Source organism: Dactylosporangium sp. NPDC048998 (genome assembly GCF_043197855.1).
Lineage (GTDB): Bacteria > Actinomycetota > Actinomycetes > Mycobacteriales > Micromonosporaceae > Dactylosporangium.
The window spans coordinates 54,985-163,985 of the sequence record NZ_JBICTV010000013.1; the positions used below are offsets into that span (position 1 = coordinate 54,985).

The 109,001-nt window shown below is 73.9% G+C and carries 115 protein-coding genes and 1 pseudogene (2 of these 116 only partly in view); 55 read left to right on the forward strand and 61 right to left on the reverse strand.

What is annotated here, in order from left to right:
• Nucleotides 1-377 carry the 5' portion of a CGNR zinc finger domain-containing protein gene (locus ACGFI8_RS27150; RefSeq protein ID WP_392809078.1) on the reverse strand. It extends 169 nt beyond the left edge of the window, so 377 of the gene's 546 nt are visible here — the first part of the coding sequence; the start codon lies at nucleotides 375-377; its stop codon lies off the left edge, out of view.
• Between the two features lie 38 nt (nucleotides 378-415).
• Here ACGFI8_RS27150 and ACGFI8_RS27155 point away from each other — a divergent pair, with 38 nt between their 5' ends.
• The 4 genes from ACGFI8_RS27155 to ACGFI8_RS27170 all read left to right on the forward strand — a co-directional run bounded on the left by ACGFI8_RS27155 (nucleotide 416) and on the right by ACGFI8_RS27170 (nucleotide 4,477).
• The gene (locus ACGFI8_RS27155; protein ID WP_392809080.1) at nucleotides 416-1,402 is read left to right on the forward strand and encodes a DMT family transporter; all 987 of its coding nucleotides are present in this window, start codon (nucleotides 416-418) and stop codon (nucleotides 1,400-1,402) included.
• Nucleotides 1,403-1,728: 326 nt separating this feature from the next.
• Entirely contained in the window at nucleotides 1,729-3,291 is a 1,563-nt protein-coding gene (locus tag ACGFI8_RS27160) for an alpha-L-arabinofuranosidase B (RefSeq protein ID WP_392809082.1), read from the forward strand.
• Between the two features lie 71 nt (nucleotides 3,292-3,362).
• A complete protein-coding gene (locus ACGFI8_RS27165) occupies nucleotides 3,363-3,488 on the forward strand; it encodes a hypothetical protein (protein ID WP_392809084.1) in 126 nt (41 codons plus the stop codon).
• 314 nt (nucleotides 3,489-3,802) lie between these two features.
• Nucleotides 3,803-4,477: an alpha/beta fold hydrolase gene (locus ACGFI8_RS27170; protein ID WP_392809086.1), complete on the forward strand. Its 675-nt coding sequence runs from the start codon at nucleotides 3,803-3,805 to the stop codon at nucleotides 4,475-4,477.
• Between the two features lie 24 nt (nucleotides 4,478-4,501).
• On the opposite strand, the gene ACGFI8_RS27175 is transcribed toward ACGFI8_RS27170, so the two are convergent.
• The 4 genes from ACGFI8_RS27175 to ACGFI8_RS27190 form a co-directional block, all read right to left on the reverse strand.
• Nucleotides 4,502-4,720: a hypothetical protein gene (locus ACGFI8_RS27175; protein ID WP_392809087.1), complete on the reverse strand. Its 219-nt coding sequence runs from the start codon at nucleotides 4,718-4,720 to the stop codon at nucleotides 4,502-4,504.
• A 17-nt stretch (nucleotides 4,721-4,737) separates the two neighbouring features.
• On the reverse strand, nucleotides 4,738-6,021 hold the full coding sequence (locus ACGFI8_RS27180) for an Nramp family divalent metal transporter (RefSeq protein ID WP_392809088.1): 1,284 nt from the start codon (nucleotides 6,019-6,021) through the stop codon (nucleotides 4,738-4,740).
• A gap of 71 nt (nucleotides 6,022-6,092) precedes the next feature.
• Nucleotides 6,093-7,769 (reverse strand): alpha-keto acid decarboxylase family protein, encoded by a 1,677-nt coding sequence (locus ACGFI8_RS27185; RefSeq protein WP_392809090.1) that lies wholly within the window; start codon nucleotides 7,767-7,769, stop codon nucleotides 6,093-6,095.
• A gap of 93 nt (nucleotides 7,770-7,862) precedes the next feature.
• On the reverse strand, nucleotides 7,863-8,384 hold the full coding sequence (locus ACGFI8_RS27190) for a hypothetical protein (RefSeq protein ID WP_392809092.1): 522 nt from the start codon (nucleotides 8,382-8,384) through the stop codon (nucleotides 7,863-7,865).
• 77 nt (nucleotides 8,385-8,461) lie between these two features.
• Between ACGFI8_RS27190 and ACGFI8_RS27195 the strand changes: the two genes are divergently transcribed.
• Together ACGFI8_RS27195 and ACGFI8_RS27200 are read left to right on the forward strand one after the other, a co-directional pair.
• The gene (locus tag ACGFI8_RS27195) at nucleotides 8,462-9,436 is read left to right on the forward strand and encodes an NAD(P)H-dependent flavin oxidoreductase (RefSeq protein ID WP_392809094.1); all 975 of its coding nucleotides are present in this window, start codon (nucleotides 8,462-8,464) and stop codon (nucleotides 9,434-9,436) included.
• A gap of 25 nt (nucleotides 9,437-9,461) precedes the next feature.
• Entirely contained in the window at nucleotides 9,462-9,785 is a 324-nt protein-coding gene (locus ACGFI8_RS27200; RefSeq protein ID WP_392809096.1) for a hypothetical protein, read from the forward strand.
• Nucleotides 9,786-9,798: 13 nt separating this feature from the next.
• On the opposite strand, the gene ACGFI8_RS27205 is transcribed toward ACGFI8_RS27200, so the two are convergent.
• Entirely contained in the window at nucleotides 9,799-10,179 is a 381-nt protein-coding gene (locus ACGFI8_RS27205) for a DUF5997 family protein (protein WP_392809097.1), read from the reverse strand.
• Nucleotides 10,180-10,228: 49 nt separating this feature from the next.
• Here ACGFI8_RS27205 and ACGFI8_RS27210 point away from each other — a divergent pair, with 49 nt between their 5' ends.
• A complete protein-coding gene (locus ACGFI8_RS27210) occupies nucleotides 10,229-10,888 on the forward strand; it encodes a LysR substrate-binding domain-containing protein (protein ID WP_392809098.1) in 660 nt (219 codons plus the stop codon).
• Between the two features lie 118 nt (nucleotides 10,889-11,006).
• The gene (locus ACGFI8_RS27215; protein WP_392809099.1) at nucleotides 11,007-12,422 is read left to right on the forward strand and encodes a histidine kinase; all 1,416 of its coding nucleotides are present in this window, start codon (nucleotides 11,007-11,009) and stop codon (nucleotides 12,420-12,422) included.
• A gap of 80 nt (nucleotides 12,423-12,502) precedes the next feature.
• Here the strand turns inward: ACGFI8_RS27215 and ACGFI8_RS27220 are convergent, their stop codons facing one another.
• Entirely contained in the window at nucleotides 12,503-12,988 is a 486-nt protein-coding gene (locus tag ACGFI8_RS27220; protein WP_392809101.1) for a GNAT family N-acetyltransferase, read from the reverse strand.
• 31 nt (nucleotides 12,989-13,019) lie between these two features.
• Nucleotides 13,020-13,367, reverse strand: a complete 348-nt coding sequence (locus tag ACGFI8_RS27225; RefSeq protein ID WP_392809102.1) for a TraR/DksA family transcriptional regulator — start codon at nucleotides 13,365-13,367, stop codon at nucleotides 13,020-13,022.
• 70 nt (nucleotides 13,368-13,437) lie between these two features.
• Between ACGFI8_RS27225 and ACGFI8_RS27230 the strand changes: the two genes are divergently transcribed.
• Complete coding sequence (locus ACGFI8_RS27230; RefSeq protein ID WP_392809105.1) at nucleotides 13,438-13,953, forward strand: hypothetical protein; 516 nt, start codon at nucleotides 13,438-13,440, stop codon at nucleotides 13,951-13,953.
• A gap of 91 nt (nucleotides 13,954-14,044) precedes the next feature.
• The gene (locus tag ACGFI8_RS27235) at nucleotides 14,045-15,673 is read left to right on the forward strand and encodes a GDSL-type esterase/lipase family protein (RefSeq protein WP_392809107.1); all 1,629 of its coding nucleotides are present in this window, start codon (nucleotides 14,045-14,047) and stop codon (nucleotides 15,671-15,673) included.
• A gap of 81 nt (nucleotides 15,674-15,754) precedes the next feature.
• On the opposite strand, the gene ACGFI8_RS27240 is transcribed toward ACGFI8_RS27235, so the two are convergent.
• Nucleotides 15,755-16,033 (reverse strand): hypothetical protein, encoded by a 279-nt coding sequence (locus tag ACGFI8_RS27240; RefSeq protein WP_392809108.1) that lies wholly within the window; start codon nucleotides 16,031-16,033, stop codon nucleotides 15,755-15,757.
• 84 nt (nucleotides 16,034-16,117) lie between these two features.
• On the opposite strand from ACGFI8_RS27240, the gene ACGFI8_RS27245 reads away from it, so the two are divergent.
• Entirely contained in the window at nucleotides 16,118-16,741 is a 624-nt protein-coding gene (locus ACGFI8_RS27245) for a TetR/AcrR family transcriptional regulator (protein ID WP_392809110.1), read from the forward strand.
• An 87-nt stretch (nucleotides 16,742-16,828) separates the two neighbouring features.
• On the opposite strand, the gene ACGFI8_RS27250 is transcribed toward ACGFI8_RS27245, so the two are convergent.
• From ACGFI8_RS27250 to ACGFI8_RS27280, 7 genes are all read right to left on the reverse strand, one after another.
• Nucleotides 16,829-17,260 carry a TIGR03668 family PPOX class F420-dependent oxidoreductase gene (locus tag ACGFI8_RS27250; RefSeq protein ID WP_392809112.1) on the reverse strand — a complete coding sequence of 144 codons (432 nt, stop codon included), beginning with the start codon at nucleotides 17,258-17,260 and terminating at the stop codon, nucleotides 16,829-16,831.
• Nucleotides 17,261-17,288: 28 nt separating this feature from the next.
• Nucleotides 17,289-18,119: an LLM class F420-dependent oxidoreductase gene (locus ACGFI8_RS27255; RefSeq protein ID WP_392809113.1), complete on the reverse strand. Its 831-nt coding sequence runs from the start codon at nucleotides 18,117-18,119 to the stop codon at nucleotides 17,289-17,291.
• Between the two features lie 79 nt (nucleotides 18,120-18,198).
• Nucleotides 18,199-18,954 carry an FAD:protein FMN transferase gene (locus tag ACGFI8_RS27260; RefSeq protein ID WP_392809345.1) on the reverse strand — a complete coding sequence of 252 codons (756 nt, stop codon included), beginning with the start codon at nucleotides 18,952-18,954 and terminating at the stop codon, nucleotides 18,199-18,201.
• A 46-nt stretch (nucleotides 18,955-19,000) separates the two neighbouring features.
• Nucleotides 19,001-19,570, reverse strand: coding sequence for a hypothetical protein (locus ACGFI8_RS27265; protein WP_392809115.1), 570 nt, complete (start codon nucleotides 19,568-19,570; stop codon nucleotides 19,001-19,003).
• Nucleotides 19,571-19,600: 30 nt separating this feature from the next.
• Nucleotides 19,601-20,980, reverse strand: coding sequence for a ferric reductase-like transmembrane domain-containing protein (locus ACGFI8_RS27270; RefSeq protein ID WP_392809117.1), 1,380 nt, complete (start codon nucleotides 20,978-20,980; stop codon nucleotides 19,601-19,603).
• Between the two features lie 74 nt (nucleotides 20,981-21,054).
• Nucleotides 21,055-22,359, reverse strand: coding sequence for an ATP-binding protein (locus ACGFI8_RS27275; protein ID WP_392809118.1), 1,305 nt, complete (start codon nucleotides 22,357-22,359; stop codon nucleotides 21,055-21,057).
• A complete protein-coding gene (locus ACGFI8_RS27280) occupies nucleotides 22,356-23,048 on the reverse strand; it encodes a response regulator transcription factor (RefSeq protein ID WP_392809120.1) in 693 nt (230 codons plus the stop codon). The genes ACGFI8_RS27275 and ACGFI8_RS27280 overlap by 4 nt, the downstream gene beginning before the upstream one ends.
• 85 nt (nucleotides 23,049-23,133) lie before the next feature.
• Here ACGFI8_RS27280 and ACGFI8_RS27285 point away from each other — a divergent pair, with 85 nt between their 5' ends.
• On the forward strand, nucleotides 23,134-23,622 hold the full coding sequence (locus tag ACGFI8_RS27285; protein ID WP_392809122.1) for a hypothetical protein: 489 nt from the start codon (nucleotides 23,134-23,136) through the stop codon (nucleotides 23,620-23,622).
• Nucleotides 23,623-23,639: 17 nt separating this feature from the next.
• Here ACGFI8_RS27285 and ACGFI8_RS27290 read toward each other — a convergent pair whose 3' ends face one another.
• The 4 genes from ACGFI8_RS27290 to ACGFI8_RS27305 form a co-directional block, all read right to left on the reverse strand.
• Nucleotides 23,640-25,016, reverse strand: a complete 1,377-nt coding sequence (locus ACGFI8_RS27290; protein ID WP_392809123.1) for a condensation domain-containing protein — start codon at nucleotides 25,014-25,016, stop codon at nucleotides 23,640-23,642.
• A gap of 181 nt (nucleotides 25,017-25,197) precedes the next feature.
• A complete protein-coding gene (locus ACGFI8_RS27295) occupies nucleotides 25,198-28,902 on the reverse strand; it encodes an FHA domain-containing protein (protein WP_392809125.1) in 3,705 nt (1,234 codons plus the stop codon).
• A 49-nt stretch (nucleotides 28,903-28,951) separates the two neighbouring features.
• Complete coding sequence (locus tag ACGFI8_RS27300; RefSeq protein WP_392809126.1) at nucleotides 28,952-29,413, reverse strand: HPP family protein; 462 nt, start codon at nucleotides 29,411-29,413, stop codon at nucleotides 28,952-28,954.
• An 84-nt stretch (nucleotides 29,414-29,497) separates the two neighbouring features.
• Nucleotides 29,498-30,325 carry an alpha/beta fold hydrolase gene (locus ACGFI8_RS27305; protein WP_392809127.1) on the reverse strand — a complete coding sequence of 276 codons (828 nt, stop codon included), beginning with the start codon at nucleotides 30,323-30,325 and terminating at the stop codon, nucleotides 29,498-29,500.
• 102 nt (nucleotides 30,326-30,427) lie between these two features.
• Here ACGFI8_RS27305 and ACGFI8_RS27310 point away from each other — a divergent pair, with 102 nt between their 5' ends.
• Both ACGFI8_RS27310 and ACGFI8_RS27315 read left to right on the forward strand, forming a co-directional pair.
• The gene (locus ACGFI8_RS27310) at nucleotides 30,428-31,645 is read left to right on the forward strand and encodes a sensor histidine kinase (RefSeq protein ID WP_392809128.1); all 1,218 of its coding nucleotides are present in this window, start codon (nucleotides 30,428-30,430) and stop codon (nucleotides 31,643-31,645) included.
• A 53-nt stretch (nucleotides 31,646-31,698) separates the two neighbouring features.
• The gene (locus ACGFI8_RS27315; RefSeq protein WP_392809347.1) at nucleotides 31,699-32,313 is read left to right on the forward strand and encodes a response regulator; all 615 of its coding nucleotides are present in this window, start codon (nucleotides 31,699-31,701) and stop codon (nucleotides 32,311-32,313) included.
• A 78-nt stretch (nucleotides 32,314-32,391) separates the two neighbouring features.
• Here ACGFI8_RS27315 and ACGFI8_RS27320 read toward each other — a convergent pair whose 3' ends face one another.
• Together ACGFI8_RS27320 and ACGFI8_RS27325 are read right to left on the reverse strand one after the other, a co-directional pair.
• The gene (locus tag ACGFI8_RS27320; RefSeq protein WP_392809130.1) at nucleotides 32,392-34,968 is read right to left on the reverse strand and encodes an ABC transporter permease; all 2,577 of its coding nucleotides are present in this window, start codon (nucleotides 34,966-34,968) and stop codon (nucleotides 32,392-32,394) included.
• Nucleotides 34,969-34,971: 3 nt separating this feature from the next.
• Entirely contained in the window at nucleotides 34,972-35,733 is a 762-nt protein-coding gene (locus ACGFI8_RS27325; protein ID WP_392809132.1) for an ABC transporter ATP-binding protein, read from the reverse strand.
• Between the two features lie 189 nt (nucleotides 35,734-35,922).
• On the opposite strand from ACGFI8_RS27325, the gene ACGFI8_RS27330 reads away from it, so the two are divergent.
• Nucleotides 35,923-36,738, forward strand: coding sequence for an MBL fold metallo-hydrolase (locus tag ACGFI8_RS27330; protein WP_392809134.1), 816 nt, complete (start codon nucleotides 35,923-35,925; stop codon nucleotides 36,736-36,738).
• Here ACGFI8_RS27330 and ACGFI8_RS27335 read toward each other — a convergent pair.
• On the reverse strand, nucleotides 36,728-37,858 hold the full coding sequence (locus ACGFI8_RS27335) for a SigB/SigF/SigG family RNA polymerase sigma factor (RefSeq protein ID WP_392809135.1): 1,131 nt from the start codon (nucleotides 37,856-37,858) through the stop codon (nucleotides 36,728-36,730). The two genes, ACGFI8_RS27330 and ACGFI8_RS27335, sit on opposite strands and share 11 nt — an antisense overlap.
• Before the next feature lie 186 nt (nucleotides 37,859-38,044).
• On the opposite strand from ACGFI8_RS27335, the gene ACGFI8_RS27340 reads away from it, so the two are divergent.
• Nucleotides 38,045-38,521, forward strand: coding sequence for a hemerythrin domain-containing protein (locus ACGFI8_RS27340; RefSeq protein WP_392809136.1), 477 nt, complete (start codon nucleotides 38,045-38,047; stop codon nucleotides 38,519-38,521).
• 19 nt (nucleotides 38,522-38,540) lie between these two features.
• Here ACGFI8_RS27340 and ACGFI8_RS27345 read toward each other — a convergent pair whose 3' ends face one another.
• The gene (locus tag ACGFI8_RS27345) at nucleotides 38,541-38,963 is read right to left on the reverse strand and encodes a cytochrome c oxidase subunit 4 (RefSeq protein WP_392809139.1); all 423 of its coding nucleotides are present in this window, start codon (nucleotides 38,961-38,963) and stop codon (nucleotides 38,541-38,543) included.
• Nucleotides 38,953-40,611, reverse strand: a complete 1,659-nt coding sequence (gene ctaD / locus ACGFI8_RS27350) for a cytochrome c oxidase subunit I (protein ID WP_392809142.1) — start codon at nucleotides 40,609-40,611, stop codon at nucleotides 38,953-38,955. The genes ACGFI8_RS27345 and ctaD overlap by 11 nt, the downstream gene beginning before the upstream one ends.
• A gap of 276 nt (nucleotides 40,612-40,887) precedes the next feature.
• On the opposite strand from ctaD, the gene ACGFI8_RS27355 reads away from it, so the two are divergent.
• Entirely contained in the window at nucleotides 40,888-42,201 is a 1,314-nt protein-coding gene (locus ACGFI8_RS27355) for a cytochrome P450 (RefSeq protein ID WP_392809143.1), read from the forward strand.
• 173 nt (nucleotides 42,202-42,374) lie between these two features.
• Nucleotides 42,375-43,085, forward strand: a complete 711-nt coding sequence (locus ACGFI8_RS27360; protein WP_392809145.1) for a hypothetical protein — start codon at nucleotides 42,375-42,377, stop codon at nucleotides 43,083-43,085.
• 40 nt (nucleotides 43,086-43,125) lie between these two features.
• Here ACGFI8_RS27360 and ACGFI8_RS27365 read toward each other — a convergent pair whose 3' ends face one another.
• Complete coding sequence (locus ACGFI8_RS27365) at nucleotides 43,126-44,265, reverse strand: site-2 protease family protein (protein ID WP_392809147.1); 1,140 nt, start codon at nucleotides 44,263-44,265, stop codon at nucleotides 43,126-43,128.
• Nucleotides 44,266-44,514: 249 nt separating this feature from the next.
• On the opposite strand from ACGFI8_RS27365, the gene ACGFI8_RS27370 reads away from it, so the two are divergent.
• The gene (locus ACGFI8_RS27370; RefSeq protein ID WP_392809149.1) at nucleotides 44,515-45,273 is read left to right on the forward strand and encodes a DUF4118 domain-containing protein; all 759 of its coding nucleotides are present in this window, start codon (nucleotides 44,515-44,517) and stop codon (nucleotides 45,271-45,273) included.
• A 45-nt stretch (nucleotides 45,274-45,318) separates the two neighbouring features.
• Entirely contained in the window at nucleotides 45,319-46,188 is an 870-nt protein-coding gene (locus ACGFI8_RS27375; RefSeq protein WP_392809150.1) for a DUF72 domain-containing protein, read from the forward strand.
• 42 nt (nucleotides 46,189-46,230) lie between these two features.
• Here ACGFI8_RS27375 and ACGFI8_RS27380 read toward each other — a convergent pair whose 3' ends face one another.
• Nucleotides 46,231-47,589 carry a hypothetical protein gene (locus ACGFI8_RS27380; protein WP_392809152.1) on the reverse strand — a complete coding sequence of 453 codons (1,359 nt, stop codon included), beginning with the start codon at nucleotides 47,587-47,589 and terminating at the stop codon, nucleotides 46,231-46,233.
• Nucleotides 47,590-47,789: 200 nt separating this feature from the next.
• Between ACGFI8_RS27380 and ACGFI8_RS27385 the strand changes: the two genes are divergently transcribed.
• From ACGFI8_RS27385 to ACGFI8_RS27410, 6 genes are all read left to right on the forward strand, one after another.
• Nucleotides 47,790-48,548 carry a hypothetical protein gene (locus ACGFI8_RS27385; RefSeq protein ID WP_392809153.1) on the forward strand — a complete coding sequence of 253 codons (759 nt, stop codon included), beginning with the start codon at nucleotides 47,790-47,792 and terminating at the stop codon, nucleotides 48,546-48,548.
• 54 nt (nucleotides 48,549-48,602) lie between these two features.
• Nucleotides 48,603-49,226, forward strand: a complete 624-nt coding sequence (locus ACGFI8_RS27390) for a class I SAM-dependent methyltransferase (RefSeq protein WP_392809155.1) — start codon at nucleotides 48,603-48,605, stop codon at nucleotides 49,224-49,226.
• Between the two features lie 100 nt (nucleotides 49,227-49,326).
• Complete coding sequence (locus ACGFI8_RS27395) at nucleotides 49,327-50,004, forward strand: dienelactone hydrolase family protein (protein ID WP_392809156.1); 678 nt, start codon at nucleotides 49,327-49,329, stop codon at nucleotides 50,002-50,004.
• A complete protein-coding gene (locus ACGFI8_RS27400; protein ID WP_392809158.1) occupies nucleotides 50,001-50,666 on the forward strand; it encodes a phosphoribosyltransferase in 666 nt (221 codons plus the stop codon). Before ACGFI8_RS27395 ends, ACGFI8_RS27400 begins: the two co-directional genes overlap by 4 nt.
• A 124-nt stretch (nucleotides 50,667-50,790) precedes the next feature.
• On the forward strand, nucleotides 50,791-51,234 hold the full coding sequence (locus tag ACGFI8_RS27405; RefSeq protein WP_392809159.1) for an SHOCT domain-containing protein: 444 nt from the start codon (nucleotides 50,791-50,793) through the stop codon (nucleotides 51,232-51,234).
• Between the two features lie 47 nt (nucleotides 51,235-51,281).
• Nucleotides 51,282-51,509: a hypothetical protein gene (locus ACGFI8_RS27410; protein ID WP_392809160.1), complete on the forward strand. Its 228-nt coding sequence runs from the start codon at nucleotides 51,282-51,284 to the stop codon at nucleotides 51,507-51,509.
• Nucleotides 51,510-51,647: 138 nt separating this feature from the next.
• Here ACGFI8_RS27410 and ACGFI8_RS27415 read toward each other — a convergent pair whose 3' ends face one another.
• The 3 genes from ACGFI8_RS27415 to ACGFI8_RS27425 are packed head-to-tail and all read right to left on the reverse strand — an operon-like array spanning nucleotide 51,648 to nucleotide 55,227.
• Entirely contained in the window at nucleotides 51,648-52,514 is an 867-nt protein-coding gene (locus tag ACGFI8_RS27415) for an oxidoreductase (protein ID WP_392809162.1), read from the reverse strand.
• Nucleotides 52,515-52,564: 50 nt separating this feature from the next.
• Nucleotides 52,565-53,668: a hypothetical protein gene (locus ACGFI8_RS27420; protein WP_392809163.1), complete on the reverse strand. Its 1,104-nt coding sequence runs from the start codon at nucleotides 53,666-53,668 to the stop codon at nucleotides 52,565-52,567.
• 59 nt (nucleotides 53,669-53,727) lie between these two features.
• Nucleotides 53,728-55,227, reverse strand: a complete 1,500-nt coding sequence (locus ACGFI8_RS27425) for an alpha-N-arabinofuranosidase (RefSeq protein ID WP_392809165.1) — start codon at nucleotides 55,225-55,227, stop codon at nucleotides 53,728-53,730.
• Nucleotides 55,228-55,338: 111 nt separating this feature from the next.
• Here ACGFI8_RS27425 and ACGFI8_RS27430 point away from each other — a divergent pair, with 111 nt between their 5' ends.
• From ACGFI8_RS27430 to ACGFI8_RS27445, 4 genes are all read left to right on the forward strand, one after another.
• Nucleotides 55,339-56,574 (forward strand): serine hydrolase domain-containing protein, encoded by a 1,236-nt coding sequence (locus ACGFI8_RS27430; protein ID WP_392809166.1) that lies wholly within the window; start codon nucleotides 55,339-55,341, stop codon nucleotides 56,572-56,574.
• A gap of 84 nt (nucleotides 56,575-56,658) precedes the next feature.
• Entirely contained in the window at nucleotides 56,659-57,021 is a 363-nt protein-coding gene (locus ACGFI8_RS27435) for a PadR family transcriptional regulator (RefSeq protein ID WP_392809167.1), read from the forward strand.
• Nucleotides 57,018-57,971, forward strand: coding sequence for a permease prefix domain 1-containing protein (locus tag ACGFI8_RS27440; RefSeq protein WP_392809168.1), 954 nt, complete (start codon nucleotides 57,018-57,020; stop codon nucleotides 57,969-57,971). Before ACGFI8_RS27435 ends, ACGFI8_RS27440 begins: the two co-directional genes overlap by 4 nt.
• Nucleotides 57,972-57,988: 17 nt before the next feature.
• Nucleotides 57,989-58,960: an NAD(P)-dependent alcohol dehydrogenase gene (locus tag ACGFI8_RS27445; RefSeq protein ID WP_392809170.1), complete on the forward strand. Its 972-nt coding sequence runs from the start codon at nucleotides 57,989-57,991 to the stop codon at nucleotides 58,958-58,960.
• Nucleotides 58,961-58,977: 17 nt separating this feature from the next.
• Here the strand turns inward: ACGFI8_RS27445 and ACGFI8_RS27450 are convergent, their stop codons facing one another.
• On the reverse strand, nucleotides 58,978-59,619 hold the full coding sequence (locus tag ACGFI8_RS27450; RefSeq protein WP_392809171.1) for a peptidoglycan recognition family protein: 642 nt from the start codon (nucleotides 59,617-59,619) through the stop codon (nucleotides 58,978-58,980).
• Between the two features lie 297 nt (nucleotides 59,620-59,916).
• Here ACGFI8_RS27450 and ACGFI8_RS27455 point away from each other — a divergent pair, with 297 nt between their 5' ends.
• The gene (locus ACGFI8_RS27455) at nucleotides 59,917-60,645 is read left to right on the forward strand and encodes a lysozyme (RefSeq protein WP_392809173.1); all 729 of its coding nucleotides are present in this window, start codon (nucleotides 59,917-59,919) and stop codon (nucleotides 60,643-60,645) included.
• 79 nt (nucleotides 60,646-60,724) lie between these two features.
• On the opposite strand, the gene ACGFI8_RS27460 is transcribed toward ACGFI8_RS27455, so the two are convergent.
• The 11 genes and pseudogenes from ACGFI8_RS27460 to ACGFI8_RS27510 all read right to left on the reverse strand — a co-directional run bounded on the left by ACGFI8_RS27460 (nucleotide 60,725) and on the right by ACGFI8_RS27510 (nucleotide 67,690).
• Nucleotides 60,725-61,084 carry a gas vesicle protein K gene (locus ACGFI8_RS27460; RefSeq protein ID WP_392809175.1) on the reverse strand — a complete coding sequence of 120 codons (360 nt, stop codon included), beginning with the start codon at nucleotides 61,082-61,084 and terminating at the stop codon, nucleotides 60,725-60,727.
• Nucleotides 61,081-61,296 carry a gas vesicle protein gene (locus tag ACGFI8_RS27465; protein ID WP_392809176.1) on the reverse strand — a complete coding sequence of 72 codons (216 nt, stop codon included), beginning with the start codon at nucleotides 61,294-61,296 and terminating at the stop codon, nucleotides 61,081-61,083. The genes ACGFI8_RS27460 and ACGFI8_RS27465 overlap by 4 nt, the downstream gene beginning before the upstream one ends.
• Entirely contained in the window at nucleotides 61,293-62,105 is an 813-nt protein-coding gene (locus ACGFI8_RS27470) for a GvpL/GvpF family gas vesicle protein (protein WP_392809177.1), read from the reverse strand. The genes ACGFI8_RS27465 and ACGFI8_RS27470 overlap by 4 nt, the downstream gene beginning before the upstream one ends.
• Nucleotides 62,106-62,331: 226 nt before the next feature.
• Nucleotides 62,332-62,448, reverse strand: a pseudogene (gene gvpJ / locus ACGFI8_RS27475) (gas vesicle protein GvpJ); the annotation flags it as partial.
• Between the two features lie 88 nt (nucleotides 62,449-62,536).
• Entirely contained in the window at nucleotides 62,537-62,944 is a 408-nt protein-coding gene (gene gvpO, locus ACGFI8_RS27480; RefSeq protein WP_392809178.1) for a gas vesicle protein GvpO, read from the reverse strand.
• Between the two features lie 11 nt (nucleotides 62,945-62,955).
• The gene (locus ACGFI8_RS27485) at nucleotides 62,956-63,219 is read right to left on the reverse strand and encodes a gas vesicle protein GvpG (RefSeq protein WP_392809179.1); all 264 of its coding nucleotides are present in this window, start codon (nucleotides 63,217-63,219) and stop codon (nucleotides 62,956-62,958) included.
• A gap of 2 nt (nucleotides 63,220-63,221) precedes the next feature.
• Entirely contained in the window at nucleotides 63,222-64,016 is a 795-nt protein-coding gene (locus ACGFI8_RS27490; RefSeq protein WP_392809181.1) for a GvpL/GvpF family gas vesicle protein, read from the reverse strand.
• 1 nt (nucleotide 64,017) lies between these two features.
• Nucleotides 64,018-64,425, reverse strand: coding sequence for a gas vesicle protein GvpJ (gene gvpJ, locus ACGFI8_RS27495; protein ID WP_392809183.1), 408 nt, complete (start codon nucleotides 64,423-64,425; stop codon nucleotides 64,018-64,020).
• A 17-nt stretch (nucleotides 64,426-64,442) separates the two neighbouring features.
• Nucleotides 64,443-65,474, reverse strand: coding sequence for an SRPBCC family protein (locus tag ACGFI8_RS27500; protein ID WP_392809185.1), 1,032 nt, complete (start codon nucleotides 65,472-65,474; stop codon nucleotides 64,443-64,445).
• Nucleotides 65,475-65,480: 6 nt separating this feature from the next.
• Nucleotides 65,481-66,092, reverse strand: a complete 612-nt coding sequence (locus ACGFI8_RS27505; protein WP_392809186.1) for a hypothetical protein — start codon at nucleotides 66,090-66,092, stop codon at nucleotides 65,481-65,483.
• A 374-nt stretch (nucleotides 66,093-66,466) separates the two neighbouring features.
• Nucleotides 66,467-67,690 carry a hypothetical protein gene (locus ACGFI8_RS27510; RefSeq protein WP_392809187.1) on the reverse strand — a complete coding sequence of 408 codons (1,224 nt, stop codon included), beginning with the start codon at nucleotides 67,688-67,690 and terminating at the stop codon, nucleotides 66,467-66,469.
• A gap of 247 nt (nucleotides 67,691-67,937) precedes the next feature.
• Between ACGFI8_RS27510 and ACGFI8_RS27515 the strand changes: the two genes are divergently transcribed.
• The 3 genes from ACGFI8_RS27515 to ACGFI8_RS27525 all read left to right on the forward strand — a co-directional run bounded on the left by ACGFI8_RS27515 (nucleotide 67,938) and on the right by ACGFI8_RS27525 (nucleotide 70,286).
• Nucleotides 67,938-69,362 (forward strand): protein kinase, encoded by a 1,425-nt coding sequence (locus tag ACGFI8_RS27515; RefSeq protein WP_392809189.1) that lies wholly within the window; start codon nucleotides 67,938-67,940, stop codon nucleotides 69,360-69,362.
• 80 nt (nucleotides 69,363-69,442) lie between these two features.
• Nucleotides 69,443-69,640 carry a hypothetical protein gene (locus ACGFI8_RS27520; RefSeq protein ID WP_392809190.1) on the forward strand — a complete coding sequence of 66 codons (198 nt, stop codon included), beginning with the start codon at nucleotides 69,443-69,445 and terminating at the stop codon, nucleotides 69,638-69,640.
• Between the two features lie 145 nt (nucleotides 69,641-69,785).
• Nucleotides 69,786-70,286 carry a MarR family winged helix-turn-helix transcriptional regulator gene (locus ACGFI8_RS27525; protein ID WP_392809192.1) on the forward strand — a complete coding sequence of 167 codons (501 nt, stop codon included), beginning with the start codon at nucleotides 69,786-69,788 and terminating at the stop codon, nucleotides 70,284-70,286.
• Here ACGFI8_RS27525 and ACGFI8_RS27530 read toward each other — a convergent pair.
• Both ACGFI8_RS27530 and ACGFI8_RS27535 read right to left on the reverse strand, forming a co-directional pair.
• Nucleotides 70,273-70,893 carry an STAS domain-containing protein gene (locus ACGFI8_RS27530; protein ID WP_392809194.1) on the reverse strand — a complete coding sequence of 207 codons (621 nt, stop codon included), beginning with the start codon at nucleotides 70,891-70,893 and terminating at the stop codon, nucleotides 70,273-70,275. The genes ACGFI8_RS27525 and ACGFI8_RS27530 overlap by 14 nt on opposite strands.
• A 9-nt stretch (nucleotides 70,894-70,902) precedes the next feature.
• Entirely contained in the window at nucleotides 70,903-71,115 is a 213-nt protein-coding gene (locus ACGFI8_RS27535; protein ID WP_392809195.1) for a hypothetical protein, read from the reverse strand.
• 333 nt (nucleotides 71,116-71,448) lie between these two features.
• On the opposite strand from ACGFI8_RS27535, the gene ACGFI8_RS27540 reads away from it, so the two are divergent.
• Nucleotides 71,449-72,186: a hypothetical protein gene (locus ACGFI8_RS27540; protein WP_392809197.1), complete on the forward strand. Its 738-nt coding sequence runs from the start codon at nucleotides 71,449-71,451 to the stop codon at nucleotides 72,184-72,186.
• A gap of 9 nt (nucleotides 72,187-72,195) precedes the next feature.
• Here ACGFI8_RS27540 and ACGFI8_RS27545 read toward each other — a convergent pair whose 3' ends face one another.
• Nucleotides 72,196-72,468 carry a MerR family DNA-binding protein gene (locus ACGFI8_RS27545; RefSeq protein ID WP_392809199.1) on the reverse strand — a complete coding sequence of 91 codons (273 nt, stop codon included), beginning with the start codon at nucleotides 72,466-72,468 and terminating at the stop codon, nucleotides 72,196-72,198.
• Nucleotides 72,469-72,499: 31 nt separating this feature from the next.
• Here ACGFI8_RS27545 and ACGFI8_RS27550 point away from each other — a divergent pair, with 31 nt between their 5' ends.
• Entirely contained in the window at nucleotides 72,500-72,964 is a 465-nt protein-coding gene (locus ACGFI8_RS27550) for an SDR family NAD(P)-dependent oxidoreductase (protein ID WP_392809201.1), read from the forward strand.
• Nucleotides 72,965-73,137: 173 nt separating this feature from the next.
• A complete protein-coding gene (locus tag ACGFI8_RS27555; protein ID WP_392809203.1) occupies nucleotides 73,138-76,068 on the forward strand; it encodes a glycosyl hydrolase in 2,931 nt (976 codons plus the stop codon).
• 64 nt (nucleotides 76,069-76,132) lie between these two features.
• Here ACGFI8_RS27555 and ACGFI8_RS27560 read toward each other — a convergent pair whose 3' ends face one another.
• The 3 genes from ACGFI8_RS27560 to ACGFI8_RS27570 all read right to left on the reverse strand — a co-directional run bounded on the left by ACGFI8_RS27560 (nucleotide 76,133) and on the right by ACGFI8_RS27570 (nucleotide 77,654).
• Complete coding sequence (locus tag ACGFI8_RS27560) at nucleotides 76,133-76,459, reverse strand: hypothetical protein (protein WP_392809205.1); 327 nt, start codon at nucleotides 76,457-76,459, stop codon at nucleotides 76,133-76,135.
• Nucleotides 76,460-76,686: 227 nt separating this feature from the next.
• Nucleotides 76,687-77,019, reverse strand: a complete 333-nt coding sequence (locus tag ACGFI8_RS27565; protein WP_392809207.1) for a hypothetical protein — start codon at nucleotides 77,017-77,019, stop codon at nucleotides 76,687-76,689.
• Between the two features lie 65 nt (nucleotides 77,020-77,084).
• On the reverse strand, nucleotides 77,085-77,654 hold the full coding sequence (locus ACGFI8_RS27570; protein WP_392809209.1) for a hypothetical protein: 570 nt from the start codon (nucleotides 77,652-77,654) through the stop codon (nucleotides 77,085-77,087).
• Between the two features lie 244 nt (nucleotides 77,655-77,898).
• Here ACGFI8_RS27570 and sigJ point away from each other — a divergent pair, with 244 nt between their 5' ends.
• The 3 genes from sigJ (at nucleotide 77,899) to ACGFI8_RS27585 (ending at nucleotide 81,336) form a co-directional block, all read left to right on the forward strand.
• Nucleotides 77,899-78,795 (forward strand): RNA polymerase sigma factor SigJ, encoded by an 897-nt coding sequence (sigJ, locus tag ACGFI8_RS27575; RefSeq protein ID WP_392809210.1) that lies wholly within the window; start codon nucleotides 77,899-77,901, stop codon nucleotides 78,793-78,795.
• A gap of 100 nt (nucleotides 78,796-78,895) precedes the next feature.
• Nucleotides 78,896-80,329 (forward strand): GH1 family beta-glucosidase, encoded by a 1,434-nt coding sequence (locus ACGFI8_RS27580; protein ID WP_392809211.1) that lies wholly within the window; start codon nucleotides 78,896-78,898, stop codon nucleotides 80,327-80,329.
• A gap of 140 nt (nucleotides 80,330-80,469) precedes the next feature.
• Nucleotides 80,470-81,336: an ion transporter gene (locus tag ACGFI8_RS27585; RefSeq protein WP_392809212.1), complete on the forward strand. Its 867-nt coding sequence runs from the start codon at nucleotides 80,470-80,472 to the stop codon at nucleotides 81,334-81,336.
• Nucleotides 81,337-81,347: 11 nt separating this feature from the next.
• Here the strand turns inward: ACGFI8_RS27585 and ACGFI8_RS27590 are convergent, their stop codons facing one another.
• From ACGFI8_RS27590 to ACGFI8_RS27605, 4 genes are all read right to left on the reverse strand, one after another.
• Entirely contained in the window at nucleotides 81,348-82,397 is a 1,050-nt protein-coding gene (locus tag ACGFI8_RS27590; protein WP_392809214.1) for a hypothetical protein, read from the reverse strand.
• Nucleotides 82,398-82,535: 138 nt separating this feature from the next.
• Complete coding sequence (locus tag ACGFI8_RS27595; protein WP_392809216.1) at nucleotides 82,536-82,673, reverse strand: hypothetical protein; 138 nt, start codon at nucleotides 82,671-82,673, stop codon at nucleotides 82,536-82,538.
• Between the two features lie 172 nt (nucleotides 82,674-82,845).
• Nucleotides 82,846-83,082, reverse strand: a complete 237-nt coding sequence (locus tag ACGFI8_RS27600; protein ID WP_392809218.1) for a hypothetical protein — start codon at nucleotides 83,080-83,082, stop codon at nucleotides 82,846-82,848.
• 30 nt (nucleotides 83,083-83,112) lie between these two features.
• The gene (locus ACGFI8_RS27605; protein ID WP_392809220.1) at nucleotides 83,113-84,552 is read right to left on the reverse strand and encodes a GAF domain-containing protein; all 1,440 of its coding nucleotides are present in this window, start codon (nucleotides 84,550-84,552) and stop codon (nucleotides 83,113-83,115) included.
• A 454-nt stretch (nucleotides 84,553-85,006) separates the two neighbouring features.
• On the opposite strand from ACGFI8_RS27605, the gene ACGFI8_RS27610 reads away from it, so the two are divergent.
• Nucleotides 85,007-87,322 carry a LuxR C-terminal-related transcriptional regulator gene (locus ACGFI8_RS27610; RefSeq protein WP_392809222.1) on the forward strand — a complete coding sequence of 772 codons (2,316 nt, stop codon included), beginning with the start codon at nucleotides 85,007-85,009 and terminating at the stop codon, nucleotides 87,320-87,322.
• A gap of 19 nt (nucleotides 87,323-87,341) precedes the next feature.
• Here ACGFI8_RS27610 and ACGFI8_RS27615 read toward each other — a convergent pair whose 3' ends face one another.
• Complete coding sequence (locus tag ACGFI8_RS27615; protein ID WP_392809224.1) at nucleotides 87,342-88,070, reverse strand: VIT family protein; 729 nt, start codon at nucleotides 88,068-88,070, stop codon at nucleotides 87,342-87,344.
• A gap of 36 nt (nucleotides 88,071-88,106) precedes the next feature.
• Nucleotides 88,107-88,631 carry a DUF2231 domain-containing protein gene (locus ACGFI8_RS27620; RefSeq protein ID WP_392809225.1) on the reverse strand — a complete coding sequence of 175 codons (525 nt, stop codon included), beginning with the start codon at nucleotides 88,629-88,631 and terminating at the stop codon, nucleotides 88,107-88,109.
• Between the two features lie 133 nt (nucleotides 88,632-88,764).
• On the opposite strand from ACGFI8_RS27620, the gene ACGFI8_RS27625 reads away from it, so the two are divergent.
• The 6 genes from ACGFI8_RS27625 (at nucleotide 88,765) to ACGFI8_RS27650 (ending at nucleotide 95,066) form a co-directional block, all read left to right on the forward strand.
• Nucleotides 88,765-90,117 (forward strand): ferric reductase-like transmembrane domain-containing protein, encoded by a 1,353-nt coding sequence (locus ACGFI8_RS27625; protein ID WP_392809227.1) that lies wholly within the window; start codon nucleotides 88,765-88,767, stop codon nucleotides 90,115-90,117.
• Nucleotides 90,111-90,602 (forward strand): FMN-binding protein, encoded by a 492-nt coding sequence (locus ACGFI8_RS27630; protein ID WP_392809229.1) that lies wholly within the window; start codon nucleotides 90,111-90,113, stop codon nucleotides 90,600-90,602. The genes ACGFI8_RS27625 and ACGFI8_RS27630 overlap by 7 nt, the downstream gene beginning before the upstream one ends.
• A 14-nt stretch (nucleotides 90,603-90,616) precedes the next feature.
• Nucleotides 90,617-91,291: a response regulator transcription factor gene (locus tag ACGFI8_RS27635; protein WP_392809231.1), complete on the forward strand. Its 675-nt coding sequence runs from the start codon at nucleotides 90,617-90,619 to the stop codon at nucleotides 91,289-91,291.
• An 11-nt stretch (nucleotides 91,292-91,302) separates the two neighbouring features.
• Nucleotides 91,303-92,526 carry a sensor histidine kinase gene (locus ACGFI8_RS27640; RefSeq protein ID WP_392809233.1) on the forward strand — a complete coding sequence of 408 codons (1,224 nt, stop codon included), beginning with the start codon at nucleotides 91,303-91,305 and terminating at the stop codon, nucleotides 92,524-92,526.
• A 142-nt stretch (nucleotides 92,527-92,668) separates the two neighbouring features.
• Nucleotides 92,669-94,030, forward strand: coding sequence for a GAF domain-containing protein (locus ACGFI8_RS27645; protein ID WP_392809234.1), 1,362 nt, complete (start codon nucleotides 92,669-92,671; stop codon nucleotides 94,028-94,030).
• Nucleotides 94,031-94,202: 172 nt separating this feature from the next.
• Nucleotides 94,203-95,066, forward strand: a complete 864-nt coding sequence (locus ACGFI8_RS27650; protein ID WP_392809236.1) for a universal stress protein — start codon at nucleotides 94,203-94,205, stop codon at nucleotides 95,064-95,066.
• A gap of 18 nt (nucleotides 95,067-95,084) precedes the next feature.
• Here the strand turns inward: ACGFI8_RS27650 and ACGFI8_RS27655 are convergent, their stop codons facing one another.
• The 3 genes from ACGFI8_RS27655 to ACGFI8_RS27665 form a co-directional block, all read right to left on the reverse strand.
• Nucleotides 95,085-95,615 carry a hydrogenase maturation protease gene (locus ACGFI8_RS27655; RefSeq protein WP_392809238.1) on the reverse strand — a complete coding sequence of 177 codons (531 nt, stop codon included), beginning with the start codon at nucleotides 95,613-95,615 and terminating at the stop codon, nucleotides 95,085-95,087.
• Nucleotides 95,616-95,623: 8 nt separating this feature from the next.
• Nucleotides 95,624-96,088, reverse strand: a complete 465-nt coding sequence (locus ACGFI8_RS27660; protein ID WP_392809240.1) for a cyclic nucleotide-binding domain-containing protein — start codon at nucleotides 96,086-96,088, stop codon at nucleotides 95,624-95,626.
• A gap of 218 nt (nucleotides 96,089-96,306) precedes the next feature.
• The gene (locus tag ACGFI8_RS27665; RefSeq protein WP_392809242.1) at nucleotides 96,307-96,567 is read right to left on the reverse strand and encodes a HypC/HybG/HupF family hydrogenase formation chaperone; all 261 of its coding nucleotides are present in this window, start codon (nucleotides 96,565-96,567) and stop codon (nucleotides 96,307-96,309) included.
• Nucleotides 96,568-96,837: 270 nt separating this feature from the next.
• Between ACGFI8_RS27665 and ACGFI8_RS27670 the strand changes: the two genes are divergently transcribed.
• The 6 genes from ACGFI8_RS27670 (at nucleotide 96,838) to ACGFI8_RS27695 (ending at nucleotide 104,811) form a co-directional block, all read left to right on the forward strand.
• Nucleotides 96,838-99,498, forward strand: a complete 2,661-nt coding sequence (locus tag ACGFI8_RS27670; protein WP_392809244.1) for a GNAT family N-acetyltransferase — start codon at nucleotides 96,838-96,840, stop codon at nucleotides 99,496-99,498.
• 68 nt (nucleotides 99,499-99,566) lie between these two features.
• A complete protein-coding gene (locus tag ACGFI8_RS27675; protein WP_392809245.1) occupies nucleotides 99,567-102,197 on the forward strand; it encodes a cation-translocating P-type ATPase in 2,631 nt (876 codons plus the stop codon).
• 1 nt (nucleotide 102,198) lies between these two features.
• Complete coding sequence (locus tag ACGFI8_RS27680; RefSeq protein ID WP_392809247.1) at nucleotides 102,199-102,612, forward strand: Hsp20/alpha crystallin family protein; 414 nt, start codon at nucleotides 102,199-102,201, stop codon at nucleotides 102,610-102,612.
• A 208-nt stretch (nucleotides 102,613-102,820) separates the two neighbouring features.
• Nucleotides 102,821-103,891 carry an Acg family FMN-binding oxidoreductase gene (locus ACGFI8_RS27685; protein ID WP_392809249.1) on the forward strand — a complete coding sequence of 357 codons (1,071 nt, stop codon included), beginning with the start codon at nucleotides 102,821-102,823 and terminating at the stop codon, nucleotides 103,889-103,891.
• A 37-nt stretch (nucleotides 103,892-103,928) separates the two neighbouring features.
• A complete protein-coding gene (locus ACGFI8_RS27690) occupies nucleotides 103,929-104,114 on the forward strand; it encodes a hypothetical protein (protein WP_392809251.1) in 186 nt (61 codons plus the stop codon).
• 52 nt (nucleotides 104,115-104,166) lie between these two features.
• Complete coding sequence (locus ACGFI8_RS27695; RefSeq protein ID WP_392809253.1) at nucleotides 104,167-104,811, forward strand: CBS domain-containing protein; 645 nt, start codon at nucleotides 104,167-104,169, stop codon at nucleotides 104,809-104,811.
• 48 nt (nucleotides 104,812-104,859) lie between these two features.
• Here the strand turns inward: ACGFI8_RS27695 and ACGFI8_RS27700 are convergent, their stop codons facing one another.
• On the reverse strand, nucleotides 104,860-105,753 hold the full coding sequence (locus ACGFI8_RS27700; protein ID WP_392809254.1) for a universal stress protein: 894 nt from the start codon (nucleotides 105,751-105,753) through the stop codon (nucleotides 104,860-104,862).
• Between the two features lie 29 nt (nucleotides 105,754-105,782).
• The gene (locus ACGFI8_RS27705) at nucleotides 105,783-106,469 is read right to left on the reverse strand and encodes a CBS domain-containing protein (RefSeq protein WP_392809256.1); all 687 of its coding nucleotides are present in this window, start codon (nucleotides 106,467-106,469) and stop codon (nucleotides 105,783-105,785) included.
• Nucleotides 106,470-106,656: 187 nt separating this feature from the next.
• Here ACGFI8_RS27705 and ACGFI8_RS27710 point away from each other — a divergent pair, with 187 nt between their 5' ends.
• Nucleotides 106,657-106,869, forward strand: coding sequence for a three-helix bundle dimerization domain-containing protein (locus tag ACGFI8_RS27710; RefSeq protein WP_392809258.1), 213 nt, complete (start codon nucleotides 106,657-106,659; stop codon nucleotides 106,867-106,869).
• 61 nt (nucleotides 106,870-106,930) lie between these two features.
• Here the strand turns inward: ACGFI8_RS27710 and ACGFI8_RS27715 are convergent, their stop codons facing one another.
• Complete coding sequence (locus ACGFI8_RS27715) at nucleotides 106,931-107,632, reverse strand: hypothetical protein (protein WP_392809259.1); 702 nt, start codon at nucleotides 107,630-107,632, stop codon at nucleotides 106,931-106,933.
• 149 nt (nucleotides 107,633-107,781) lie between these two features.
• Nucleotides 107,782-107,949: a hypothetical protein gene (locus tag ACGFI8_RS27720; RefSeq protein ID WP_392809260.1), complete on the reverse strand. Its 168-nt coding sequence runs from the start codon at nucleotides 107,947-107,949 to the stop codon at nucleotides 107,782-107,784.
• Between the two features lie 225 nt (nucleotides 107,950-108,174).
• Between ACGFI8_RS27720 and ACGFI8_RS27725 the strand changes: the two genes are divergently transcribed.
• Nucleotides 108,175-109,001, forward strand: partial view of a universal stress protein gene (locus ACGFI8_RS27725; protein ID WP_392809261.1) — the 5' portion only. It continues 52 nt past the right edge of the window; 827 of the gene's 879 nt are visible here — the first part of the coding sequence; it begins with the start codon at nucleotides 108,175-108,177; the stop codon falls past the right edge of the window.

Below are 109,001 nucleotides of genomic sequence, written 5' to 3' on the forward strand. Positions count from 1 at the left end.
ATCACGTCCAGCATCGCCATCGCGAACTCGACCTGCATGCGCACGTGGAGGTCGGCGTCCGGCGGGGTCGCGTGCATGTGGTAGTCCCAGCCGTCGTGCTTGACGAGCTGCGGCAGCGCGTCGGCCTCGCGCAGCATCGCGTTGACGAGCTCGGCCGCCTCGTCCTCCCCCGCCCCCCACAGGCGGCGCAGCCGCGGGCGGAGCGCGCGCACGGCCTGCAGCTCGGCCGCGTCGTGGCTGCGCCGGCCGGTCCAGTTCCACGGGGCCAGGAACGCGTCCAGGGCCGCGACGTCGGGCAGCAGCTCCTCGCTGGTGCCGGTGTTCACGGTGGCGGCCGCGGCGACGAGCGCCAGCTCGGTGTCATGAGCAAAAAGCATCTTGACTCCTTATTCCGATCCGCACTACCGTTCGCGTCATGAGCGTAACGCGTTTTGCCGATGACCGACGCTCGCGGGGTGCCCTCGGGCTCGGGCTGGCGCTGCTGTCGGCGGCGGCGTTCGGCACCGCGGGTCCGTTCGCCGGGTCCCTGATGGCGACCGGGTGGACGCCGGGGGCCGTGGTTACGGTCCGCATCGGCATCGCGGCGCTGGTGCTCACCGTTCCGGCCCTGATCGCGCTCCGCAAGCACCACGGGCCGCCGCGGCGCGCGCTGCCGCAGGTGCTCGCCTTCGGGCTGGTCGCGATCGCGGGCGGCCAGCTCACGTTCTTCAACGCCGTCCGGCGGCTGGACGTCGGGGTGGCGCTGCTGCTGGAGTACGGCGGAATCCTCCTCGTCGTCGCGTGGCTGTGGCTGCGCCACGGACAGCGGCCACGACGGCTGACCGTCGCCGGCGGCATCGCCGCCCTGGCCGGCCTGGTCCTGGTCCTCGACCCCGGCGGCGGCCTCGACCCGGTCGGCGTGCTCTGGGCGCTGCTCGCCGGCGTCTCCCTCGCCGTCTACTTCACGATGGCCTCGCGCGGCGAGGGCGCGCTGCCACCGCTGGCCCTGGCGTGGGCCGGCATGGTGGTCGGGGCGCTGGCGCTGGCCGCCTTCGCCGCGGCCGGGCTACTGCCGTTCCACACCGGCACGGCCGCGGTGACGCTGCTGGACCGGCGGGTGAGCTGGGTCGTGCCTATCGTCGGGCTGGCGCTGGTCGCCGCCGCCCTCGCATACGCCGCGGGGATCGTCGCGTCCCGGCTGCTGGGCGCCCGGGTCGCCTCGTTCGCCGGCCTCACCGAGGTGCTCTTCGCCGTGCTGTTCGCGTGGGTGCTGCTCGGGCAGGCGCCGGGCGCGTGGCAGCTCGCGGGCGGGCTGGTCGTGCTGGCCGGCATCGCGCTGGTGCGCGCCGACGAGCGGACCCCGGCGCCCCGGGAGCGCGACGAACGACCAGCCGCCGCCGAGCTGATCGGCCCCGCCGCGTAAGAGCGACCGCCAACTGGCTGGTAGCGCGCGGCGGCCGGGGCGTGCGGGGCGTTCCGTGATGTGAGCGCCAACAGGCAAGAAATCGACCGTTGCGAGTCCGCAGTGGTTGCGCTATGTTAGCGCTCACATCCGCGGGACTCCGCCACAGGTCCCGCCCGGCGCGTCGGCAGGCCTCGATGGAAGGAGGCGCGCAGGGCCGCCACCCGGCCGCCGCATCGATAGATCATCTTCGCTGTCAGACGCGCCGGTGAGCCATGCCCGGCGACGGTCCGCCAGCCACACCCCGCATCGCAACGAGACTCCCATCGCAACGGAAGGGGTCAACCATGGCACTTCGGCTGCCATACCGAAGCCTGCGCACAACCGTCCTCGCGGTCGCCGCCGTGGGCGCGCTCGTCACGGGCGTCCTCGTGGGCGCCGGTACCTCGCAGGCGGCGACGTCACAGGCCTGTGACATCTACGCCGCGGGCGGCACCCCCTGCGTGGCCGCGCACAGCACCACCCGGGCGCTGTACGGCACCTACAACGGCGCTCTCTACCAGGTCCGCCGCGCCTCGGACAACACCACCCGCGACATCGGCCTGCTCAGCGCCGGCGGCTACGCCAACGCCGCCACCCAGGACTCGTTCTGCGCCGGCACCAGCTGCGTCATCACCATCATCTACGACCAGTCCGGCCGCGGTAACCACCTCACCCAGGCGCCCCCGGGCGGGTTCTCCGGACCGGCCTCGGGCGGGTACGACAACCTCGCCGACGCCACCCTGGCGCCGATCACCATCGCCGGCCACAAGGCGTACGGCGTCTTCGTCGCCCCCGGCACCGGCTACCGCAACAACAACACGAACGGCGTCGCCACCGGCGACCAGCCCGAAGGCATGTACGCCATCTTCGACGGCACCCACTACAACGGCGGCTGCTGCTTCGACTACGGCAACGCCGAACGCAACAGCCGCGACAACGGCAACGGCACCATGGAGGCCATCTACTTCGGCAACATCAAGGTCTGGGGCTACGGCACCGGCAACGGCCCCTGGATCATGGCCGACCTGGAGAACGGCCTCTTCTCCGGCGTCAACGCCGGCTACAACGCGGGCGACCCGACCATCAACTACCGGTTCACGACCGCCATCGTCAAGGGCGAACCGAACCACTGGTCCATCCGCGGCGGCAACTCCCAGTCCGGCAGCCTCTCCACCTTCTACAACGGCGCCCGGCCGAACGTGTCCGGCTACAACCCGATGAAGAAGGAGGGCGCGATCATCCTGGGCATCGGCGGCGACAACAGCAACAGCTCCGCCGGCACCTTCTACGAGGGCGTCATGACCTCCGGCTACCCCACCGACGCCACCGAGAACTCGGTGCAGGCCAACATCGTCGCCGCGGGCTACGCCCCGCCGACGTCGACCGGCGGCGGTACCCTCACTCCCGGCACGGCGATCTCGCTGCGCGCGACGACAGCGTGCTGCACCACGCGGTACATCACCCACTCGGGCAGCACCGTGGCCACGACGGTCATCACGTCGTCCAGCTCGTCCACCGACAAGGCCAACGCGTCCTGGATCGTGCGGGCCGGCCTGGCCAACAGCTCCTGCGTGTCGTTCGAGTCGAGGAACACCGCGGGCAGCTACCTGCGGCACCAGAACTTCCAGCTGTACCTGCACGCCAACGACAACAGCTCGCTGTTCGCCTCGGACGCGACGTTCTGCCCGCAGGCCGGCCAGAACGGCCAGGGCAACTCGTTCGCCTCGTCGAACTACCCGAGCCGCTACATCCGCCACTACAACAACAACGTGTACATCGCCAGCAACGGCGGCTCAAACACCTTCGACGCCACCGCCCTGTGGGCCGACGACGTGAGCTGGGTGGTCACCGGCGCCTGGACGCCGTAACGGTCCGGTCGCAGCGACGACAGCCGCTCCGCAACCCCGCGGGGCGGCTGTCCTGGCACTACGGTTGGCTCGTGCCCCGAACTGCGGATCCCGATGTGTGCCCACGCTGGCGGCTGACGACCGGACGGCTGCTGGGTGACCGGGCGATCGGCACCTGGGCCGCCGCGCGGGACGGCGCGGCCCTTGTGCTGCAGTAGTTCCCGTCGGCGGCCGTTCCCGACTGGCGCTACCCGCTGCGCGTCGCGGCGGCGCTGCGGGCCCAGGGCTGGCCGACCCCCGAGCCGGCCGAGGAGCCGTTCGCCGGGCCCGACGGCGCGTGGGTGCCGCGGCACCCCGGCCCGCCGCCGGACCTCGACTGACAGATCGCCCACCTGCGCAAGCACTCCGCCCTCCTGGCGGCTCAGGTGCCGACGCTCTCCATGTGACGCAGACCGGCCACCACCCCGAGGCGACGGCGACCGATTTCCCGGCCCGTCAGAGCGCGCCGCGCGGCCGTCGTTACGCTGGCGTCATGACGACGTTCGTGCTGATTCCCGGGGCCGGGGGTGCCGGCTGGTACTGGCATCGGGTGGTGCCCGAGCTCCGCCGGCGTGGCCACGACGTGATCGCCGTCGAGCTGCCGGCCGGTGACGACGGCGCGGGCCTGGCGGAGTACACGGAGGCCGTGGTCGAGGCGGCCGGCCGGCCGAGCGGCGAGCTGGTGGTGGTGGGCCAGTCGATGGGCGGTCTGACCGCGCCGCTGGTCTGCGACCGGCTGCCGGTCGCGCGCCTGGTCCTCGTCAACGCGATGATCCCGGTCCCGGGCGAGACCGGCGGCGCGTGGTGGACCAACACCGGCCAGGAGCAGGCCCGCCGCGAGAACGACCGCAGCGAGGGGCGCGATCCGGACGCGGGGTTCGATCCGCTGGTGTACTTCTTCCACGACGTCCCCGCGGACGTCACCGCCGAGGCGACGGCGGCCCAGCCGGCGCAGTCGGGCACGCCGTTCGAGCAGCCGTGGCCGCTCGAACGCTGGCCCGACGTGCCGACCACGGTGCTCAGCGGCCGCGACGACCGCCTGTTCCCGCTGGATTTCCAGATCCGCACGGCCCGCGCACGCCTCGGCATCACGCCCGAGACGCTGCCCGGCGGGCACCTGGTGGCGCTGAGCCGCCCCGCGGAGCTCGTCGCCGCCCTGGACCGGTGACCACCCGGGTCGCCCTCCCGATCGTCATGTCGGATCCTTCCTGGTCACATCGGACGGCGGCGCGAGGCCCGCCAGCGCGCGCAGCAGCGGTACGCCACCGAGGAGGGCGACCGCGACCGGGATCGCGACGGTGACCAACGCCAACGCCAGCACCATCGCCGGCGGGGCGCCCAGCGCGAGGGCGAGCAGGCAGGAGCCGGCGAACGCCAGCAGCCTGATCCGGACCCGCGTGACGGACGGCACGGCCACTCCTCGCTCGTTCACAGCAGCAGCAGGACGGGCAGCGACAGGCCGACCGCGGCCACGACGAGCCCGGCGCCGGCCGCGACGCGCGTGGTGGCCGCGGCGTTGACCAGGCCGCCCATCACCGAGCGGTCCCGGCAGAAGTGCACGAGCAGGAACAGCGCCACCGGTACGCCGAGCGAGATCACGACCTGGCTCACCACGAGCAGCCCGGTCAGCGGCGCCCCGGCCAGCAGCGCCACGAGCGCCGGCACCATGGTGACCAGCCGGCGCACCCGGCTCGGGATCTGCCAGCCCAGGAATCCCTGCATCACGAAGTCGCCGGCGAGCGTGCCGATCCCGGACGACGACACGCCCGAGGCGAGCAGCGCGACCGCGAACGCCAGCGCGGCGGCCCCGCCGGCCCGGCCGGCGATCTGCGCGTGCGCGTCGATGATGTCGCCGGTCCACGCGCCGGCGGTGAGCGCGCCGAGGCCGGCGCCGAGCGCGATCATCGCCACGTTGACGACGGCCGCGCCACCCAGGGCGATGCCGCAGTCCAGCCGCAGCGCGCGGCGGACCAGGCTCGGCGAGCGGTCGCCGGAACCCGCCGCGGCGCCGGGATCGGGCCGCCGCGCGAGCGCGGAGTGCAGGTAGATGGCGTGCGGCATGACGGTCGCGCCGACGATGCCCATCGCCAGCAGCGCGCTGCGGACGCCGTCGAGGCGCGGGACCAGGCCACCGGCGAGGCCGGCCGCGGACTGGTGCCCGACCGCGACGACGTCGTAGAGCACGCCCGCGCCGACGAGCAGCAGCGCCGCGGCGGTCAGCAGTTCGAAGCGCCGGCGCCCGCGGCGGCGCAGCTCCAGCAGGACCATCGACACCGCGGCGGTCACGAGCGCCGCCGGCGCGACCGGCATCCCGAACAGCAGGCGCAGGCCGATCGCGGCGCCCACGAACTCGGCCAGGTCGGTTGCCAGGACGACCAGTTCGGCCTGCGCCCACAGCAGCAGGCTCGCCCACCTGGGCAGGCGCTCCCGGCACAGCTCCGGCAGGCTGCGCCCGGTCGCCACGCCGAGCTTCGCGGACTGGAACTGCACCAGCAGCGCCACCAGACTCGCCGCGACGACCACCCACACCAGCAGATATCCGCTCGTGGCTCCGGCGGTCAGATTGGTGGCGACGTTTCCCGGATCGATGTAGGCGATGGCGGCGACGGCGGCCGGTCCGAGCATCGGCGTGAGCCGCGCCGCCCTGCGTGACGGCGCCGGATCATCGGCGGAAGCGCCCCTCTCGGCCGTGACCCGGTTCGTGGACGTCATAGACACAACGGTGGGCCGCCGCGCCGCGGCCTGCCTCACCTGCGAGCGGGAACCCGCAAGCGGGAATCGGCCTACGCGGCCGCGTGATGGTAGTCGGTGGCGGCGAACGCCTGGCCGATCCGGACGGCGGACTCGGGCGCGTCCAGCGCTTCCATGAACGCCTCGACGAAGATGGGCCGGTCGCGGGTGCGGCCGGCCATGCCGAGCGCGGTGGCGAGCTCCTCCTCTGTACGCACCTGGAAGGTGACGGCCCGCTCGTGCGGGTCGAAGGCCTCGACCAGCCGGCCGTACCGCCACGGGGCGATGCTGTTGTAGGGGGCGTCCGCGCCGAGGATGCAGCGCTCCACTGTGTACCCACCGTTGTTGATCAATACGATGACGGGGTTGAGCCCGAGGCGCAGCACCGTGGCGAGCTCCTGCGCGGTGAGCTGGAACGAGCCGTCGCCGATCAGCAGGACGTGCCGCCGGTCGGGCGCGGCGAGCATCGTGCCCAGCAGGCTCGGCAGGGTGTAGCCGATCGATCCCCACAGCGGCTGGCCCACGAACGTGCAGTCCCGCGGCAGCGGCTGTTCGGCGCTGCCGAAGTACGACGTCCCCTGCTCGGCGATCACGACGTCGCCGGGCTCGAAGAAGGCCGCGAGCTGACGCCAGAAGCGTTCCTGGACGAGCCGTTGCGACGGGACCGGCTCGATGACGGCCTCCCGCCGGCGCTCGGACAGCGGCGCGATATCGGCCGCCTTGCGGTACTGCGGCCGCGCCAGGGCCTGCAGCGCGTCCTTCATGGCGACGTGGCCGTGCCGCATCCCGCCGACCGCGGCCGCCGCCGGGTGCAGCTCGATGACCCGGGACTGGTCGATGTGCTGCGTGAACCCGCCGGTGACGGCGTCGCTGAACTCGGTGCCCACCGCGATCAGGCAGCCCGCGCGCTCGACGGTCCGCTGGACGTACGGGTCGCTGAGCTCCCCCGCGTAGCCGCCCACGAACTGCTCGTGGGTCTCGGGAAAGACGCCCTTGGCGCTGCTCAGGCAGGCCACCGGGCAGCCCAGCGCCTCGGCGAGCCCGATCACCTGGGGCGCGAGCCGGTACCGGTCCACCTCGTGCCCGACCAGCACGGCCACGGAGTTGGTGCCCTGCAACAGGTCGCCGGCCTGGCGCGCGAACGTCGCCAGCTTGCCGGGGTCGCTGGACGGCTCGGGCAGCATCAGCGGCCCGGACGGCGCCGCGATCCGCTGGCCGGCGACGTCGGAGGGCAGCATGATGTACACGGGACGCTTGAACAGCCAGCACAGGCGCAGCACGCGGTCGATCTCCATGGCCGCGTTGTCGCGGTCGAGCTGGGCCTGCGCCACGGTGTACTCGCGGGCGCATTTCGCGGCGTGCGTGAAGTCGCCGTCGCCGGTGGTGTGGTGCACGGTCCGTTTCGCCTGCATCACGAACGTCGCCGGCGTGCCGACGATCGACACGAGCGGCACCGACTCGGCGAACGCGCCGCCCACGCCGGTGAGGGCGCTCAGCTCCCCCACGCTGAACGTGGTGACCAGCGCGGCGATGCCGTTCAGCCGCCCGTAGCCGTCGGCGGCGTACGCCGCGTTGAGCTCGTTGCAGTTGCCGACCCACTCGATGCCGTCGGTCCGCTCGAGCTGTTCCAGAAATTCCAGCTGGTAGTCGCCCGGCACGCCGAAGACGTGGCGGACCCCGATTTCCCGCAGGCGCTGCAGGAGATAGTCACCGACGGTGCTCTGCGTCATCGCGGTGTCCCTTCGTCAGATCGGCACCCGTCATCCGGGCACCGTGAACACGACCCGGCGGCTTTACCCGCCGGCGGCAGGTTGACACGGCCCTCACGGGCTCGTGGCGGTCAGTTCCTTGGGTGGGTCGGCGTCCAGCAGCGTGAGCAGGCGCGCGAGCAGGGCGTCGAGCTCCTCGCCGACCTCGGCGATGCGGGCGTCGCCGTAGCTGGCGAACAGCAGGCTCGGCTGGTCGACGGCCAGTCTGGTGCCGCCGCCGGGGTCGGTGTAGAGCAGCGTCCGCAGCGGGGCGTGCAGCATGACCGACGGGTCGTAGCGGTACATCCGCTCGGCGATGGTGTGATTGCCCATGAGGTACTGCATCGCGCTCCACGACCGCACCGAGCCGGCCATCATGGCGGTGACGTCCATGGTGGAGTACCGCATGAACCCGTGCGGCGCGTTGCGCCCGGCCAGCTCCAGCGTCTCCGCCCACGAGTCCGACCGGCGAAACGCGGCGAGGTCGGCCTCCGGGACGAGTGCCTCGTAGTGCTCCCGCGCCCGGTCGTAGGTGTGCGGAAGCGCCACGACGAGCCGCCGGTCGGGGTGGTCGATGACGGTGTTGAGTCTGGTCACGTGGCGCTGTTCTGCCCGCTGCCGACCCGATCTAACGGCGACGGGCCGGCCGGCGAGCCGGGGGCGATGATGGCGGCATGGCATTTTCGACGGGGTTCACGCGGCGGTTCGGGGTGCGGCATCCGATCGCGTCCGCGCCGATGGGCGGGTCGGCCGGTGGGGCGCTCGTGGCGGCGGTTTCCCGCGGTGGTGGGTTCGGACTGCTGGGGGCCGGGAACGGGGATCCGGCCTGGCTCGCCCGTGAGGTGCCGATCGCGGCCGAGGGCGCCGCGGGGCCGTGGGGGGTCGGGCTGCTGACGTGGGCGATCGACGCGGGCGCGGTCGAGCGCGTGCTGGAGTGCGGCCCCGCGGCGGTGATGCTGTCGTTCGGTGACCCGGGGCCATACGCGCGGCGCATCCGGGACTCGGGCGCGGCGCTCATCGTGCAGGTTACCGATCTGGACGAGGCCCGGCGGGCGGTGGACGCCGGCGCCGACGTCATCGTGGCGCAGGGGACCGAGAGCGGCGGGCACGGGGCCCGGCGCGGGCGGTCCACGCTGCCGTTCGTACCGCTCGTGGCGGACCTCGCCGGGCCGGTGCCGGTGCTCGCGGCCGGCGGGATCGCCGACGGGCGGGGGCTGGCCGCGGTCCTGGCGCTGGGGGCCGCCGGGGCGCTCATCGGCACCCGCTTCCAGGCCACCGCCGAGTCCCTGGTCGACCCGGCGATCGCCGCGGCCATCGTGGCCGGCCGCGGGCAGGACACCGAGCGCAACCGCGTGCTCGACATCGCCCGCGGCTCCCGGTGGCCGGCCGAGTACACCGCCCGCACGCTCGGCCATCCGTTCCTCGACGAGTGGCGGGGGCGGGAGGCGGAGCTGGCCGCCGACGCCGAGGCCGGGCGGGCGTACCGCGACGGCGTGGCGAGCGGCGAACTGCCCCCGGTGCCGATCTGGGCCGGCGAGGGCGTCGATCTCATCAACGACCTGCCGTCCGCGGCCGACGTGGTCGGCACCCTCGTCGCGCAGGCGGAGGCGGCCGTCGCGGAGGCGTTCGGGCCCGAGCTGAGCGGCTGACCGCGGCCGCATACCATCAACCCTGATGGCCCCTCGTACCGTGCAGACCGCGCTCGGCGTCACGATCGCGCTCGTCGGCAACGCCCTCGCCGACCTCGCCACGTTCGTCGCCGGGCGCTCGGCGGGCGGATTCCAGGGCTGCAACGCGGTCCTGGGCGCCGGCGACCGGTTCGGGCTGTTCACCACCCTCGTCGTGACGTACGTCATCGCCCAGGTGGTGCTCGGCGGGGCCGCGGCCGGGCTGTCCGCCCTCGCGAAGCCCGGCGAGGCCTACTGGCAGGGCCTCGGCGGGGGCTGGGCCGTGCTCGCGCTGCTGTCCGTCCTGTCGGTGCTCTACCCGGGCTGCTGAGCCCGCCCGATCGCTACCCGGCCTGCTCGCGGCGATCCTGGAGGCGGCGCTGCTCCCGGCGTACCTCCGCGAAGGACTCCCGCTCGCGCACGAGCCACTCCGGAGGGTCGGCGGCCAGGGCGGCGATCTGCGCGGTGGTAAGCGCCCAGGTTATGCCGCCGCGGGCCAGGCCACTGTTGGACACCCGCAGCCGCGCGGCGACCACGCTGCGCGGGTGCGGCCCGTCGCGGCGCAGGTCGACGAGCCACTGCGGCGGGTTGCGCCGCAGCTCGTCGAACTCGTCGCGGGACACCTGGCCCTCCTGGAACTCCCGCGGGGTGGCCGGCAGATACACGTCCAGCTTCTGCGCGGCTGTCGCGGGCTTCATCAGCTGGGGCTGCTTCGACTTGCTCACCCGGTCAGGGTAGCGGCAGGGCTGCCGGTAGGCTGGCGAGGGAGGTGCCGTGCCCAGCAATGAGGATTCCCGCCCGGTGGCGTTCCGGCTGGCGGTCGTTCCCGGCGTCGTCATCGACCGGTGGGCCCGCACCTGGGCCGAGCGCCTGCCACACACCGCCCTGCGGCTCGTGCCCGCTGAGGCCGCGGAGGCGACCGGGCTCATGCCGGAGCGGGCGGACGCCGCCCTCGTCCGGCTGCCGGTGGACCGCGACGCGCTGCACGCCATCCCGCTGTACACCGAGACGACGGTCGTGGTCGTCCCCCGCGACCACGTGCTCAACGCGGCCGACGAGCTGACCCTGGCCGAGCTGGCCGAGTTCGGCGACCCGCTGCTGCGCCCCCTCGACGACGTGCTGCCCTGGGCCGAGGAGCCGGCCACGACGGTCGAACGGCCCGAGACGACGGCCGCCGCGGTCGAGTGGGCGGCGGCCGGCGTGGGCCTGCTCGTGGTCCCGCAGTCGCTCGCGCGGCTGTACCACCGGCGCGACCTCAAGTACCGCACCGTCACCGACGCGCCGGCCTCGAGCGTCGCCCTCGCGTGGCCGCGCGACGGGCACACCGACCTCGTCGAGGAGATGATCGGCATCGTCCGGGGCCGCACCGCGAACAGCACCCGCGGCCGCGCCGAGCAGTCCCGTCCCCCGGCGCCACGCCGCCGCGGCCGTTAGCGGCTGGCTAGCGGCTGGCTAGCGGCTGGCAAGGCCAGGTCACCCTCGGGTGGTGTGGGAGCCCGCCAGCCGGGCGACAAGCATGGAGGCTCAGGGGCGGCGGAAGGGGTGTCGGCGAATGGCTTTCCGCCGGCTTCCGGACATCGGCGACGTGGACGTAGTCTCCTACGACCCGGCGTCGGCCGGCGTGGGCGTGGTGATGGGGCTGCTCGTGGCGGCGCTCGTCGCCCTCGGCGTCGCCGGCTACCTGCTCCGCGTCGTCGTCCAGCCGATTCGCCGGACCGCGATGATCGCCGAGCAGCTGGCCTGCGGCAAGCTCGACCCGCGGCTGATGGCGACCGGGCTCGGCGAGATCAGCCGGCTCGGGCAGTCGCTCAACGTCCTCGGCGCGTCGCTCGGGCGCTGCGTCGGCGGGCTGGCGCAGCTCGTCGCGGCGCAGACGGCCCTGCGGCGGGTGGCCGTGCTCGTCGCGCGCGGGGTGCTGCCCCACGACGTGTTCCACACCGTCACCGCGGAGCTCGGCCGCCTGATCGGGGCCGACGGGGCCAACATCGTGCGGTACGAGCCCGACGGTTCCGGCACCATCGTCGCGCGGTGGGGCTGGCCGGGGCGGCTGCTGCCCGTCGGCACGCGCATCTCGCTGCAGGGCGCGAGCGTGTCGGAGCTCGTGCGGCGCACCGGCCGGGCCGCGCGAATGGACAGCTACCAGGACCGGTCCGGGCCCCTCGCGACGTTCCTGTACGAGCGCGGCATCCGCTCGGCCGTCGGGGCGCCGATCTACGTCGAGGGCCGGCTCTGGGGCGTCGTCACCGCGTCCATGGTCCGCGACGAGAGCCTGCCGCGGGACGCGGAGGCGCGGCTGGCCGACTACACCGACCTCGTCGCGACCGCCATCGCCAACGCGCAGGCCCGTACGGAGCTGGTCGCGTCGCGCGCCCGCGTGGTGCTCGCCACCGACCAGGTCCGCCGGCGCATCGAGCGAGATCTGCACGACGGCGTCCAGCAGCGGCTGCTGTCGGTCGGGCTGGAGCTGCGCGCCGCGCAGGACAGCGTGCCGGAGACGATGGGCGGCCTGCGGGAGCGGCTCGACTCGGTCGCCGACGGGCTCCACGGGGGGATCGACGACCTCCGCGAGATCTGCCGGGGCATCCACCCGACGATCCTCACCGACCGGGGGCTCGCAGCGGCGGTCAAGGCGCTGGCCCGGCGCTCCGGGGTCGCCGTGGACGTGGACGTACACCTGGACCGACGCCTGCCCGAGTCCGTCGAGGCGGCGGCGTACCGCGTGGTGGCGGAGACGCTCGCCAACGCGTCGAAGCACGCACGGGCGACGCTGGTGCGGGTGTCGGTCGGCGTGCGCGAGGCGCGCCTGCACCTGTCGCTGCGCGACGACGGCGTGGGCGGCGCCGACCCGGCCCGCGGCTCGGGGCTCATCGGCATCGGCGACCGGGTCGAGGCGCTGGGCGGTTCGATGACGCTCACCAGCCCGCCCGGTGCCGGCACGGCGCTCGACGTAGAACTCCCGATCGAATAGGTCGCGACGCCCCCGGGCCGCCGGGCGGGGCGGGTCAGCCGGGCAGGACCCGGGTCTCCCCCGGTGGAAGCGCCGGGCCGCTACCGGCCCGCGTCCAGGTTCAGTTTGAAGCCGACGTGGGTGGCGGCGAAGCCGAGCCGTTCGTAGAAGCGGTGCGCGTCGGGACGCGCCACGTCGGAGGTGAGCTGCACCAGCCGGCAGCCACGCCGCCGCGCCTCGTCGATCGCCCAGCGCATCAGCATCGCGCCGACCCCGCCGCCCCGCTCGTCCCGCGCCGCCCGCACCGCCTCGATCTGTCCCCTGGCGGCGCCGCGCCGGGCCAGCCCGGGCAGCACGGTCAGCTGCAGGGTGCCCACGACGCGCCCGGCCCGCTCGGCGACCACCAGCACCTGGTTCGGGTCCGCGTCGAGTGCGGCGAACGCGGCCCGATAGGGCGCCAGGTCATCCGGCGACTCACGACCCGCGCCGAGCGGGTCGTCGGCCAGCAGCGCGACGATGGCCGGCACGTCCGCGCCGGCCGCCCTTCGGATTCGCAGCTCCGCCACCCCGTGCCCTCCCGTCCCCATGCCGCGCACCATGCGATGCCCGGTCACCCGGTCAGGCGCAGGTTACACAGGTGCGGGCGGAGGGCCGGGCGGCGAGCCGCTCGGCGGGGATCGGCCGGCCGCAGCGCTCGCAGACGCCGTAGCTGCCGGCCTCGAGCCGGGCCAGCGCGTCGTCGAGGTCGGCGGCGCGCCGCCGGGCCGCGTCCAGTACGGCGGTGAGCTGGGCCCGCTCGTACGCGATGGTGCTGCCCTCGGGGTCGTGCTCGTCGTCGGCGTTGGACTCCCGGGATGCCTCGAAGACGCCGCGCAGGTCCTCCTCCAGCGCCCGCACCTCGTCGCCGGCCCGCTCCCGCAGCCGCCGCAGCTCCGCCCGCGCCGGGGCGACGTCACCGCCCGCCACGCCCCCAACGATACGGCGACCCCACTCGCCCGATCCTGCCGCACTTCCCGCGTGCGGTACGAATGGGCGCATGAATCTCGCCGATATCGAGCGTGAGATGGCGCGCCTGGACGCCGTCTACCGGCCCGTGGCCACCGCGCCCGTCGACCTCGCCGATCCCGCCGCGCTGCGGGACCTCGGCGCCTCGATCCGGGCGGAGCTGGCGGCGCTCGGCGTCGGCGGGCGGTCCGAGGCGGTGCTCCGCGCCGTCGTCGAAGCCTACGCCGCCGGGGACGGGACGGTCCGGACCGCGATCCGGGGGCTGTTCGAGCGGTACCCCTCGTTCCGGTGGGCGGCGCACCTGCCCCCGGACTGGGACACGGCCGCGGAGTTCCGGACCCGCCTCATCCTGCTGTGCGCCCACGACCAGGCCCCGGACACCCGCGACGAGATCCTGGCCCTGCAGGACCTGTGCGACCGTGCCCGCCGGGCCGGGATCGACGTCGACCCCGTCCTGGACGAGGTGACCGCGATGGCGAGCGACACCGACCGGTACGGCATGGGCTCGATGCGCGCGATTCTCCTCACCTACGCCCGAACTGATTGATGCGCGGCGATGGGTCGCCGGGTTATGGTTCGGGGACCACGATTGCGGCGAATCGTGCTTCCTGCCCGTACCGTCCCGAGGAAACGGAGCCATGAGCACACGGAAGCTCGCCTCCGCCGCGATCGCCGCGGCGCTGGCCATCGTCGCCGCCGGCATCTGGCGGCCCGCGTTCGGTGACGCCGTGAAGGCGTCCGGCAACCCGACGTCCGCCGCCGCGCCGGCCTGGACCGGCACCTGGGCCGCGGCCCCCCAGTCCAGCGGCACGACCTTCAACCAGCAGACGATCCGCCAGATCGTGCACACCAGCATCGGCGGCACCGCCGCGCGGATCCGGCTGTCCAACGCGTTCGGCAGCCAGCCGGTCACGATCGCCGACGTACACCTGGCCCGGCGCACGTCCGGTGCGTCGATCGACCCGGCGTCGGACCGGGCGGTCACCTTCGGTGGCGCCCCGCAGACCACCATCCCGGTCGGCGGCAGCGTCACCAGCGACCAGGTCGCGTTCGCCGTCGACGCCCTCGCCGACGTCGCGGTCAGCTTCTACCTGCCGTCGGCCACCGGCAACGCCACCGTCCACGACTTCGGCGACCAGACCAACTACGTCACCGCCGGCGACGTCGCCGGCAGCGCCACGCTGAGCGGCGCGCAGACCCGGAGCAACTACTTCTTCCTGACCAACCTCGACGTGCAGAACGCCGCCGCCGAGGGGGCCGTCGTCGCGCTGGGCGCCTCCATCACCGACGGCGTCGGGTCCGGCGCGAACGCCAACCGGCGCTGGCCCGACGACCTCGCCGTCCGGCTCGGCCGGGCGGGCCGCACCATCGGCGTGCTCAACCAGGGCATCAGCGGCAACCGCCTGCTCGCCGACGGTGCCGGCCAGAGCGCCGCGAACCGCTTCGACCGCGACGTGCTCTCCCAGCCCAACGTCAAGTGGGTCGTGTTCTCCGACGACCCGATCAACGATCTCGGCAACAGCGGCGGCTCGGTGACCGGCGACCAGCTCGTCACCGCCGCGAAGCAGCTCATCGCCCGCGCGCACCAGGCCGGGGTCAAGTTCCTGTGCTCCACGCTGACCCCGTTCCAGGGCGCCGGGTACTGGACCCAGGCCGGCGAGAACGGCCGCCAGGCGTACAACGCGTTCGTCCGGGGCGCCGGCAGCGGCTGCGACGGCGTCGTCGACCAGGACACCGCGACCCACGACCCGGCCCGCCCGACGTGGTTCCGGTCCGACCTGGAGACCGGGGACCATCTCCACCCCAACGAGGCGGGCCTGCAGGCCATCGCCGACGCGGTCGGCCTGAGTCTGTTCGGTACCGCGACACCCCCGCCGGCCACCGTGGTCAGCTTCCGCGCCCACGCCAACGGCAAGCTCGTCACCGCCGAGAACGCCGGCAACGACCCGCTCATCGCCAACCGCACCGCGGTCGGGCCGTGGGAGCAGTTCGACCGCATCGACCTCGGCAACGGCCGGATCGCGCTGCGCGCCCACGCCAACGGCAAGCTCGTCACCGCCGAGAACGCCGGTGCGGCACCGCTCGTCGCCAACCGCACCGACGTCGGCGCGTGGGAGACGTTCGACCTCATCCGCAACCCCGACGGCAGCGTGTCCCTGCGCGCGACCGTCAACGGCAGGTACGTGTGCGCCGACAACGCCGGGGCGGCGCCGCTGATCGCCAACCGGACCGCGATCGGCGCCTGGGAGTCGTTCGACCTGCTGTAGCCGCGCCGCGTTGCCTCGTTCGCGCCGGCCGGGGCCCCGGCCGGCGCGAACGGTACCGCCGCCCGCGACGGTCGCCGCCGGCTACTCCGGCAGCGCCGCGTCCGAGGTCGCGGCGTGGCGCGGGATGAACAGGGCGAGCAGGGCCGCGGCCACCGCGGCGCCCGCGCAGATGGCGAACAGCGTCCGGTAGCCGGCCAGGGACGGCAGCGCGTGGCCGGCCAGGCTGATGGTCTGGGCGGCCAGGATCGCGCCGCCGATGGCGCTGGCCAGCGAGCTGCCGACGCTGCGGAAGAGGGCGTTGAGGCCGTTGGCCGCGGCCAGCTCCGAGCGCGGGGCGGCGTGGATGATGAGGCCCGGCATGGCGGCGTACGCGATGCCGGTGTCGGCAGGTGGCCGAGGGGTGAGTTGAGACCGCCTTCACAGCGGCGAGGCACCCTACGATCGGTGACGAGGGTGACGAGGGAAGGGAGCGGGCAGATCGAGAGCCTCAGGGAGCGCAAGCGCGAGCGGAACCGCTCCGCCACCGTCGAGGCGGCGTGGCGGCTGTTCATCGAGCGCGGCTACGACCACGTCACGGTCCAGGACATCTGCGCGGCGGCGGACATCGCGCCGCGCACGTTCCACCGGTACTTCGCCGCCAAGGAGGACGTCGTCGCCGAGCCGGTCCGCCGGATGACCAGCATCGGCCACGAGCACATCGCCGCCGCGCCGCCGGGCACCCCCGCCGCCGACGTGGTGCGGCAGGCGATGCTGGCCGTGGGCCGGTTCGTGGTCGAGCACCGCGAGCTGCTCACCGGCCTGCGCACGGTGGCGCTGCAGTCCAGCCACCTGCGCTCGTCCTACCCGGGCGTGCGCCCCGACCAGGAGGCGGCGTTCGTCGCCCAGCTGGCGGCGCGCGACGGGGCGGACGGCGCGGACGGCGCGGACTGGCGGCTCCGGCTGCTCGTCGGCTGCGCGATCGCGGGCTTCCGGGTCTGGTACGAGGACTATTTCCGCGGCGCCCCGGCGGACCCGCTGGCCCATCTGGACGAGATCCTGCGGGCCGCGTGTCCGCCTGCGGCGGGCTGATCAGCGGGCGAAGACCTCAGTGCGGGATCAGGCCGCCGTGGAACGACACCGTGCCGGCCAGCGGCGCGCCGCTGCGGGCGAACTCGGTCATGCCCGAACCCTTTCACAGCCGGCGCCGCCGGCGGACCACCCCGACCAGCGGGTGACGTCGATGCCGATCAGGCTCCCCTTCAGCTCGTACCGCGGGTAGCGGGCCCGCAGCAGCCCGAGCGCCCGGCGCCCCTCGGACCCGGCCGGGTCGACCTCGCGGGCGGTGCCCTCCGCGCGCACCCACCACAGCGCGGCCCAGTCGTCCTCGTAGTGGTCGACGAGCACCGCCGCGTGCGGGTTGGCGGCCAGGTTCGCCAGGCGGCGCAGGGCGGTGTGCCGCTTCGGCTTGGCGTCCACGCCGTGGTAGATCGTGTCCCCGTCGACGGCGAACACGATCGGCACGACGTGCGGGCGGCCGTCGGGCGAGGCCGTGGCCAAGCGCGCCACCGGGGCCTCGGCGAACCGGCGCCGCGCCTCGGCCTCGATCACGCGCCCTCCTCGCTTCGCTTCGGACCGGTCACGCGCCCTCGCCGGCGAAGTCGGTGATCGCCCGCTCCCACTCGTCCAGGGCCCGCTCGACCGACGAGCGCGGCCCGGAGGGCAGCCAGTGGCTCGCGCGCTGCACCCCGGCGTCGTGCAGGCGCTGCAGTACCGCCGGATCCGCCGGTGCGGAGAGCACCTGCACGTCGATCGGCCGCTCCGCGCGGGCGCGCAGCTGCTCGATGCGCGGGAAGATGGCCTCGTCGTAGTTGGGGAACCAGGCGTCGCCGAAGGCCAGCACGCGGTCGAGCACCCCCGGGCCGACGCCGCCGACCAGGATCGGCGGGTGCGGGCGCTGGGCCGGCTTGGGGTAGGACCAGATTCGGTCGAACGAGACGTACTTGCCGTGGTACGTGGCCTCGTCCTGGCCCCAGATCGCCCGCATCGCCTCGACCCGCTCGCGCAGGACCGTCATGCGCACCCGCGGGTCGGTGCCGTGGTTGCGCATCTCCTCGCGGTTCCACCCCGCGCCGACCCCGAACTCGAACCGGCCGCCGGAGAGCTGGTCGACCGAGGCGACCTCCTTCGCGGTGATGATCGGGTCGCGCTCGATGACGAGGCAGATGCCGCTGCCGACGCGCAGCCTGCTGGTCGCCGCGGCGGCCGCGGTGAGCGCGACGAAGAGGTCGTAGGTGTGCCAGTACCGCGTGGGCAGCTCGCCGTGCTCGTAGGGCGTGTCCCGGCTGGCCGGGATGTGCGTGTGCTCGGCGAAGAACAGCGCCGACTGGCCGCGCTCCTCGACCAGGCGGGCGAGCGGCCCGGGCGCCATCGCGTTGTGCGTGGGAAAGTATCCGGCTCCGAAGTCCATGCCGTCATCTCTACCCGGTCCGCGGCCCGATCCGGGTCGAGGCGAGGATGATGCGTCCGCCGCCAGAGGTGTGACCCGGTCACGGCCGTGCCGGGGCCAGCATCTCGTCCGTGATCGGCACCATGGGCAGGCCGGCGGAGCAGTAGCCCTCGCCGTCCTCCGTGACGACCGCCGTCTCGTAGCCTTCGAGCCCGGCCAGCCATCGCAGCCCGTTGCGGCCCATCGCCATCGCCGCGGTTGCGTAGGCGTCGGCGACCGCGAGATCCGGGCCGACGACGGTCACCGATCGCAGGGCGCGGGCGGGCTCGCCGGTGCGGGGGTCGACGACGTGGAAGCCGCGCTCGTAGGTGCCGGACGTGGCCACGCCAAGGTCGGTACCGGCGAGGACGAGCAGGGTGCCCTCGCTGTCCCACGGGTGCAGCACGGGGACGTGCCACGGCCGGCCCGGCTCGGGGCCGCCCCGCAAGCGGATGTCTCCGCCCGCGTTGACCAGGTGGTTGACGCTGCCGGCAGCCGCGAGGCGGGCCGAGGCGACCTCGGCGGCCCAGCCCTTGACGTAGCCGGACGGGTCGAGGCGGCCGGTGGCGTACGCGTCGAAATACCCGTCGGTGTCCCGCCACAGCGCCGCGCAGGCGTCGAGGACCTCCCGCAGGTACGCCGAACCGTCCGCCGGCCGCAGCGTGCCCTCGTCGAGCCGGCAGACCTCGCTGTCGGGCCGGTACGTGCTGAAGCGCCGGTCGACCTCGCGCATCCAGGCGAAGAAGTCGTCGGCGAGCGCCTCGAGCGTGGCGCGGGGCAGCGGGTCGGCGATGTCGATCGCGACCATGGTGCCCATCACCAGCTCGCTGCGGCGCAGCCCGGTGGGCGTGCCCGGCGTCACCTCAGATGCCCGCCTTCGACATCGCCGAGCGGAGCGACGCCTGGTAGGCCTGGCTGGTCAGGGTCGCCCGGGAGTAGTGGATCGCCGCGAAGTTGGTCTTGTAGTTGGTGACGGCGAGGCTGTTCAGCGCCGGTATCGCGGCGGTGTTGCGGTCCCAGTTGGACTTGCTCTGCACGGCCGAGGCCGTCTTCAGCGCCCCGCCGCAGACCTGGATGGTGACGGTGACGGTACCGACGCCGGGCGAGGCGATCTGGGCGGCGCCGCCCGACGCGGTGGTGCAGGCGGCGGCGGTGGTGGGCGCCGGTGCGTTCGTGGTGCGGCCCGCGCCCGGGGTGCCGGGCGCCGCACCTTGCGTGGTGCCGAGGGCGCTCGGCGCCGGCGCGGCACTCGCGGTCGGCGCGCCCGACGCGTCGAGGACCGCGGCCGGGTCGCTCGCGGGGGCGCCGGCGGCGTCATCGCTCGACGCGACGGCGCCGGTGTCCGCGGGCGGCGACGTGCTGCCGTACTTGGCGCCGACGAGCAGCACCGTGCCGGCCAAGGTGCCCAGCAGCGCGGCGGCGGGTCTACGCACAACTACCTCCCGAAAGCCTCAGAAAGTGCCTCAGAACTCGAAGGGGTCAAGGTGGATCTGCCGGCCGGGCACCCGCAGCCGGCGCAGCGCGCGGCGGGAGGTGGAGATCAGGCCGTCGGGGCCGCACATGTACACGTCGCGCCGGCGCACGTCGGGCACCAGCTCGCGCAGGCCCCGCGGGCTGAACGCGCGCCGCGGCGCGGGGTCGTCGCGGGAGCCCAGGACGTACCAGACCTGGATCCCGCGCGCGACCGCCAGCTCGTCGAGCTCGGCGCGGAACGTCAGCTCGGCCTCGCTGCGGGCGCGGAAGAGCAGCACGGTGTCGGCGGGCAGGTCGTCCAGCAGGGCCCTGATCGGCGCGATGCCGCTGCCGCCGGCGATGAGCAGGGCACCGTGGCGCAGGCGGTGCCCGGCGGTGAACGCCCCGGACGGCCCCTCGGCGAACACCCGCACACCGGGCCGGACGTGCTGCAGGTCGCTCGTGTGGTCACCGACGACCTTGACGGTGATCCGCAGCCAGTCGGCGTTGGGCGCCGCGGACAGCGAGAACGGGTGCGCCTGCCACCATCCGCCGCGCATCAGGAACCGCCAGCGGAAATACTGGCCGGCCTCGGCGTCGAGCCGGTCCAGCCGCCGGCCGCCGATGTAGATCGACATCATGCCGGCGCCCTCCGGTACGACCTCGATGACGTGCAGCCGATGGCGCAGGTTGAGCCAGAGCGGCTCGACGACGCGGCCCCAGACGAGGCAGGCGAGGGCGAAGGCGTACAGGCTGATCCAGTACCAGCGGGCGAAGCCGGACTGCAGGTCCGCGCCGTCGGTGAACTGGTGGCCGTAGCCGAGCAGCAGCGCCAGGTAGGCGGACAGGTGCAGGTAGTACCACACCTCGTAGCGCATCCGGCGGCGGATCGTGCGGATCGCCAGCAGGCCCAGGGCCACGAGCACGCCGGTCGCGACGAACGCGCTGACCATGTCCCGGTAGGTGGTGAGCATGGTCCACGTCTCGTGTGCCAGCGACGCGTGCTCCGCCCCGGCATACCCGACGACGATCAGCGCCGCGTGGGCGAGCACGACGACGACCACGGTACCGCCCAGCGCCCGGTGCCAGATCAGCAGTTCGTGCGCGCCCACCCAGGCCTCCAGCCAGGCGGCGCGGCTCATCATCAGCGTCTGCACGATCAGGACGAACCCGCCGACCATGCCGGTGACGCGGCCCGCGGCGATCAGGGCGGCGGCGGGCGTGTCCACCGAGCCGGCCGGCGTGTTGAGCCACCACAGCTCGACGCTCGCGGCGAGGGCGAAGTAGAACAGCGTGTAGAAGAAGAGACGGTTGCCGGTGCGGGAAATGCCCGGCGCGTGGCCGTTCGCGTGCCGTGCCGCGGTGGCCGTCAAGGTGTCCGTCTGCGTCATCACCGGGATTCATACCAGGTTCCGACGCGGGAAATACCGGCAAATCGGGCGAGTAAACCAGACTTATGGGGCGCTTAGCGTGCGGTTAGCGTTGCGCCGCCCGGCGGCGGGCCGAGCTCGACGGTGATCATCGCGCCGCCGCCGGGGGCGCGCTCCAGCGCGATCCCGCCGCCGGAGGCCGTGGCGGTGCGCTCGACGATGTCCAGCCCCAGCCCGGTCGAGCCGGCCCCGCTGTGCCCCCGCCGCAGCGCGACGCGCTCGGGCAGGCCCGGCCCCTCGTCGAGGACGACGAGGCGGGCGCCGCCGCCGGCCCGGGCGAGGAGCCGCACACCGAAGCCGGCACCCTCCGGCGTGTGCGCGAAAACGTTGCCGAGCAGCGCATCGACGCACGCGGACAGGTCGTCGCGGGGCACCATGACCGGCAGCGGGCCCGGGTCCAGCCGCGCATCCACCCGCCGGTCCTCCTCGTCGGCCAGCGGCGACCAGAACGCCAGCCGCTCGCCGACCACCCGCGTCGCGTCGCACATCGGCAGGTCACCGGCGTCCATCGGGCGCCGTGCCGCCCGGATGACGTCGTTGACGGTCCGCTCGAGGGCGTCGAGCCCGGCGGTGATCCGCCGCCGCTCGGCCGGGTCCCGCAGTGACTCGGTGTCGATGCGCAGCGCCGTCAGCGGGGTCCGCAGCCGGTGGGACAGGTCGGCGGCCGACTCGCGCTCCCGGACCAGCAGCGCGCTGATCCGGTCGGCGAGCAGGTTCAGCCCGCCGCCCACCTCGCGGACCTCTGGCGGCCCTGCGCCCGGCGCGGCCCGGGCGCCGAAGTCCCCGCCGGCGAGCCGGTGCGCGACCGCGGCCACCGCCGTCAGCGGGCGGGTCAGGCTGCGCGCCAGCCGGTCCGCGACCAAGACGCCTACCACCAGCAGGGCGACGCCGAGGCCGACGAGGACCAGCCACGCGCGGCCCACGCCGCGACGCATCGCCGCGTCGCTCACGAAGGTGCGCACCACCGCCGTACCGTCGTCGAGGCCGGCGACCGCGACCAGGACCTCCCGGCCGCCCGGGGCCGGCGCGGTAAGGCTGCTGCCGTCGGCGGCCCGGACGACCGCCGCGCTGCGGGCGGCCGGCGCGCCGAGGACGTGGCCGTTGGGCAGGAAGACCGTGAAGCGGTACCCGTCGGCCGCGTTCGCCTGGTCGAGCGCGAGGGCGAGGGCCGGCTCGTCGAGCGAGCCCACCGTCGGCGCCAGCGCCTGGGCCTGGGCCACGGCCGCGTTCACCGCCCGGTCCGCGGCCGCGGAGCGCACCAGCAGGGCGAGCGGCACCAGGAAGGCGACCAGCACGAGCGAGGTGGTGGCGGCCACCAGGAGCACGAGTCGCAGTCTCATCGCGGCGGCGGGCCCGCAAACGCCACGAACTTCACCCCGATGCCGCGCACCGTGTGCAGGTACCGCGGCTCCCGGGCGGTCTCCCCGAGCTTGCGGCGCAGCCACGACAGGTGCACCTCGACCGTCTTGTCCGTCCCGCTGTACGGCTGCCGCCACACCTCGTTGATCAGCTCGCGCTTGGTGACCACCGTGCCGGCCCGGGCGGCAAGGTAGCTCAGCAGGTCGAACTCGCGGGCGGTGAGTTCGATGCGGGCCTCGTCCAGCGTCACCTCGCGGGCCGCCACGTCGATCCGCAGCCCGCCGTGCGTCAGCGGCTCCTGCGGGCCGCCGGCGGCGCGCCGCAGCACCGCGCGGATCCGGGCGTCCAGTTGGGCCGCGCCGAAGGGCTTGCTGAGATAGTCGTCGGCCCCGGCGTCGAGCGCCTCGACGATCGCCGCCTCCTGGTCGCGCGCCGTGGCCACGATCACGGGCACCCGGCTGATCGTACGGAGCATGCGCAGCACGTCCCGGCCGTCCACGTCCGGCAGCCCGAGGTCGAGCACGACCAGGTCGGGCGCGCCGTCCACGGCCAGCTGCAGCCCGCGCATGCCGTTGCCGGCCGTGGTCACGGCATGCCCGAGGTCGCCGAGCGCATGGATCAGGGCGCGCCGGATCTCGGCGTCGTCCTCCACGAGGAGCAGTCGGGCCACGGCGTCACCGTACCGGCCCGCACCTCCGGAATCTCTATGCCGGACTTAACCCGCGCTTATCCGGGGCTGTGGCAGGGTCACTCGCGTGAACCCGACCGTGCGCCGTGTGGCGGCCAGCGTGACGGCGTGGGGCGCGGGGGCCGCCGCGTCGATCGCCGTCAGCCTGGTGGCGCTCTCGTCGATCGACGCGGGGTCGGCGGTCGGCCCGGCGCAGCAGCTCGCGCCCGACGGGCTCACCAGGGTCGACACCGAGGCCGGCCCCTCGGCCCCGCCGCCGGCGCCTCCCTCCGACGCGCCCGAGCCGCCGGCCCCGACGAAGACGGCGGCGGCACCGGTCGTGCCGGGCTCGTCGCCCAGCGGCGTCCAGCGGCTGCTCACCTCGCCCGGCGGCACGGTCGTAGCCCGCTGCACCGGCAGCAGCGTCTACCTGGTCTCCTGGAGCCCCGCCCAGGGGTACCAAGTGACCCACGTCGAGCGCGGACCCGGCCGGACCGCGGAGGTCGCCTTCCGCGGCGCGAGGCGGGTCGAGATCGAGGTCCGCTGCGTGGGCGGGCGTCCCACGGCCGGCAACTGACCGGCCGCAGGGCCCGCTCAGCCCGCGACCTCGGCGCGCTTGAGCGCGGCCTCGACCACCACCGTCTCCATGTCCCGGGCGCACTGCTCGATCGTGGCGAGCGCGAAACGGTGCGTGTCGCCCCACAGGGTGTACCCGATGGCGTCCGGCACGTCCTCGACGTGGAGGTAGAACGTGCCGTCGTAGGTGTCCTCCTTGACGCCCCAGTGCCGGGTGGTGAGCGGCAGCGCGGCGCGGACCTCGTCCTCGGCCGGCGCCGGGCCGGTCCCCTCGTCGCGCGTCTCCTTGCGGCGGTCGTTGAGGTAGCACGAGAGGTCCACGTCGTCGGCCAGGTCGCGGCCGACCCGGGCGATCAGCTCCTGGTGCGCCGCCGTGTCGTAGTACCCGTGCTTGTACGCCCCGATCGCCGCGCCCCACGCCCGCGCGACCACCTCGTCGAACGAGCCCCAGGCCATGTCGAGCACGCAGTCGATCACGCAGATGCCGAACTGCCGGAGGTTGCCGACCGCCTCGGCGAAGCCGGGCCGGAACCGGTTGCTGACCACCACCTGCACCACGGCCGTGCCGGAGCCGGTCGCGCGGGCCAGCGCGACGGCGTACGCCGCGAGCAGGATGGGCCCGGACGCCACGCCGGTGCGGGCGGCGATCGTGCGGGTCGCGAGCGCCATGGCCGGCGACACGCTGACGACCTCCCAGAACCGCGGCTCGCCGGGGTCGTGGGTGCCGGCGGGGGCCGGAGCCGGGCGCGGTGGGATGCGCCCCAGCTGCCGCTCCCAGTACCGCAACGACTTCTCGCTCTGCCGCAGCGCGGCCGGCGTGCGCTGCTGCCGGGCCAGCTCGAGCGGCTGGACGCCCTCGACGGCGGCGGTCTGCCGTCCCGTCGCGGGGTCGAGGTGGGCCAGGTCGCGCACGACGGCGTCGATGCCGAACCCGTCGACGACGACGTGGTAGTACATCACGACCACGTGCGTGAGCGTGCCGCCCGAGCGGACGACCGCCATCCGCACCGGCCACTCGCCGGCCGGGTCGAACATCGTGGTCTGGTACCGCACCCGCAGCGCCTCGGCGACCGTGTCCGGGTCCTCGCCGGGCGCGACGTCGACGATCTCCAGCGCGGTCTCCCCCGACTCGGACACCACCTGCCGCGGCGCCCCGCCGTCGACCGGGTGCAGCCTGGTGCGCAGCGCCTGGTGGCGGCTCATGACGAAGCGCAGCAGCGCCGCGACCCGCTCGACCGTTTCGCCCTCGGCGGCGCGGACCGTGCCGCCGATGTTCATGGTCCGGCCGGTGCGCCGCATGAGGTCCCAGACGTCGCGCTGGGCCCAGGTCAGCTCCTCGGCGCCGGAGCCCTCGCCCCGGAACGCCACGACAACCTGGCTCGTCCCGCTCTCCACCGACCACTCCCCTCCGCCGCTGGCCCGCCAGATATTCAGCCGCGCATCCGCGGATGTCAATCGGTGGCCCGCGCCGGTTTCCGCCCGGAGCCGCGCACCTGGCGGGACGCCCCAGGGGATCGGTCCGCCGGATGTAAGGCACACGGCTACGGGGTGTCGACCACGGGAAGTTAGGGCCGCGTCAATCGGGAAGCTGGAGTGGCTGTCCGTGGCCGGGCAGGCCCCGGTCGGCCGGAATCTCCTCCTCGGCCGCGTCGCCGGCGGCGATGCCGTGACCGCGGGTCTGCTCGGCGAGGCGCTGGTAGTAGGCCGAGACCGCGGCGAGCGCCTCGCGCGCCGCGGTCAGCAGCGTGGCTCCCGCCTGCTCGACGACGTCGGCCTCGTGGATCTCGAACGCCCGGATCCCTTCCAGCACGGCGGTTTTCAGGTCGCGGAGCAGGTGGACGTCGACGTGCGCGTAGATACGGCACAACGCCGTGACCCGCCGGAGGTCGTCCCCGGCGAGCAGCAGCTCCTTGACGGCGGGCACGGAATGCCGGACCAGCGCGACATCCGGCCGCGCCGACATGGCGGCGACATCGTTGCCGAAGGACCGGACGTCCAGATGCGGGTCGCAGAAGCCGGCGGTGAGCTGCCACAGGGTGCGCAGGTCCTCGTGCACCAGCCCGTCCAGGTAGCTGACCAGGAACCGCCGGTGCGCCTCGAGGACGTACTGCGCCTTGAAGGGCGTCAGCTCCCGGGGATCTTCGCCCGAGGTGGTGACCGACGTGGTGAATCCGTAGTCGGCGGCCAGCGCGTTTTCCATGCCGACCACCAGGTACACGAACCGCACCCAGGTCCGGAACAGCTCTTCCAGCGGCAGCGCGTGCAGACCGTCCTCGGTGAGCACCACGCCCCACCGGGCGCCGAAGCGCAGCCGGCGCAGATGGCCGATCTGGTACATCGCGAGCTGGGCGTCGATCTCGGCGTGCGCGTGGTGCAGCACTTTGCGATACGCCGCGGTCGCGTCGAGCCCGACGTGGTTGCGGATGATGTGCGGCCCGCCGATGTGCAGGTGCAGGAATTCGCTGACGTCGAACACCGCGCCGCCGATGGCCATCCAGTAGCCCGCTTCGGAGGTGTTGCGCCGCGCGAGATCCGACACCTCGAAGCGGGGACCCTGCTGCGCGTGGCCCAGGTAGGTGGTGAAGACGTCCTCGCCCAGACGTCCCTCGGCCGCCAGCTGGCGGAGGAATTCGCGGCCGTCGCCGGGCACGATGTCGGTCAACGCCCGGATCACGGAGGCGGCGAATCGTGCGCTGCCGCACACGTAGACGAACGCGCCGCGGCCGCCGTCGTCGGTGGAGCGCAGCAGCTCCCAGAGCGCGTCCGCCTCGGCGCGGATCACGTCGTCCACCCGGCGCCGCTGTCCGGCCTGGACGACGTGGCGCCGGCCGTCGAAGCCGATCGCGGCGTCGGCGCGGGAGAACGCGACGGACAGTTGCAGCCGGCCCGCGGCCGCCGCCGCGTCCAGGTCTTTGTGCTCGACGAATTCCTCCGGCGTCCGGATCCCCAGATAGAGCCGGTTCTCGCCGGACCCGGTGCGCGCGGCGACGAACCCCAGGAACGGGGCGATCCCCGAACCGGCCGCGAACATGACGACGGGCCGGGCGGGATCGGCCGGCAGCCGGAACCGGGGCGTGGAGACGATCTGCAGCGACAGCCGTTGCCGGCCCTCGGTGCTCGCCCGGCGCAGGAAGTGCGATGCCGTGCCTTGCCGTTCCCGCGGGTAGGACCACGGCGTGCGGGCGGAGGTGTAGTCGAGGCCGGCGACCACCAGCCGCAGCGTGGTGGCCGGTCGGCCGGGCGGCGGCGCCGAGGCGATCGAATACAGCCGGAACGGCTCGGGCGGGATCACCGCGCAGAACGCGTCGTCCTCGTCTGGATCGGCCTTCCACAGCCGGGTGACGTCATATCCGCCCGCGTACAACAGGTTGAGGACGTCCCACAGCTCCCACTGGTCCTCCATGCGGGCGTCCACGACTCGCTGCCACGCACCCACGGCCGTCAGTTTCACCAGCCGTTTCGCCACCTCCCGCCCGATCGGCCGGAGCCGGGCGAAGTGCAGCAACGTCCGCAGCGGCAGCACGTCGACCTCGCCGTAGCCGACCCGGCAGGCCACCGAGGCCCGCCACGCCGGGGTGAGCCGCACCAGCTCGTCGCCGGTCGCCTGCAGGGCGGCGACGGTACGGCGCACCAGCTCGTCGTCGTTCTCGGCCAGCACGCCGACCCGGTCGCCCGGCAGGTGGTGCACGCCCTGCCCGGCGACGTCGATGTCCAGATAGCAGGTCCAGGCGCCGGACTCGCCGGTGACGACGCGGCCCCGGCGGGCGGTCCCGAACACCACCGGCGGACCCACCGGCGGGCGGCGCTCATCGCGCACGACGGCCAGCTCGGCGTCCACCTTGTCCCAGGTCCGGTCCTTGAACAGTCCGGTGAACCGGGCGCCGGTCGTCACCTGCCGGCCGACCTTGAACGCCACCTCGAGGAAGCCGTACGCCTTGACACGGTGCAGGCCCATCCAGCCGCGGTCGCCCACATAAGCGTCGAGCATGGCGTTGTAGATGCCGCGCAAGGTGCTGTTGCGGGTGTCCTCGACGTACTGGCGCACCGACACCTCGCGCAACGCGGCCACCAGCTCCCGCCAGTGCCGCGGGAAGAATCCGGCGAGGTAGGTGCTCTGCTGCCCGACCAGCGAGCCGTAGTCCTGGCGCTCGAGAAACGCGTCCAGCGCGTGGATCTGCGGCTGCGCGGTGCCGCTCGGGCTGGGCGCACCGTCGAAGATCGGGACGCCCGCGGTGCCGACCGTCTTGGCCCACAGCACCTGGTCGAGCGGGTGCCGGCCGCGCGGGTTGGGATCGATCTGCGGATAGATGGCCTGGGTGACGTGCTGCAGCCGGTCGAGGATCACCAGCAGCGCGCTCTCCAGCGCCACCGGGTCGTCCGCGACAACGGCCTCCTGAGCGTCCACCATGGCGCCCAGCACGGGCGTGAGCCCCATCGCGAACTCGGTGGTGACCAGGTAGAACACCCGCTCCGCCGCGTTGTTCCAGGTCGGCACGAGCAGGTCCATGTTGTCCAGCGCCCGCGGCCCGGCCGGATCGCGCAGCCGCCAGTTGTAGAAGAACAGATCGATGTACGAGACGGCCGGCAGCTTCTTGCCCAGTCGCTGCGAGACCGTGGTCCACGGTCGCAGCAGCGACTCGGGCAGGGCGGCCGGCGGATCGATCGCCATGTACTGGTAGGCGTGGGCGAACACGCCGAGCAGCGTCGAGGCGCGCAACAGGTATCGGTCGGGCAGCGCCGCGGGCCGGGCGTCGAGCACCGGCATCGCGTCGAACGCCCGGCGCAGCGACAGCCGGCGGAACAGGTCGGGGAGCCGGTCGGTCATCTCGTCCCAGGCCCGGTGCGACTCCGGGAAGGCGAGCAGCGGCGGCTCGACCGGCAGAAATCCGTGCGCGAGCGACAGGAATCCGTCGAGTTCGTGCCCGACCTGGCGGTTGTGCGCCTCGGCGGCCTCCACCACGCGTCGTGCGGCGACGCCCGGCGGCACGATCGGCCGCAGCGCGGTCAGCTGGCCCGGATCGATGAACGCCGTCGCCTCCGGGTCGAGGAACGTCCACGCCAGCTCGTATCGGCCGATGCGGATTCGATCCCCGGGGACGAGCACCCGGCGCGTCACTCGCGCGTCGTTCACGTGGGTTCCGTTGGTGCTGCCGAGATCGGTGAGCACCAGCTGGTTGTCGATGATGTCGAGCCGCGCGTGGCGCCGGGAGACGTCGCGGTCGTCCAGCACCACCGCCGACGCACCGCTGTCCCGGCCGAGCGTGGCCGGCAGCGCGCACACCCGCTCGGCGGTCTCCCGGGTGTGCCGATCGATGAGGATCAGCCGGATTTCAGGAATGGTAGATCACCGCACGGCACAGATCGGCCCGGGACAGCGTGCCCACGAGCGTCCCCTCGTCGACCACGGGAAGCCTTCGGATCCCGCGGTCGATCATCACGACCGCCGCCCGGGCGAGCTCGTCGGTCGAGCGCACCGTCGCCGCGTCACGCACGACAAGGGGGTCGATGACGCGGTCGGCGAGGGCGCGGCCCCGCTCCAGGAAGATCCGGAACGCGTCGGCGAGCGTGCCACCGGCGGCGGTCACGTCGTCGAAGCCGGGCAGCATGGCCCGCACCAGATCCTCTTCGGACAGCGACCCGACGAACCGGCCGTCGTGGTCCAGGACCATCAGCTGGCCGACCTCCGACACGCTGACCACCTCGGCCGCCCGCCGGATGGTCGCGCCGAGCCTCACATACGCCGGGAACGCCGTCATGACGTCGCTGACCAGCACGCCACCTCCCAGGTCCACCTGGAGTGTAGCCGGATCTTCCAACCCGCGATGATCAGACGATCGGCGGACATCCGTTCGGCCGGTCCGGTGCCGGGGCGCGGCTCAGGCGGTGGCGAGCGAGCCGGCGAAGAACTCGGCGAAGGGCCGCACGAAGCTCGGGCGGGCGATGTTGGCCGCGTTGTGCGCCGCGCCCTTGATGACGATCGCGCGGCCCCGGGGGACCGCGTCCGCGACCGCCCGGCAGTTCTGCGCGAAGTACACGGGGCCGCGCGCGCCCGCCGCCAGCAGGACCTCGGCGGTGATGCCGGCGTAGTCGGTGGCCGGGCCGTCGTGCTCGAAGATGCGGCGGACCTCCGGCGGCGCCGTCGGCGCCAGCTCGGCCAACCGGCGCCCGATCGGCGTGCGCAGGAACAGCCGGGTCATGGCCAGGGCGGCGCCGAACGGGACGCGCGCGGCGAAGTCGTCGGGGTAGGTGTCCCGGACCATGACGGTCAGCCCGCGGGCGATGTCGCCTTCCCGCACGTACGCCTCGAACGGCTCGATGAAGGCCGCGGACGGGCGGCCGAGGATCGAAAGCCCCGGGTCGTACACCGCGATCCGCTCCAGCGGCAGGCTCAGGCCCGCGCGCAGCGCGACGAAGCCCCCGCCGCTGTGGCCGAAGACGCTGCGGGCGCCGGTGTGCTCGAGCACGGCGGCGAGGTCGCCGACGTCGGTCTCGACGGTCTCGGTGCCGTCCAGCGGGGCGGTGTCCGGCCGGCCGCGCCGGTTGTACAGGTGCACCGTGAACCGGTCCGACAGCGCCCGCGCGAGCCGGTGGTAGTCCGACGCCTGGACGCCGCCGCCGTGCAGGATCACGATGCCCGGCCCGGTGCCGATCGTGTGCACCGGAATGGTCGCGCCGCTGGCGCCGGCGATCGTCTCGGTTCGCATCGTGATCCTCCCCCATTAACTGCATACAATGTTCGCAGTTTAGCCGTCCGGGCCGCCGCAGGCAACGCCGCGCCCCGTGACGCGGGTGATTACCCTCGAGGCGTGCACCCGACCAGCCAGCAGCGCCTGCGATCGGCGCTGTTCGACGGCCTCGTCTCGCTCGCCGTCGCCGGGCTGACGAGTCTCGGGCCGCTCATCAACGGCGCGCCGCGCCCGACGATGCTGCTGGGTTACCTCATGGCCGTCGTGCTGCTGGTGCGGCGCCGGCGGCCGCTGGTCGCCATGGCCGTCGTCAGCCTCGCCGCCCTCGCGCAGGTGGTGCTGTTCCCGCACGGGATCGACCCGCTGCCGTACGACATCGCCGTGCTCATCGGCATGTACAGCGTCGTGAAGTACGCGCCGCGCATGCTCGGCGCGTGGCTGGCCGCGGCGACCGTCGCCATCGGCATCGCGATCGAGGTGGTCCGCAACGCCAACGGGAAGAACTGGTGGACCATGGCCATCTGGTACGCCGGGGTCTGCGGCGGCGTGTGGCTGATGGCCTACACCGTGCGCTCGCGGCAGGCGTACGTGCGCAGCCTCGAGGAGCGCGCCGCCACCCTGGAGCGGGAACGGCAGCACCTGGCCCAGATCGCGGTGGCCAACGAGCGCGCCGACATCGCCCGCGAGCTGCACGACGTGGTGGCGCACAGCCTGGCGGTGATGATCGTGCAGGCCGACGGCGGGCGCTACGCGTTCGACTCCGACCCGGCGCAGGCCCGCGCCGCGCTGTCGACGGTCGCCGCCACCGGCCGCGAGGCGCTCGAGGACATGCGGCGGCTCGTGCGGGTGCTGCGCGGCGCCGACGACGCCGTGGCACGCGACGAGGATGTCCTCGGCGAGGGGGCGGACGACCGGCGCCGCCTCACGATCGAGGGCCTCGGCGCCATCGCGGCGCGGGCGCGCTCGGCCGGGCTGAGCGTTGAGCTGGAGGTCGGCGGGGAGCGGGCGGAGCTCACGCCGGCGCTGGAGCTGGCCGCCTACCGCATCGTGCAGGAGGCGCTGACCAACGTCCTGCGGCACGCCGGCCGGCACGCCAACGTGCGGCTCCGTGTCCGGTACGGCCCCGAGGTGCTGGAGGTGTCCATCGTGGACGACGGCGGCGAACGCCCGGCGGGCGCCCCGGCCGAGCGCGGCGAGGCCGGCAACGGCCTGATCGGCATGCGGGAGCGCGTGGCGGTGCACGGGGGCCGGATGGAGGCCGGCCCCCGGCTGGACGGTGGCTGGTCGGTGGAGGTGTGCCTGCCGCTCGGGGGCGCCGCCGAGCAGGAGGCGCGGTGACCATCAGGCTCGCCGTGGTCGACGACCAGCCGCTGGTCCGGGCCGGGTTCCGGATGATCCTGGCCACCCAGCCCGACCTCGAGGTGGTCGGCGAGGCCGACGACGGCGCCGAGGCGCTGCGGCTCGTGCAGCGGCTGCGCGCCGCCGGCACCGCCCCGGACGTGGTCGTGATGGACATCCGCATGCCCGTCCTGGACGGCGTCGAGGCGACCCGCCGGCTGTGCGCCGCGGCGCCGGCGCCCCGGGTCATCGTGATCACCACGTTCGACACCGACCAGGAGGCGTTCGCGGCGCTGCAGGCCGGCGCCAGCGGGTTTCTGCTCAAGAACGCGCCGCCGGAGGACCTGCTCGCCGCGATCCGCGTGGTGGCCAGCGGCGACGCGGTCGTCGCGCCGCGGGTGACCCGGCGGCTGCTGGAGCGCTTCGCCGGCCAGCTGGCCCCGGCGCCGGCCGACGACCGGCTGGAGCAGCTGACCGAGCGGGAGCGCGAGGTGCTGCTGCTGGTGGCGCAGGGCCTGTCCAACGCCGAGATCGCCGACCGTCTGGTGGTCGCCGAGGCGACGGTGAAGACCCACGTCGGGCGGATGCTGGCCAAGCTGGGCCTGCGCGACCGGGTGCAGGCGGTCGTGCTGGCGTACGAGACCGGCCTGGTCCGCCCGGCGCGATGAACGGCGCGGTGACGGCGCGATGAGCGGCCCGCCGGCGCGCGCCGGCGGGCCGGTCCAGGCAACCGGTCAGGCGACCGGTCAGGTCTCGGCCATCGCCGCGACGATCGACGCGCGGGCGGCACGGCGCGCCGGCAGGACGGCGGCGAGCATCGCGGCGACCGCGGTGGCGGCGACGAGCAGGACCAGCCAGCCCCACGGCACGACGATCACCGGGCGCAGGCCCGCGAACGCCTGCGCGACGACGAGCCGGCCGTAGACCAGGCCGTAGGAGATGCCGACGAGCGCGCCGACCACGCCCATGAGCATCGCCTCCACCAGCAGCGTCGCGCGCAGCTGGCCGCGGGTCAGGCCGAGCGCGCGGACGGTCGCCGACTCGCGGGTGCGTTCGACGACCGACAGGGCCAGGGTGTTGGCGATGCCGGCCAGGGCGATGACGATCGCGGTGCCGAGCAGGCCGCCGAAGAGGGCGATGAGACCGTTGACCGCGTTGTCGAGGTCGCTGGACAGGTCGGCGAGGCTGCTGACCTGGATCTGCGGGTACTGCTCACCGAGGCGGTCCAGCGCGTCGCGGGACGCCACCGGGCCGGCCGAGGGAGCGGCCTTCGCCATGACCGTGGTGTCGCCGGTGGTGCCGGCCAGCGCCGTCAGGTCGTCCCAGGTGAGCAGGGCGTCCAGCGGGCCGCCGCCGGGCACGCCGGACGTGGTCGAGCCGACGACCCGGAAGGTCGCCTGCCGGCCCCCGACGGCGACGGTGATCGTCTGCTCGTGGGCCTCGTGTGCCAAGGCCCGGCCGCCGTTGACGATCGCGGTGCCGGCGGTGAGGTCGGACAGTGAGCCGCTGGTCAGCTCCGGGCGGATGACGCCGCCGAGGGAGCCGGGGTCGATCGCGGCCAGCCGCACCGTGTGGCCGCCGGCGGTCGCGGTCGCCGTGCGGGTCTCCACGACGGCGGAGAACTCGGGGCGCTCGCGCAGCGCCTGGGCGTAGGCGGGCGGGATCGGCGCGGTCTCGGCGCCGTCGCCGTCGCCGGTGCGCAGGCCGGTCATCACGTAGTCGACCGGGTAGTGGCCGGCGAGCTGACCGGCCGCGGTCGCCTTGATGCTGGCGATGAGCACCGTGAACAGCGCGATGAGCCCCACGCCGATCATGAGCGAGGCGGTGGTGACGGCGGTACGGCCGGGATTGCGCCGGGCGTTCGCGCCCGCCAGGCGCACCGGCGGGCCGAACAGCCGGGCCGGGCCGGCCGCGACGAGCGCGGCCAGCGGGCCGACGAACAGCGGGGCGAGCACCAGCACGGCCAGGAACGTGACCACTCCCCCGGCGACGATGACGAACGTGCCCCGCTGCGCGTCGGTGTCGTGCCGCCCGGCGGCGGTCAGGGCGATCCCCGCGGCGGCGACGACGGCCGCCACGGCGAGGCGGACCACCGTCGCGGCGCGGGAGCCGGTGCGCACGGTGGCCAGGTCGCGCAGGGCGGCCAGGGGCGAGGTCCGCGTCGCCCGCAGCGCGGGCAGCAACGCCGCGGCGACGGTCACGAGCACGCCGACGGCGGCGCCGACGAGCAGCGGCCCCGGCGCGAGGACCACGGCGTGCACCGGCACCCCGAGGTTCAGGACGCCGTTGAGCAGCCCGAGCAGCGCGTAGCACACGCCGATGCCGAGCACGTCGCCGGCGACCGCGCCGAACAGCCCGACGAGCGCCGACTCGAGCAGCACCGAGCGGAAGATCTGCCCGCGGGTGGCGCCGACGCAGCGCAGCAGCGCGGTCTCGCGCACCCGCTGGGCGAGCAGGATCGCGAAGGTGTTGGCGATGACGAACACGGCCACGATGAGCGAGACGACGCCGAAGATCAGCAGTACCGTCTGGAACTGGCCGGCGACCTGGGTGGCGTCGTCGGCGAGGTCGCGTCGCCGCTGGTCGCCGGTGACCACGACGGCCCTGCTGGCCCCGCCGGCCGCGGCGCGGACCCGCGCGGCGAGGTCGGCCTGCGACAGGCCGCCGCGGCCGCGCACGACGATCTCGGCGTAGCCGGTGGCGCCGGTCAGCCGGGTGATCTCGGCCGCGGGCAGGCCCACGACGCTCTGGCCGGAGAACTGCTTGGCGGTACCGAAGCCGATGATGCCGACGAGGGTGTAGCGGTGCCGGGCGCCGTCGCGGTCCAGCACGGTGATCGCGTCGCCGGCGGCGAGGTGCTGGTGCGCGGCGGTCTCGTCGTCGAGGACCGCCTCGCCGGCGGCGGCCGGCAGCCGGCCGGTGAGGTCGAAGGCGCGCAGGTCCGCCGGGGCGTCGGTGGACACGGCGAGGCCGGCGTTGCCGAAGTTGCTGATCACCCGGCCGCGCGCGTCGAGCATCGGCAGCGGCTGCACCATGCGGGCGTCGGCCTCGGCCACGTCCGGCAGGGCGCGGATCGCCGCGGCGACGTCCGCGGACAGCTGCGGGCGCTGCGCGCCGTCCTTGCCGGCGGCCCCGGCGGGCGGCTCGACGGCGACGTCGACGTGCCGGGCGGTGCGGGAGAACTCGTCGTAGAACCCGGCCCGGGCCGTGTCCGAGAAGATCATGGTGCCGGCGACGAACCCGACGCCGAGCACGACGGCGAGGGCGGTGCCGAGCATCCGGCCGGCGTGCGCGCGCAGGCCGGCGAGGGTGGTGCGCAGCATCGCTCAGCCCCCCAGCCGCTTGAGCCGGTCGAGCACGTCCTCGGCGGTCGGCTCGACGATCTCGCCGGCCAGCCGCCCGTCGACGAGCAGTACCACCCGGTCGGCGAACGCGGCCGCCACCGGGTCGTGGGTCACCATCACCACCGTCTGGCCGAGCTCGCGCACGCTGCGGCGCAGAAACCCGAGCAGTTCCTGGCCACTGCGGGAGTCGAGGTTGCCGGTGGGCTCGTCGGCGAAGACGACGTCGGGCCGGGGCAGCAGCGCCCGGGCGACGGCGACCCGCTGCTGCTGGCCGCCGGACAGCTGCGCCGGGCGGTGCCCGAGCCGGCCGGCGATGCCGAGCACGTCGACGAGGGTGCGCCGCCACTGCGGGTCGGCGTGGCGGCCGGCGAGCTCCAGCGGCAGGTTCATGTTCTGCTCGGCGGTCAGCGTCGGCAGCAGGTTGAACGCCTGGAACACGAACCCGATGCGGTGCCGCCGCAGCCGGGTCAGCGCGCGGTCGCCGAGGGCGGTGAGCTCGGTGGCGGCCCCGTCGCGGTCGTAGAGGCGGATGGTGCCGCCGTCGACGGTGTCCAGCCCGGCGGCGCAGTGCATCAGCGTCGACTTGCCGGACCCGGACGGCCCCATGATGGCCGTGAACCGCCCGGCCCCGAACTCGATGCTGACACCGTCGAGCGCGCGGACCGCGGTGTCACCGGAGCCGTACACCTTCACCAGCCCCTCGGCGGCCACCGCGGGCGTTGTCGTACGGAGCGTCGTGGTCATACCGCGACGGTAGGAGACCGGCCCCGCCGCGGGCGTCGGCATCGGGAGCGCACTTCGGGTACGCCTCAGGTCGTACCCCGGCCCCCGCCGCCGCGACCTACGGCCTACGCGACCCGGCTCCGCCCCGCCCCGTGTGGGGCCGGCGAAACCGGGTAGCGGCCCGGGACCAGCGACGTTGAGGGAGACGGCATGGAGACCTCGGCCACGTTCATCGGCACCGCGACGGTCCTGTTGCGGCTCGGCGGTTTCACGGTGCTCACCGACCCGAACTTCCTGCACCGCGGGCAGCGCGCCTACCTGGGGCACGGGCTGTGGACCAAGCGGCGGACCGAGCCCGCGATGGAGGCCGGGCAGCTGCCCGAACTCGACGGGATCGTGCTGTCGCACCTGCACGGCGACCACTTCGACCGGGTCGCGCGGCGCACCCTGCCGCGCGACGTGCCGGTGCTGACCACCCGGCCGGCGGCGCGGCAGCTGCGCAAGTGGCGCTTCGACGGGGCGGTCGGGCTGCGGGACTGGGACGACGTCGTGCTGCGGCGGGCCGGCGAGTCGCTGCGCGTCACCGCCGTGCCGGCCCGGCACGGGCCCACGGGGGTACACCTGGCCATGCCCGCCACGATGGGCAGCATCCTGGACTGGGAGCGCGAGGGCGAGCGGCGGCTGCGCCTGTACATCACCGGCGACACCCGGTTCAGCTCGCGGCTGCTGCGGGAGATCCCGCGCCGCTTCGGCGACATCGACGCGATGCTGCTGCACCTCGGCGGGACCCGCCTGTTCGGCGTCCTGGTCACGATGGACGCATGGGAGGGGGTGGCCCTGTCACGGATGGTGCGGCCGCGGCGGATCGTGCCGATCCACTACGACGACTACCCCGTGTTCCGCGACCCGCCGTCGAACTTCCTGCAGCTGGCGGCGGCCGGCGACCTGGCCACGGCGGTGTGGCCGGTCGTGCGCGGCGAAACCGTGGGCCTGCTGCCGCAGCCGGCGCCGGCCGTCACTCGCTGAGGCGCCGGCGCAGGAAGCCCAGCGCGTGGGTCAGCAGTCGCGAGACGTGCATCTGGGACAGGCCGACGCGCTTGGCGATCTCGGTCTGGGTGAGGTTGCCGTAGAAGCGCATCGCGAGGATGCGCTGCTCGCGCTCCGGCAGGCGCTCGATGAGCACGCGCAGCGCCTCGCGGAACTCGACCAGGTTGTACTCCGACGGCTCGCCGCCGATCGTGTCGGCGATCGTGGTCGACTCCTCGGCGGTGTGCGTCGGGGTGTCGAGCGAGACCGGCCGGTACGCGTCCCCGGAGCCGAGCACCTCGATGACGTCCTCCTCGCCGGTGCACAGCTGCGCGGCCAGTTCGGCGACCGTCGGCGAGCGGCCCAGCCGCTGGGTGAGCTCCTCGCGGGCGTGGGTGACCTGCAGCCGCAGCTCCTGCAGGCGGCGCGGCAGCCGCACGCCCCAGGTGCGGTCGCGGAAGTGCCGCTTGATCTCCCCCGCGATCGTCGGCGTGGCGTAGGCGCCGAACTCGATGCCGCGCTCCGGGTCGAACCCGTCGACGGCCTTCACCAGCCCCAGGGCCGCCACCTGGACCAGGTCGGCCAGCGGCTCGCCGGACCCGCCGTAGCGGCGGGCCAGCCGGCGCGCCGTGGGCAGGCACGCCTCGATCACCTCGTCGCGGATGCGCCGCCGCCGCGGGTCGTCGGGGGCGAGCCGGTGCATCCGGGCGAGCAGGTGGGTCACGTCCGGGGGCCAGTGCCCGTGGCCGACGTGCAGCTCCTCCAGGGCCACCGGGTGGCGCTGGCGCTGGGTGACCGGCCAGTCCAGCTCGTCGTAGGCGCCCAGCTGCTTGGCGACCCCGGCGATCTCCACCGCGGTCAGCACGGTCCCGGCGGTGCCGGTGAGGCGCACGTAGCCGTCGAGCTGGCCGGCGCGGCGCTGGAGGTACGTCATGACCTTGATCGCGGCCGGGTCGAGCAGGCGCAGCCCGGAGCCCTCCAGCGCGATCCGCCGGGATCCGGCGTCGAAGCGCTCGAACACGACCTGCCGCAGGTAGGGCACGGACGCGTAGTCCAGGACGCCGGTCAGCTCCAGCAGGCTCTCGTTGCGCCGGGTGGACAGCGCCACGGCCAGTTCCATGGCACACACCTCCCCCCGGCGCCCCCGGCGGAGCACGGAAAATACGGCCTACCCCGCCGGGGGGCTGGACAAACTGCGAGTAATCAGGAACAGCCGGGGCGTGGGCCGTCGGCGGTTTGCCGGCAAGGGCGGCGGGTAGGGCGCGGCCCGTCCGCAACCGTTCACGATGCCGGGAGGCGATGGCGCATGTTCGATCCGCAGCAGCGCAAGGGCAACATCACCGAGGATCTCGTCGACGTGCTGCTGGCCCAGCACGCCCGCATCGAGGAGCTGTTCCTGCTCGTCGCGGTCGGCACCGGCGACGCCCGGCGGGAGGCGTTCGCGGAGCTGGTGCGGCTGCTCGCGCTGCACGAGCAGGCCGAGCGGCAGATCGTGCACCCCGTCGCCAGGGAGGTGCCCGGCGCCGGCGACCTCGTGGTCGAGGACCGCCTCGCCGAGGAGCGGCAGGTGGGCGAGGTGCTCGAGGACCTCGCCGGCGCGGGGATGGACGCGCCCGACTTCGAGGAGGCGGTCGTGCGGCTGCGTGAGGCGGCGCTGCGCCACGCGCGGTACGAGGAGCGCTACGAGTTTCCGCACCTGCGCCGGCACGTCCGGCCCGGCCGGCTGCTGGACCTCGCGGCCGAGGTGCTCGACCTGCAGCGGCGGGCCGCGACGGCGGCCTGAGGCGCGCCCCGGCGGGAGGTCACGACTCGCCGCGGCTCGCGCCGGTGTAGTACTCGAACAGCATCGCCGCAGCCCCCCAGATGGCGATGAACAGGCCGACCGCGGCGATCCACAGCTGCCACAGCGCGACGCCCAGCGCAACGACGGCCGCGCCCAGGCCGATGGCGGCCGGCCAGTACGAGAACGGGCTGAAGAACCCGACGTCGCCCGCGCCGTCGGCCGGGGTGGCGTCGTCCCGGTCCTCCGGGCGGAGCGGGATGCGCCGCGAGACCAGCCAGCAGTCGCCGCCGATCAGCACGCACAGCGCCGTCGTCAGCCCGAGCGCGACGATGCCGACCCGCTCGGCGTGGCCCATGATCGTGGCGGTCATCACCCAGTACACGATGGTGAACGTCAGCATGATGGCGGCCAGGAGGCCGAAGAGGCGGGCCTCAGTGCGCATCGGTAGGCCCGTACCTGCGGTCGAACGCCGGCCGCTCGGAGCGGATCCGCGGCAGCGACTCGAAGTTGTGCCGCGGCGGCGGACAACTGGTCGCCCACTCCAGCGAGTTGCCGTGCCCCCACGGGTCGTCGACCCCGGCGACGCGGCCGTAGCGGTAGGACCGCCACACGTTCCACAGGAACGGCAGCGTCGAGGCGCCGAGGATGAACGAGCCGATCGTCGAGATCGTGTTGAGCAGGGTGAAGCCGTCGGTGGGCAGGTAGTCGGCGTACCGGCGGGGCATGCCGCGGGCGCCGAGCCAGTGCTGGACCAAGAAGGTGATCTGGAAGCCGACGAACATGGTCCAGAAGTGCAGCTGGCCCAGGCGCTCGTCCATCATCCGTCCGGTGATCTTCGGGAACCAGAAGTACACGCCGCCGAACGCCGCGAACACGATCGTGCCGAACAGCACGTAGTGGAAGTGGGCGACGACGAAGTACGAGTCGGTCACGTGCCAGTCCATCGGCGGGCTGGCCAGGATCACCCCGGACAGGCCGCCCAGCAGGAACGTCACCAGGAACCCGATGGCGAAGAGCATCGGCGTCTCGAACGTGAGCTGCCCGTGCCACATGCTGCCGATCCAGTTGAAGAACTTGATCCCGGTCGGCACCGCGATGAGGAAGCTCGCGAACGAGAAGAACACCAGCAGCACCTGGCCGGTGGCGAACATGTGGTGCGCCCAGACGCTCATCGACAGCACGGTGATGGCGATCGTCGCCCCGACGAGCCCCTTGTACCCGAAGACCGGCTTGCGGCTGAACACCGGGATGATCTCGCTGATGATGCCGAAGAACGGCAGGGCGACGATGTACACCTCGGGATGGCCGAAGAACCAGAACAGGTGCTGCCACAGGATCGGCCCGCCGTTGGAGGGGTTGTAGACGGTCGCGCCGAGCTTGCGGCCGGCCTCCAGCACCAGCAGGGCGGCGGCGAGCACCGGGAACACCATGATCACCATCAGCGCGGTGAGCAGGATGTTCCAGGTGAAGATCCCCATCCGGAACATCGTCATGCCGGGCGCGCGCAGCGTGAGGATCGTGGTGATGATGTTGACCGCGCCGAGGATCGTGCCGAGCCCGGAGATGACCAGGCCCATGACCCACAGGTCGCCGCCGAGGCCCGGCGAGTTCTCCTGGCTGTTCAGCGGGGCGTACCCCGTCCAGCCGTAGTCGGCCGCGCCGCCCGGCGTGACGAACCCGGAGATCACCAGCGTGCCGCCGAACAGAAACAGCCAGTACGACAGGGCGTTGAGCCGCGGAAAGGCGACGTCGGCGGCGCCGATCTGCAGTGGCACCACGAAGTTGGCGAAGCCGAACACCAGCGGGGTGGCGAACAGCAGCAGCATGATCGTGCCGTGCTCGGTGAACAGCTGGTTGTACTGCTCCGGCGACAGGAACTGCAGGCCGGGCCGGGCCAACTCGGCCCGCATGAGCATCGCCAGCGCCCCGCCGATGATGAAAAACGCGAACGCCGTCACGAGGTACAGCACCCCGACGTCCTTCGCGTCGGTGGTGCGCAGCATGCGCGTGAACATGTTGCCCGGCAGCGTGCGGCGCACGATCGGTGCGCCGGCCCGCGGCGGCTCGATGCTCCTGGTGGCAATGTGCATCCGCCGGACGTCCCCCTTCATCGGCTACCCGGCGACGCGCTTCCCATCCGCGACCGGGTGAAACCCGGAGCCGCCCGCCTCCCGGGCGAATCAGCCTCCCGGGGCCGGCGGGCTCGCAAGTTCTTGCACCGATAGCTTCGGTTCTTGCCGTCATCCCGGTGCCGTACACGCGCACCGCCGAAGGGGTCTCCGACAGGCACGCCGGCGGCTGCGGCAGCCAGGGCTCGGCGGCGCCGCGGCCCGTTTCCGGCCGGGGGCACGGGGTACGCGGCCGTCATGGCGCACGACCTCACGACCCGGGCCGAACGGCACCTCAGGCCCGCGCGGGCCGGGGTGCTCGACACCGTGCGGTGCGCCGGGCTCGTCCTCGCCCCGATCGTGGCGCAGGGCGCGATCCGGCGGCGCAACCGCGTGGTCCGGCTCGTGCGGCGGCTCGACCTCGACCGGCGCGGCGCCCGGCTGCTGCGCGGCCTGCGCGCCCGGCACGGCGACGGCCCGCTGCGGCTGGCGCTGCCGGGGCGCCCGGTCGCCCTGGTGCTGGACGAGGCCGGGGTCGAGCGGGTCCTGGCCGGCTCGCCGGAGCCGTTCGCGCTCGCCACGCGGGAGAAGGTGGCGGCGCTGCGGCACTTCCAGCCGCACGGCGTGCTCATCTCGACCGGGTCGCTGCGCCAGGCCCGGCGGCACTTCAACGAGACGGTGCTCGACGCCGGCGCGCCGCTGCACCGCGCGGCCGGGGCCATCGCCGGGAAGGTGCGCGACGAGGTCGAGCGGTTCGACGACGGGCGCATCCTGGACTGGCCGGCGTTCGCGGCGATGTTCGACCGGATCGCCCGCCGGGTCGTGCTCGGCGACGCGGCCCGCGACGACATCCGGGTCACCGCCGAGCTCAACCGGCTGCGGGCGGCGGCGAACTGGGCGTACCTGCGGCCGCGGCAGGAGGGCCTGCGGCAGCGCTTTCAGCGGCGGATCGACGCCTACGTCGCCCGGGCCGAGCCCGGCACCCTGGCCGGCACGATCGCCGGCACCCCGGCCGTCGCGGGCGTCGACCCGGCCGGCCAGGTGCCGCACTGGCTGTTCGCGTTCGACGCGGCCGGCATGAGCGCCTTCCGGACGCTGGCGCTGCTCGGCTCCGACGCGGGACGCCAGGGCACCGCGGCACGCGACGAGGCGCCGCTGTATCCGTTCGTGCGCGCCTGCGTCCAGGACACCGTCCGGCTGTGGCCGACGACCCTCGTCGTGCTGCGGGAGAGCACGGCCGAGACCGACTGGCACGGCGCGTCGCTGCCGGCCGGCACGTCGTTCGTCCTGCCGAGCTCGTACTTCCACCGCGACGAGACCACGATGCACCAGGCCGACGAGTTCGCGCCCGAGGTGTGGCTGAGCGGCGGGGCCCGGCGCAGCTGGTCGGTCTTCCCGTTCAGTGCCGGGCCGGGCGCGTGCCCGGGGCGCAACGTGGTGCTGCTGACGACGAGCACCCTCATCGCGGTACTGCTGAACCGCCTCGGCCCGCTGCGGACCCTGCGGCCGCTGCGGACCCCGCTCCCCCGGACCCTGGACCACACCGGCCTCCGCCTGGAGCTCAGGGGCTGACCGGCCCGGCCGGCCGAGGCGGTAGCGTGGCCCGGTGATCGAGACCGACCCCGGCGGTCACCTTCCGTGGCTGCACGATCCCGTGTGGTTCGCCGACGGGTTCGCGTGCTGGTAGCGCACTGTCATGGCGTGCCGGGGCCGTGGCGCGGCAACGGTTCTGGCAAACTGCCCCAATGCAACGACCGGCGAAGCGCTTGACCGTCGGACCTCACCCACCCTCCGTCTACTGGCGCCGCCGCGCGCTCGTCGCCGTCGGCCTCGCCGCGGTGGTGCTGCTCGGCTGGCTCGCGGTGCGCGGCTCGGGCGGCTCCACGCCGGCCGCCGTGAGCACCGCGCCCGCGGCGGGAACGGGTCAGCAGCCGACCTCGGCCACCTCGGCCACCTCGGTCACCGCGGCCCCCGGCGACCTCGCCTCGCCGTCGTTCGTGCAGGCCACCCCGGACACGAGCTCGGCGCCGGCGGTGGACCGCAGCCCGCCCCCGCGCGACGTCGCGCCGTGCACCGACGACCAGATCGCCGTCACCGCGTCCGCCAGCCCGTCGCCGGGCGTGTACGGCGGGACGTTCACGTTCTTCATCGCCATCGTCTCCAAGGCCGACGGCTGGTGCTCCCGCGACCTCGGCCCGGGCGCGCAGGAGATCCAGGTCCTGAAGGACGGCGTGCTGATCTTCACCTCCGACTACTGCGGCCGCGCCCGCACCAGCGACGTGCGCGCCTTCGCCGCCGGAGACGCGGTGCGATACGGCTACAAATGGAGCAGCTACCGGACCACGCCGCACGACTGCGCGTTCGCCAAGACCCCAGCCCCGCCCGGCACCTACCAGGTCGTGGCCCGCGTCGGCACGAAGGTCAGCGCACCGGTGGACTTCGTCATCAACCGGTGACCGCCTCGGCCGCCGATCGCCACGGCCGCCCGGCCGGGGCTCAGCGGGCGCCGGCCGAGTCGCCCGGGTGCAGGGCGGCCCGCTCGGCGGCGTGGGTGACGTCGGCGGGCTCCAGGAGGCCGACGAGCACGCCGCCATCGGCGACGAGCGCGGTGCCGGCGCGCGACACCTGGTTGGCCACATCGGCGAGCGGCTGGGACGCCTCGACCACGGTCACCGCGGTGGCCGGCCGCGCGACCTCCGACACCGGTGTGACGGTGCGCTCGGCCGGGGGAACGCGGGCGAGATCCGCCAGGCGCACAAGGCCGCCGGGGTGGCCGTCCGGGGTGCGCAGGGCGATGACGTACTTGCCGGGCACCGCGTCGGCGGCGGCCACGGCCTCGGCCACGCTGCTGCCCGTGCCGGCGTACGGGACCATGGTCTGCATGGCCGCGGACACCGGCGTCCGGCCGAGCTGGGCGCGGTAGCGTTCGTTGGCCGCCTCGGCGGCCGCGGCGGCGATGAGGAACCACCCGACGAGGATGAACCAGAGGCCGCCGAACATCCCGGTGACCACGACCTGCACGAGCCCGAGGGCCATCAGGCCGATGCCGATCACGCGGCCCGCGCTGGTCGCGGCGAGGGCGGCGCGCTGCCGGTCGCCGCGCCACTGCCACAGCACCGCGCGCAGCACCCGGCCCCCGTCCAGGGGCGCGCCCGGCAGCAGGTTGAACACGGCGAGCACGACGTTGATCCCGCCCAGCCAGCCGATGACGGCGACGATGCCGGCCGGGGCGCCGAGTGCGCCGAGGCCGACCGCGAGCCCGCCGAAGCCGCCACCCAGCAGGGCGCTGGTGGCCGGCCCGGCGCCCGCGGTCAGCAGGTCGGCCCGGGCGGTGGGTGCCTCCTGGCCGAACTCCGCGAGCCCGCCGAGCAGCCACAGCGTCACCTGCTCGACCCGGATGCCGAAGGCGCGGGCGACGAGCGCGTGCGCAAGCTCGTGCGCCAGCAGCGAGAGCAGGAAGACGACCGCTCCGGCGGCGCCGAGCAGCCACGGCACGACGACGGGCAGCCGGGGCGCGGAGGCCGGGACGATCGTCAGGGCGAGGATCTGCACCAGCAGGACCATGATGACGACGACCGACCAGTTCACGCCGATCCGGATGCCGGCGATGGTTCCCAGACGCAGGTTCTGTTTCACGGCTCCCTCCGACCCAGTAGCGGCGCCCACATTCATTTTCCCGTGCCGGAAGGCCGCCGGACAGGCCAACCGGGCCGCGGCCCGAAGCATCGGACCCTGGCGCCGCCATGCGGAAATCCGCCGCGCTCCGGGCCGCCACCCGTCGGATCATCCGGCCCGTCCGATCGTCCGGCCGGCGCCGTACCCTTGGCGGAGGTGCACGCTCGGCGGGGCCGGCCCCGCCGCAGGACATGCGGGGCGGTGGCGCCCATGCCCAGTTGGCTCAGTCGGGACCGGATCGCGCTCGCCGCGGCGCTCGTGGCGCCGCCGGCCGTCTGCGCGGCGCTGACGCCGCTGCGCACGTCGGTCTCCGGCGCAAACCTGGCCCTGGTGCTCGTCGTGGTCGTCGTGGCGGTGGCCGCCTTCGGCAATCGCCCGGCCGGCGCCCTGGCGGCCGTGTCCGCCGCCGTGTGGTTCGACTTCTTCCTCGTCCGGCCGTACTCCACATGGAGCATCGCCAACCCCGGCGACCTCGCCACGATGGTGCTGCTCCTCGTCGTCGGCCTGACGGTGTCGCAGCTGGCGGCCCGCGCCCGCCGGCTGCTCCTCGTCACGATCACCGACGCTGAGCAGCTGGACCGGATCCATCACACCGCCGAATTGGTCCGCTCCGGCCGCAGCGGCCCGGACGTGGCCAACCAGGTGCGCGCCCAGCTGGTCGACGTGCTGGGCCTGCGCGCCTGCCGATTCGAGTACGGCCGGCTGCTCGGCCACCCGGCGCGACTCGAGCGCGACGGCAGCATCGCCGCGGGCGGGCTGCGGCGGCACCTCGCCCCGGAGGAACTTCCGGACGAGGACATCGAGCTGCGGGTCGGCGCGGGCGGGCGCTTCTACGGCCGATTCATGCTCCGGCCCACCCCCGGCCGCCCCGTCCCCGTGCGGGCCCGGCTCGTGGCGGTCGCCCTCGCCGACCAGGCCGGCGCCGCCTTCGACGCCGCCCGCGCCGCGGAGCCCGACCGCCCGGCATGACCCTTGGCGTTTGCCCTGGCCATTCCGCGGGGACCTGGAGCCGATATGGGCGAGATCAAGGTCGGTACCGCGTCGTGGACGGACCGGACGCTGCTGGAGTCGGGCTGGTACCCGGACGAGGTGACCACCCCGGAGCAGCGGCTGGGCTACTACGCCCGGCAGTTCCCGCTCGTCGAGGTCGACGCGACGTACTACGCGCCCCCGAACGAGCAGACGACCCGCCTGTGGGCCGAGCGCACGCCCGCCGGCTTCACCTTCAACGTCAAGGCGTTCAGCCTGCTGACCGGCCACCCGACGAAGGTGACGGCCCTGCCGAAGGACCTCCGCCCGGAGACCGGGAAGGCCAACGTGTACCCGCGCGACCTGCCGGCGCAGGCGTACGAGGACGTGTGGTCGCGCTTCCTGACCGCGCTGGACCCGCTGGCGGACGCCGGCAAGCTGGGCCTGCTGCTGTTCCAGTTCCCGCCGTGGTTCACGATCCGCCGGTCCAACAAGCAGACGCTGCTGGAGGCGGCGGCGCGCTGCAAGCCGCTGCGGATCGCCGTGGAGTTCCGGCACGCGTCGTGGTTCGACGGCGACAACGAGCGCGAGACGCTGGACTTCCTGCGCACGCACGACCTGCCGTACGTCGTGGTCGACATGCCGCAGGGCCACCGCTCGTCGGTACCCCCGGTCGTCGAGGCGACCTCGGACCTAGCGGCGGTGCGCTTCCACGGCCACAGCGCGCGCTGGACGAGCAAGGACATCCACGAGAAGTTCGGCTACCTGTACTCCTCGAAGGAGCTCACGTCGTGGGCCCCGAAGCTGCGCTCCCTGGCCGAGCGGACGTCGCAGACGCACGTGTTGATGAACAACTGCTACTCCGACTACGCCCAGCGCAACGCGGCCGAGCTCATCGACCTGCTCGGCGGCTGACCGGGGCCGCAAGCACGGGTCAACAACCCTTGCGGGGGCGCGTCAGGCGGTCAGCGGCATGACCCGGGCGAGGCGGATCGAGGTGCCGTTCGCGCCGGCGGCGGGGTAGGCGGCGCTGCCGTCGGCGTACGCCTTGAACGCCTGGTAGTTGTGATCCCTGACGTTGACAGTGAACTGGCCGCCGACGGGCTTGCCGGTGCCCGCGTCGTACGCCTGGGCCGCCATCGACGAACCCGACTCCCACGCCAGCAGCATCCGGCCGGCGCCGTAGCCGACCAGGTGCGGGTGGGCGGCCCTCGCGGCGGTTCGGACCGTCGTGTCGGACGCGCCGGTGGTGAAGTGGTCGAGGCGCACCTGGCCGCCCTGGCTCCAGGCGGTCCAGTAGCCCTGCCCCTTCGCCAGCACCAGGTCGCCGCCGAACAGGGTGTTGTCGCACGCGCCGGAGGCCACGGTGCGGTAGGGGTGCGGCTGGGCGATGCGGCAGGCGTTGTCGGTGGCGCAGACCATCGCGTAGTGGCCGGTGCGCGGGTCCCAGAGGATGCGCGTGTCCCAGCTGTGGCTGCACCCCACCTCGAAGCTGTCGCGTTGGCCGGGCACCAGGGCGCCGCCCGGGCCGACCACCTGCATCCGGTCGCCCTCGTGGATGTCGACGCAGTCGCCGTTCTGCACGGTGATGGCGACGCTGAAGTACGCCGCGTAGTTGGTGCCGTCGGAGGCCAGCCGGCCGTGGTGCTGGTACCACCACACAAACCTGGCACCGTTGTCGTAGCCGCCCAGGCTCGCGCCGAGGTTCGTGACCTGCCGCTGCCAGACCTGACGGCCGGCGTTGTCGAACCGGATCATGTGCATGGTGTTGCACGGGCTCGACGAGCCGCCGCACAGCGGGCCGTCGTGGCAGGTGCCCTTGCGGGTCAGCAGCACCACGCCGCCGTTGGCGTCGGCGTGGACGTCCTGCAGGTCGATGCCCTCGAAGCTGGTGGCGGCGCCGACGAGGTGATCGTCGCAGTCGAGCCGGCCCAGGTACACCCGGCCGTTGGTGCCCAGCCACGCCAGCCACGATCCGCCGGCGGGCGTCGCGGCGATCGCCATGGGCAGCGGCTCGGTGTCGCCCTCCCGGCCGTATCCGGTCACGGCCGTCCCGACGTTGACGTCGGTCACCTTCACCACCGGCGACTGCCCGGCCGGGCGGTCGCAGCCGCCGTTCGCCGCCGACAGGGCCGCGCTGCCCGCGGCCGCCGACGGGCCGGCGCCGCCGCCCGCCGACGCCTGCGACTGCGTCCGGTCGGATCCGGTGCCCGAGCCGGCCGGTGAGCCCTGGGCCGGCTCGCCGGGCCCGGACGCGGAGAAGGCCGCGACGGCGCCCAGCGCGGCGACGACGACCCCGGCGACGGCGGCGATCACCACGCGACGCCGGCGGTGCGGGGGTGGAGAAGGCTGCGTTGCATCCACGTGTGCGTGCCCCAGTGCGATTGACGTTGCGGCGCGAACGACTATAGGGCCCCGGATCCGGCGTGCAGCGCCGCGCGCGGGCCGCTAAGGAAAACTTCATCGGGACCAAATCCCCCGCATGGCGCGGCCCGGCCCGGGTAGCGGCACCCGGCATGAATCGGTTCGTACGGCAGTGCGCCGCGCTCGTCGGTCCGGCGGTCGCCGCGGTGCGGCACCGGCGGTACGACCGGCTCTGGCTGGGCCCGGCCGCGGCGCTGTTCGTCGCCGGCCTCGCCGTGGCGGTGCGGACCGGGCCGGGAAGTGCGTTCGTGGCCCGCTGGGGCGTCACGCACCCGGGTGACCCGCTGCTCGCCACGGTGTGGCGCCTGCCGCTGTCCATGTTCGCCCCGGCCGCGCTGCTGCCGTTCTGGTTCGCGGTGCTGCAGGTGCTCATCGTGTACTCCGTGACGCAGGCCGCCGTCGGCGCGTGGCGCACGATCGGCGTCGCGTTCGCCGGACACGCCCTCGCCACGCTGTCGGCGCGGGCCTGGATGCTGGCCGGCCCGCCGGTCGGCGTCGGCCACGCTCTCGCCCACTACGCCGACGCGGGGCCGTCGGCGTCGGTCGTGGCGCTGCTGGCGTACCTCGCGGTCACCCGCCGCATCGCCTGGGCCGTGGCCGCCCTGATCGCTTACCACGCCACGGAGGTCGCGCTGATCTCCGGCCTGCCGCCGCGCGAGCACCTGGTCGGCACCCTCGTCGGCGCGTGCGCGGCCGTGGCCGCGGTACCGGCGACCGCCGGGGCGGCCGCCCGGCTCCGCGAGGTCACCCGCCGGGCCGGGCGGCGATGCCGCGTGGTCACACGTCGCGGCGGCGCACGGCGACCGGCGCGAGGACCGCGGCGACCACCGGCCAGGCCGCGTACACGATGAACGACACGGGAACGACTGGCCCACCGTGACCCACGCGCCGCCTACGATGAGCCCGTGACGGCCCCCGACCCCACCGACCTGGTCCGCCGCGGCTACGACGCGATATCGCACCGGTACCGCGGCGACGACGACGAGCCCGCCGGATACGCGGCCTGGCTCGCCGACCTGCACGAGCGGCTCCCGGCCGGCGCCGCCGTGCTCGACCTGGGCTGCGGCTGCGGCGTCCCGGTCGTCCGGAGCCTGACCGAGCGCGGCCACGACGTCACCGGCGTCGACCTGAGCGACGTGCAGATCGAGCGGGCCCGCCGCCTGGTGCCGCAGGCCACGTTCCTGCGCGCCGACGCGACCACGGTCGCCTTCCCGGAGCGGTCCTTCGACGCGGTCGTGTGCTTCTACGCGCTCATCCACATGCCGCTGGACGCGCAGCGGCCGCTGATCGCCCGGATCGCCACCTGGCTGCGCCCGGGCGGCATCCTGCTGGCCACCACGGGCGCCCACGAGTGGACGGGCACCGACGAGGGCTGGCTCGGCGGCCCGGCGGCGATGTGGTGGAGCCAGGCGGACGCGGCCACGTACCGCGGCTGGATCACCGGCGCCGGCCTGGACGTCGACGAGGACGTGTTCGTGCCCGAGGGCGACAGCGGCCACCAGCTCTTCCGGGCCCGCCGACCCCGTTAGCGAACCCATCCGCGACTGCATGGACGCCCGCGCGGCGGGTAGCCGACCGTTGGAGGCTACGGCCTCGGGTCGAACGTGCCTGCCCTCGGGAGGGATCGAGATGAGCGCGACGGCGACGACGTGGCGGATTCCGGCGGTCGGGGTGGACCTCGACGGCGACCTGACCGTGCCCGACGGCGCAGAGGGGCTGGTGCTGTTCGCGCACGGCAGCGGCAGCTCCAGGCGCAGCCCGCGCAACCGGGCGGTCGCCGGCACGTTGCAGCGGCGCGGCCTGGCCACCCTCCTGGCCGACCTGCTGACCCCGGACGAGGAGCAGTACGACGCCAGTACCGGCGGGCTGCGGTTCGACATCGCGATGCTCGCCCAGCGGCTCACCGGCATCGCCGACTGGGCCGGGCGCCGGCCCGAGACCGCGGGGCTGCCGCTCGGGCTGTTCGGCGCCAGCACCGGCGCGGCCGCCGCGCTGGTCACCGCCGCGGCCCGGCCCGGCGCCGTGCGGGCCGTGGTGTCCCGTGGGGGCCGCCCCGATCTCGCCGGTGAGGCGCTGGCCGCCGTCGCCGCGCCGACACTGCTCGTCGTCGGCGGGCTAGACCGGACGGTACTGCAGCTCAACGAGGAGGCCCGGGCGGCCATGACCGCCCCCGTCGAGCTGCGCATCGTGCCGGGCGCCTCCCACCTGTTCGAGGAGCCCGGCGCCCTGGACCTCGTTGCCCGGCACGCCGGCGAGTGGTTCGCGGCGCACCTGGTGCCCCCGACCGGTCGGAGCGACCGGGCATGAGGACGTCGTACCGCACCTTCGCCGACCGGGCCACGGCGGGCGGCGAACTGGCCGACCGGGTGGCGCGGCACCTGGCCGAGGCACCCCAGACCGACCGGCCACTGATCCTGGGCCTGCCGCGCGGCGGGCTGCCGATCGCCGCCGCCGTGGCCGACGCCGTCGGCGGCGACCTCGACGTGCTGATCGTGCGCAAGGTCGGCGCGCCCCGGCATCGCGAGTTCGGCGTGGGCGCGATCGCCGAGGACGGGCCCGCCGAGTTCGACCACGACGCCCTGCAATATCTCGGCCTCACCCCGGCTGACCTCGCCGGCACCGTCGAGCGCGAACGCGCCGAACTGCGCCGCCGCGCCCGCCGGTACCGCGGCGAACGCCCCGCGCCGCCGGTCGCCGGTCGCACCGTGGTGCTGGTCGACGACGGGCTGGCCACCGGGGTCACCGCCCGCGCGGCGGCGCGCTGGCTGCGCGCCCGGCGGCCGCGGCTGCTGATCCTCGCGATCCCCGTCTGCTCCACGCAGGCGCGCGACGCGCTCGCCGGCGAGACCGACGCGGTGCTCTACCTGGAGGCGCCCGATCCGTTCTGGGCCGTCGGGCAGTGGTACGACAACTTCGAGCAGCTCACCGACGACGACGTCGAGCGGTTCCTGACCCACCGGGTCCGCTGAGGCTGCGACGGCCGCGGAACCGCGACGGGCCTCACCCGTACCGGGGGATGAGTTCGGGCCATGGGAGTACCACGCTGAGGATGTCAGATCAGCCCGGGTCCCCACGCGTTGCTGGAGGTGGGCGATGGACATCACGTTCGGCCAGATCGTGGTCTACACAATATGGTTCATGCTGGTGTTCGCCTGGATCTGGTTGATGGTGAGCATCCTCGCGGATCTGTTCCGGGATCCTTCGATGTCCGGCTGGGGCAAGGCCGCCTGGACGCTCTTCCTGATCGTCCTGCCGTGGATCGGGGCGCTGACGTACCTGATCGCGCGGGGCCGGTCGATGAACGAGCGGGCCGCCGCACGGGCCCGTCAGCAGGAGGCCCAGATGCGCCGGTACATCCGGGAGGTCGTGAACGAGCCGAGCGCACAGGGCGAGTCACAAGGCGAGTCGAGCTCGGCGGACGAGCTGGCCAAGCTCGCCGATCTGCGTCAGCGCGGCGTGCTGACCGATCCGGAGTACGACCGGGCCAAGGCGGTGCTGCTGGGGTCCAACGGCAGCGTGGCGCGGCCGCGGGGCTGACCCGCCGCCATGTTTGCGCCGCTTGCGGCTCGGGCAGCCTCAGGCCCATGACGACGACGATTACCGCCGACAACATCCGTGCGCTCGCGCAGTCCACCGACGCCGACCCGGCGCTGGCCGTGGCCGATGAGGGCGTGCGCCTCGTCCCGGAGGCCGAGGAGGCCGACGGGCACATCGTGTACACCAAGGCCGACCTGGTGCACGAGTACGGCGAGGAGATCACCGACGTGCAGGCCGAGGTGCTCGCGGCCGGGCTGACCGCGCAGCTGCTCTGAGCGTCGCCCCGCGCGCCGCGCCGGCGCGGTGGGCGGCCAGCAGCGTCGCGATGCCGGTGGAGTCCAGCAGCGTCAGGAGCACGGCGCGGCCGCGAGCTGAGACGCCGCGCGACAATCGTCCCGTCGATGTGCGCAGCGTCAGCGACCGATCGCATCGAGTTCCGCCACGGCGTCGTCGGGCAGGTAGAGGCCGGCGCCGGCGATGTTCTCGCGCAGGTGGGCCACCGTCGAGGTACCGGGGATGAGCAGGACGTTCGGCGAGCGCCGCAGCAGCCACGCCAGGGCGACCGACAGCGGCGTGGCGCCCAGGCGCTCCGCCACCGCATGCAGCGTCTCGGACTGCAGCGGCGAGAAGCCGCCGAGGGGGAAGTACGGCACGTAGGCGATGCCCTGCCCGGCCGTGAGCTCGACGAGGTCGTCATCGCCGCGGCGGGCGATGTTGTACAGGTTCTGCACGCACACCACCGGGGCGATCCGCTGGGCCTCGGCGAGTTGCTCGGCGTTGACGGTGCTCAGGCCGAGATGGCGGATCAGGCCCTGCCGCCGCAGGTCGGCGAGCGCGCCGAACTGCTCGGCGATCGAGCCGGCCTCGGGCGCCTCGAGGCCGCCGACGCGCAGGTTGACCACGTCGAGGGTTTCCAGGCCGAGGTTGCGCAGGTTGTCGTGGACCTGCTCGCGCAGCTGCGCGGGGGTGCGGGACTGCGGCCAGCCACCTTGCTCGTCGCGGCGGGCACCGACCTTCGTGACGATGTGGACGCCGGCCGGGTACGGCGCGAGCGCCTCGCGGATGATCTCGTTGGTGATGTGCGGGCCGTAGAAGTCCGCGGTGTCGATGTGGTTGATGCCGAGTGCGACGGCCGTGCGCAGCACGGCGAGGGCGGCGGCGCGGTCCTTCGGCGGGCCGAAGACGCCGGGGCCGGCCAGCTGCATGGCGCCGTAGCCGAAGCGGGTGAGGTCGAGGTCGCCGGTGCGGTACACCCCGCCGGGAAGGTCGTTGCCTGTCATGCCTCCACGGTGCACCGGCCGGGGGTGACCAGGCAGGGTCTCCCGGCCGGCTACAGCCACGGCTCGGCGTGCCGGCCGCTGATCGGCAGGCGGTGGAAGGGGATCGGCCGGTCCGCCGACCACGGCGCCGGCGGCGCGGTGGTGAGCGAGGCGAAGCGCAGCAGGGCGGCCTCGTAGCCGGCCCGGCACCCGACGAACTCCAGCCAGCACCGGTCGCGGTCCGACCGTAACCGGGCGCCGGCGGCGCTCAGCCGGTCGCAGGCCGCGTCGAACTCCGCGCGACTGACCGCGATCAGGCCTGGCGACCCCGGCACCGGGCCGCGGGGCATGTGGAAGTAGTCCCCGATCCGTTGCAGTGCGAGGCTCCCGGCCCGCAGGCACAGCCGGGCGTGCGACGGCTGGATGTCGCGCGCGGCGAACGCCGAGGAGACCAGCGCGGCGGCGTCCAGCACCGCGCCGGCCGCGGTGACCCAGTGCCGCTGCGGCGACGGGGACCGGAAGAACGCCAGCAGCGGGTTGGACGAGTGTGTCTCCTCGATCTCGTTGAACCAGCGGGTCCAGTCGTGCCAGTACTCGTCGAGCAGCGCGATGCCGTTGGCCTGCAGCAGCCGCTCCAGCAGGCCAACGGCCGACGGCGGGGAGCCGGCCTCGGCCTCCAGCGCGGTGACGAGCAGCTCCCGGCGGGAGTAGCTGCCGTACAGCGCCGGCAGGTAGCTCACGACCAGGGCGAGCAGCCCCAGGCCCAGCGACGCCTCCACGAACTGCACCGCTCCGCTGACGACGCCGCCCGGCTGGTGGAAGCCGAGCGTGAGCAGCGACGAGCCGCTGTCGAGGAAGGCGTTCTGCCACGGTTGCACGCCCAGCGTCCAGTACAGGCCGGCGAACCCGACGAGCGTGAGGGTCAGCCAGACACCCGGCAGCGCCAGCAGCGTCACCGGCGCGAACAGCACCAGGATGCGGTCGCGCTCGCGGTAGGTGCGGGCCGAGCGCAGCCGCAGGTCGAACACCGCCCGCACGGCGGCCATGACCCACCGGGTCAGCAGTACCGCGGTCCCACGCGGTATCACCAGGGTGTGCACCACCGACAGCGCGGTGAGCACGACGATCGCCACGGACAGCAGCCCGACGACCGGCATCAGGATGGCATGAACCATGGCGACAGGCCCGCCGGCAGGGGACTCGGTATTCCACCGTACCGCGCGGCCCGCGGGGCTCAGCCGGCGGGCGTCAGGCGGATGAGGTTCCAGGAGGCGCCGGCCAGCCGCACCGTGCCGCGGCCGGCGTCGAGGGCCGGCGGGTCGAGGCGCCGCGGTGCGACCGCGTCCGGGTGCCCGGCGGTGTTCACGGCGTCGCCCGCGGCGATGGCGAGGTGCTCGGCCACGGCGAGGCCGGGCAGGCCGCGGACGTCGAGGTCGACGGCGAGGTCGGTCTCGGCGCGGTTCACGGCGAACACCGACAGGGCGCCGGTCTCCTCGTCGTGCACGGCGACGGTGGACAGCGAGGGCACGGCGCCGTACCGGGCCGTGTCGTGCGACGGTCCGGCCGGCTCGGTGCGCAGCACGGTGCCGCGCGCATACCGTGCGGTGAGGGCGAACGGGTGGAAGATGCTCTGCCGCCAGGCCGGGCCGCCGTCGCGGGTGCGGATCGGGCCGATGACGTTGACCAGCTGTGCCTGGCAGGCCACACCGACCCGGTCGGCGTGGCGCAGCAGCGTGACGAGCAGGTCGCCGACGACGACGGCGTCGGTGGCGGTGTACTCGTCCTCGAGCAGCGGCGGCGCCGACGTCCAGGCGGGGCGCTCCGCGTCCTGGGGCCTGGACATGTACCACACGTTCCACTCGTCGAAGGAGATCTTCAACCGCCGGGTGTGGCGGTGCTTCGCCGCGACGTGGTCCGCGGTGGCCACGACGTCGGCGATGAACGCGTCCATGTCCACGGCGGAGGCGAGGATGCTGGCCCGGTCACCGTCGGTCGGGTCGTAGTAGCTGTGCGCCGAGATGTAGTCGACGTGCTCGTAGGTGTGCTCGAGGACGGTCGCCTCCCAGGCCGCGAACGTCGGCATGCCGCGGCCCGAGCTGCCGCAGGCGACCAGGCTCACGCCGGGGTCGATCATCTTCATCGCGCGGGCGGTCTCGGCGGCGAGCCGGCCGTACTCCTCGGCGGTCTTGTGCCCGATCTGCCACGGGCCGTCGAGTTCGTTGCCCAGGCACCACAGGCGGATGCCGTAGGGCTCCGCCGCGCCGTGCCGGCGGCGCAGGTCGGACAGGTGCGTGCCGCCGGGGTGGTTGGCGTACTCGAGCAGGTCGCACGCCTCCTGCACGCCCCGGGTGCCGAGGTTGACGGCCATCATCGGCTCGACGCCGGCGGCGCGGGCCCAGACCATGAACTCGTTCAGGCCGAACGCGTTCGTCTCGACGCTCTTCCAGGCCGGGTCGAGCCGTCGCGGGCGGTCCCCCACTGGGCCGACGCCGTCCTCCCAGCGGTACCCGGAGACGAAGTTGCCGCCCGGGTACCGCACGACGCTCACGCCGAGCTCGCGGGTGAGCTCGAGGACGTCGCCGCGCAGCCCGAGCGCGTCGGCGGCCGGGTGGCCGGGCTCGAAGACGCCGCCGTAGACGCAGCGGCCCAGGTGTTCCACGAACGACCCGAACAGCCGCCGGTCGGCCTCGCCGATGCGGAACGCGGGATCGATGACGACGCGTGCGGTATCCACGGCAGCTTTTCTACCGCATCGAAGCCGGACCGCCCGGCGAGGACGAGATAATCTGGCAGTGAGGCCTGCTACGGCACCGCTCGCGGCTCCATGAAACTTGGAGGAGGCGAGGTGGCGTTGAAGGTTGACGTCCCGCCGGCGCTCGTGTGCGGCGAGGTGGACGAGGGATACGGGCCGGTGGCCGACGCGTTCCGGCGAAACTTCGCGGAGCGTGGTGAGATCGGTGCGGCGTGTGCGGTGTACCGCGACGGGCGCAAGGTCGTCGACCTGTGGGGCGGCTACCGGGACGGCGCGACCCGCGCGCCGTGGCGTTCGGACACCGTCGTGGCGATGTTCTCCACCACGAAGGGCGTCGCGTCGCTGACCCTGGCGTTGGCGCACTCCCGGGGACTGTTGGACCACGACAGACCGGTTGCCGCGTACTGGCCCGAGTTCGCCTGGCGGGGCAAGGGTGAGACCACCGTCCGCCAGCTGCTGTCCCACCAAGCCGGCCTGCCGGTGCTCGACATCCCGCTGACCGTCGCCGACATGAGTGACCTCGACGTGGTCGCCTCGGCGATCGCGTTGCAGCGGCCGCTCTGGCCGGCCGGCACCAGGCATGGCTACCACGGCATCACGCTGGGCTGGTACGAGGGCGAGCTCCTGCGCCGGGTCGACCCCGCCGGACGGTCGCTGGGGCGGTTCTTCGCCGAGGAGCTCGCGGCGCCACTCGGCATCGACTTCTACATCGGCCTGCCGGACGGCTTCGACCCGCAGCGCCGCGCGACGATCCACGGCCGCAGCAGGTGGGAGATGCTCCTGCACGTTCGCAAGGTCCCGAGGCACTTCCTGCTCGGCATGCTCACGCCACACAGCCTGACCCTGCGGGCGTTCGCCAACCCGCCGGAGCTGCTGGTCGCCGTGAACTACAACCGTCTCGACCTGCTGCGCGTCGAGCTGCCCGCGGGCAACGGCATCGGCGAGGCGCGTGCCGTCGCGGCGGCCTACGGCGCCGCGGTGACAGGAACGCTGGGCCTGAACGCGCACACCCTGGACGCGCTCGTCCAGCCGGCCCGGCCACCCAGCGGCGGGCTGGAAGACCTGGTGCTCCGGGTGCCGGCGGTGTACTCGCTCGGCTACTGCAAGCCGGCTCCCGGCTGGCCGTTCGGCGGCACGGCGGACACCGCGTTCGGCACGGCCGGCAACGGCGGCTCGTTCGGCTTCGGCGATCCCGAGACCGGCATCGGGTACTGCTATGCGCCGAACCGCCTCGGGTTGGAGCTCTTGGACGACCCGCGCGAGCTCGCCCTGCGCGAGGCGCTCTACCGCGACGTCCTGGGCGAACGACCACAGCGCCCCCAGGCGTGACCGGTAGTCGCGGCGGCCAATGTCGTTCGACGCACTAGTCCGTGTCTGTTGCCATATTGTGTGACACACACTATCGTGTGATGCATGCCCGACGATGAACTCGTGTCGGCCCATCTGCAGGAGCTACGACGCGGCACCGTGGTGCTCGCCTGCCTGCTGATCCTCGAGCGGCCCAACTACGGATACGCGCTGCTCGACCAGCTCGAGCGCAGTGGGTTCGCCGTCGACGCCAACACGCTCTACCCGCTCCTGCGCCGGCTCGAGAAGCAGGGGCTGCTCACCAGCGACTGGAACACCGAGGAGTCCCGGCCGCGGAAGTTCTACCGCACCAGCGACCAGGGCAAGGCGCTCGCCGACGCCCTGCGCCGCGACTGGGACGCGCTCGACGGCGCGTTCCGTGCCCTCAACGACGACAGCGCCCTCAACGTCTCGAAAGGCGAGCCATGACCGCCACGACCACCCTCACCGACCGCTACGTCGACGCCACCATGCGCCGGCTGCCCGGCCGGCAGCGACCCGACATCGAGCAGGAGCTGCGGACCTCGATCGCGGACGCCATCGAGGACCGCGTCGGAGCCGGAACCGATCCCGGGGAGGCCGAGCGCGCGGTGCTGTCCGAGCTCGGCGACCCGGCCCGGCTCGCCGCCGGCTACGCGGACCGGCCACTGCACCTCGTCGGCCCGGCGCTGTACCTGGACTACATGCGGCTGCTCACCACGCTGCTCGCGACGGTGGTGCCGGCCGTCGCCGGATTCGTCGGGCTGATGCGGGCGCTGTCGGGCGACGGTACCGCCGCCGGCATCGCGGCCGCGACCGCCAGCGCGGCCGTCACGACCGCGGCGCACGTCGCGTTCTGGACCACACTGCTCTTCGCGATCATCGAGCGGACCCCGGCGCAGCGGGCGAGACTGGCCCGGCCGTGGACGCCGGCGGCGCTACCCGAGCAGCCGGGCCGACGGATGCGGCAGGCCGAGCTGGTCACCGAAACCCTGCTGCTCATCCTCATCTCGACGTTCATCCTGCTCTCGCCGTTCGTCAGCGCCGAGACCGACGCGTCCGGCGAGCCGATCGGCCTGTTCTCACCGTGGCTGTGGGACACCGGCGCCGTGTACGTCTTCATCGCCCTCGCCGTCGCGAACCTCGGTGTGTCCTTCGCGAAGTACCACGTGCGCTGGAGCGTCGCGCGGGCCCTCACCGGCGCGCTGGTCAACATCGCCGGCGCGCTCGTGCTGGTCTGGCTCGCCGCCGGCGACCGCATCCTCAACCCCGAGTTCGCCGGCGCCGCCGGCTGGACGCCGGACGTCCAGCGGTGGGTCAACATCGGCCTCGTCATCGCCGGCGTCGTCACGATCGTGCACGCCGTCACCGAGAGCGTCGGCCTGGCGCGCCGCCGCTGATGGGAGCCTCCTCAGCCATGAAGGCCATCGTCCAAGACACGTATGGATCGACCGATGTCCTGCGCTACACCGACGTCGAGCGCCCCGACCCCGGCGCCGGCGAGGTGCTCGTCCGGGTGCGCGCCGCCGCGCTCAACCACGGCGACCGCGTCGATCTGCACGGCATCCCGGCGATCGCCCGCCTGGTCCTGGGCGTGCGCCGGCCCCGGGTGCCGATCCTCGGCCGCGCCGTGGCCGGCACCGTCGAGCGCATCGGCGCGAACGTGACCGCCTGGCGCCCCGGCGACGAGGTGCTGGCCGAGACGGTCAAGCGGGCGTTCGCCGAATACGTGGCGGTACCGGCGACGGCCCTCGCCGCCAAGCCGGAAACGGTGACGTTCGAGCAGGCGGCCACCCTCCCGGTGTCCGGCACGACCGCGCTGCAGGCCATGCGCCTGGCCGGCGTCGACACCACCCCCGGCCGCAGCGTCCTGATCAACGGCGCCTCCGGCGGCGTGGGGACCTTCGCCGTCCAACTGGCCAAGGTGTACGGCGCACACGTCACCGGCGTCTGCAGCACCCGCAACGCCGAACACGTCCGCGCGCTCGGCGCCGACCGGATCGTCGACTACACCCGCGAGGACCTCACCCGCGGGACGGGCCGGTTCGACGTCATCGTCGACCTCGCCGGCAGCCACCCGCTCGGCGAGATGCGCCGCCTGCTCACCCCGGACGGCGTCTATGTCGCCTCCAGCGGCACCGGCGGCCCGCTGCTCGGCCCGCTCCCCCGCCTGCTCGCCATCGTGGTGACGGCACCGCTGCGCGGGGGCCGCCTGCGCACGCTCACCGCGCGGCCGAACGCCGCGGACCTGGCCACGCTCGCCGGCCTGGTCGCCGCCGGCCGGCTCACCCCGGTCGTCGAGCGGACCCGCCCCCTGAGCGAGACCGCCGACGCGCTGCGCGTCCTGGAGACCGAGCACGCCCGCGGCAAGACCGTCCTGACCGTGTGACCGGGGCTCACGAGCGCTCAGAGGCGGGCGGCCACGGCGGAACGTAGCTCGGGCAGCCGGTCGTGCAGCAGGCCGGGGCACTGGGTGTTGTTGAAGTCCTTGTGCCCGTAGATCTCGGTGGCCGGGATCGCGTACTGCTGGCAGGTGAACGCGCAGAACGCCACGAGACTGTTCCACAGCGCCTGGGGCGGCTGCTCGGTGAGGTAGGTCCCCTCGTTCTCGATGCCGATGGCCTGGTCGTTCTGGCCCACGCAGTGCGCGCCCTGCACCATCGTCTGGCCGTGCAGCAGCGCGTACAGGCTGCCGTTGCGCCCCTCGGTCAGCCAGCCGCCGCGGCTGTTGGTGAAGTGCTGCCCGCTGTCGATCCAGCCGTTGGTGTCCATGTGCAGGTTCTGGATGTCGCGGGAGTTCTGGAACGCGTGCGCCTGGGAGGAGTCGGTGGAGTTGGCCATCGCCGTGTGGTGCACGATGATCTTGTTGGGCCGGTGCTGAACGATGGTGAGCGCGCCGGACGGCGCGCGGGCACCCCAGGCGCCGCAACTGGCGATCGAGACCTGCTCGACCGAGGCCTGAGCGGGCTCGCCGGCCGCGAGCACCGCGGACGCGCCACCCAGCAGGACGGCGCCGCGCAGGACCTCACGGCGGCTGAGACGGGCCATGGAAGCCTCCCGATGTCGATGGTGCCAATTTTCCGACTTCACGAGCGTTCGTAAACTTCCTCCGCCCGGGCACGCTACACCTGGCGATCTCGCCGTGTCCATCGATTACTATCGTTTGATCCCGCGACCGAACGTTCGCAAGAACTTCGATGGCAGTCTATTGAAAGTTTTCGACGATCGTGAGCTAATCAGCGAAGCTCTTTGCCGAACAGGCGGAGCTACCCCGGAAACCCAGTCCGGCCCGGCGCAACCGGCCCGGCCGGACTGGGCTGAACCACCCCCAGAAGGAGGCACAACGTGACCCATCGACGGCTCGGCGCACTGGCTGCGCTGTCCGTGGCGGCCACGCTGGTCGTCAGCGTCCTGATCGGCAGCCCCGCATCGGCTGCCACCGTCACGTACGGTCAGGACGTGTCCGGCTACCAGGGCAACGTCAACTGGTCGGCCCAGTGGAACGCGGGTTCGCGGTTCGCGTACATCAAGGCGACCGAGGGCACGTACTACACCAACCCGTACTTCGCCCAGCAGTACAACGGGTCGTACAACATCGGGATGATCCGTGGCTCGTACCACTTCGCGATCCCGAGCGACTCCGGCGGCGCCACGCAGGCGGACTACTTCGTCAACCACGGCGGCGGCTGGTCCAAGGACGGCAAGACCCTGCCCGGCGCGCTGGACATCGAGTACAACCCGTACGGCGCGACCTGCTACGGGTTCTCCCAGGCCAACATGGTCAACTGGATCCGCGCGTTCCTGAACCAGTACTACGCCCGGACCGGGCGGTGGGCCGTCATCTACACGACCACCGACTGGTGGACCACCTGCACCGGCAACTACAGCGGCTTCTGGGCCAACTCTCCACTGTGGATCGCTCGGTACAGCAGCGCCCCCGGCACGCTGCCGGCCGGCGCCCCGACGTGGTCGTTCTGGCAGTACTCCAGCACCGGCCCCTTCGCCGGCGACTCCAACCAGTGGAACGGCGCGCTGGACCGGCTCAAGGCCCTGGCGTGCAACGGCACCTGCTGAACCGGCCCTGAAGACCGGCTCGGTCCGGAAGCCCTGCTGCGGCAGCCTTCCGGGCCGGGCCGGTCATGTCGTGGGGAAGTCACTCGCGGGGAAACAGGGGGCCGAGCGGGCCCAGGTCGATGTTGAGATCCTCGGGCGTCAGCCCGAAGTGATCGCACAGTTCGGTCATCTGCTCCTCGAGCGCCATCAGCGTCGACCCGATGCGCTCGATCTGCTCGTCCGTGAGGTCGCCCACGTCCACCCTGCGCAGCGCCTGTCGCTCCATCAGCTGGCGCAGCAGTTCGACGACCGTGAGCACCAGCCCGGCGAAGCCGCGCTCCACCGAGTCCTGGTCGACCTCGATGCGCTGACGCGGCCGGCGGACCGGCGACGCCGATTCCCCGAGTTCGGCGGGGCGGTGCTCGGCCGGCGGTCCGGCATCGCCGCGGGGTTGGTTCATCGGGGTTCCGCCTCGGCCTCCAGGGGTGGCGCGGCGATCGTGCCCGCCGACGCCACCAGCGCGCGCAACGAGATGTAGACCAGGTCGACGTCCGCGATCGAGAGCGTCACCTCGCCCGTGATGACGACGCCGGTGGCGAGCACCCGGTCGAGCAGGTCCACGAACGCGTACCGTTCGGGCAGGAGCGCTCCGGACTGGGTGCCCGACGTCATCGCGATGCTTCCTCTTCCTTGTCGATTTCCTCGTCGATCGTGGCGAACGAGTACGGCGGCCAGGGCCCGGTCAACTGCAGGCGGATCGCCGGAAACCGGCCGGCCAGGGCCGCCACGGTGTCGCGGAACCGCTCCGCACGACCCGCGTCGACCAGATACGCGCCGTTGAGGACCATCAGGCCCGGCTCGCCGCTGAGACTGCGGTCCTGGGGCGGATGCCGCCGGGCTCCTTCGGCACACCCGCCGAGCGCCGCGTGTACCTCCTCGGCGCTGTCCAGCGCGGCCTGCTGCCGGCGCTCGCCGGCGGACAGCTCGGCGCGCCGCCGGCGCAGATAGGCCGCTCCCGCACCGGACCGGCCGCCGCCGGCCGCCGGCGCCTGCGAAGGTTCCGGCTTCGCCGGTGCGCCGGTCGCGGTGTACGCCTTGACGCCCCACTCGGTCCGGCCGGCGACCCGTTCCAGCACCGTGACGAAGTCGGCGCGCCGCTCGCTCAGCATGGCCCGGACCCGCGTGTCGTCCAGGTACACGGTGCCCAGCCGGGCGGGGACGACGGGACCGAGGCGGGCGGCGGCGGCGACGACGCCGTGATGCGCCCGCGCCACCCTCTCCAGCCAGGCCAAGTCCTCGAGGTTGCGGCGCATCGGCTCCGCACCGAACTCGTTCAGGTCGACCGGGCTCACCACGGCCGCCAGCCCCGCGGCCTCGACGACGCGCAGCGGCCCACCGCCGACCCCGGTGAGGCCGGCGACCGCGGCCGGATCGAATTCGCGGGCCACGGCGTGCAGCCAGATACCGGCATCATCAGTCATGGTCGTCACGCTCGGCCGCGTACCGCCGCGGGCGACGCTCGCTCACCCCGGTCTCGCCGGTCTCCAGCTCCTCGTACCGTCGGTCGTCCGGCTCCAGCTCCTCGCGCCGCCGGTCGCCCGGCTCCAGCTCGCCGGGCCGCTCGGCGCCCGCCTCGAGCTGCGCCGCCCGGGAACGCGACGAGAGCCACGGATCGTGCTCCCACCAGTCGATGCCCATCTGCCGGGCCGTGTCGACGGATGCGATCACCAACCGCAGCTTGATCGTGAGGAGCTCGATGTCGAGCAGGCTGACCCGGATGTCGCCCACGATCACGATGCCCCGGTCCAGTACGCGCTCGAGGATGTCGCCGAGATTCGCCGGCTCGTGGCCGGAGGCCGCGCCGCCGCCAGGCTGGCCGACGATGGAGCTCGGCTGCCGTGCAATGCTCATGTCACGCCACCTCGCTGTCGCCCTTACCCCGCGAGTACCGCCGGATCCGGCTGAATGCCACCACCGACCCGTCCACATCGAGCCGGATCCGGTAGAGGCCGAGGATGTCGCTGGAAGACGGGATGCGGCTGTCCTCGAGCACCTCGACCTCGACCACCCAGCCTTCCTCGGACCGTTGCAGGGAGGTGACGCCCAGCGTCCGTTTTCCCGTGAGCCCCGCGATGTTGTGCAGGCCGGCCCTCGCGATGTCATCCGGCGACGGCGCCTCCCGCCGCCGCGGCTCTGGCTCTTCTTCCCGGCGGGCCCTGGCCGTCATCCGGGTACGCCGCTTCGGCTCGGCAGCGTCGTACGCTTCATCGCTGTACTTGTCGTCGGCTCGCGTGTCGCGAGCCCTCCGCACATCCGGCACTTGTCCGCCCCCTAGTCACCTGCCCCGGCGGTCGTCGATCCTCCGGCGCCGGACGGCCGGAAGAGCCTGCCGAGGAGCTCCTCCTCCTGCCGGGCGGCTTCCTCCTCGCCGATGCGCCCCTCGGCCCGAGCCTCCTCGATCTCCTCGATCTGGCGCCGGATCACGTTCGGGTCGTACAGCTGATGCTCGGCCTGTTCGCGCAGCACATTCCCCAGCCAGACGACGCCGCGGACCGGCGCGAACGGCAGGGTCAGAATCCCCGATACCAGGCCCACGGCTATCCCTCCGGCTTGAGCGCCGTGACGAAGTCGTACGGTGCCAAGGGACCCAGCAGGCGTAGCTTGGCCCGGCCGTCCCAGTCCCGCGCGGCCCCCTCCACGGCCTTCACGAGCTCCGCCTCGCGGGCGGTCTCCACGAGGGCGGCCACGTTGGCGGCGTCGAGCTCGTGCGACGGCTCCCGTACGTTCACCCCGACGCTCAGCGGGGTGAGCACCTCGGTCAGCTTCTGGGTGTCCGCCTGGCGCTTGGCCTCGATCGCCTGGTTGATGAGCTCGCCGAGCCTCATGCGCTCGTTGCGGGTCACGTCTTCCGGCTTGCCGCGGATCGCCTCGCGCAGCCGCGCCACCTCCGGATTCTCCCGGACTATCTCCCCGAGCACCGCCGCCTCGACGTAGCGGACCCGCACGATGTACTCGGCCTTGCCGTCGAGCTCCTGCAGCGCGGCGTCGAACTCGTCGTGATGGGGCGCGAGAAACTCGTCGACCACCGCACCCTTGTCCGCCAGCACCGCGCCGAACCGGATCGGCAGCACCGGCACCTCGGCCGCGGTCGCGTCCAGCAGCCGCTCGTGGGCCAGGAGTTCGTCCGGCCGGCCGAGCGGCCGCTCGACGTCGATCTCGCTCACCAGGGCAGCGATCTTGTCGTGCCGCACGAGCTTCACCGGAGCCGGCGGGTCGCCTACGCCTCGGGCTTCGGAGTCCACCTCGACATCGGACGGCAGGACGGCGTACATGTATATGCCCGCCCTCGTTGTGCGTTCGGTACCCTCGACCGACTCAGTGGCCGCAGACATCTCACTCCTCCTCGGCCCGGCGGCGACGGTGCGCCCGTTCCGGCTCCCGACGGTCGCCGAGCAGGTCCTTCAACGTGTCGCCGGCGCTCTCCACGACCCCCTCCAGGGCCCCCTTCGTCTTGCGCCTGGCGCCGCCCTGTTCCATGTCGCCCACGAGCTCGGGCAATCCCATCTTGTCCTGGGAAATGTCCAGCCGGTTCACCGCTTCCGCGAAACGCAGGTACGTGTCGACGCTCGCCACCACGATGCGCGCGTCGATGGTCAGCACTTCGATGCCGACCAGCGACACCCGCACGTACGCGTCGATGACCAGTCCCTTGTCGAGAATCGTGTCGATGACATCGGCCAGCGTGCCCGAGGACGGGCGCGCGAGGTCTCCGCCGCCTGCCGGTTGCACAGCCGTGGTCATGGCTCCTCACTCCTCGGTCAACGGACTCTCGCCCGTGTACTCGGCTGCCGCCTCCGCAGCGGCGGCTCCTGCTCCTCCGGCTCTTCCTCAAGCTCTTCTTCCTCGGGCTCTTCCTCTTCTTCTTCCTCAAGCTTTTCCTCGCCCGGTTCCTCGGGCGTTTCCTCGCCCTGTTCCGCGCGGCGTTGCTGCTCTTCCTGTTCCTGCTCCTCCGCGAGCGCCGTTTCGTGGTCCTTGACGACCTCGCCGTCGCGGATCTCGCCGCGCCAGCCCTCGACCTCGTCCGGGTTCAGGATCGTGCGCGTCATGACGTGCCGGCGGAAGTGCTTGAACTCCAGCCGCGCGCGGCGGCCCTGGGCGCGCCACAGGTTCCCGGTCTGCTCGAACAGGCCCTGCGGGAAGTACTCCAGCACGAGCAGGATGCGGGTCAGGTTGGGCGCCAGCTCGTGGAACGTCACCGTGCCGTCGGCGCGCCCCTTCGGGCCCTTCGAGCGCCACACGATGCAATAGTCCGGAATCTGCTGGACGATCGTCGCCTCCCAGTCGCGGTGCGACCACCAGACCTGCGCCTTCCAGCTGCTCTTCTCGTCGGACTCCTTCTTGACGTTCTCGAGCTTCTTCATGAAGCTCGGCAAGTCCTGGAACTGCGTCCACTGGTTGTACGCGACCCGGAGCGGGACGCCGACGTCGAGCGTCTCGACGATGTTGGTGACCTTCCGGTTGAAGTTCTTGTTCGCGCCCTTGCCCTTGCCGCCGCCGAACAGGCCCTTGATCTTCTCCTTGATGCCGGCCAGACCGCCGCTGACCATCGCCGAGGTCGGGGAGCGCCCCTCGGCCATCTTCTTCGCGCCGGTCACGGCCGCCACGAGGCCGGTGCTGCCGCTGCCCTCGGCGTACTCCGTCAGCCGCTCGGTCACCGAGCCGACCTTGTCACCGAGCGAGGCCAGCACGCGCTCGCCGGCGGCCGAGGCGAGATTGCGCAACTCCTGCAGCAGCAGCTCGGTGATCTTCCCTCCGACGCCCGTCGCCGCGCCGCTCGATTTCGCCGCCATGGCGGATCACCTGCCCCGCCGCCGCACGGGCGGCCGACCGGCCTCGGGACGCGAACGGGCGACGCCCGACGGCGACTCGCGCTCCTCGTAGGGCTCGTCGTACTCTTCGTCTTCCTCCTCGGCGCGCGGCGCGGCCGGGGGCCGGCGCCGGGGCCGCTCCTCCTCCGGGTATCCCTCTTCGCGCGCCCGAGGCGCGGGACGACGGCGGGGACGCTCCTCTTCCTCGTACTCCTCCTCGCGCTCCGCGGAAGGACGCCGTCGCGGCCGGGCCCTCTCCTCTTCCGGCTCCGCCTCGCGGGGCCGCCGCCTGCCGACGGGCTGGCGCAGCAGATCGGCACGATCGCGAAGCCGATCGGTGACCGATTCGATCTGACCGGTGACGGCGGCCCTGGCCGCGTCCTTGCCCGCCGCCACCAGGGGAGCGCCGAGTTCGGCGAGTCTGCCCAGCTCCTTGGATCCGCTGAGGGCCCTCACCCCCCGCTGCAGGATGTCGCCCGGCCCGCTGATCCGGCCGGCGAGCGCTGCCGCGGCCAGCACGAGCCCCCAGCGCAGTTTGTGCTGGCGCCCCAGGAGATAACCCACCCCGGCGGCGAGCAACACCTGCGTCCGGCAGTTCATGGCCCCTCCTTCCGCCCCGGATCCAGCATCCGTGGGTCCGAAGAATCGCCCGAATTGGGCGACCTACCCGGGGCGGCGACCACGAAACAGATCCGCGGATGCGTCGGTCGGCTGCCCGAGATCGCCCGGCGGCGGGCCGACATCTGGCGATCGAGGCGCTGCCGGTCTGCTCAGGACTGGTCGTAGCGGTAGAGGTCGTACTTGGCCATGATGCCGGTGAGCTTCACGGTGTACCACCGTCCGCCGTGCGCGGAGCCCGCCAGGACCCGTCACGGTGCAGTGCCGTTGCATCGACAGCAGCGTTGCAATTTGTCAGGGTTTGTTAGGGGCGCGGAAACTGCGCCACCCGGTGACCGGGCTCGGCGGGGGGCCGGTCAGTGCGTGCCGGGCGACACGGACTCCGTCGCGGTGCTGCCGGACGGCGCGGGCGAGACGCTCGTGGAGCGCGAGGGCGTGACGGACGGCGAGGGCGGCGCCGACGACTCCGGCGCCGAGGCCGAGGCCGAAGCCGAAGGCGACGGTGAGGCCGGCGCCGAGGAGGGCGACGGCGAGAAGGCGGGTCCGGTCGTCCGGCTCACCGAGGGCTTCGGGGACCGGGACGTCGGCACCGGCACGGGCGCGATCGTGGTCGCCGCGGGGTGGGACGGCGCCGCGGCGGGCACGCACGCCCGCGGGTCGAGCGCGGCGTCGGCGCACGGCGGGTCGTCGGGCGGCACCGCCGCCACCCCGGGCGGGTGGCCGAACCACGGCATCCCCGGGCCCGGCCCCACCTGGCCGAGGGCCGCCACGGTGCCCAGCAGCAAGGCCGCCGCGCCGGCCGAGGCGACGACCGCGCGCACGGTCCACCGCATGCGCCCGCGGGCGCGGGGCCGGCCCGTGCGCGGCACGGCCGCATCGACCCGCGTCTCGGCGCCGGCGGTGAGGAAGGCCGGCAGTTCCACGGAGGCCCCGGCGATCCCGGCGAGCGTCAGGGCCGCCTCGTCGCTGGACGGCCGCAGCGACGGCTCCGGGCTCAGGCACCGGCTCGCGAACGCCACGAGCGCGTCGGGGGGCCGGTGGCCGGGACGGTCGTCGAAGCACGCGGCCAGCAGCGCGCCGAGCGCCTGCACGTCGGCGGACGCGCCGTCGGGGTCGTCCAGCATGTCGCCGGCGAACCCGATCACCTTCGCGCCGACGTCGGCGAGCACGACCTTGGCCGGGATGAGCGTCCCGTGGCTCACCCATCGGCCGTGCGCCTCCGCGAGTGCGGCGGCGACCTCGGCGCCGATGCGCGCCGCCTCCGGCCAGGCCAGCGGGCCCGCCGCGAGGCGCTCGGCCAGGGACGGCCCGTCGGCCAGCTCCATCACCACGAACGGCGTCTCGCCCCGCAGCGGCAGCTCGGCGACGCCGACGTCGTAGACCGCGGCGACGTTGGAGTGCGTCAGCCGCGCGGCGGTCCGCCCGGCGGCGAGGAACTCCTCCGCGCGCCCGGGACGGTCCGGACGCAGCAGCCGGACCGCGACGGGTCGCCGCAGCAGCGCGTCGTAGCCGCGCCAGATCTCCGCCGTGGCGCCGTTGCCGGCAAGGCGGTCCAAGCGGTACCGGCCTTCCAGCTCCATGTCGCCTGCGGTGTCCTTGTCCGTGCCGGGGAAAATCGAACCGCCTTCGAGTATGCCCGCTTCCGGCGCCCTCCGCAGGACAAGCGGCGCACCGTTGTAAGAGTGCAATAATTTGCCCGCACCGCCGCCGCGAATGTGACGGTCCCGTGTCATTGCTCCGGCGGCCGGGAACAGGCCTGGCCTCCGGAGATCGCCAATCGGTACCGTGCGGATCCGAGACCGCAGGCGATGACGGGAGACTGCAGCGGTGCCGAGGTTCGCGCGACGCTACCGGCTGGTGAGCCAGGCCGGCTCGGGCGGCATGGCCGAGGTGTGGCGCGCCGTCGACACCCGGCTGGACCGCACCGTCGCGATCAAGCTGCTGCTGCCGGAGCTCGCCGGATCGGCCCGCGCCCGCGAGCGGGCCGCCGCCGAGGCGCGCGCGGTCGCCCGGATCAACCATCCGAATGTCGCCGCCGTGTTCGACGCCGGCCACCGCCCGCGCGGCCTGCGCCGCCCGGCGCCGTATCTGGTGATGGAGTACGTCGACGGCGAGACCCTCGACCACCGTCTCGCCGGCTCCGCCGCGCTGGACTGGCGCGATGCCGTGCGCATCGCCGTCCAGGTCGCCGACGCCCTCTCGGCCGCCCACCTGCATCGCGTGGTGCACCGCGACATCAAGCCCGGCAACATCATGCTGACCCCCTCGCGCGTGAAGGTGGTCGACTTCGGGCTCTCGTGGATCGTCGGCACCGGCCCGGCCGGCCCGCAGGACGTGCTGCTGGGCACGCCCGAGTATATGGCGCCCGAGCAGCTGCGCGGCGAGCCCGTGACGGCGGCGGCCGACATGTACGCGTTCGGGGTCGTGCTGTACCAGATGCTGACCGGCGCGCTGCCCTGGGCCGACGCCACCCGGCACGCCCTGGTCCGGCAGCGCCGGGCGGCCTCGGTCCAGGGCCAGGTGCGGCTGCCGCCGACAGCCGGGGTGCCGGCCGAAATCGCCGCCCTGGTCGACGGCTGCCTCGCCGACGAGGCCGATCGGCGGCCGTCCAGCCGGCACGCCGCCGGCGTGCTGCGCTCGGCGCTGGCGACGCACGCGGGCGAGGCGCAGGCCGAGGTCGCCGTTCCCGGGCCGCACACCCCGCCGCGCGGGCCCGAGCGCCCCCGGTACCCGTGCATGGTTCCCTGGCAGTCCCGGCCGACCCAGCCGGCCCGGCCAGCCGGGCCCGACCGCCGGTCGCGGCGCCGGGCCGTGCTGGTGGCCGGGGTGGCGGCGCTCGTCGGCGCGGGCGGATGGATGCGCCCGCTGTGGACGACGCCCGCCGCGACCGCGAGCAGCGAGCAGTCCCCCGCCGCGGAGGGCTGTGTCGTGAAGTACGTCGGACACCTGACGGCAACGACCTTCGCCGCCGACCTGTCGATCGCCGGCACCACGCAGCGGCCGTGGGTGCTGCGCTTCCGGGTTCCGCCGGGGCAGCAGGTCACGCAGGCAACCGGCACGAACTGGAGCCAGTCGGGCGCCGAGGTGACGCTGAGCGGCGACGGGCCGCTCACCGCCGGGGCGCCGGCCAAGGTCGAGCTCCTCGGCGCGATCCACCGGGCCGACGCCGGGTTTCCGACCGCTTTCCAGCTCGACGGGGCGTCTTGTCAGCGCATCGTGTCGATCTTCACCGTCGAGCCGGCGGATCACTGACGCCGTCCGGTCGGCGGATCCATATACGTTCATAAAATTGTACACTGCAAGGAACGACACCCCTCCGGAGGTGAGGGAGCATGCTCGTCACGGCGCAACCCGGCGCGGCGGAGGTCTCATGCGACCGCTGCGGTGCCACCTTCCGAGCCGCCGGAGCCGATCGGGAGACGATCTGGCCGGCGGCGCAGGCGCAGGGCTGGCAGACCGAACGGCTGGGCGGCGTGTGGTGGCACCGCTGCCCGGACTGTGCCGGGCCGGCCCGGCTGACGCCGCCGTGACCGGCCCTGACCGGCCCTGGCGTCTTGGCCCCCGGAGATTGTCCCCGGAGACGGACGGGGCCCCTCGCGGCGTGCCGGCGTACAAGGCCTCCGGCACGCCGTGGCCGCGAAGGGCGGCGCGGTAGCGGAGTGCGACGATGGAGCGATGTCCGAAGCCGACGACGAGCCGCTCGTGAGTGCCCTCCTCGCGGTGAGCCGCACGATGGTGGCCCTCACCGCCCGCAGCCTCACGGCGCTCGACGTCGACGTCACCCTGCCGCAGTATCGGGCCCTGGTGGTGCTGGCGACCGGCCCGCGGCGCAGCGCCGAGCTGGCGCGGGAGCTGGGCGTGGCTGCCTCGACGCTGACGCGCATGTGCGACCGGCTCTGCCAGAAGGGCATGGTGCAGCGCTTTCAGCGGGACGGCAACCGCCGCACGGTCTGGCTAGGGCTCACCGCGGCCGGGCGCGCGACGGTGGGCGCGGTCATGCTGGCGCGGCAGGACGAGCTGCGCCGGATCGTCCGGGACAGCGGGCTCGTCGCCTCGGGGCGCACCCTCACCGTGCTGCACCGGTTCGTGCAGGCCGGTGGCGAGCTTCCCGACGACGAGTGGTGGCGGTGCTGGCAGCACTCGGCCGAGGACGCCGCGCGGCTCAACGTCGGCTGACCGCGCCCGATCGGCCGCCGCGCAGGTATTCCAGCGCCGTCACCTGGTCGGCGTGGACCGGCAGGACGTCCTGCAGACACAGCATGCGCAGCGCGCCGGACACGCCGGGGCCGGCTCCGACCAGGCAGGTCCGGCCGCCGCTGCCGGCCGCGCGACGAGCAGCGCGGACCAGGACGTCGACCGTCGCCGAGCTCAGCCGCCGGACCCGGCTCACGTCGACCATCAGGTGCGGTGTCCGCCCGGGCTCGCCGCTGAGCAGGTCCCAGAGCCGGGCGTCGTCGGCGTGCAGCAGGTCGCCGCGCAGGTAGATCGCGCGGACGTCGGACAGCACCTGGACCACCATGCGCTGCGACGACCGCCCCGCCGGCGTCACCGAGGGTCGGTCAAGTGACCGGGCGCCGATGCGGGCCAGCGACGCCGGCGGCACGCACCGGCCGCACGTGTGCGGGCCGATCGCGAGGTCGCTGCCCCGCCAGCCGTCCTGGCTGAACAGGCCCCAGGCGAGCTCCCAGTCGGGCAGCGCCGCGGCCAGGTTGCCCACCGTCCGGCCGCAGCCGTCGCAGACGAGGCTGAAGTCGGTGCCGTCGTGGCTCAGCAGCGCGGTCATCCGACCACCTCAGCCGTCGACCGCGTAGGCGGACCGCGTCGTGCACTTCGGGCAGCCGTGCGGCCCCTGCCGCGACCGTTCGCCGACCCAGCCGTGCCTCCTGACGAGGCTCCAGGCCAGCTCCCAGTTGTGCAGGTTGGCCCCGAGCCGATCGATCGTCGTCCCGCAGCCGTCGCACACGAGGCTGAAGTCGGTGCCGTCGGGATCGTGCAACACCGTCATCCCTCAGACCTCCCATTGAGTCCGTCGAGCCGACCGGTTGCCATCCATCGTTGTCTCAGCGCCGTGACGAGACCTTGGCAGCACCATGACGGTTCGACGACAAATCGCCGCTCAGTCGCCGATTCGGCGCCGTCGACCCGCGGGAACGCGCCGAGACCTCCGCGCGCGTCCGCCGCGCCTTCGCGGAGGAGGCCGAGCTCTGGCTCGACGGCGCCGAGGCCCCGGCGGATCCCGGACAGTGACCCGGGCGCGCGAGCGCGCGCCACCTGCGCCCGGCGAGGCGGCGAACCTGAGCGTTTGCGCCGTCGCGCCGCGAGGATGTAGAACCCGGCGATGGCCTTCCGGAACTTCGTCGGCGTTCGTGTGGCGCGACGCCGTGGCAGCATCATCGCGGCCGTCGCGCTGGGTCTGCTCGCGTTCGCGGCCGACTACGTCGACGGCGCCGCGGGACAGGTCCTGACCGCCCTCACCAGCAGCGGCTTCGCCTGGGGCCTCGCGGCGTTCCTGGCCGGCCGTTCGGCGGTCTCCCCGAAACGGGCCGCCGCCGACGCCACCGCGCTGCTGGTGGTGGCGACGCTGCTGTACTACCTGCTCGTGCTGGTGGTCAGCCGCCGATGGAGCGGCGGCGTGCTCGAGGACGGCACGCCGGCCGACCTCTACGGCCTGCGCTCGGTCGCCCTCATGACCGCACTGTGGCTGATCGGCTCCCTCGTCGCGGGGCCGGTCCTCGGGCTGCTCGGCCACACCGCGCGAGCCGGCGGCCCGTCGCGCGCGGCCGCGGCTGCGGGAGTCGCGTGCGGCCTGCTGTCCGGCGAGGGTTGGTGCGCGGTGATGACGACGCAGCTCTGGCACCTGTTGACGACGCCCGACCTGCAACACGACGCGTTCTTCGTGGGCGTGGCGATCGGGAACCTGTTCAAGATCGTCCTGCCGCTCGCGGTCCTGGCCTGGCTGGCAACGACGCACCGCCTCTGGCGCGCGTGGCCCACGCTGCTCATCGCGACCGCCGCGAGCGGCACACTGACCGCCCTGGCGTGGTACCTGCTCAACACCGCCACGAACAGACTCTGAACCTCAGACTCAGCCGGTCCAGAGGGTGGCGGCGGCGCCCCGGGCGAGGTGCTCCTCGTAGGTGCTGACCTTGCCCTCGATCAGGGCCAGGCAGTCGGTCAGCTGCTTGATCCGGTCCTCGACCCGGCACCGGTGCGCGCGCAGCAGTTCGAGCCGCTCGGCCTCGTTGCCCGGGCCCTCGCGGACGAGTTCGGCGAACCGCCGGATCAGCTCCAGCGGCATGCCCGACGCGCGGAACTTGGTGCAGACCTCGAGCCAGTCCAGGTCGTGCCGGCCGTACACGCGCCGGCCGCTCGCGTCGCGGCGGACCTCGGTGTGGAAGAGGCCCTCGTCGTGGTCTCCTCCAACGTCCGCCCCGACGCCCCGATGGGACGACCCGTTCTTCGTCACCGAGGCGTACGACCGCTGGGCCGCCTACGGGCAGTCGAAGGCCGCCAACGCCCTGTTCGCCGCCCATCTCGACGCGCTGGGCCGCTCGCACGGCATCCGCGCGAGCTCGGTACACCCGGGCGCCGTCCTCACCCCGCTGCAGCGCCACCTCACCCACGACGAGATGCGCGACGCCGGCTGGATCGACGAGCACGGCCGCCCGGCCGACTATTTCAAGACCCCCGCACAGGGCGCCGCGACCCAGGTGTGGGCCGCCGTGACACCGGACCTCGGCGGCGTGCACTGCGCGGACTGCGCGGTCACCCCGTTTCGCGCCGACCCGGCCGACGCCGCCCGCCTCTGGGCGATGTCGGCGGCCCTGACCGGCCTGCCCGCCGCCCTGCCGTAGCCGGGCCGGTATCGCCACACGGGAGTGAGCCGAAAGCGCTCTCAACATGTAACCGCAGCTCAAGGCGGTTTTTGAGAGCGCTCTCCGGTCACTGGCATTGACAATGGTCACCGCTGTTGCGCATGATTCGCAAGGACCCCGGAACCGCCACTTCTCATCACGGAGTCCACAACATGCGTCTTGCCAGAGGCCGGCCCGTCACGGCCGCCACGATCGCCGTCGCGGTGATCGCCACCGCCCTGACCTTCCTGACACTCCCCGACGCCAACGCCGCCACCCTCGGCTCCGGCAGCTACGCCACCACCCGGCCGGCCGGCACCACCGGGCCGACGGGCTGCGGCAGCATCGCCACCAACCCGCGCCAGTACGTCACCGCCAACGCGCCCGCCGGCGCCGTACCGACCAACGACTGGTGGTCGTCGCTGCTGTTCAAGCGCACCGACTGCGCCTACTCCATGCCGCTGCAGGCGCACCCGATGGCGTTCCAGCCCGCCGCCAACGGGCTCGGCGTCTCCTACACCACCGACGCCGCGATCTCCGGCACCGCCACCGGCGTCGGCGAGTACCACTACCCGTACACCACCGAATTCACCCTCGGCGTGACCGGGCTGAACGCCCCGAACACGCTCGTCGACGGCTGGACCGACTGGACCGTCACCCCGTCCTGGTCCGACGGCGCCCGCACGCTCAAGGCCACGATCGGTCACGGCCTGCCGTTCGTGTACGCGCGCACGACCGGCGGCAACGCCCAGCTCACCTTCGCCGGCGCGCCCAGCGTCTGGTCCAACAGCGGCGACCGGATCGGCTTCACCGTGCGTGGCCACGACTACATGGCCTACGCCCCGACCGGCGCCACCTGGACCGTCAGCGGCACCACGATCACGTCGGGGCTCGCCGGGCGCGACTACTTCTCCGTCGCGCTGCTGCCGACCACCCCATCGACCCCGGCCGCCGACCGGACCGCCCTGGCGAACACCTACGGGCAGTACGCGCACAACCACGTCACCGGGACCCGCGTCGCGTGGAGCTACAACCAGTCGGCGAGCACGGTGAACGCGACCTACACGGTCACCACGACGGCCCGCGAGGGCACCGGCTCCGGCACCGTCGTCGCGCTGTACCCGCACCAGTGGAAGAACCTCAGCGGCACCACGCCGATCGCGCAGAGCTACGTCTCCCCGCGCGGGACGATGAAGATCCTCACCGGTGCCGGCGCGTTCACGACGGCCACGAAGTTCCAGGGTGTACTGCCGGAGATTCCCGCCGTCGCCGACTCCTCCGGCGCCGATCTGACCACCGTCGGCGGCTACCTCGACCAGGTCGCCACCGGCGATCCCCTGGCGGCCTTCGGCAACGACACCTACTGGACCGGCAAGGGCCTGGGCCGCGCCGCCCGCGCCGCCGAGCTCGCCGACCAGCTCGGCCGCACCGCCCAGCGCGACGCGCTGCTGGCCGCGATCCGCACCCGGCTCACCGACTGGTTCACCGCCAGCGCCGGGAAGACCGGCCGGCTGTTCGCATACGACCAGAACTGGGGCACGCTCATCGGCTACCCGGCCTCGTACGGCTCCGACGCCGAGCTCAACGACCACCACTTCCACTACGGGTACTACATCGCCGCCGCCGCGACCCTGGCGAAGTTCGACCCGGCGTGGGCCGCGACCGGCGCCTACGGCGGCATGGTCAACCTGCTCATCCGCGACGCCAACAACCCGGACCGCAACGACACGATGTTCCCGTTCCTGCGGGACTTCGACATCTACGCCGGGCACGACTGGGCATCCGGCCACGGCTCGTTCTTCGCCGGCAACAACCAGGAGTCCTCGTCGGAGGGCATGAACTTCGCCAACGCCCTGATCCAGTGGGGCATCGCCACCGGCAACACCGCCGTGCGCGACGCCGGCCTGTTCATCTACAGCACGCAGGCGCAGGCGATCCAGGAGTACTGGCTGGACTCGTCGAAACAGAACTTCCCGTCGGCGTTCGGGCACAACACCGTCGGCATGGTCTGGGGCGACGGCGGCGCCTACGCCACCTGGTTCAGCGCCGCGCCCGAGATGATCCAGGGCATCAACATGCTGCCGATCACCGGAGGCTCGTTCTACCTCGGGTACAAGCCGGCGTACGTCACCGTCAACTGGAACGAGCTGGTGACGAACAAGGGCGGGCAGCCGACCGTCTGGCAGGACGTGCTGTGGTCGTTCCTCGCGCTCGGCAACGGCGACCAGGCACTGGCGAACCTGCGGGCCAACCCGGGGTACACCCCGGAGGAGGGCGAAAGCCGCGCGCACACCTTCCACTGGATTCGCAACCTCGCCGCGCTCGGCCAGGTCGACGCCACCGTCACCGCGAACACGCCGCTCTACGCGGTGTTCACGAAGAACGGCGCCCGCACGTACGCGGCGACCAACCTGAGCGGCGCGCCGATCACCGTCACCTTCTCCGACGGCCGCACGCTCACCGTGGCCGCCGGGAAGACCGCGACGACCGGGGCGTACACCTGGGTCGGCGGCAGCGGTACGAGCACCCCGCCGTCGTCGCCGCCCCCGTCCTCGCCGGCGCCGTCGTCCCAGCCGCCGTCCTCGCCGCCCCCGTCGAACCCGCCGGCCGGTTCGAACCTCTTCTACCTGCGCAGCGGGCCGGCGCTGGCCACCTCGGCCGGTACCGGGGCCACCACCCAGACCGTCACCGCCGCGAACGGCAACTGGGACGGCACCCCGCACAACCCCGTCACCTATCAGGCCTGCGGCATCACCGGCTCCGCCAACGGCGGCCAGACGCAGTTCACCTTCCACGTCGACGCCGGAACCGCCGTCGGGCAGGGCATCCAGGCCCGCGTGTCGTACGACTTCACCGGCGGCGGCACGTACGGCCGGGTCGAGACGTACCGCTACTTCGCCACCGACCCGATCGTCGGCACCGAGCAATACACGCAGGCGGCCGGGCTCGCCTCGTCGACCGGCACCCTGTCGGCGATGAACCGCGGCTGCGTCCGGCTCGAACTGTGGAACGCCATCGGCAACGCCCCGACCACGGTCCGGGTCGACGCCACGGCGGCCGACGGCCGCCAGTCCACGCTCACCATCCCGTACACCGTCAGTTAGCGCTCCGCCCTGGCGGGGCCGCCCTCGCGGCCCCGCCAGGCAAGCGGCCGGCCCGTGAACTCGGTCAGCGGATCACTCGGCACACCAGCGCGTCCGAGGCGCCGCGCAGGGCGCTCATGACCACGTCCGGGGTGAGGTACTTGCAGGCCAGGTACGGGTCGCCGGTGCCGACGTACTGCAGCGGCGACCCCGAGCCGGCGTAGCAGCGCAGCCCGGAGCTCTCGTAGAAGCCGATCCAGGAGGTGGGGTACCGCGACTGGCAGTACCCGCCGATGGACAGCGGGCCGAAGGTAACGTCAACGACCGCGGCCTGGGCGGGCGCGGCGACCGCGAGCGTTGCGGCGCTGGCCAGCGTCGCGCCGGCGGCGAGGGTCAGGAGACGTCGAAACACGGGCACCTCCACACGTAGGGAGCGGGAATTCGCCTCGAAAAGCCGATCGTGGCGCGATCAATTGTCGATTGGGAAGTGTCGTGCATCAATGCCTTCCCAACCGCGATATCCATGCCACGCATCTGTTGACGAATTCGCGCACCCCACACCGTGACCGTGCCCGGGACATAAGCCCGGGCACGGCCACGACAGCATGGAACCCGCCGCCACGCGGACCGGTCGGCGGCTCAGACGGACAGCAGGCGGTCGAGCAGCTGGTGGTAGCGCAGCACCGTGTCCCGCATGCCCTCGGTGCTGTCCGATGCCCGCGCGCCGGCGCGCTCGAGCTCGTCCTCGCGGTCGTGGACGCTGTCGGCCAGCGCCTGCACGGCCTCGTCCAGCAGTTGCCTCGCCCCGGTGACGCTGCCCGCCGGGTCCTCGACGAAGTGGGTCTGCAGCAGGTGCCAGCGCCGCCGAAACTCATCGGCCCTGGCGGCATCCCAGATCCCCGGCTCGTTCCCCGGGGCTGGCTCCGGCTGCGCGCCCCCGGCGGTGGCCTTCGTGGGCGGATCGTCACGCATCGCGATCCCGCCTTTCGTGGTACTCCCCGCTCCTGTGCGTTGCAACGCGCCGGATCGCGGTGGAATCAGCCGTGCCCCGGTACCGGCCGGCCGCCCGGCGCGTCGCCGAGCAGTTCGGCGAACAGCACCCGGTAGTGCATCAGCGCCTGGCGGAGCTGCTCCGTCGACGCCTGGCCGCGCTCGTTCACCTTGTTGATCTCGTGCGCGTCGCGGTAGTGGCCGAGCGTCTCGGCGTGGTCGACGCTGAGGTCCTGGACGCGCGTGTCGAAGTCCCCGACGGGATACCCGCGCTCGGCCATCACCCGCGTCACGAGCGCGTCGGCCTCGCGGGTCGCGGCCTCCGGCTCCTCGACGAAGTGCGCCTGCGTGCGCGCCCACTGCTCGGCGTACCGCTGCCGCTTGTGCGGATCGAGGTCCTTGAGTCCCAGGTCGGCATGGCGGCGCTCGCGCTCCTGCAGGTCGCGTTCGGCCGCGCGGCGACTGGGCTGCTCGGCGACCGCCCGGTCGTACTCGGGCCCGAAGCGGCGCCGCAGCGCCTTGGTGCGACGGCGCCGGCCGATCGCCATCGTCGAGAGGCCGGCGATCACCACGACGAGCACGATGATGGCGATGATCAGGGCCACATTCGAGGACATCGCGAATCCCTTCGGGTTAGCCAGTATGGACGTTAGCGCCCCCGGCGGCGGCCGACCTCACCCCGGCGGGACCTGCGACCGCCCGTTGCGGTGCCGGCCTCACAGTTCGATGCGGTGTTTCGTCGTACCGGTGAGGGTAGATACGAGCGAGGGAGCCAGCGACACCATGACCGCGCGATCCGAGCGATCCGAGCCAGAATCTGAGCCAGAAGAGGGCCGGCCCGATCCGGACCTGAGCGCGATCGTGAGCGAGCGGCGTCAGCTGATCAATCTCGCGTACCGTCTCCTCGGCTCCCTGGCCGATGCCGAGGACGTCGTGCAGGAGACGTACGCCCGCTGGTACGCCATGCCCGCGCAACAGCAGGAGGCGATCGAATCCCCGGGCGCCTGGCTGACGACGGTCGCCAGCCGCATCTGCCTCGACCTGCTGGGCTCGGCGCGGGCCCGGCGGGAGCGCTACGTGGGCGAATGGGTCCCGGAGCCGCTGCCCGACCGCACGGAGTGGATCGGCGGGCGGCCGGACGGTACGACCGCCGACCCGGCCGACCGGGTCACCCTCGACGAGTCGGTCAGCATGGCCTTCCTCGTCGTGCTCGAGTCGATGACCCCTGCCGAGCGCGTCGCGTTCGTCCTGCACGACGTCTTCCGCTATCCCTTCGCCGAGGTGGCCGAGATCGTCGGCCGCACGCCGGCGGCCTGCCGCCAGCTGGCCTCGTCGGCCCGCCGCCGCATTCGCGCGTCGCAGGCCCCCGCGACCCCGGCCGCCCGGCGCGCCGGCATCGTCCGGGACTTCAAGGCCGCGTGGGAGGCCAGGGACATCGACGCCCTCATCGGCCTGCTCGACCCCGACGCCACGACGATCGCCGACAGTGGCGGCCTCGTCGCCGCCGCGCTCCGCCCGGTCGAGGGCAGCGAGCGGATCGCGCGCGGCCTGGTCGAGGTCGCCACCAAGGCGCCCGGCCTGACGATCCTGGAGCGCACGGTCAACGGCCAGCCCGGGCTGGTCGCGCAGCAGGACGGCGTCACCGTGACGGTGATGGCCTTCGACATCGCGGGCGACCGGATCACGCGCATCTGGGCGGTGCGCAACCCCGAGAAGCTCCGCCCCTGGACCGGGGCGGGCCGGCTGCCGGAGGTCTGATCGGAGGGTCGCATCCAGCGCGACGGCCGGCGTTTGGCCGTTCACGTCAGCAATTGAGGCGATTTTTGTGGGTAAGCCAAGGTCGCGCTACTTTCGCCGCATGCGACGGCGACATCTCCTCACCCTGGCGGCCGCGGGCGCGGTTGCCGGCTGCGCTTACGGAGGCTCACCGCGGCGGGCGAACGGCGCGGCCGCCATCGAGGCGCCCGGCGGCGGCGCCTCGGCGAGCCCGGCGGAGCTGGTGTTCCCGAGGGACTTCGGCTGGGGGGCGGCGACGTCGGCGTACCAGATCGAGGGCGCGGCGAAGGAAGACGGCCGCGGGCCGTCGGTGTGGGACGTGTTCAGCCACGAGCCGGGCCGCATCCGCAACGGGGACACCGGCGACGTGGCCGCCGACCACTACCACCGGTTCCACGAGGACCTCGACCTCATGAAGGACCTCGGCCTGAAGTCGTACCGGTTCTCGATCTCCTGGCCGCGGGTGCTGCCGACCGGCTGGGGCACGGTCAACGCCAAGGGGCTCGACTTCTACCGCAAGCTCGTCGACGGGCTGCTCGCCCGCGGGATCGCGCCGGTGGTCACGCTGTTCCACTGGGACACCCCGCAGGCGCTGCAGGACCTCGGCGGCTGGGAGAACCGCGACTGCGCGAAGTGGTTCGCCGACTACGCGCACACGATGTTCACCGCGCTCGGCGACAAGGTGCCGATCTGGCTGACGCTCAACGAGCCGAAGACCGTCGTCGACGTCGGCTACACGGCCGGCACGCACGCCCCCGGCAAGCGGGACCGGCAGCTGGCCAACGTGGTCGGTCACCATCTGCTGCTCGGGCACGGGCTCGCGGTGCAGGCACTGCGCGGTACCAACGCCAAAGGCCGCATCGGCGCGGCCCTCAGCCTGTCGCCCACCTACCCCGCCGACGACTCGGCGGCGGCACGCCGCCAGGCGACGATCGCCGACGGCGAGGAGAACCGCCGCTGGCTCGATCCCCTGCTGCTGGGGCGATACCCGCAGGACTGGCTGGCCACGCAGCCGGCCGACGCGCCGCTGCGCGCGGCGATCAAGGACGGCGACCTGGCCGTCATCGGCGCGCAGAGCGACCTGCTCGGGGTGAACTACTACGGCACCACCCACGTGACCGGCACGGGGAGCCGGGTCATGCAACACCCCACGTCGCAGGCGACGTGGCAGGAGATCGACCCCAACGGGCTCTTCGACCTGCTCACCCGCATCAAGCGCGACTACGGCGACATCCCGCTGACCATCACGGAGAACGGGATGGCGACGAAGAACGCGATGCAGGACCAGGACCGCATCACGTTCCTGCGCGACCACCTGGCCGCCGCCCACCGGGCCATCAAGGCCGACGTGAAGCTGGAGAGCTACCACCTCTGGTCGCTGATGGACAACTTCGAGTGGGCCGAGGGCTACACACAGCGCTGGGGCATCGTCAACATCGACTTCGCCACCCAGCGCCGCACCCACAAGGCGAGCGCCGACTGGTACAAGGCCGTGATCGCCCGCAACGGGGTCTGACCACGCCGCGCATCGACGGCGGCGAGGCGCTCGCCTGACATCATCCGTCGGTGGCATGTTGAGATTTCGGGGTGACCGAAGAGACCGTACCCCGCCAGCGAGCGCTCTCGTCCGCAGTTTCCACGTCCAGATTGTCGCGGGTGGCGCGATGGTCCGCGAGAGTCTCGCAGTCGCGGGGGTTCGAGGTGGCGATCGTCGTCGCCATCGGCGCGAACGCGCTCGTGCTGGGCGTCGAGACCTACCCGGACCTCGGCGCCGTCCACCTGCTGCTGGACGCGCTCGAGTGGGTCTTCCGGGCCGTCTTCTTCGCCGAGATCGCCATCCGGATTCTGGCGTACGGCCGCCGGCCCCAGGACTTCTTCAAGCAGGGCTGGAACGTCTTCGATTTCATCGTCATCACCGCCGCGTTCATCCCCGGCCTGCACGGCGACTCCGCGGCCCTGCGGGTGATCCGGATCGCCCGGGTGGTGCGGCTGGTGCGCTTCTCCCCCGGGCTGCGCACCATCGTGGCCGCCCTGCTGCGCAGCCTGCCCGGGGTCGGCGGCTTCCTCGCGCTGGCCCTGGTGACCTTCTACGTGTACGGGATGGCCGGCTGGCTGATCTTCGGCAAGACCTACCCGGCGGAGTACGGCACCATCGGCCGGGCCGTGCTGACCCTGTTCGTGCTGCTCTCGCTCGAGACGCTGCCGAACCTGATCGAGCAGGGCATGGCGTTGTCGCCCTGGACGCTGGTGTACTACGTCAGCTACGTGCTCATCACCGTGAACCTGCTGGTGAACATCCTGATCGCGGTCATCGTCAACTCGATGGTGGAGGCCCGCCGGCTGGAGATGACCGAGGGGCTGGCCGCCGACTTCGACGAGGACGGCGACGGCGTCCCGGACGAGATCGACCGGATCGTGATCAGCCAGCGCCTGGACGATCTGCGGACGCTGCTGTTCGAGCTGGAACGGGACCTGCGCATCGACCGCGACGAGGGCCGCCCGAGGACGGCCCCCGACCGCTGAGGGATACCGAGTCAGCTCTGCCGCAGCGCGGGCAGCGGGACCGGGATCTGATAGGCGGTGGCACCGGCGCCGACGCCGCCCTGGCACGTGTTCGGCGGCGTGGTGCCGACGCCCCTGGTCGATGGCCGCTCCGCGGCCCAGAACATGAACCCGAGCATGCCGGTCGTCTGCATGAACGAGCCGGTCGACCGCTGCACCGAGTTGGCGAAGTCGGTGCACTCGGCCCGGACCTTGTTGCCCTCGGCGATGTACAGGCTGCCGGTGAACTTCGCGGGAGACAGCGGCGGGATCTGCGGCGAGTACTGCGGCTTGCCGTCGATGTGCTCCTGCCAGTTCGCGATCGCGTCGCTGGCCGTCGGCTGCTTCGACGGCACCATCGCGTTGGCGTAGTCGAGGACGGGCACGTCGGTGCGTAGCCAGTCGGCGGTCGCCTTGCGGTCGAGGTCGATCAGCCAGCGGTCGCCCGCGGCGACGTCGATGGTGAGCCGGGCGGCCGGGTTGGCGCCGGTCGCGTCGTACGGCAGGGCCGCGCGGTAGGTGTTGATGAACGTCTGCAGGCCGGCGAGGTTGGGCGCCGAGTTCTGCTCGTAGTCGATCTCGATGCCGACGCCGAGGCGCTGCGCGACCGCGACGGCGTTGCGCGCCAGCTGTGCCGGGTTCTCGGTCAGGGCGCTGTCCCACGCGCCGGTGTACGTGATCCCCCCGATCGACAGCATGACCCGTACGCCACGGCTGGTGAAGTAGTTGACGATGTCCGGCGTGATGCCCTTCGGCACGCCGGCGCTGGTGGTGGCGTCGTCGGTGAGGTGCAGCAGCTTGAGCGGCTGCAGGAAGCTCAGCACGACCACGTTGACGGAGGGCCGGCCGTCGCCGCGGTCGATGAGCCAGTGGTTCTGACTGTCGAATTCGCTGACGGTGCGGACCGTGCCCCAGATGCACGCGTCGTTGCCGCAGTGCCAGGCGCCGTACACCTGGATGGGGCCGCTCGCGGCGGAGGCGGGTGCCGCCGGCGCCACGATGAGCGCCACGAACAACAGGGCAACGGCCAAGACTCGACGCATAGGGTGCTCCCTCGACCACGAGCCGTTAATTGGAAAGGAGATTAACGGTATGGTCGACGGCTGTCACCGCCCTGTGAAATGCACCCCAAACCCGTAATACGCGAGCGGTCTGCATCGCTTCTTATGGATGGGTGGCCATCAAGACTTGGTCCGCCCGGCGCCGGCGGTGCCCCGCACGGCCCGGTCGGTCATCCGGGCGAGGGCGTCGCTCATGGCGACGCCGACGGCCGCGACGCCCACTCCGAGCAGGAACGCCCGCAGATTCCGACCACGCATCGCCGCTCGCCTCCGATCCGACCTCTCCGGGCCGATCGCCGCCCCTCGCCGCCGATCGCCTCGGCGCCACCTCCAACGATGCCGCCCGGGCCGCGGCAACGGTCGAGGCCGAGGGCCCGAACCGGCGGGCCGAACGTCACCGGAGCCCGGCCCGGGCCAAGGTGTGCACGGATCAGTGGGACAGGCGCCGCCCGGCCCGCCGCGCCCGCGGCCGGGGCCGGAGTGCCCGCCGGGCGCCCTGCAGCGGTTCGCCGAGTGTGTCGTGGTGCGGCGCGGGCCAGGAGTGCTCGTGCCGGTCGCCGTGGCGGAGATGCTGGTCGCTCTGCCGCGCCAGGCGCGATGCGACACAGAGGGTGGCCAAGGCGCAGACCAGCCATAGGGCCACCAGTACGAGAACGCCTGTGACCACGTCGGCAACGCTACTCCTCGCCGGAGTACGTCATAGGCCGGCGAGGCGCGCCAGCAGCAGGTGGATGTGGCGGCGCGCGCCGACCAGCGCGGCGCGGCGGCGGGCCAGGCCCGGCGTCGTCGTCGGCGCCGGCGCGGTCGCCGCCTCGTCGGCGGTGCGCAGCATGAGGTTGACGAGGAACGGCTCGGCGATGTCGGCGTCGTGGACCCGGTCGTCGATGTCGCGCCCGACCTGCGCATCGGGCGCGGCGAGCAGGAGCGCGGCGAGGTCGAATCCGGCCAGGTAGAGCCCGGCGTCGGCGAAGTCGGTCAGGGCGAGCCGCCCGGACGGCAGCTGCAGGACGCTGCGCGGGGTGAGGTTGCCGTGGGCGAACGTCCGGTCGGCCCGGCAGCGGTCCAGCAGGTCCCGCAGGCGGCGGACGTCGCCGGCGGAGAGGTGGCCGCCCCGTTCGTGCCGGGCGATCCAGGCGTCGTAGTCGACGGTCCAGGCGTCGACCTCCTCGGGGGCGGGCCGCCAGGTAGACAGCAGCGCCGCGGCCTGGATCAGGCGGGCCCAGCGGGCGCGGTCGGTGACCGGCGGATCGTCCGGACCGGCCTGTAGCGGCTCGCCGACGGCCCGGCTGACGACCAGCGTCCGGTCGTCGTGCCAGCGGTGCTCATCGGCGAGCACCAGCGGCGGGGTTCGCCGGAAGGCCTGGGCGACCTCGCGCCGGCGGCGGAACCGGCGCACGGCGGGCGGGTCGTCGGCGGTACGGATGATCACCGCCACGGACTCGCCCTTCCAGCGCCCGGACAGCACGGCGTCCGCGCCGTCGGTGCGCAGCGGCAGGCGACGATCCAGCGTGGCGCCCGCCGGCAGCCGCCGCGGCGTCCACAGGTCGCCCCGGGTCACCGGCGTCGAGGACGGGCACCGCGCCGCCGGCACGGCGCGGTGCCCGGGTGCCGGCTCGGACGGCGCCGGGCCCACGCTCAGCGCGAGCAGCTTGCGGTCGCACCGGGCGGCGATGCGGTCGAGCGTGGCGAGTTCCTGCGCGGTCCACACCCGCGGCCGCGAGTCGATCGCGGACAGGGCGCCCAGCACGTGGCCGCCGCGGCCACGGACCGGGACGCCGGCGAACGCGGTGACGCCGAGGTCGCGGATCGCGTCGCTGCTGTGCAGGACCGGGTCGCGGCGCACGTCGTCGATCGCGAGCCGGGTCCGGGCGCCCACGACGTACTGGCAGATCGAGTGGGTCAGCGGCGTCTCGCGCCGGTGTTGCCAGGGCTCGGGCAGCCCGGCCGAGCCGGGCAGGATCTGGCGGGTGCGCTCGACGAGCACGACGAGGGCGATCGGGACCCCCAGGACGCGGCGGGCGTAGGCCACGACGTGATCGAACCAGGGGTGCGGGGCGGCCCCGAGCCCGGTCGCGGCCACCGCATGCAGCCGGGCGGCGTCGTGGACCGCGGTGACGGTACCCAGCACGTCGATCACGACTACTCCGGTGCGGATCACAGTGGTCAGCTTGAGGCTCTTATGCAGGTGTATCCCCCGCACGTTTGCGCTGGTATCCGCCGCGCGGCCACGATCCGGCACATTCGGTGCCCGGCCCGCGCGCGGCACCCGGGCAAGAGCCGTCCGCAGCCGGTATGCATCCATTGATCCGGCAGACATCGATGGCCGCACGTACCTTAACCGCATCACCGTTCCGACATGAATCCGCCCGATCGACACAACCGATAGACAGACCCTCGCGCGGTGATGCATCGTCGGCTTGACGGCCTGTAGCCGTGTGGTCGCAGCCGGACGTGGCCGTCGCGGATCGTTGGCGAGGTTGGGGAGACCGAGGCGATGGACCGCACATCCCTGCACCGCGACTGCCGTCCCTGGTGCCCCGGCGCCGGGCCCAGCGGCCATGCGGACCGCACCGCACCGCGCCGATGCACCGGTGTCCGACGGCCGTCAGATCCTGATGGATGACCTACCCGGGCGGCTGAACGCGAGCGGCGTATACCTGCGCCGGCCGCGGCTGCTGTCGGCGCTCAACGCGAGCGGCGCGGCGGTCAGGGCGGTGTACGGCCCCGCCGGCGCCGGCAAGACCATGCTGCTGCTGGACTGGCTGGATCAGCTTCCTCCGCTCGCGCCGGCGGTGTACGTGGAGGTGACCGGCGCCGCCACCGCGCGGGTACGGTGGCGGCGGGTCGAGGCCCGCGGCGCCCCGGCAGGCGCGCGACCGGGCGACCTCGCGCCTGCCGGCGGCGGGCTGCTGAGCCTGCCCGAGGCCGCCGGCATGCTGGACCGGCTGCCGCCCGCCGACGCCGGATCGCCGGACGAGCCCGCCACCGTCGTGCTCGACGGCATCGACGCGGTCACCGACCCGCGCCTGCTGGACCGGCTCATCGGCGCGCCGCTGCGGCACGGGGCGCCCGAAGCGGCCCAGGCCCGCAAGCCGGCCGTGCAGGTCGTCCTCGCCGGCCGCCACCCGCCGAACCCGCCGAGCCTGGGCCCCGCGGCGCTGCCGGCCGACGCCGCCCTCGATCCGCGGGACCTGCAGCTGACCAGCGCCGAGACCGCGCAGCTGTGCGCGCTGCGCGGTCTGGACGTCGCGCCGGCCGACGTACGCCACCTCTACGCGGTCACCGGAGGCTGGGCCGCGGGCGTCGCGATCGCCATCGACGCGCTCCAGAACGGCCCCTACGACATGCAGCAGCACCTCGACGAGATCCTGCGCACCGGGGCCGATCTCGACGGCTACATCGAGGACGACGTGCTGGCCGGGCTGGCGCCGGACCAGCGCGACGCGGTCGAGGCGGCCAGCATCCTGACCACGGTCAACGCCGAACTGCTCACCGCGCTCACCGGGCGGCCGGACAGCGCCTCGCTGCTGGCCGCCCTCGCCGAACACCACCGCGTGTTCGTGGAGCTCGACGGCGTCTCGGGCTGGTACGGCCTGCCCCGGCTCTGGCGCGCGGCGCTGCACCACAGGCTGCTCACCACGGCCCCCGATCGGCTCCACGACCTGCACCGCACCGCCGCCGCCTGGTACGCCGAGCACCGCCGGCCGGCCGAGGAGCACCGCCACGCCGCGGCCGCCCTCGACGAGCCCCTCGGCAAGCGCCGGGCCCGCGCCCGCGGGACGGGCCCCGCCACCCGGCACCGCCCGGGCACGGCCGCCGGCTCCCTGTTCGAGTACGCCTGGCGGGCCCTGCAGGCGGGCGACCCCGTCACGGCCCGCCAGCGCCTCACCGCGGCGCTCAACGGACCGGTCGACGGCGGCGCGGCGCTGCGGCTGAAGGCGACCCGCATGGGCGCCGTCGCCGACCACCAGCAGGGCCTGCTGCGCGCGGCCGCCCGCGCCGCCGCCGACGTGCGCGCCACGCTGCACCACCACGGCATCGCCGACTCCCGCGACGAGGGATGGGCGCTGCTCACCCTCGCCGCCGTCGCCGTGCTGCGCGGCCAGCCCGAGCGGGCCCATCGCCGCCTCGACGACCTGCTCGTCCAGAACTGGCCGCCGGACCCGGCGCTGCTGGCCGGTGAGACCTTCCACCGGCTCCTGGCCACCTACCAGACCGGCCAGTCCGCCGCCGCGCTGGCCGCGGCCGAGCGGCTCATCGCCGAGGACGCCGACACGCTCGTGCTGCCCCGCTGGGCGCCCCGGGCGGCGCGCATCGAACTGCTCACCGCGCGCGGTTTCATCCACGACGCCACCCGCCACCTCGACGCCGACGCCGCCAGGTTCCCACCGGTGGTCGCGGCCCTGGCCGCGGCGAGGCTCGCCCTGGCCACCGCTCACCGCCCCGGCTCCGACGTGGAGCGGATCCTCCGGCCGTTTCTCGGCGAACGCCAGGCGTCCCTGGTGCACGCCGTCGAGCTGCGCCTGCTCATCGCCGCCGGGGCCCGCCGGGCGGGCCGGCTCGCCGTCGCTGAGCGCTTCGACCGGGACGCCGCCGCCCTGGCCTCCGGCGAACAGCTCCGGCATCCGTTCATCGTCCTGCGGCTGTTGGAGGGCGCCGCCCGCATCAGCGTGCCGCCGCCGGGCGGCGCGCCGGCCGCCGGCCCGCGCGACCGCCCCGAGCTGACGCAGGCCGAGTCGAGCGTGCTGGGCATGCTCGTCGGCTTCCTGACCGTCGGCGAGATCGCCGGCGAGCTGCACCTGTCGCCGAACACCGTGAAGACCCACATCGCCGCGGTGTACCGCAAACTCGGCGTCCACCGCCGCCGCGACGCCGTGCGCCGCGCCCGCGAGCTCGACCTGCTGTGACGGCGAGGCGGCCGGGGCGTCAGCCGACCGCGGTGCCGACGAGCGACCCGATGCCGAACGTGACGGCCATCGCCAGCGCGCCGCCGAGCACCAGCCGGGTCACCGCGCGCCGGGCGGGCGCCCGGCCCAGCCAGGCGCTGACGTAGCCGGTCAGGGCGAGCGCGGCGACGACCACGACGATGGCGACGGCCACCCGCACCTCCGGCGGCGGCAGCAGGATCGCCAGGAGTGGCAGTACCGAGCCGGCCGTGAACGCCAGCGCCGAGGCGGACGCGGCGTGCCACGGGTTGGTCAGCCCGTCCGGGTCGATGTGCAGCTCCGCGTCGGCGTGCGCGTTGAACGCGTCGCGTGCGGTCAGCTCCTCGGCGACCTGCCGCGCGGTGGCCGGGGTGAGCCCCTTCGCCTCGTACAGCGCGGCCAGCTCGGCGAGCTCCTCCTCCGGGTAGGCGGCCAGCTCGCGGCGCTCCTTGGCCAGCAACGCCCGTTCGGTGTCGCGCTGGCTGCTGACCGACACGTACTCGCCCAGCGCCATCGACACCGCCCCGGCCACCAGCCCGGCGATCCCGGCGGTGGCGATCGCCGCGGAGGAGGTGGTCGCGCCGGCCACCCCGACCACGAGGCCGGCCGTGGAGACGATGCCGTCGTTGGCGCCGAGCACCCCGGCCCGCAGCCAGTTGAGCCGCTCGAAGATCCCGCTGTCGTGGGCCTCGCCGGGGTGGCCGGCCGGACTGTGCTCACCGCGACGCATGCGACTACTCTAGGACGCCGTCGATCCGCCGCCGCCTCAGCGGTGCGGCGGGGCCTGGCGCTCGGCCGGGGTCGAGCTGAGCCGGCCCTCCCAGGCGGCCTTCGCGCCCGAGTCGCCGATGCGGTAGATGTCGGCCACGGCCAGCCCGGCCACGACGACGGCAACCGCGGTGATCGTGGCGGTCACCACGGCCGACTGCGGCGCCAGCACGCGCCGGGAGAGCAGCGTGCGCCGGCCGCCGGCCTCGCGCTGCCGCCACCAGATCGCCAGCGCCATCGCCGTTACCGCCAGCGCCGCCCACACCGCGGTGTCGCCCAGCTCGGTGTGGTCGCGCAGCACCGCGCTGCTCGGCACGCGCCGCTCGAGCCACTCGCCGGCGTCGGTGGTGACCGGCGTCAGCACCAGCGTCGCGGCGGACAGCACGAGGTTTGCCCCGGCCAGGCGCCGGCGAGCAGCCGGCCAGGCCGCGGTGAGCACCAGCAGCAGCGCCGACAGCGGCAGCAGCACCACGATGGCGTGCACCAGCAGGACGTGGGCCGGCAGGCCGTTCACGGTCGTCACGGGGTTTTTCCTTTCCAGCGCGTGCTTCGCGCCTCGCTCCCGGCGAAGCCTAGGCGGCCGTTTCTTGGGGTTCTCCAATTCGCAGCGGTCAGGCTGGCCCCTGTCGCCGGAGCGGGACGGAGGAGCGGATGCCATGACGACGTGGTCGAGCGCGGTGCGGGTGAGCGCCGCGGCCGGCGCGGTGCTGAGCGTGCTGGTCGTGGTGGGCCTGTGGCTGACCGGCCACGGGCCGCAGGCCGCCCTGATGCCGGGGGGCCCGGCCACCACGACCGGCCGGCTGTCGGGCCTGGTCTCCGCCGATCTGCTGCTCGTCCAGGTGCTGCTGATGGCGCGCATCCCGTGGGTGGAGCGCGCCTATGGGCAGGACGCCCTGGCGCGGCGGCACCGGACGGTCGGCTTCGTGTCGTTCTGGCTGATGGTCGCGCACGTGGTGCTGATCACCGTCGGATACGCGCAGACCTCCGACACGGGGCTGGTGACCGAGGCGTGGGACCTCGTGGCCACCTACCCGGGCATGCTGCTGGCCACCGCCGGCACGGCGCTGCTGGTGGCGGTCGTCGCGCTGTCGGTGCGGGCGGCGCGGCGGCGGATGCGGTACGAGAGCTGGCATCTGATCCACCTGTACGCGTACCTCGGGGTCGGCCTGGCGCTGCCGCACCAGCTGTGGACGGGCACCGACTTCGCCTCCTCGCCGGTGGCCACGGCCTACTGGTGGGGCCTGTGGGCGGCGGCGCTCGGGGCGGTGCTGGTGTTCCGGGTGGGGCTGCCGGTCTTCCGGTCGGCCTACCACCGGATGCGGGTCGAGTCCGTGGTGTTCGAGGCGCCGGACGTAGTCTCGGTGTACATCCGCGGGCACCGGCTGGACCGCCTGCCGGCCCGGGCCGGGCAGTTCTTCCTGTGGCGGTTCCTGGACGGGCCGGGCTGGACCCGGGCCCACCCGTTCACCCTGTCCGCCGGCCCCCGGGCCGATGTGCTGCGGATCACCGTCAAGGATCTCGGCGACGGCAGCGCCCGGATCCGGCACCTGACGCCGGGCACCCGCGTCCTGGTCGAGGGCCCCTACGGCGCGCTGACCGCCGAGCGCCGCGACCGGTACAAGGTGCTGCTCGTCGCGGCGGGCGTCGGCATCACGACGATGCGGGCCCTGCTGGACGACCTCGCGCCGGCCGGCGCCGCCGCGACGCTGCTCTACCGGGTCCGGTCCCTCGACGACGCCGTGTTCCGCCACGAGCTGGACAGCTTCGCCCGGCACTACGGCGTGCGGGTGGTCTATCTCGACGGGCACCGCCCGCGGACCGGGTCCTGGCTGCCGGCGCGGTACGCGGCGCGCAACGACCCGGCGGGCCTGCGCCGGCTGGTACCCGACGTCGCCGAGCACGACGTGTTCCTGTGCGGGCCGCCGCCGTGGATGGCCGCGGTACGAGGGACCCTGGCCGCCTGCGGGGTGGCCGACGAGCGCATTCACGCCGAGGAGTTCGCATGGTGACGACCCGCCAACCCGGCCCGGGCCGCGTCGTGATGTTCGCGGCGGCCACCGCCGCCGGGCTGGTCCTGCTGTTCAGCTACCGGACCAGCCTCGGCGGCACGCCCCCGGCGCAGGCCAGCGGCGAGCAGGCCCCGGGGGTGGTGCCCGAGACCGCGCCGCCGTCCGCCCCGGCCGCGTCGGGGACGGCGGCCCCGCCGGCGCGGAGCACGACGGTCAACGGCAGCGTCGCGCAGACCCGGTGGGGGCCGGTGCAGGTCCAGGTCAAGATCTCCGGCGGCCGGATCGCGGACGTGATCGTGCTGCAACGGCCGTCCGGCAACAGCCGGGACGAGGAGATCAACTCCTTCGCCCTGCCGCGGCTGCGCACCGAGGTCCTGCGGGCGCAGAGCGCCCGGATCGACACCGTCTCCGGCGCCACGGTCACCAGCTCGGGCTACATCGAGTCACTGCAGGCCGCCCTGGACAGCGCGCACTTCGGGCAATGAGGGAAGGTGGGCGCATGACGGATCCGGCCCCCGACGGCCCGCGCCTGCTCGTCGTCGAGGACGACCGGCCGCTCGGCGCGCTGCTGCTGCGGATGTTCGCCGCGCAGGGCTACGAGGCCCAGCTCGCCGAGGACGGCCAGCGCGGCCTGCACCTGGCGCTCACCCGCGAGTACGACGTGCTGGTCATCGACCGCGGCCTGCCCGCGATCGAGGGCCTCGACCTGCTCGGACGGCTGCGCCGGTCCGGGGTGACGACCCCGGCGCTGATCCTGACCGCGCTCGGCACGCTCGCCGACCGGGTCAGCGGGCTGGACGGCGGCGCCGACGACTACCTCGTGAAGCCGTTCGAGGTGGAGGAGCTGATGGCCCGCATCCGGGTGCTGGCCCGCCGCCGCAAGCCGGCGCCGGCCGTGACGATCGGCCGCGCCGGGTTCGACCTGATCACCCGGGCCGTGACGCTGGCCGACGGCAGCTGCGTCACGCTGTCGGGCCGGGAGAGCGATCTGCTGCGGCTGCTGGCCCAGGACCCGGCGCGCGTCTTCACCCGCGACGAGATCGTGACCCGGGTCTTCCCGGAGTCCAGCACCGACTCGCTGGTCGACACCTACGTGCACTACCTGCGCCGCAAGCTCGGCGCGGACGCCGTGCGCACCGTCCGCGGCGTCGGCTACCGGCTGGGCGCGCTGTGAGGACGACGGCCGTGACGCCCGGCGGGGCGGACCGGGCGATGCTCGCCCGGGCCCGCCTGGCGCTCGGGCTGCAGACGGCCGCCGCCATCACCATCAGCCTGCTGGTCGTCGGCGGGCTGGCCCTCTTCGTCGTGCAGCGCGGCCAGTACACGCAGGTCGAGGACATGCTGCGGCACACCGCGGCCACCGAGGAGGACGTGATCGACCCGCCGCCGGGCGTGTGGCTGTTCGACCAGGCACCCGACGGCTCGGTGACGGGCACGCCCGGCGCGCCCGACGAGCTGCCCGACCACGCGGCGATCGCCCGGGTGCGGGCCGGCGGCGCGGCCGGCACCACCGACCTCGACACCGAGGACGGGGACTTCCGGGTGCTGACCGAGCGGCGCGGCGACCACGTGGTGCAGGTCGTGGCGAGCCTCGGCGACCAGCACGCCGAACAGCGCCGGCTCCTGCTGGCCCTGGGCCTGGCCGAGCTCGCCGGCCTGGCCATCGCGTTCGTGTTCGCCGTGGTGCTGGCCCGGCGGGCCACCGCGCCGCTGGTCGACGCGCTGACCCGGCAGCGGCGCTTCGTCGCCGACGCCGGTCACGAGCTGCGCACCCCGCTGACCCAGCTGCACCTGCGGGCCCAGCTGCTGCACGCCGACCTGCGGGCCGGCGCCAACGGACCGTCCGTCACCGACGACGTCGAGCAGCTGGTGGTCGGCACCCGCCAGCTCGGCGAGGTGGTCGAGGACCTGCTGATGTCCACGCAGCTGCCCAACCGGCTGGGCGACAGCGCCCCGGTCGACCTCGCCGCCGTCGCCGCCGGCGTCGTGGCCGAACACGCCACCCGGGCGCGGGAGCAGGGCGTCGAGCTGACGCTGGTGCCCGACGCCGACGGCGCCTCGACGGTCCACGGCCGGGAGGTCGCACTGCGCCGGGTCGTGACCGCGCTGGTGGACAATGCGCTGAGCCACACCCCGGCCGGCGGCCACGTCACCGTGGAGCTCGCGTCGACCGGGTCGCCGCGGCGGGTCAGCCTGGCCGTGCGGGACGACGGCTCGGGCTTCGACCCGGCCGACACCGATCGCCTGTTCGCCCGGTTCGCCCGCGGCCACGGCGACCACCGCCGCTTCGGGCTGGGCCTGGCGCTGGCCCGCGAGGTGGTGACCGGGCACGGCGGCACCATCGAGGCCTGGGGCCGGCCCGGCCAGGGCGCCGCCTTCACCGTGGTGCTGCCCGCGGCGCCGTCCTGAGGCGGCACGCGCTGCGAACGGGGTCACTGCCGGCGCACGCCCGGGGCGGGGCCAGGCGGCCGCCTGATACGTTCCGCAGACCGACGGCTGGCGACCCGGACCCCCAACCCGGCAAACTGGCGCTGAAGGAACGGAGACGGGGATGACCGAGGACGCGGGCATCGGCCGACCCGACGAGCGGGACCGCGTCGATGTCCGGTTCGTGGCGGTGGCGCGGCTGGAGCTCGACGAGCTCCTCGAGCAGCTGGTCGAGCGCATCCGCGACGTGCAGAGCACCCAGGGACGGCTGCGCGGGCTGCTGCGCGCCAACCTCGACATCGCCCAGGGCGTCGACCTGGAGCACGTGCTGCGCCAGATCGTCTCGGCCGCGAAGAACCTCGTCGACGCCCGGTACGCCGCGCTCGGCGTGGTCCAGGACGGCCACCTGGTGCGGTTCCTGTACGACGGCATGGACGACGACGCGGTGCAGCTGATCGGTCACCTGCCCGAGGGCAAGGGCGTGCTGGGTGTCCTGGTCGAGGACCCGCACCCGGTCCGCCTGGCCGAGATCGGCGACCATCCGGCGTCGGTCGGGTTCCCGCAGGGGCACCCGCCGATGCACAGCTTCCTCGGGGTGCCGGTCCGGGTCCGCGACCGGGTGTTCGGCAACCTGTACCTGTCGGAGAAGGAGGGCGCCGCCGAGTTCAGCCGCGACGACGAGGAGGTCGTGAAGGCCCTCGCGGGCGCCGCCGGCATCGCGATCGAGAACGCCACGCTGTTCAGCGAGGCGCGCCGCCGCCGCGACTGGCAGGAGGCGATGACCACCGTCACGACGACCCTGCTGGAGGGCGCCGACAGCGACCGCGCGACGCGGGCCCTCGCCGAGTGCGCGCTGCGGGCGGCCGGCGCGGCCGGGGCCGCGTTCACCGCGACGCCCGAGGACGGCTCGTCCGACCTGCGGGTGACCGTCGCGGTCGGCCTGCTCGGGCCGTGGCACGGCCGGTCCGTGCCGGTCTGCGGCTCCCTGGCCGAGGGCGTGCTGGCCGCCGGCGAGGCCATGCTCGTCGTCGAGCCGGCGGACGACCCGCGCACCGCGGCCGCCCTGGAGCTGGTACCGGACCTGGGCGCGACGATCGTCGCCCCGGTGATCGGCGACCGGGGTGTGCACGGCGTGCTCACCGTGGCCCAGCGCCACGGCGGGGCGCAGCTCACGCGGGCCGACCTGGAGATGATCCAGGCATACGCCGCACACGCCGGCCTGGTGCTCGACGTCGCCGCGCTGCGCCGCGAGAACGAGCACATCCGCGTCCTCGAGGACCGCCAGCGCATCGCCGCCGACCTGCAGGAGACCCTGATCCGCGACCTGTTCGGCCTGGGGTTGTCGCTGCAGGGCGCCGCCGCCCGCGTCGCCAACCCGGACGCGCGCGCCGCGCTCGCCGCCAGCGTCGACGAGCTCGACCGCATCATCCGCGGCGTGCGCACCGCCGTGTTCGCGATGGAGCCGCGGGACGGATCGTCCGGCTGACCCGCGTGGGCTGACACCGCGTCGCCGTGCACCGGCGTCACCCGCCGGGACCTGCTTGCCGGATGACGCCGTCCCTACCGGTGCGGGCGGCGGCCGCGGAACGCTGGAAGGGAGCCTCGGAAGCCTCGCGCGGCGAGGACATCGAGCGGCACACCGCGACGGAGGGAGTGCCATGGATACTGACACAAGGGTCGTCGTCGGCGTCGACGGCTCCCCCGAGAGCGTCGAGGCCCTGGCGTGGGCCGCCGGCGACGCGTCGCGCCGGCACCGTGCGCTGCACGTCGTCCATGCGTTCCAGTTGCCGGCCGTATACGGTCCGTTCCCGCCGCCGGTGCCCTCGCCGTACGACGACGAGACGCGCGCGGCGGCCGAGCGGATGCTCGCCGGGTCGGTGGCGCGGGCACGGGCGCTCGCGCCGGGCCTCGAGGTCACCAGCGACATGCCGATGCGGCAGCCGGCCAACGCGCTCCTGGCCGCCGCCGAGCACGCGGACACGGTGGTGGTGGGCAGCCGCGGCCTCGGCGGCTTCGCCGGCCTGCTGCTCGGGTCGGTCAGCATCGAGGTCTCCGCGCACGCCGCCTGCCCCGTCGTGGTCACCCACCACGGCGGCGGACGGCCCGGTGCCGAGGCCGGCCGGATCCTCGTCGGCATCGACGCCGCCCACGACGCCGACCGGGCGCTGCGCTTCGCGTTCGAGCAGGCGTCGGCCCGCCACACCGGCCTCACCGCCGTCCACGCCCACGCCGCTCGCGGCCGGATGCACACACCGGGGCACGAGCCCGGCGACCCGCGCGAGGACGAGCGCCGGGCGCTGGCGGAGTCGACGTGCGTCTGGTCGGGCCGGTACCCCGACGTCGACGTCCAGCGCGCGGTGGTCAACGGCGCCCCCGCGGCGGTGCTCACCGAACTGTCGGCCGGCGCGGAGCTGCTCGTCGTGGGCTCCCGCGGCCATGGCGGCTTCACCGGCATGCTGCTGGGCTCGGTGAGCCAGGCGGTCGTCCGGCACGCCGAGTGCCCGGTGGCCGTGGTCCACTGACCGGCCGCGGCTGCCCGTTCAGGGCCGTCGGTCCCGGCCCGGGGGCGGGTCGCCCGCGGCGGACTGCGGCGGCGGCTGGAGAGCCCGCACCTCGGCGGCGATCTCCTCCGCCACCCGGTCGGCGGCCCGGGCCACCTCCGGCGTGAGGCCCGCGCCGAGGCCGGTCTCGGCCGCCTCGACGCCGAACACGACCATCCGCTCGGGCAGCCGGTCGAGCTCGCGGGCCAGCGACACCGTGTCGCCCATGCCGCCGGTGTGGGTGCTCGTGCCCGGCGGGTGCGGCGGCGCCGGCCAGGGCACGACGAGGCGGTGGATGCGGCCGGGATGGGCCGGCTGGGCGTGCACCGCGTCGACCAGCACGGCGAGGCGCCGCCGTTCCCACAGCAGGATCAGCGCGCAGCCCTCGCCGTCGCTCTCGGCCAGGGTCGCGCCGGGCAGGCCGGCGGCGCGCAGCCGGTCGATGACGGCCGGGCCGACGCCGTCGTCGCGCCGGTACGGGTTGCCGACGCCGATGACGACGACCGGTGGTCTCAGGGCCGCCCGTGCCATGGTCGCCGTCACACCGGGGCCTGGGACAGGTCGAGCAGGCGTATGCGGGTGGCCTGCATGCGCTCCACGACGACGGCCATGAAGCGCTTGGTCAGCTCGTAGCCGAGCGCCGGATCGGCGTCGCACAGCCGGCGCACCGCCGGACCGTCGAGGGCGATGGCGAGCACGGGATCGGCGGTCACCGCGCCGAAATGCCAGCGGTACGGCGGGAAGAGCCAGGACCATCCGACGACGGTGCCGGGCCCGATCGTCTCGAGGATGACGTCGCCGCGGCCGGGCACCCGGATGTCCAGGTTGACGTGGCCGTCGCGGACGAGCCAGAAGCGCTCGGCCTTGCCGTTCTCCTCGAAGATGCGGGTCCCGGCCTTGAACGGGGCCCGGCACGCCCAGCGCGACAGGCGCTCGACGTGCTGCGGCGACATGCCTGCGAGGAACGGATGGCCGATCAGCAGGTCGAATGCGGTGGTGATCATGTCGGCTCCTCGGTGGTCGCGGGTGGGTGGGCGTCAAGGGCGTGCAGCTCCGCGGTCACGTCGATGTCGGCCGATTTCCAGGTGCCGAACCTGCGGCCGAGCCTGCGGTCGAGTCAGGGAGCCGTTCGTTCCACTACACCCGTGCCGGGCCGGGCGCGAGTAGGGTCATTCGACCCTGATCGGCGGGACGGGTGCTCAGCGCAGGCGGCGACGGCGCCTCACGCGCCGGGTTTCGCCGTCAGCTCCCGCTCCAGCACGTCGCCCATCGCCCGGAGGATCTCAAGCGTCCGGCGCGCCTCTGCCTCGTCCAGCCGGCTGATGGCAAACCCGGCGTGCACAACGACGAAGTCGCCCACGGCCGCGTCCGGCACGTACGCCAGGCAGACCTCACGCTCGACGCCGCCGAAGTCGGCGGTGCCCATGCTCAGGCCCGAGCTGTGGTCGATGGCCGCCAGGCGGCCGGGCACGCCAAGGCACATGCGCTCATCCGTTCTGCATCCGGGTGGCGGCGACGGCCGGCCCGGGCGATGGACCGGCGGTTCACAGTCTCGTGGACGGCGGCGCGCGGCGGCGTCCGTTGCGCGACGCTCACCCACGGCCACGGCGGTTGCTCACCCGCGGCCGGGCGCCGGTCCCGGGGCGGCCGGGACCTTCGCCTCTCGTGGCGGACGCCGCGGGCGGGAAACGCTGAACCGCCGGCCGGCCGGGCCGGGCGCCGCGGGCGGTGAGCACGGAGGAGGTGGGCGGCCATGTACGCCGTGGACTGTCTGACCATGGACGGCCGGGTGGTGCGCGTACGCACGGTGGAGCCCGACGACGCGCCGGCGCTGCTGGCCCTGCACCGGCGGCTGTCGCCGCAGAGCAGGTACCTGCGCTTCTTCAGCGCGGGCGCGTCACTCGACGCCGAGGTGCGCCGGCTGACCCGCCCGTCGGGCCCCGACCACGTCAGCCTGCTCGTGCAGGAGGGCGACCGGGTGCTCGCGGCCGGCTCCTACGAGCGGATCGACGCGTCGCGGGCGGACTTCGCGCTGCTCGTCGACGACGAGCACCACGGCGAGGGGCTGGGCACACTGCTGCTCGAGACGCTCGCGGCCGCCGCGCGCCGGGCCGGCATCACCGAGCTGCGCGGCGACGTGCTCGCCGGCAACGCCGCGATGCTGCAGGTGAGCGGCGACGTCGCGCCCGGCGTCGCGCGCCGGTCGGGCGACGACGCCACGACGCTGCGGGTGTGCGTGCCCACGCTGCCGGACGAGGCCGCGCTGGCCGCGGTCGGCGCCCGGGACCGCACCGCCGCGCACCATTCGCTGCGGCCGCTGCTCGCGCCCGCGTCGGTGGCCGTCGTCGGGGCCGGCCGGCGCCCGGGCGGGATCGGTCACGAGGTGCTCGCGGCGCTGCGCGGGGGCGGCTACACCGGCGACCTGTACGCGGTCAACCCGCACGCCCGGCGGGTGTGCGACGTCGCCTCGTTCCCCGGCGTGGCGGCCATCGGTGCCGCCGTGGACCTCGCCGTCATCGCCGTGCCCGTGGCGGCGGTCCCCGGCGTGGTGCGGGACTGCTGCGCGGCCGGGGTCCGCGCCGCCGTCGTCCTCACCGCCGGCCTCGACCCGGGGACGCAGCGCGAGATCGTCGGCACGGCGCGGCGGCACGGCATGCGCATCGTCGGCCCGGACTGCCTGGGCGTGGTCAACACCGACCCGGCGGTGCGGCTCACCGCGACCTTCGCCTCGGCCCAGCCCGTCGCGGGCGGCCTGGCGATCGCGTCGCAGTCCGGCGCGGTCGGCGTCGCGATGCTCGACGCGGCGGCGAGCGGCGGCATCGGCGTCTCCAGTTTCGTGTCGCTGGGCAACAAGGCCGACGTCAGCGGCAACGACCTGCTCGCCTACTGGTACGACGATCCGGCCACCCGGGCCGTCGCGCTGTACCTGGAGTCCTTCGGCAACCCGCGCCGGTTCGCGTGGGTCGCCCGGGCGCTGGCCCGGCGCAAGCCGGTGCTGGCCGTCAAGAGTGGCCGGTCCGGCGGCGACCGGCGGGCCGGCGCGTCGCACCCGGCGGGCGCGGCGGCCCGGGACGCCACCGTGGACGCGCTGTTCGCGCAGGCCGGCGTGATCCGCACCGACACGCTCGGCGACCTGCTCGACGTCGCCCGGGTCCTGACCGACCAGCCGCTGCCCGCCGGCCGCCGGCTCGCCATCGTCGGCAACGCCGGTGGACTCAACGCGCTGGCGGCCGACGCCGCCGAGGCCGCGGCGCTCACGGTGCCCGCCTTCCGCGTGGACCTGCCGGACGGGACGGCCGCGACCAACCCGGCCGACCTCGGGGCCGACGCGAGCCCCGAGGCGCTGGCCGCCGCCGTCCGGGCCGTCGCCGAGTCCGGCGCGGCCGACCTGCTGGTCGTCACGTACGTCGCGACCCGCACCAATGACTGCACCGGCGCGCTCGCCGCCCTCGCGTCGGCGATCGACGGCTGCCCGGCCCTGCCGGTCGCCGTCGTCGTGGTCGGCGCACCCTCCGCGCCACGCGCCGTGGGGGCCCGGCGGGCGCCGGTGTTCGGCCTGCCCGAGCCCGCGGTGCTGGCGCTGGGCCGGGCCGCGGGGTACGCGGCATGGCGGCGGGAGCCGGTCGGGAACCGGCCCGCGCTGCCGGATGTCGATCGCGGCGCCGCGCGCGGTGTCGTCCAGCGCGCGCTCGCCGCCGGCGGCGGCTGGCAGCCCGCCGACGTGGCCCGCTCGCTGCTGGCCGCCTACGGCGTGCCGGTGGTGGACACCCGCGTCGCGGCGAGCGCCGACGAGGCGGTGCACCACGCCGGGGCGATCGGTTATCCGGTCGCCGTCAAGGCGGCGGACCCCGGCATCGTGCACAGGACCGACATCGGGGCGGTGTGGCTCCGGCTGCCCGACGAGGCGGCGGTACGGCGGGCCTACCACGCGGTCGCCGCCGCGACCGGGGCGGCGCGGCCGGTCGTCGTCGTGCAGCCGATGGCCGACCCGGGCGTGGAGCTGGTGGCCGGCGTCCGGCACGACCCGCTGTTCGGCTCGCTGGTCGTGCTCGGCCTCGGCGGGGTGCACACGGAGCTGCTCCGCGACCGGACGCTGCGGCTGCTGCCGCTCACCGATCGCGACGCCGCGGCGATGTGGCGCGACCTGCGCGGCGCACCGCTGCTGACCGGCTACCGCGGCGCGCCGGCGGCGGACACGGCGGCCCTGGAGGATCTGCTGCTGCGGCTCGGCCGGCTCGCGGAGGACTTCCCCGAGGTCGCGGAGCTGGATCTGAACCCGGTCCTGGCCGGGCCGCACGGCTGCGCCGCGGTCGACGTGAGGGTGCGGCTGGCCCCGGTCGGCACGGAGCCGGAGCCGTACGTGCGGCATCTGCTCAGCAAGGCCAGCGGCGCCGGGGTCGGCGGGCGCGGATGAACCTCTTCCCCGCCGCGGGGTGACCTTCGCCCCTTACCCGAACACGGTGCCGGGGCGACGGTGAAACCATGACGACCCCCACGACGATCGTCCCGTCCGGACTCACCGCCGCCGAGGTCGCCGAACGCCGGCGCCGGTTCGGCCGCAACGAGCTGCCCGTCGCCAGGCCACCCTCCGTCGTGATGCGGGTCGGCGCGCAGTTGCGCGATCCGCTCGTCGTCGTGCTGCTCGCGGCTATGGTGGTGACCGCGCTGCTGCGCGACATCAGCGACCTCATCGTCATCCTGCTGGTCGTCGTGCTCAACACGACCGTCGGGGTGGTGCAGGAGATCCGGGCCGACCGCGCGGTGGCGGCGCTACAGCACATGGCCGCACCGTCGGCACGAGTCCGCCGCGACGGCGCCGACACGACCGTCCCGGCCGCCGAGCTCGTGCCCGGCGACGTGGTCCGCGTCGAGGCCGGCGACATCGTCCCGGCCGACCTGCGCGTCGTGCGGGCCGTCCGGCTGTCCGTCGACGAGGCGGCGCTGACCGGCGAGTCGATGCCGGTGACCAGGAGCGACGGCGACGAGCTGTCCGCCGGTACCGTCACCGCCACAGGCCACGCCGTCGGCGAGGTGACCCGCATCGGCGGCGACAGCGCCCTCGGGCGCATCGCCGCCCTGGTGTCCGGGCAGCCACGCCGGGCGACGCCGCTGCAGCGCCGGCTCACCGGGCTCGGCAAGGTCCTGGCCGTCGTCGCGACCATCCTGTCCGGCGTGGTACTGGCCGTGGGCGTGGCCCGCGGCGAACCGTTCGGCGAGATGCTGCTCGCCGCGGTCAGCCTCACCGTGGCCGCGGTGCCCGAGTCGCTGCCCGCCGTCGTGACCCTCGCCCTGGCGCTCGGCGCGCACCGCATGGCCCGGCAGGCGGCGATCGTGCGCCGCCTGCCCGCCGTGGAGACCCTCGGCTCGATCACGACGCTGGCCACCGACAAGACCGGCACGCTGACCGAGGGCGTGATGAGCGTCGACCGGCTGCTGCTGCCGGACCTCGAGACGGTCACGCTCACCGGGCGGGGGTACGACCCGGACGGTACCGCCGCGCCGGCGCCCGGCCCCCGGGTGCGGCGGCTCGCCGAGGCGATCGTGCTGTGCAACGACGCCGGCCTTGCCCCGCCCGACGGCGACCATCCCGCGTGGCGCCCGGTCGGCGACCCGATGGAGGCGGCGCTGCTCGTCGCCGCCGCCCGCTGCGGCGTCGAGCCCGGCGCGCGCGACCTGCTGCCCCGCGTCGACGAGGTGCCGTTCGACGCGGACCGACGGCGGATGACCACCGTCCACCGCCGTCCGGCCGGCGACTACGTCGTCGTGTGCAAGGGCGCCCCGGACGTCCTGCTGCGCCCCGGCGGCCCGCTGCGCATCGGCGAGGAGGACCGGCGCAACGCGGTCGACGCGGCCGCGGAGCTGTCCGGATCCGGCTACCGCGTCCTGGCCGTGGCCGGAGCGCACCGCGCCGACCGGCCCGCCGCCGCCGAGGCCGAGCGCGACCTGGACCTGCTCGGCCTGGCGGTGCTCGCCGATCCGGTCCGGCCGGAGACGGCGGCCACCGTGGCGGCGTTCCGCGACGCCGGCATCGACCTCGTCCTGATCACCGGCGACCATCCCGCGACCGCCGCCGCGATCGCCGACCGGGTCGGCCTGACCGACGGGGCGCCGCGCGTGGCCACCGGCGACGCGGCCGGCACCGCCGACCCGCGCACCACCGTGTATGCCCGCACCAGCCCGGAGCAGAAGCTCACCATCATCCGGCGCCTGCAGCACGACGGCGCCGTCGTCGCGATGACCGGCGACGGCGTCAACGACGCGCCGGCGCTGCGCCGGGCCGACATCGGCGTCGCGATGGGCCGCGGCGGCACCGAGGCGGCGCGTCAGGCCGCCGACCTGGTCCTGGCCGACGACAACCTCGCCACCGTCGGCCGGGCCGTGCGGGAGGGCCGGCGCATCTACGCCAACATCCGCCGCTTCCTGGTGTACGCCCTGTCCGGCGGGGTGGCCGAGGTGCTCATCATGCTGGCCGGGCCGTGGCTCGGCCTCGCGGTGCCGCTGCTGCCGGCCCAGATCCTCTGGATCAACATGAACACGCACGGCCTGCCCGGCGTCGCGCTCGGCGGCGAGCCGGCCGCCGCCGGGCTGATGCGGCGCCCGCCCCGCCGCCCCGGCGAGGCGATCCTCGGCGGACTCGCCGGGCGCATCGCCCTGACCGGCGCGCTCATCACGCTGGTGGCGTTCGGCGCGGCGCTGTGGGCCAGGCACAGCGGCGGACCGTGGCAGAGCGTGCTGTTCGCCGTGCTCGGGCTGGCGCAGCTGGGGGTGGCGCTCGGCCTGCGGACCCGCGGCGGCCGGCGGCGCAACTGGAGCCTGGACGTCGCGGTCGCGCTGTCCCTGGCGCTGCAACTCGGCGCCCTGTGGCTGCCGCCGCTGCGGGACCTGCTCGGCACCGAGCCGCTGACGCTGCGGGAACTGGCCGTGTGCCTCGGCTTCGCCGCCGTGCCGGGCCTCGTCACCTTCGCCACGGTGCGCTCGTCGCGTCGCCCGCCGCGGCAGGGCCGGGTCGCCGGAGAGGCCGAAGGGCCCACCGCCGCGGGCCACGTGCCCTTCATCCGGGGCTCGCGCCGGGCGTCAGATGGAGGTGGAACCACACGCCGAGAGGAGGTTTGACATGAGTACCACCAGCAGGCTCTTCCCGCTGGACCTGATGCAGCTGCCGGGGGCCCTGTTCGGGCCGCAGGCGGTCCGGGTCGAGGAGTACACCGACGGCGACACCCACGTCGTGCGCGCCGAGGCCCCCGGCCTGGACCCGGAGAAGGACATCGCGGTGTCCCTGCACGGCAACCGGCTGAACATCCGCGTGGAGCGCACCGAGGAGCGCATCGACAAGGCTCACTCGGAGTTCCACTACGGCTCGTTCGCCCGCACCGTGCAGCTGCCGCTGAACGCGCAGGAGGACGGCATCACCGCGACCTACGTGGCGGGCATCCTCGAGATCCGGGTGCCGCTCGCGGGCAAGGTGACCCCGGGCCGCGAGATCCCGGTGACCACCCGGCCGCCGGCCGGAGCCGCGAAGCACAAGTGACGCCCGACGCGGCCGCGGATCGGGCCGGCCGGCCTCGCCGGCCGGCCCGGCACCGTGGCGGCCGAGCGCCGTGGCGGCCGAGCGCCGTGGCTCCCCTGCCGGTGCCCGGGTTCGGGGCGGGCCGCAGTCGCCGCGAGCGGGCCGGAGTAGGCGCGGCCGCAGCGGGCAGGAGGACGGACGACCCGCAGCGAGCGAGGGGAGAGCCGTCATGCCGACCAACCAGAAGTACCCGCGGACCGGTCCGGCGATGACGTTCCAGGTCCGGCCGATCTGCCGGACCCTCGCCCGTGCCGCGCTGGCGGCGCTGCACGCACCGTCGGTGCTCAACACCCAGCCGTGGCGGTGGCACATCGTGGACGACACCGCGATGCTGTACGCCGACCAGCGTCGCCGGCTGCACGCCATGGACAGCGCCGGCCGGCTGCTCGTGCTGAGCTGCGGCACCGCGCTGCACCACGCGTGCGTCACGCTCGCCGCCGACGGGGTCGACTTCGAGGTGCGCCCGTTCCCCGCCGACGACGACCCGGACCGGCTGGCCGAGGTGCGCTACCGCGGCGAGGCGCAGCCCTCGGCCGAGGCCCAACGCATGCGCCGCGCCATCCCGCTGCGCCGCTCGGACCGCCGGGCCTTCGCCGGCACCGCGGTGCCCGGCGAGGCGCTCGGGGAGCTGCGCAACGCCGCCGAGCGAAACGGCGCGCACCTGCACCTGGCCTGGGCCCACGATCTCACGGGCATCGCGCTCGCCGCCGGCCGGGCCGCGCTGGTACAGCTGGCGGACCCGGCCTACCGCGCCGAGCTCGCCGCCTGGATCCGCCCGCCCGGCGAGGGCCACGACGGCGTTCCGGTCGACACCCTGGCCCCGGCCGGCGCGCGTCCGGTGCCGATCCGCGACTTCAACGCCACCGGCATGATCCCGGGCGCCTCCAGCGACGCCGATCTCGCCGACCGGGAGGCGCGGTACGGCATCATCGTCACCGACGGCGACGGCCCGGCTGACTGGCTCACCGCCGGGGTGGCCCTCTCCGCGGTCCTGCTCACCGCGACCGCCGATCGCCTGGCCACGTCCGCGATGAGCGATCTGGTCGAGAACGAGGCGGCCCGCATCATGCTGCGGCGCACGCTCGGCAACGTCGGCTACCCGGAGATCGGCATCCGGATCGGGATGCCGGCCGACGGGCCGATGCCCCCGAGGGCGCCGCGCCGGCCCCCGGCGGAGGTCATCGAGGTGGTCGCCGACCCGGTCCGAGGCGACGCGGATCCGCTCGCGGGTTCGCCGTGACGTCGTCGCCGGCGCGGCCAGGCTGATCGTCATCCGGATGACGCTGGAGCGATGGGCGGCGCTGCTGACCTCCGCCGCCCGCCCGGCGCTGGCCGTCTCGAGCTCGGTCAGCTGGTCGAACCTGAGCACTTCCCCGGTGGGTGGGACACCGTGTCGCCGCCCGGGCCCGGACGCCGGGGACGCCGGCGTGTCCCCCAAGGTCCCGGCCCCGGGTGACCGATGACCCTGACCGGGACGTGCCGAAAGGCGGACCGTTGAACCGAAGGAGGTGCCCGATGAACGAGCTGCACGTGTCCGACGTGATGACGCCGGAGGTCGTGGTCGCCACCGTGGACTGCCGAACGCGGCAGATCGTCGACGTGCTCACCGACTACGGGGTCAGCGGGATGCCCGTCGTCGACGAGAACGACCACGTGATCGGCATGGTGACGGAGGCCGACCTGATGCCCGACCTCGCCGAGGCCGACGAAGGGACGACGGCCGCCGAGCGCACCGCGGCGGAGCTGATGAGCTCGCCGGCGGTGACGGTCGGCCCGGACGCACCGGTCCGCATCGCGGCCCGCCTCATGTCTCGTCATCGCGTCAAGCAACTGCCGGTCGTCGAGGACGGGTCCGGCCGCCTGGTCGGCATTCTCACCCGCGGCGACCTGATGCGCCGGACGATGCGAAGCGACACGGCCGTGCAACGCGACGTCTTCGACAACGTCGTCCTGCCCGCCTTCGCCGTGGACCCGTCGCAGATCGCGGTCGACGTCATCGACGGCGTCGTCACCCTGCACGGCACCGTCGAGCGGCGCAGCGCCGCCCTGCGCCTGGCCGCGCTCGCGCGCACGGTCGACGGCGTCACCAGCGTGGTCGACGACGTGAAGTGGCACGTCGACGACACCGCCGTACCGCGGCGGCAGGCACACGACGATTGACCGCTCGTGCCGCGATCGGGCGGGCCGACGGCCACCTTCCGCGGGGGATCAGCCGGTCGGGACCGGGCGCAGGGCGGGGCGCCGCGCCGCGCGGACGACCGTGACCGGGCACGCCGCGTTGCGGGTGAGCACGTCCGGCACGCGGTGCGGCCCGCCGGTGGCCGGCGCCCCGGGATCGCGGTCGCCGACCACGACCAGCGCGGCGTCGGCCGACGCGTCGAGCAGGCGGGCGGCCGGGTCGAGCCCGGGCAGCACGTCGACGGCCACCGGCACGTCGGCGAACGCGACCCGCCAGGCGGCGAGGGCCTCGCTGAGCGCGCGCCGGGTGTCCGCGTCGTCCGGCCAGGACCCGCCGTCGGGTCGCTGCACGAAACATACCCGCAGCGACGTCCCGCGGCGGCGGGCGGCCTCGAACGCGTACGTCACCGCGGGCGAGCTCGACGCCGCCGGGTCGAGCCCCAGCAGCACCGGCCGGCCGCGGGCCTCCCCGGGCGGCGGCGCGTCCGCGCCGACGACCATCACGGGGCAGCTGGTGTACTCCATCACGCGCGCGGCGGTCGCGCCGGCCGAGATGCGCCGGCCCGGCGGCGGCGCGGGCGCGCCGCGCAGCGTCCGGCCGAGGACGAGCACATCGGCCGAGCGCGACGCGCGGATCAGCGCCGAAGCGGCCTTTCCGGCGACCACGGTGGCCCGCACGTCCAGGCCCGGATGGTCGCGCCTGAGCGCCTCGGCGGCCGCGTCGACCAGCCGCCAGGCCTCGGCGGCCGCGTCGCGCACCACGCCGGGCGGCACCAGCAGGGCGTACGCCGCCCGTTCCAGCTGGGCGTGGAGCAGGCGCAGGATGCCGCCGTCCCCCGCCGCCTCGGCGGCGGCGAAGCGGACGGCGGCCGCGGCGGCCGGGGACCCGTCGTACCCGGCGACGATCCGGCGTCGTATCGGCATCTCGCTCCTCCGTGATCGGACCCCCGGCCTTAGGCGTCGAAGGTGTGGCGGTGCTGCAGGCTCGTGTCGTCGAAGCCCCACTCGAGCTCGTCGGTGACGCCGACGACGCCGTCGACGGACCGCACGAGCCGGACCGCGATCTGCGCGGTACTGCGGCGGTCGACCTTGCCGTCGAGCAGGACGTGCCCGTCGGTGACGGCGACGTCGACCTCGATCGGGTCGATCCACAGCACCCGGCGCAGCACCCCGTCGAGGATCTCGGCCCGGATGTCGTCGTCCGTGCGCAGGTAGCGGCGCAGCAGGTCGCGCCGCGAGACGATGCCGACCAGCTCGCCGTCGTCATCGAGGACCGGCAGGCGCTTCACGTTCTCCCGCTCCATGATCTGCGCGGCCGTGGTGAGGGTCGCCGTGGCCGGCACCGTGACGGCCGGGCTCGTCATGAGCTGCGCCGCGGTCTCGCCGGTCGCCTTCTCCTTCGCCAGCCGGGCGCGCCGCCGCTCGAACAGGCCTGCGTGCACGTCGGCGCCGTTGAACTCGACCTTGTGCAGCAGGTCCGCCTCCGACACCACGCCGAGCACCCGCCGGTCCTCCCCCACGACCGGCACGGCGCTGACACCGACGTCGACGAGCAGGTCGACGATCTGCTTGTAGGCCAGGTCAGGCGCGACCGTGACCACGCCCTTGGCCATCACGTCGCGTACCAGCAGCGCGCTCATCGTCCTCGATCCCTTCTCGCACCGGCCTCGTTGCCGCCTCCACCGTCCACCCGGGCGGAGCGCCGCGCACGGGCCGAAGGTCCCGGCCCGGCCGGGCCCGGCGCCCTTCCTCCCGCCGGTCCGCCCCGGCGAAGGTCGGAAGTGGAGCCGGAAAGTGGAAGAGAACCCCCGTGATGAGGAGTCCGCGATGCTCGCAGCAGAAGCCAAGTCCGCGATCGAGGCACGCGCGATCGAGCATGCCGTGGAGCGGCTGATCCGCCGCTACGCCGGGCGGCACGACGCGCAGACGGTCCGGGAGACGGTCGACCGGGCCTGCGAGCGGTACGCGACCGCCGATGTCCACGCCTTCGTCCCGGTCCTCGTCGAGCGGGACGCCCGCCGGATCCTCGACCGCTCATGACCCGGTCTGGCCGGGCCCGGTTCGCCGCGCGAGCAGCCGCGCGGCGAACCGGGCCTCGGTCTCAGACCGCCTCGTCGGCGTCGTCGGCCGCGGGTGCGGCCTGCCGCACCACGAGCGGCAGGCGACGCTCGTCCATCCAGGTCTGCAGCGCGGGGCCGGACTCCAAGCTGGCGATCATCGCGTACCGCGGCTCCGGGCCCTTGTGGAAGGCCGCGTGCCACAGCCGCTCGGTGTCCACCACGAACTGGGCGCCGCGCGGCAGCGGGATGCGGTGCTCGGTCGACGGGTCGTCGCGGTCCTCGCGCAGGATCATGTAGCTGTCCGGGTCGTCGGTCAGGTTGATCCAGGCGCGCACCACCCAGCCCTCGTCGTCCGGGTTGAGCCGGTTGTTGTCGTCCTGGTGCAGGTGTCGTTCGATGACTGTGGCCTCGTCGGTGGACGGCCACAGCTTGATGATGCGGACCCGGCCGAAGCGGGCGCCGACGGACTTCACCCAGTCGCACAGCGTGGGTGCGAGCTGGGCGTTGGCCGTCCACACCGCGTCCTTGTCCGGCAAGCCGTGTTCCCAGAAGCCACGCGGGTCATCGTCACCCTCGGCGGAGGCGAGCACCGCGAAGTTGGTGTCACCCCCGGACTTCCAATCCAGGTACTTGAGCCGCTCCCACTCCACCGGGTCAAGGATTCCCGGGTACGGCTGCAGCTTGACGAATCCGGTCCGGTCGAGGTCCGGAAGCCTGTAATGACGGGTCTGCACAGCGGGCATTGACAACCTCCGTTCGGGTTACGTCGCAGGCCCGCCTACCCGTGCCGGTGGTGGCGACACGGGCTCATGTGAGGTTTCGGGTGTGAAGTTGCCAGCCGGCGCCGGGTCACCCCGTCGCCGGCGGCGCGCCGGGCTCACCCGGCACGCGCTCATCGGATGAGCTCGCGCACCCGCGGCGGCACCGGGGGCAGGGCTTCCTCGCCCGCCTGTACCGGCCGCACCGGCCGGCGGGCGATGAACATGAGCAGGTCGTCGATCGTCGCCGTCAGGAACCCGGCCGCGAACCCGGCCACGAACGCGGTGACGAGCCACCTCATGCGTTGAGATTCGGGGCGCATCACGATCACTCCTTCGCGCGGCGGCGCATTGCGATCCCCAGGGCGCAGCTCAACCGTAGGCAGGCGGGCCCGGGCCGCGCCAAGGCCGAACTGCCCCCGCCGGCCGGGACCCGGTCCGCATTCGGGGTCCATAGGCCCTACCAGGCGCCGCGGCCGGCGAGGAGCGTCGGAAGAGACCCGCCGTGCGCCGGAGGAGGTCATGCCATGAGTACCGACCTGCCGGTGGTCGTCGGCTTCGACGGCTCCCCGCAGAGCGTCAAGGCCGTCGCCTGGGCCGCCGGCGACGCGGCCCGCCGCGGGCGGGTGCTGCGCGTCGTGCACGCGCTGCAGTGGCCCCCGGCGTACGGGCCGTCACCGGTCCCGGTGCCCGCGCCGTACGAGGACGGGGTGCTGCGGGCGGCCGAGCAGATCCTGGCCGACGGGGTGACCCGGGCGCGGGCCGTCGCGCCCGGGCTGAGCGTCACCGGAGACCTGCCCCTGCGGCAGCCGGCCGCGGCGCTCGTGGCCGCCTCCGAGCGCGCCGGCGTCGTCGTGGTCGGCCACCGCGGCCGGGGCGGCTTCGCCGGCCTGCTGCTCGGCTCCGTCGGCGTCGAGCTGGCCGCGCACGCCGCCTGCCCGGTCGTCGTCGTGCGCCGTACGGAGGTTCCCGCCGGGGCGGATGCCGGGCGGATCATCGTCGGTGTCGACGGCTTCCACGACGCCGCGCACACGCTGCGGTTCGCCTTCGAGCAGGCGTCGTACCGCAAGGCCGCCATCACCGCCGTACACGCCTACCTGTGGCCGTCCTCCAGCGGCCCGGGCGACATGCTGCCGCTGGTGTACGACCCCGACAACCTGCGCGAGGAGGAGCACCGCGCGCTGTGCGAGTCGATGGGCGGCTGGGCGGAGAACTACCCCGACGTCGGCGTCCGCCACGCCGTGATCCGCGGCCGGGCCTCGGCGGTGCTGACCGAGCTGTCCGCCGGGGCCGAGCTCCTCGTCGTCGGCTCCCGCGGCCGCGGCGGCTTCACCGGCCTCCTGCTGGGCTCCGT

Coding starts and splice junctions, on each gene's coding strand:
- ACGFI8_RS27155 (WP_392809080.1), top strand. CDS start 416: ATGAGCGTAACGCGTTTTGCCGATGACCGACGCTCGCGGGGTGCCCTC.
- ACGFI8_RS27160 (WP_392809082.1), top strand. CDS start 1,729: ATGGCACTTCGGCTGCCATACCGAAGCCTGCGCACAACCGTCCTCGCG.
- ACGFI8_RS27170 (WP_392809086.1), top strand. CDS start 3,803: ATGACGACGTTCGTGCTGATTCCCGGGGCCGGGGGTGCCGGCTGGTAC.
- ACGFI8_RS27180 (WP_392809088.1), bottom strand. CDS start 6,021: ATGACGTCCACGAACCGGGTCACGGCCGAGAGGGGCGCTTCCGCCGAT.
- ACGFI8_RS27185 (WP_392809090.1), bottom strand. CDS start 7,769: ATGACGCAGAGCACCGTCGGTGACTATCTCCTGCAGCGCCTGCGGGAA.
- ACGFI8_RS27195 (WP_392809094.1), top strand. CDS start 8,462: ATGGCATTTTCGACGGGGTTCACGCGGCGGTTCGGGGTGCGGCATCCG.
- ACGFI8_RS27200 (WP_392809096.1), top strand. CDS start 9,462: ATGGCCCCTCGTACCGTGCAGACCGCGCTCGGCGTCACGATCGCGCTC.
- ACGFI8_RS27215 (WP_392809099.1), top strand. CDS start 11,007: ATGGCTTTCCGCCGGCTTCCGGACATCGGCGACGTGGACGTAGTCTCC.
- ACGFI8_RS27220 (WP_392809101.1), bottom strand. CDS start 12,988: ATGGGGACGGGAGGGCACGGGGTGGCGGAGCTGCGAATCCGAAGGGCG.
- ACGFI8_RS27230 (WP_392809105.1), top strand. CDS start 13,438: ATGAATCTCGCCGATATCGAGCGTGAGATGGCGCGCCTGGACGCCGTC.
- ACGFI8_RS27235 (WP_392809107.1), top strand. CDS start 14,045: ATGAGCACACGGAAGCTCGCCTCCGCCGCGATCGCCGCGGCGCTGGCC.
- ACGFI8_RS27240 (WP_392809108.1), bottom strand. CDS start 16,033: ATGCCGGGCCTCATCATCCACGCCGCCCCGCGCTCGGAGCTGGCCGCG.
- ACGFI8_RS27255 (WP_392809113.1), bottom strand. CDS start 18,119: ATGGACTTCGGAGCCGGATACTTTCCCACGCACAACGCGATGGCGCCC.
- ACGFI8_RS27260 (WP_392809345.1), bottom strand. CDS start 18,954: ATGGGCACCATGGTCGCGATCGACATCGCCGACCCGCTGCCCCGCGCC.
- ACGFI8_RS27270 (WP_392809117.1), bottom strand. CDS start 20,980: ATGACGCAGACGGACACCTTGACGGCCACCGCGGCACGGCACGCGAAC.
- ACGFI8_RS27275 (WP_392809118.1), bottom strand. CDS start 22,359: ATGAGACTGCGACTCGTGCTCCTGGTGGCCGCCACCACCTCGCTCGTG.
- ACGFI8_RS27305 (WP_392809127.1), bottom strand. CDS start 30,325: ATGCGAACCGAGACGATCGCCGGCGCCAGCGGCGCGACCATTCCGGTG.
- ACGFI8_RS27315 (WP_392809347.1), top strand. CDS start 31,699: ATGATCCTGGCCACCCAGCCCGACCTCGAGGTGGTCGGCGAGGCCGAC.
- ACGFI8_RS27320 (WP_392809130.1), bottom strand. CDS start 34,968: ATGCTGCGCACCACCCTCGCCGGCCTGCGCGCGCACGCCGGCCGGATG.
- ACGFI8_RS27325 (WP_392809132.1), bottom strand. CDS start 35,733: ATGACCACGACGCTCCGTACGACAACGCCCGCGGTGGCCGCCGAGGGG.
- ACGFI8_RS27330 (WP_392809134.1), top strand. CDS start 35,923: ATGGAGACCTCGGCCACGTTCATCGGCACCGCGACGGTCCTGTTGCGG.
- ACGFI8_RS27335 (WP_392809135.1), bottom strand. CDS start 37,858: ATGGAACTGGCCGTGGCGCTGTCCACCCGGCGCAACGAGAGCCTGCTG.
- ACGFI8_RS27340 (WP_392809136.1), top strand. CDS start 38,045: ATGTTCGATCCGCAGCAGCGCAAGGGCAACATCACCGAGGATCTCGTC.
- ACGFI8_RS27345 (WP_392809139.1), bottom strand. CDS start 38,963: ATGCGCACTGAGGCCCGCCTCTTCGGCCTCCTGGCCGCCATCATGCTG.
- ctaD (WP_392809142.1), bottom strand. CDS start 40,611: ATGCACATTGCCACCAGGAGCATCGAGCCGCCGCGGGCCGGCGCACCG.
- ACGFI8_RS27355 (WP_392809143.1), top strand. CDS start 40,888: ATGGCGCACGACCTCACGACCCGGGCCGAACGGCACCTCAGGCCCGCG.
- ACGFI8_RS27360 (WP_392809145.1), top strand. CDS start 42,375: ATGCAACGACCGGCGAAGCGCTTGACCGTCGGACCTCACCCACCCTCC.
- ACGFI8_RS27370 (WP_392809149.1), top strand. CDS start 44,515: ATGCCCAGTTGGCTCAGTCGGGACCGGATCGCGCTCGCCGCGGCGCTC.
- ACGFI8_RS27375 (WP_392809150.1), top strand. CDS start 45,319: ATGGGCGAGATCAAGGTCGGTACCGCGTCGTGGACGGACCGGACGCTG.
- ACGFI8_RS27385 (WP_392809153.1), top strand. CDS start 47,790: ATGAATCGGTTCGTACGGCAGTGCGCCGCGCTCGTCGGTCCGGCGGTC.
- ACGFI8_RS27395 (WP_392809156.1), top strand. CDS start 49,327: ATGAGCGCGACGGCGACGACGTGGCGGATTCCGGCGGTCGGGGTGGAC.
- ACGFI8_RS27400 (WP_392809158.1), top strand. CDS start 50,001: ATGAGGACGTCGTACCGCACCTTCGCCGACCGGGCCACGGCGGGCGGC.
- ACGFI8_RS27405 (WP_392809159.1), top strand. CDS start 50,791: ATGGACATCACGTTCGGCCAGATCGTGGTCTACACAATATGGTTCATG.
- ACGFI8_RS27410 (WP_392809160.1), top strand. CDS start 51,282: ATGACGACGACGATTACCGCCGACAACATCCGTGCGCTCGCGCAGTCC.
- ACGFI8_RS27415 (WP_392809162.1), bottom strand. CDS start 52,514: ATGACAGGCAACGACCTTCCCGGCGGGGTGTACCGCACCGGCGACCTC.
- ACGFI8_RS27420 (WP_392809163.1), bottom strand. CDS start 53,668: ATGGTTCATGCCATCCTGATGCCGGTCGTCGGGCTGCTGTCCGTGGCG.
- ACGFI8_RS27435 (WP_392809167.1), top strand. CDS start 56,659: ATGCCCGACGATGAACTCGTGTCGGCCCATCTGCAGGAGCTACGACGC.
- ACGFI8_RS27440 (WP_392809168.1), top strand. CDS start 57,018: ATGACCGCCACGACCACCCTCACCGACCGCTACGTCGACGCCACCATG.
- ACGFI8_RS27445 (WP_392809170.1), top strand. CDS start 57,989: ATGAAGGCCATCGTCCAAGACACGTATGGATCGACCGATGTCCTGCGC.
- ACGFI8_RS27450 (WP_392809171.1), bottom strand. CDS start 59,619: ATGGCCCGTCTCAGCCGCCGTGAGGTCCTGCGCGGCGCCGTCCTGCTG.
- ACGFI8_RS27460 (WP_392809175.1), bottom strand. CDS start 61,084: ATGAACCAACCCCGCGGCGATGCCGGACCGCCGGCCGAGCACCGCCCC.
- ACGFI8_RS27465 (WP_392809176.1), bottom strand. CDS start 61,296: ATGACGTCGGGCACCCAGTCCGGAGCGCTCCTGCCCGAACGGTACGCG.
- ACGFI8_RS27470 (WP_392809177.1), bottom strand. CDS start 62,105: ATGACTGATGATGCCGGTATCTGGCTGCACGCCGTGGCCCGCGAATTC.
- ACGFI8_RS27490 (WP_392809181.1), bottom strand. CDS start 64,016: ATGTCTGCGGCCACTGAGTCGGTCGAGGGTACCGAACGCACAACGAGG.
- gvpJ (WP_392809183.1), bottom strand. CDS start 64,425: ATGACCACGGCTGTGCAACCGGCAGGCGGCGGAGACCTCGCGCGCCCG.
- ACGFI8_RS27500 (WP_392809185.1), bottom strand. CDS start 65,474: ATGGCGGCGAAATCGAGCGGCGCGGCGACGGGCGTCGGAGGGAAGATC.
- ACGFI8_RS27505 (WP_392809186.1), bottom strand. CDS start 66,092: ATGAACTGCCGGACGCAGGTGTTGCTCGCCGCCGGGGTGGGTTATCTC.
- ACGFI8_RS27510 (WP_392809187.1), bottom strand. CDS start 67,690: ATGGAGCTGGAAGGCCGGTACCGCTTGGACCGCCTTGCCGGCAACGGC.
- ACGFI8_RS27520 (WP_392809190.1), top strand. CDS start 69,443: ATGCTCGTCACGGCGCAACCCGGCGCGGCGGAGGTCTCATGCGACCGC.
- ACGFI8_RS27525 (WP_392809192.1), top strand. CDS start 69,786: ATGTCCGAAGCCGACGACGAGCCGCTCGTGAGTGCCCTCCTCGCGGTG.
- ACGFI8_RS27530 (WP_392809194.1), bottom strand. CDS start 70,893: ATGACCGCGCTGCTGAGCCACGACGGCACCGACTTCAGCCTCGTCTGC.
- ACGFI8_RS27535 (WP_392809195.1), bottom strand. CDS start 71,115: ATGACGGTGTTGCACGATCCCGACGGCACCGACTTCAGCCTCGTGTGC.
- ACGFI8_RS27540 (WP_392809197.1), top strand. CDS start 71,449: ATGGCCTTCCGGAACTTCGTCGGCGTTCGTGTGGCGCGACGCCGTGGC.
- ACGFI8_RS27555 (WP_392809203.1), top strand. CDS start 73,138: ATGCGTCTTGCCAGAGGCCGGCCCGTCACGGCCGCCACGATCGCCGTC.
- ACGFI8_RS27565 (WP_392809207.1), bottom strand. CDS start 77,019: ATGCGTGACGATCCGCCCACGAAGGCCACCGCCGGGGGCGCGCAGCCG.
- ACGFI8_RS27570 (WP_392809209.1), bottom strand. CDS start 77,654: ATGTCCTCGAATGTGGCCCTGATCATCGCCATCATCGTGCTCGTCGTG.
- ACGFI8_RS27580 (WP_392809211.1), top strand. CDS start 78,896: ATGCGACGGCGACATCTCCTCACCCTGGCGGCCGCGGGCGCGGTTGCC.
- ACGFI8_RS27590 (WP_392809214.1), bottom strand. CDS start 82,397: ATGCGTCGAGTCTTGGCCGTTGCCCTGTTGTTCGTGGCGCTCATCGTG.
- ACGFI8_RS27595 (WP_392809216.1), bottom strand. CDS start 82,673: ATGCGTGGTCGGAATCTGCGGGCGTTCCTGCTCGGAGTGGGCGTCGCG.
- ACGFI8_RS27615 (WP_392809224.1), bottom strand. CDS start 88,070: ATGCGTCGCGGTGAGCACAGTCCGGCCGGCCACCCCGGCGAGGCCCAC.
- ACGFI8_RS27625 (WP_392809227.1), top strand. CDS start 88,765: ATGACGACGTGGTCGAGCGCGGTGCGGGTGAGCGCCGCGGCCGGCGCG.
- ACGFI8_RS27630 (WP_392809229.1), top strand. CDS start 90,111: ATGGTGACGACCCGCCAACCCGGCCCGGGCCGCGTCGTGATGTTCGCG.
- ACGFI8_RS27635 (WP_392809231.1), top strand. CDS start 90,617: ATGACGGATCCGGCCCCCGACGGCCCGCGCCTGCTCGTCGTCGAGGAC.
- ACGFI8_RS27645 (WP_392809234.1), top strand. CDS start 92,669: ATGACCGAGGACGCGGGCATCGGCCGACCCGACGAGCGGGACCGCGTC.
- ACGFI8_RS27650 (WP_392809236.1), top strand. CDS start 94,203: ATGGATACTGACACAAGGGTCGTCGTCGGCGTCGACGGCTCCCCCGAG.
- ACGFI8_RS27655 (WP_392809238.1), bottom strand. CDS start 95,615: ATGGCACGGGCGGCCCTGAGACCACCGGTCGTCGTCATCGGCGTCGGC.
- ACGFI8_RS27660 (WP_392809240.1), bottom strand. CDS start 96,088: ATGATCACCACCGCATTCGACCTGCTGATCGGCCATCCGTTCCTCGCA.
- ACGFI8_RS27665 (WP_392809242.1), bottom strand. CDS start 96,567: ATGTGCCTTGGCGTGCCCGGCCGCCTGGCGGCCATCGACCACAGCTCG.
- ACGFI8_RS27670 (WP_392809244.1), top strand. CDS start 96,838: ATGTACGCCGTGGACTGTCTGACCATGGACGGCCGGGTGGTGCGCGTA.
- ACGFI8_RS27675 (WP_392809245.1), top strand. CDS start 99,567: ATGACGACCCCCACGACGATCGTCCCGTCCGGACTCACCGCCGCCGAG.
- ACGFI8_RS27680 (WP_392809247.1), top strand. CDS start 102,199: ATGAGTACCACCAGCAGGCTCTTCCCGCTGGACCTGATGCAGCTGCCG.
- ACGFI8_RS27685 (WP_392809249.1), top strand. CDS start 102,821: ATGCCGACCAACCAGAAGTACCCGCGGACCGGTCCGGCGATGACGTTC.
- ACGFI8_RS27690 (WP_392809251.1), top strand. CDS start 103,929: ATGACGCTGGAGCGATGGGCGGCGCTGCTGACCTCCGCCGCCCGCCCG.
- ACGFI8_RS27695 (WP_392809253.1), top strand. CDS start 104,167: ATGAACGAGCTGCACGTGTCCGACGTGATGACGCCGGAGGTCGTGGTC.
- ACGFI8_RS27700 (WP_392809254.1), bottom strand. CDS start 105,753: ATGCCGATACGACGCCGGATCGTCGCCGGGTACGACGGGTCCCCGGCC.
- ACGFI8_RS27705 (WP_392809256.1), bottom strand. CDS start 106,469: ATGAGCGCGCTGCTGGTACGCGACGTGATGGCCAAGGGCGTGGTCACG.
- ACGFI8_RS27710 (WP_392809258.1), top strand. CDS start 106,657: ATGCTCGCAGCAGAAGCCAAGTCCGCGATCGAGGCACGCGCGATCGAG.
- ACGFI8_RS27715 (WP_392809259.1), bottom strand. CDS start 107,632: ATGCCCGCTGTGCAGACCCGTCATTACAGGCTTCCGGACCTCGACCGG.
- ACGFI8_RS27720 (WP_392809260.1), bottom strand. CDS start 107,949: ATGAGGTGGCTCGTCACCGCGTTCGTGGCCGGGTTCGCGGCCGGGTTC.